A 115,343-nucleotide genomic window follows, 5' to 3' on the forward strand; every position below is an offset into this window, starting at 1 on the left:
TATTCATGATACTGTTCATGAAATGTGTAAAGATGAAGCTCGTCATGGTAGAGCATTCAAAGGATTACTTGATAGATATTTTAGCTAATATTTGTTATTAATTTATCAAAAGAATATTAATATTACTTTATATTATAATAAAAGGAGTTGTTTTTCGTGCAAAAAATTAATTGCGATGTACATAATTGTTCACATAACAAGGATGGTATTTGCTTTTCTAACAGAGTAGATATTGGAGGGGTATCTGCATCAAGTAGCTGTGGAACTTGTTGCGGATCATTTTTAAATAAATATTTATATAGTGATTTAACAGATAACACAAATTCTCAAGGCCAATGTGATTGTTTAATTTGTACTGCTGAAACTTGCAGATATAATGAAAATAAACTATGTTCATTATCATCTATTAATGTTTCTGGATCAAGATCTCAAATTTATTCAGAAACTGAATGTGCCAGCTTTGATTCAGCTGAATAATTTTCGTAATCTAAAATAGAATTTTAAAAGAACTTCTGAAAATAATTATTCTCAGAAGTTCTTTTAATTTAAATCTTTTTATCCATCATAATCATATTATGACATGTATTATAACCATTCTTTTTATAAAATCCTACTGTCTTATCGCTTAAGCATGTTAGCAAGAATATTTTATTTATACCTTTATCTTTTAATTTATCTTCAAAATATTTAAGAAGCTTTGCACCTGTTCCTTTGCCTTGAATGCCTGCTCTTATGCAGAATTCTTTTATTTCAAAGTTTACTCCATCATAATAATATTCATCATGACCAAGTATCATTCCTAATATATTACCATTTTCACGACATATAATACCATATGCACCGTCATAGCTTAACATTTTTAATAATCGCTTAGCGGCTGTTTCTTCTGTCCATTTATCATTCCATGGCTCAGCATTAAAACATTCTACATACATTTTTGATAATTCGTCTATATCTCTATTAGTCATTTCATAATACTCTATCATTAACATGTCTCCTTAGCTTCAAAATAATTCTATTAACTCAAATATAATTTTTCTAAAAAGTTTGTTCCTGCTTTAGTTTTAAAATATTTATTTTTTATAGATACAATACTATCATGCTTTATTTCATCTTCATATATATTTACTAAAAAATCAGCTTCTACTAGTATTTGATAATCTATATTATCAATTTTACTATAAGTATGATGATGACCAATCAAAAAGCACACTCTATCTATTATTTTTTCATCAAAATCTAACCCTTCAAGCATTTTTCTTGCAACTGGAGGTCCTTCTATTTCTTGATAATTTCCTGCTGAAGAATTATACTTTTCTTCACTTATTTTAATTCCTATGTCATGCATTATTGCTGCTATTTCTAAAATATATTGTGTTTCTTCATCTAATTTTTCTAATTCTCCAATAGATTTAGAAAAGGAATATACTTTTAAGAAATGATTTATTCTTCTCGGATCATTTGCATAATAAGCTATCATTTCATTAATTATAATGCTTGTATTATTATTCATATCCTTTGCTTTAGTAATAGATTATTATATATTTCTCTTACTAAATTACCTTCTTTCTATAATTTTTTATTATAATTATATATTGATAATTATGTAATTACAACAAAAAATATACTAATAACCATTTTCAAAATATGATTTATTAAAGTGAAAGAACTTATATTTTATACCAATCCTTGTTTTTCTAAAAAATCAACAGCTACATCTTTAGGGTCTTCTTTTAGTTCATCTACTCTATAATTTAATTCACTTACTATATCATCAGTCAATAAGTCACCTAACTCTTCAATTAAAGGCTTAATTTCAGGATATTTTTCTAAAGTTTCATAGTGTATAAGTGGAACTGCATAGTATGGTGGGAAGAAATTTTTATCATCTTCTAAAAGTGCTAAATCGTACTTTTTTAATAAACCATCAGTTGAGAATGCATCTACAACATCACTATCATTATTCATTAATGCTGCATACTTAGAACTTCCATCTATTCCTATCTCATCTTTGAAATTAAAGCCATATTTTTTCTTTAGTCCAACAACTCCATCTTCTCTGTTAAGGAATTCTAATGATGTAGTAGCCACAAACTGATCCCCTATTTTTGCTAGATCACTTATAGTATTTAAATTGTATTTTTCTGCTGTTTCTTTCTTTACAGCTAAAGCATAGGTGTTATTAAATTTCATTTGTTTTAATACCTCTATGTTATATTTATCTTTAAAATCTTTTTTTACTGTAGTATAAACTTTTTCTACATCAGATATAGGTGGATACTTAAGGATATCGCCATAGGCTGTACCACTATAATCAACATACATATCGATTGCTCCTGATTTTAATGCTGAAAATGCTATTTGAGTTCCTCCAAGTGAAAACTTACGATCTACAGAAATATCAGTTTTTCTCTCTATAAGTTCACTCAACATATTAGAAATAATTTCTTGCTCCGTGAAATCTTTACTTCCAATCGCTATTATCTTTTTATTGCTAATCTTCTGTGATCCAGTAACAACAAATACTAAAGCAATCAAACAACATGTAGTAGCTAAAACAACTTTTTGAATTCTTCTAGTCTTTGCTCTTTCTCTATTATTTTTAGTATTAGTTTTCTGTAAACTAATAGGTGTAACCAAACTTTCAACAATTCCCAATATTCCATCAACTAATAATGCTAATATACATGCTGGTATTGCACCTGCTAATATTTGATAATTATTGACTGTTCTTATTCCAGAAAAGACTAGATATCCTAATCCTCCACCTCCAATGAAAGCGGCCATAGTCATAAGTCCAACTGCTGTAACAGCTGATATTCTAATTCCTGACATAATAACAGGTAATGCAAGAGGGATTTGTACTTTTGTTAAAATTTGAAATTTAGTTAGTCCTATTCCTCTGGCTGCTTCTAACATTTGCTGATCTATATTATTAATTCCTGTAGTTGTATTCTTAATTATAGGTAAAAGTGAATATAAAATAACCATTACAATTGCTGGTGTTGTACCTATACCCAAAAATGGTATTGCAAATCCTAATAATGCCATGCTGGGAATTGCTTGTATCACACTAGCTATACCAATAACTGGTTTGTTTATTTTTTTTATATAACTTATAAGTATCCCTAATGGAATACCTATTAAAATAGCTATTCCTACTGATAATGCAGTAAGCTTTATGTGTTCAAATAACAAGGTAATTATTTGATCTTTTGCACCTAGTAAGTATTTAAATAATTCATTCATGCTAGCTCACCTCATCCGTATCTATAAATTGTCCACTAAGGGTGGTAACCAAACTGCTTTTAGTGATTATACCAATTAACTTTCCCTCATTGTCAACAACTGGTATTTGTGATATCTTATTTTCTTTTACAATTTCAAGAATATCAATTATTGTATCTTCTGGTTTCACAGTTACAAATTTATTGTTCATCATATTTTCTAATAATACACTTCTATCTGTCATCTTTTGAATTTGTTTTGCAGTAACAATTCCTAATAAATCATTACCTTTACTAATTACCATCAAGCTATCAACCTTATTTTTTTTCATTTTTTCTATGCATCTTAATAATGATGAACTTTTAAAGCAGGTAACTGGATTTTCAATCATAATGTCTTTAGCTCTAATAAATTCTGGAGAAGACCATATTCTATTTCTTCCTATGAATTCGCTTACAAAATCATTAGATGGGTTTTTTAGAATATTTTCAGGTGTATCATATTGTGCAATTTCGCCTTCATTCATTATACATATTCTATCTGATATTTTTATAGCTTCATCCATGTCATGAGTTACAAAGACAATGGTCTTCTTTAATGTATTTTGTAACTCCAATAATTCATCCTGCAATTGATTACGAGTTATAGGATCTAATGCACTAAATGGCTCGTCCATCAATATTACTTCTGGATTGGTAGCAAAAGCTCTTGCAACCCCAACTCTTTGTTGCTGTCCCCCACTTAATTCTGTTGGATAACGGTCTAAATACTCATCTTTCTCTAACCCTACCATCTCCATAAGTTCCACAGTTTTTTTACTTATTTTTTTCTTATCATTTTTTTCTATAGTTGATATAAGTTCAATATTTTCTCTTACCGTCATATGTGGAAATAATCCTGTTTGCTGAATTACATATCCAACGTTTCTTCTCAATTTAATGATATCTTTTGAAGCAATGTTTTCTCCATCAATTAGAATTTGTCCTGATGATGGATTTATTAAACGATTTATCATTTTCAAAGTAGTAGTTTTCCCACAGCCACTAGCACCTATTATTGATACTAATTCTCCTTTATTAATATTAAATGATATATCTTTCAATACTTTTTTATTTTTAAAATTCTTATTTACGTTTTTAAATTCTATCACAAAACCCTCTCCTTAATTATTTATTACAAAAAATATATCTTTATCTGAAATTTCATACTCATATTCAATTTGAATTCTCAGCATTTTATTTTTAATTGATTTGTGCAATCAAACAACAGATATAAAGATATTAATTCATATGTTCTCACTACTTTATTTAATTTTACCTTTCTTCAATATATATATTTCTTATATGGAAATCATCAACAAATGTAGAGTTTTTTGTAGCAACTTATTATTTTAATAAAGTTGTTACTTTCCAGATTATGATAAGTAACAACTTTATTATATCATTAGGTTGTTTTTATTGTCAATTTCTTTCTATTATTTTAACTTTATGGTAAATGTTTAAATTCAGAAATTGGCACAATTCTATAATATCTGTATCTCTTGAACATAAAAGCATCTAGTACTAAATAATTAGTACCAGATGCTTTTATGTAAATCAATATTATTTATTTTCGTTATCTTCTACAGGATATAAAAATTTCTTTACGCGCTCATAGCATCCCTCATCACCTATAAAATAGAAAACATCATTTTCACGTAAAACAGCATATGGCCCCGGTGACATTTGAAGACAATCATCTCTTTTTATACATATAATCGTCGCTGAAGTATTATGCCAAAAATTTATTTCAGAAATTGTCTTATTTATATGTGGCGTTTCATTAGATATCTTTATTTCAAATGGTATGAAAGGATTTATAGATTTAAATCTATCTGTTCTATCTATCAATTCAAATAAATGTTCTTTTAAATACTCATTTTCTTTCTTTTGACGTTCCAAGCTTGCTAGTATTTCATTTCTTAAATCATTAACAGTTTTTACATCATTGTATTGCCTAATAAAATTAATTGCATTTTCAGTAGATTTAATTATAACACCACTACCTTTAGTAGTATCTACAATATCCATATCTGACAATATACAAATAGCCCTTCTAGCAGTTTCCGATGAAACTCCATACTGGCTAGCAAGAACAGAACGTGCATATATCTTTTGTCCTAATTCATAGTGCCCATTTGCTATTTTAGACGCGATATCAGCAGCAATTTGTTGATAAACAGGACTTACTAATTTTACTTTTTTCTCCATCTTAACTTCTATCCTCTTATTAAAATTATTATTAATTGTTCCAGCAGTATTTTACCATATTTTTTTATTTTTAACTATTACTATTTAAAAAAAGATAGGAATATATTTATATTAAACACTTCCTATCTTACCGTATCATTAATGAATTATATTTTATTATATTATTATTGATTAAATTTCTCTTAATAAGTTAGCCATTTCAATTGCTGAAACTGCACATTCATATCCCTTATTACCTGCTTTTGTTCCTGCTCTTTCAATAGCTTGTTCAATATTATTAGTAGTAAGTACTCCAAATAACACTGGTTTTTCTGTATCTAAAGATACGCTTGCTATTCCTTTTGATACTTCAGCACAGACATAATCATAATGAGATGTAGATCCTTTTATTACAGCCCCTAAACATATCACAGCATCATATTTATCATTTTTAGCCATCTTTTTAGCTATAAGTGGTATTTCAAATGCACCTGGTACATAAGCTACATCGATATCTTCTTCCCTAGCTCCATGTCTTTTTAAAGCATCAAAAGCTCCTTCTAAAAGTTTGCCGCCTATAAATTCATTGAATCTTCCTACTACTATACCAAATTTTAATCCTTCTGCTATTAACTTTCCTTCAAATTTCATCTTTCTTCCTCCTAAAATTTCATCTATTTAAATTTAATTTTTATCGCAAACTGTAAACTTACTAGTCCCTTATTATATAATTTCGCCCTTATAAAACAACCAATCTATTTTTTTATTTAATATTCAGTATACATTTTTTCAATTAATTACTTCAAAATGTGCTAGTCTATTTCTTCTAGTAAGATAAGAACAATTTATAATTCCAATAAATGATTCATTCTTTCTTTTTTAGTTTTCAAATAAAATACATCATTTTTATTAGGTTTAATTTGTATTGGTACTCTTTCAATCACTTTAATATCATTTTTCACCAATCCTTCTATTTTTGCCAAATTATTTGTAATAAGCTTAACTTCACTGACTCCTAATATTTTTAGCATATCTGCACTTATCTTATAGTCTCTCATATCTTCTTCAAATCCTAAAGCTAAGTTTGCATCAACTGTATCTAAGCCTGTGTCTTGAAGAGCATATGCTTTAATTTTATTTAATAAACCTATTCCACGGCCTTCCTGTCTCATATATAGAAGTATTCCTGAACCTTCTTCTTCTATCATTTTCATAGCTGCTTCATACTGCTCACCACAATCACATTTTTTAGATCCAAATGCATCACCTGTTAAACATTCTGAATGAACTCGTGTAAGTATTGCTTCATTTTCACTTATGTCACCTTTAATTAAAGCTACATGGCATAATTCAGATTTTTTTTCCTTAAATCCAATCATTCTAAAATCTCCAAACTTAGTTGGAAGTTTTGCCTCAGCTTCTTTAGTAACTAAAATATCCTCCTTTCTTCTATAATTTATCAAATCTTTTATTGTTATCATCTTTAAATTATGTTTTTTTGCAAAAGCAAACAAATCATCACGTCTTGCCATAGTCCCATCATCTTTGATAATTTCACAAATAGCAGCACATCCTTTTAAGCCTGCAAGTTTTGCTAAATCAACTGAAGCTTCTGTATGTCCAATTCTGTCTAGAACACCACTCTTTTTTGCTATAAGTGGAAATATATGTCCTGGCCTTCTAAAATCACTATAATTATCAGATTCTGCAATTTTATTTATTGTTAAGGCTCTTTCATATGCAGATATCCCTGTTGTTGTATCCTTATAATCAACTGAAACAGTAAAAGCAGTTTCATGATTGTCAGTATTATTCTCTACCATAGGATTAAGCTTAAGTTTATCTGCAATTTCCTCTTCAATTGGTACACACAAAAGACCTTTAGCATACTTAATCATAAAATTTACTGCCTCTGGAGTTGCCTTCTCAGCAGCTATAACTAGATCCCCTTCATTTTCTCTATCTTCATCATCTACTACTATAATCATTTTCCCGTTCTTTATGTCTTCTATCGCTTCTTCTATAGAATTAAATTTCATTTTATATCACTCCTAAAAACCATTCTTAATTAAAAATTCTCTTGTAATGTTGCTCTGTTTTTCTTTATCTTCTTTCTCCATAAAATTAGTAAACTTCTCTATATATTTTCCTACTAAATCACACTCTAAATTAACTTTTGAATTAAGGTTTTTATATATTAAATTTGTATTTTTTAAAGTGTGAGGAATTATAGAAACTTTAAACAACTCATCATCAACATATGCAACCGTAAGGCTTATACCATCAATACATATAGATCCTTTCTCAATTATATACTTGAGTATGTTTTTACCTGTTTTTATTGAAAACCAAGTCCCATCAATGTTTTCTTCTATAGATACTATTTGTCCAATTCCATCTATATGTCCACTGACAATATGCCCTCCAAGTCTTCCATTAAAACACAGTGCTCTTTCTAAGTTAACTTTACTTTTATATTCACATTCTCCTAAGCTACTTCTTTGAAGAGTTTCTCCCATTATATCTGCTTTAAAATAGTTTTCTCCCTTTTCTGTGACAGTCAGGCATACACCATTAGTACAAATGCTGTCACCAATATTGGTTTCTTGTAACACTTTAATACATTCTACTTTTATGACTCCAAATTCATTTCCTGTGCATAATTCTTTTACAGTTCCAACTTCCTCAATTATCCCAGTAAACATTTAACTCCTCCTTTCCTAGTTAATCTTATAAATTATATTTAAAATTCTTACATACACATAGATTAAGCTTATCATAGTATTACTTCTTAATATATCCTTCAACTATCAAATCATCATTTATATTTTTATAACTTATTTCATTTAAATTTATGCAATCATATAATCTAGAAAATCCTTGCCCACCTATGCTGCTTTTGCTCTTATGGCCACCTAAAATTTTAGGTGCTATATAAAACCTAATTTTATCTACTATTCCTTCTTCTAATGCAGAAAAGTTAAGCTCACTTCCACCTTCAATTAGAATAGAATCAATATTTTTTTCACCTATCGCTTGTAATAATTCACTTAAATCCACCTTATTATTTTTAAGTGATGTAGTTATTATGCTTATTCCCATATCCTCTAAAATTCTTTTTTTATTTTCATCAGCTTTTTCTGTTGTTGCAATTATAGTAAGATATGGATTGATTTTTACCACCTTAGAATCTATGGGAATTCTAAGAGAACTATCAACTATTATTTTTATAGGATTTCTTCCACCTTTTATTCTGCATGTGAGCTCTGGATCATCTAAAAGAACTGTATTAATTCCAACCATTATTGCATATAATTTATTTCTAAGATTATGTGCATCCTTTCTACTTTCTTCGCACGTAATCCACTTTGATTCTCCTGTATATGTTGCTATTTTCCCGTCTAAAGACATACCAGCCTTAAGCAAAACAAATGGTATTTTACTTGTTATATATTTAATGAATATCTCATTTAACTTTTTACATTCTTTTTCTCTTACGCCTACTGTAACCTCTATATTATTTTCCCTTAGTTTTTCAATACTCTTGCCTGCAACTAATGGATTTGGATCAATCATTCCTATAACTACTCTTCTAATTTTTTTTTCTATAATCATATCTACACAAGGAGGTTGTCTTCCAAAATGAAAACATGGCTCTAAAGTAACATATATTGTACTTCCCTCCATATTTTTATTACAGCTTTTTACAGCATTTCTTTCAGCATGTTCTTTTCCATACTGCTCATGATATCCTGAGCCTATAATTTTATTATTCTTTACTATTACTGCTCCTACAAGTGGATTAGGATTAACTTTTCCCTCGCCCTTTAATGCTAGTTTTATTGCAAAATCCATATAGAAATCATCATTCACTATATTCACCCCTTAAATAAAATTCAGATTATTTTTTATGAACTAAAAAAAGCCCTAAGAATAAATTCTTAGGGCAAAATATAATATTTAACAATTATTCACAACATATTGTTTTATATTTAACAACATCACAATTACACTTAAATATGAAGACTAATATTAATTCTAATACTGATATTTATATAAAAAACCTTGAACATATATTGTTCAAGGCATAAAAATCAATATAAAATAACATATTTCTTCATAGTGAAATAATTATTATATACATATATCTTCTTTCATCCAGACTATACTGTTGGCCTCGGAGTTAAACCGAATCTGCTTTTTATTTAAAGCTCGCGGGCTATACCGCCAGTAGGGAATTACACCCTGCCCTGAAGATTGTCATATTAAATTATATTTATATTGTATTATAAAGTACTATTAAATTAAAGTACTGCAACTTTTTTTGTAATATCTTTTAACCAATTAACCATTTCTTCATCATTCCAAATTTGAAGACCAAACTTTGCATATCTCATAGCTTCTTCGTCTCCGCCTAATTTAGCCATATGTGGTTTAACAGCTGGAATTTCTTTTTCTTTTGTTAAATAATCAACAACTACTGGATTTCTCTTATATGCTTTTTTTAAAGAAATTTCAGCATCGCTTAATCTTCCTAATCTATATAACACTGCTGCTCTATTATAATTAGTCGCTGCAATAATGTCATTTTCATAATTATCTAAAAATACTTTTGCATCATCATATTTCTCATCTATTAAAAGCCAGTTTGATACTAATCCTCTAACTAACATTTTATCAGTTTTATCATATTTTACAATTTCTAAAGCTGTTTCTATAGCCTCATCTTTTCTTTCCATTTCCCATAACTTAGTTGCTAATAAATATTTAGCACCAAATAGTGGTTCTGCTGGTTTTACTAAGAATACTCTTGGATCTGTATCTTCCATCTTTTCAATCTTAAGAACATTTTCTGCTGCTTTTACCGCTCTCTTTAAGTATTTAACCTTTTGATCATCACTTAATCTTGCATCTCTTGATAAAATTACATATGCATCAGCACAGTCTTTATATATTGATAATGCTTGCATAGCTATTTTATATTTACTCGCATAACTTTTTTCTTTCCAAGCTAAATCAATAACCTTTTGAGATATTATGTATTTTTTTTCAACTTGCACTCTAAATGATTCTTCATCTTTTTTATCCGCAGTAGCTAAAACTTCCTTCTTAACTTCTGACAGATTATTATTTGAACTAACAATCCATTTTTTATCTTCATCAGATAAATTAAGTAAAGCTTTAATTTCTTTAGACTTGCTTGTTACTGTACTACTACTTACTTCAAACGCTTTATATAAATCCGTTGCTTTTATATAAGGCTCTTCTTTAGAATCGAATAAATCATTAAAACTTCCTATTGCATGTACAATGCCAGCTGCCCAAGAAACACTTTTTCCCTTTTTAACAGCTTCTTCATTACCATTAAATAGAGTTTCTGCCGCTACTAAACAGACATCTTTATATGCATCATTAAGGTGTTCATCTGAAAAAACTTTTATTTTATCGACTACTTCATCATACTTCTTAGCTATTACGTTAGATAATTCTTGCATTACTTTTGATAGCTCCTTTTTTAATTGTTTATCTTATTTGATTTTATCTTACAACACACATTATTTGCAAGTTAATTCATCAAATTTCATATTTAAATTATGTATTCGATTATTTAATATGCTCTATAAAATAATCACTTATATATTATAGCATATAAATTATAAATTTATCCACATAAATTATAGTAAATTTTGTTATTCTTAATATATACTCATAATACTCATAATTATTTTATAAATTAAATATATATTTCCATAGCATAATACATAAAATATACCGATATTACTATTTATTAGGTAGTGAAATATGTTATCAAACTATTTATACAATTTATCCACTATATTATGTAGTGACTTTTTTACACTAGAGTCTTTAAAAACAAACTTTTTATCCCCAAACACAATAAATGAAATTTACTATAAGAAATTATTTAATCACAAATGGAGAGAGAAATTACTTGCTCCAATAAAAAATACTAGTTTTTCATATAATTATAAAATCTTAAAAGAAGATCAACACCTTTTAAAACTGCAGTTTATACTAAAAAAGTCATTTTCTCAAAAATATTTTTCTAAAGATGTATCTTCAGTTACAATTGAAAATTATATTATAATAATAGAAAAATCTCATCTAAATTATAACTTTGTAATGTTAGTTAATTCTGAAGACGATGTTTTGCTTTATGACAGACTTCTAAAAAATGATCTTTCTTCTATTATTGAGACCTTAAATACAAATAGTCTACATCTATGGGAAAATAAAATTTCTAATTTAGATTCTTTATATAATTCATTTATACTTTTATCATCAAAAAGCAAAAAAGCAAGATCATCTGAAAATGAATTTAATATTAATAATGCTATAAAATATGCTGAAAAATATGCCTTAATTCCTAATCCTAATTATAAATCATTTAATGGAATAGGAGGAGACTGTACTAACTTTGTATCGCAAATTATTCATGAAGGTGGCCTTTCTAAAACACAAACTTGGAAACCCTATAGTAATTCCTGGGTTAGAGTTGAAGAATTATACTCATATTTAATTAATAATAAACTGGGTATTAATGTTTCAGATATTTCACCTTTCAAAAAAGGTAACATTATTCAGTTTTATACTCCACAATTGGGGAAATTTTTTCATACTGGATTTATTACTTATGAACTATCTAATGGTGATTGCTTATATTGCTGCCATAGTTACAATAAACTTAATTATCCTCTAAGTGAAATTTATCCTATTATATATCCTACTCTTAGAGCTATAAAAATTAATTGACGTTTATTACTCCTAACAGCTAAGGAATAAAGTTATCTCAAAACATAAATTAAATATATTGTGTAGAATAAGAGTTTAGTGGATAACAACCGAAATTCAATATATGATCGGCTCGATTGTAGAGAAATTTCAGCTAAAAATTCTAATGGCAGAGGCTATGCCCAAAAATGTTTGCTCCAAAAAAACAAGTTTTGGACAAACAATTTTAGAACAGCCTCTGCCAAAGAATTTAAAATCTGAAATTTCCAATACAATACTACGCCTATCATATATTGAATTTCTTTGTTTTTCTCTAAAATCATATATACTCAATTTATTTTAATTATGATTAATGCTTTTTATATTCCATGCCTTAAAGTATATCTTCTAATCACTGTAGGTAACTTATGAAGTTACCTATAAAATCACCTTAACCAGCATAGAATAAGCAAATTCGTAAGAATATATATTCTGATATTTATAAATTGATACCATTTATACATGATAAAATATTAACTTCTTAAATCTTTAACATGTATAAATAACTATTCCTTAATTTAAAAATGAAGCTTAGAATTTTTCATCAATGATTGTTCCAAAATTGTTTGTCAAATTTTATATTGGAGCAAACAGTTTTGGGCACAATCATTGATGTTTAAATTCTTGCTTCATTTTTGTAGCAAGCGAGCCGAACATGAGAGCTTCATTTCGGTTGTTATACTCTAAACTTAGTACGTCATTTATTTATACTATACATTTATTTCACTCTTAATTTTTAATGCTTCAGCATTATCATTTATAATTGGATCAACATATTCATCTATAAATTCAACAACTTGACTTGGAGCTCTTCCAACGAATTTAGTCGGATCTATTATTCCAAGTATCTCTTCTTTAGTTAATCCAAATGAAGAATCAGCTATTATTCTATCTATTAAGTCATTATCTAAACCTTCGCCCTTAACCCTTTGAGCAGCGGCCATTGAATGAACTCTAATTTTTTCATGTAATTCCTGCCTATCTTTACCTCTTTTAACAGCTTCCATCATTATGTTTTCAGTAGCCATAAATGGTAATTCTCTTTCTACATGAGAAGCTATTACTTTATCATATACTACCATATTTTCAGCTATATTTATGTATAAGTTTAATACTCCATCTAATGCTAAGAATCCTTCTGCAACTGATAATCTCTTATTAGCTGAGTCATCTAAGGTTCTTTCAAACCATTGAGTACCTGCTGTAATTGCTGGATTTAATGAATCAACTATAACAAATCTAGCTAAAGCACTCATTCTTTCACTTCTCATTGGATTTCTCTTATAAGCCATAGCTGATGATCCAATTTGGTTTTTTTCAAATGGTTCTTCCATTTCTTTCATGTTTTGAAGTAATCTTAAATCATTACTGAATTTATATGCGCTTTGTGCTACCTCTGATAAAGTATTTAAAACTATTGAATCAAGTTTTCTTGGGTATGTTTGACCAGTAACGCCATAGCTCTTCTTAAATCCCATCTTTTGTGCAACTATTTTATCAAGTTCTTTAACTTTTGATTCATCTCCATCAAATAACTCCATAAAGCTTGCTTGAGTTCCAGTAGTACCTTTAACTCCTCTTAGCTTTAATGTTGATAGTAAAAAGTCTATGTTTTCAATATCCATAACTAAATCTTGCATCCAAAGAGTTGCTCTTTTACCTACAGTAGTTAATTGAGCTGGCTGAAAATGTGTAAATCCTAAAGTTGGCATATCTTTATATTCAATAGCAAAGCTTTTTAAATGATTTAATACTGTTACTATTTTACTCTTTATTAATTCTAATGCATCTCTCATTATAATTACATCAGTATTATCTCCAACATAGCATGATGTAGCTCCTAAATGAATTATACCTTTAGCATTTGGACATTGAAGACCATATGCATATACATGGCTCATAACATCATGTCTTACTTCTTTTTCTCTTTTTATTGCATCTTCATAATTAATATTATTTATATTGTCTTTTAATTCCTTTATTTGCTCATCTGTAATATTTAATCCAAGCTCCTTCTCACCTTCTGCTAAAGCTACCCATAGCTTTCTCCAAGTTGTGAATTTCATATCATCAGAAAAAATAAAACTCATTTCTTTTGAAGCATATCTTGAATTTAAAGGTGTGCTATATAAATCTCTCATCAGAAACCTCCATGCGAATATATTTTATATTTTTTTATCTAACATTCGTATTATATCATATTTACATAAATCTTGAGTAGTTAATTTTCAATTTTTTTATTTAATATCTTTAAAACCATGTTAAATCTTATTAATTACAAATTTTATATAAAACAAAAAGGTCTCATATTTTTCAATATGAAACCTTTTTGTATATAAATTAGTCTTCTAATGTTTCAACTAATTTAACTATCTCTTCAACTGCTAAAGCTTCGTCATCTCCTGAAGCAACAACTTTTATTACAGCATCTTTAGTTACAGCTAAAGATAAAACACCAATTAAGCTCTTAACATTAGCTTTTTTTCCATTAAATTCTATGCTAATATCCGACTTGAATGATGAAGCCTTCTTTACTAATAATGTTGCTGGTCTAGCATGAAGACCTGATGAATTTTTTACACAAACTTCTTTTGCTATCATTAATATACACCTCTTTATAAAAAATTAATAAATATAGCATTTAACTATTATAGTATAAACGTTTTTATAAATAATTTCAACCTAAAATTACTACTTATACTAATTAATTTCCCTCCCACTATTTAGCGTGGTTGAACAATTAATTTAATGGCTGTCCTCTCTTCTCCATCTATTTGTATGTCTGTGAAAGCCGGAATGCAAACTATGTCTTTTCCACTTGGAGCTATAAAACCTCTTGCAATAGCTATTGCTTTTACCGCTTGATTTATTGCTCCTGCTCCTACAGCTTGAATTTCTGCAATATCTTTTTCTTTAATTATTGCAGCTAATGCTCCTGCTACTGAATTTGGATTTGATTTAGTTGATACCTTTAATACTTCCATTACTGTTATTCCTCCTAGAATTTATTATGCATATCGTTTACATTAACTATATTCTATATATGTCTCTAGAATCCTTTAATTTTCATAGAAAAATTTTAATAAAATTAACTTAAAAGAAAATTTATCCATTATAATATATATTCTAGCAAAAAAATTAAATGCACCTTGTTTTATAACAAAGTGCATTCCTAAATACTTATTTAGCAAAATCAACTGCCCTAGTTTCCCTAATAACATTGATTTTTATTTGACCTGGATATTCTAACTGTTCTTCAACACTCTTTACTAAATTACGTGCTAATTCAACAGTACCAGCATCATCAATTTTTTCTGGTTTAACCATAATTCTTATCTCTCTACCAGCTTGAATTGCATATGACTTTTCTACACCTTCATACGAATTTGCTATTTCTTCCAATTTTTCCAGTCTCTTAATATAAGCTTCTAATGTTTCTCTTCTCGCACCAGGCCTTGCTGCTGATATAGCATCTGCTGCTTGAACTAGCACTGATTCTAAACATATCATTTCTACATCCCCATGATGAGCTGATATAGCATTGACTACTAATGGTGATTCATGATACTTCTTTGCAAGGTCTCCTCCTATTAATGCATGAGGGCCTTCTATGTCTACAACTTTTCCTATATCATGTAATAAACCTGCTCTTTTAGCTAAAGCAACATCTAAACCTAGTTCTGATGCCATAAGTCCTGCCAAATTTGAAACTTCTATTGAATGTTTCAAAACATTTTGACCATAACTTGTTCTGTACTTTAATCTACCAACAAGTTTTATTATTTCTGGGTGTAGTCCATGTACACTAGTTTCCAGGGCTGCTTGTTCCCCTTCTTCCTTAATATTGTTTTCTACATCTTTCTTTGCTCTTTCAACCATCTCTTCGATTCTTGCTGGATGTATTCTACCATCCACAATTAACTTTTCTAAGGCTAATCTTGCCACTTCTCTTCTAATTGGATCAAAGCTAGAAAGAATTACTGCCTCTGGAGTATCATCTATTATTAAATCAACTCCTGTTAATGTTTCTAAGGTTCTTATATTTCTACCTTCTCTACCTATGATTCTACCTTTCATTTCATCATTAGGTAACGCAACAACCTGTACAGTGGTTTCTGACACATGATCTGCCGCGCATCTTTGAATAGCATTTGTAATTATTTCCCTTGCTCTTTTATCTGCTTCTTCTTTAGCTCTGCTTTCAATATCTTTTATCATTAAAGCAGTATCATGTGTAATTTCTTTTTTCACTTCATCTAAAAGGATTTCACGAGCTTCCTCGCTAGAAAGGGATGAAATCTTCTCAAGTTCAGCTCTTCTTTCATGAAATAGTTCCTTTGTTTTTGTTTCTATTTCTTCTACTTCAAGCATTCTTTGATTTAATGTTTCATCTTTTTTCTCAATAAGTTCACTTTTCTTGTCAAGTGCTTCTTCTCTTTGAATTACTCTTCTTTCAAGTCTCTGAATTTCATTTCTTCTTTCACGAGATTCTTTGTCAAAATCACTTCGTAATTTATGAAGCTCTTCCTTGGCTTCAAGAATTGATTCCTTTTTCATAGCTTCTGCATCTTTTTTTGCTTTTTCAAGCACTTCTTTTGATTCTTTTTCAAGTGCTTCTATCTTATTCTTTGATGCTTGTTGAATTGTTTTATAAACCACTATTCCCAATACTAATAAAATAACTATATCTATTAATATCAAATATACTGGATTCATATTAACACCTCCTAATTTATTAAATTCTCATTATTTATCATTAATAAGAAAGTATAGTAAGGTGTCATACTCTTCTCACTGCATTACGAATATGATAAACCAGTATTCCTTTTTATTCTATATTAAAAATAAAATTATGTCAAGTTTGCCCAAATATTGATTATATACTCCATGCTTTTATTTACGAGTCCTTATTAGAAAAATATAGCTGTATACATAATTATGTATACAGCTATATTTTACTTGTTTATTTAATTTTATATTATATTTAACTTATTAAGATTTCTACAATAATTAACTATTTCCTTATTCTTTATCTACTTTATTTGCTTCGCTACTATCTTCCTTAACTACTTCAGTATTATCTACTGCAACTTCAGTTACTTCTGGCATTGGCTCAGCTTCTTTAAGATTATATTTTTTTCTTATTTGATTTTCTATTTCTAATGCAACATCTGGGTTATCTTTTAAATAAGCTTTTGCATTTTCTCTACCTTGACCAAGTCTTATATCTCCATAAGAGAACCATGCTCCACTCTTTTGAATTATCTCTTCTTTAACACCTACATCAACTACATTACCTGTTCTTGAAATACCTTCATTATACATAATATCAAATTCTGCTTGTTTAAATGGTGGAGCCACTTTATTTTTAGTAATTTTCACTCTTGTTCTATTACCAATTATAGCATCGCCTTGCTTTATTGAATCTATTCTTCTTATATCAAGTCTTACTGAAGCATAGAATTTTAATGCTCTACCACCTGTAGTAGTCTCTGGAGATCCAAACATTACTCCAACCTTTTCTCTTAATTGGTTTATAAAAATAGCAACACAATTAGTTTTATTAATTGTACCTGCAAGTTTTCTTAAGGCCTGAGACATAAGTCTTGCTTGAAGACCTATATGAGAGTCTCCCATTTCACCTTCTATTTCTGCTTTGGGAACTAATGCAGCAACAGAGTCAACTACAATAACATCTATAGCTCCTGAACGAACTAACGCCTCTGCTATTTCAAGACCTTGTTCTCCTGTATCTGGTTGAGATACTATTAAGCTATCTACATCTACACCTAATCTTTGTGCATACATTGGATCTAATGCGTGTTCAGCATCTATGTATCCAACTGCTCCACCTTTCTTTTGAGCTTCTGCTGCTATATGAAGCGCTACAGTAGTTTTACCTGAGCTTTCTGGTCCGTATATTTCTATAATTCTTCCCTTTGGAACTCCACCAATTCCAAGTGCTATATCTAAATCTAAACTCCCAGTTGAAATTGCATCTATATTTAGTACATTGTGTTCTCCAAGTTTCATTATTGACCCTTTACCAAATTGCTTTTCAATTTGGCCCATAGCACTCTCAATTGCTTTTAATTTGTCTGCATCTATCTTTCCCATAATATATCCTTCCTTTCAATCGAACTTATGTTCTGTATATAATTATAATTTAATAAAATTTTATAGTCAATAAATTTCTTTTATTAATTTGCTAAAAGGGCTATTTCACTTATTAGAAATAGCCGCTTTAAATAAAATTATATCCATGTCTCTTAATTCTTAAACAATTATTTATCTGTAGTTAATGCTTCTTTATTTTTAACGAAATATTCATATCCTGATATTATAGTAATTACTACAGCTGCTAAAAGCATTATCTTTGGAACATTCGCAAAAAATACTGCCCAAAATGCATTATTTGATACTAACTTTGTTAAATATAATGAATCTCCTATATTTACTTGTAAAAGTAATAATATTATTGCTATTATTTGTATAACAGTTTTTATTTTTCCCCACCAGCTTGCTGCAATTACTTTTCCTTGCGCAGCAGCAATAGATCTTAGTCCAGATACTGCAAATTCACGTGCTATTATTATTATAGCCGCCCATGCTGGTATAACTTGTAATTCAACTAATGAAATCAAAGCAGAAGTAACTAATAATTTATCTGCAAGTGGATCCATAAATTTACCAAAATTAGTGATTTGATTTCTACTTCTTGCTATATATCCATCTAACTTATCTGTTAATGATGCTAATATAAATATAAAAGTAGCTATAAAAGTTCCATATGGTATTCCTTTTACTGCAAGAAATATCAAAAATACTGGAACTAGAAAAATTCTAATCAATGTCAGCTTATTTGCAAGATTCATTTACAACAACTCCTATTAAATCATAATCCATATTTTCTATTATTTTAACTTTAACAAATGATCCAATTTCTATATTTGCATTATCATTGTTTTTAAAGAATATATTTCCGTCTATATCAGGAGCCATTTCAAAGCTTCTTCCATGATAATATTCGCCATTATATCCCTCTACAAGAATATCATAGTATTTTCCTATTTTCAATTTATTTAATTCTTCTGAAACACATTTTTGTGTAAGCATTAATTTTTCTTCTCTTACCTTTTTAATTTCTTCTTCTATTTGTCCTTCCATTCTTGCTGCTGCTGTATCTTCTTCTTGAGAATATGTAAATACACCTACTTTATCAAGTTTAAATTCTTCAAGAAAATCTGTTATCTCTTCAAAGTCTTCTTGTGTTTCTTGTGGAAATCCTACTATAAAAGTAGTTCTTATTATTATTTCTGGAACTCTTGTTCTTAACATTTTTATTTTATCCATTATATGTTCTTTAGTTGTTTTTCTTGCCATAAGCTTTAATACATGGTTACTAATATGTTGTATAGGTATATCTATATATTTTACAACTTTATTATTATTACCTATTTCATCAATAAGTTCATCATACAATTCTTCTGGATAACAATAAAGAAGTCTAATCCATTTAATTTCTTCAATTTTACTTAACTCTCTTAATAATTCATGAAGGTTTTGTTTTCCATAAATATCTGTTCCATACATAGTTGTATCTTGTGCTATTAAAATTATCTCTTTAACGCCCTGAGATGCTAAATCTTTTGCTTCATTTATTATGTTTTCTAATTTTCTACTTCTAAATTTTCCTCTTATTTTAGGGATTATGCAATACGTACAAAAATTATTACAACCTTCTGCTATCCTTATATATGCAGTTGATTGCTTTGTTGTAAGTATTCTTTTTCCCTCATTAATGAAATCATCAGAATAATTTACATACTCTAATGATTTTTTATCTTCATTAATAAATGCAGTAATTAATTCATTCAGCTTGTTATAATCATTTACTCCAAGCATAATATCTATTTCAGGTATAAGCTTTCCAAGCTCTTCCCCATATCTTTGAGTAAGACATCCTGTAGCAATCAAAAGTTTACATCTATATGTTTTCTTATATTCTGCCATTTCAAGTATTGTATCAATTGATTCTTGTTTTGCACTTTCTATAAAACCACATGTATTAACTAATATAATATCTGCGTCTTTTGGATTATTAGTTATTATATAGTCATTACTCATGTTTCCAAGAATAATCTCTGAATCAACTCTATTTTTATCACATCCAAGACTAACCATACCAACTTTGTATTTATTTGAAGAATCTCTATTTTTTATAGGATCCTTAACAATTTCCAAATTACTTTTCAATATTTTTTCCTCCTGCGTTTTACTGATTTATAATTATAACAAATTATAATTATAAATTACAAGTAGCTCTCTTTTCCACAAATTATTATACTACAAAACGATATTCATATTTATAAAAAATAGTTATGTACATAAAAATTTAACTTTTTATGTGCTCTATTCTTCAAAATTATCTCCATCATCAAAAAGTTGTTCTCTCTTTACTAATACCTGTCTTGGCTTGCTTCCATCCTTCTCAGAAATAATTTTCCTTTCTTCTAATTGATCCATAATTCTAGAAGCCCTATTAAAGCCTACTCTAAGTTTCCTTTGAAGAAAAGAAGTTGATGCCTGCTCATATTCAACAACAATTCTTATTGCTTCATCAAGAAGTTCATCTACATCACTATCATTCTCTCCAGCTATTGAATTTTTAGAATCTGCTGTATTGTTAATATGTTCAATTATATCCTCTTTATAATTGATATCACCTTGATCATTCTTTATAAAAGAAATAACATTTTCAACTTCTTCTTCTGAAATGAAACATCCTTGAACTCTTAAAGGCTTATTTTCACCAACTGGATAATATAACATATCTCCTTTTCCAAGAAGTTTTTCTGCACCTGAACTGTCTAAAATTGTTCTAGAATCAATTTGTGATGAAACTGCAAACGATATTCTTGATGGAATATTAGCTTTAATTACACCAGTTATAACATCTACGGAAGGCCTTTGAGTTGCTATAACAAGATGCATACCTGCTGCTCTAGCCATTTGTGCAAGTCTTCCAATATAATCTTCAACATCATTTGGACATACCATCATTAAATCTGCAAGCTCATCCACAATTATAACTATATAAGGCAGCTTTTCTTCTATTGATCCCTTTTCATATAAATCATTATATGATTCCATATTTCTAACACCTTTTTCAGCAAATAACTTATACCTATTTGTCATCTCATTAACTGCCCAGTTTAAAGCTGCTGCTGCTTTTTTAGGATCAGTTACAACCGGAATTAAAAGATGTGGTATTCCATTATAAACACTAAGTTCAACAACTTTTGGATCTACCATAAGAAGTTTTACCTCTTCTGGCTTATACTTATATAATAAACTTATTATAAGAGAATTTATGCATACGCTTTTACCTGATCCAGTTGCACCAGCAATAAGTGTATGAGGCATTTTGCTTAAATCCCCAACAACACATTTTCCTGAAATATCTTTACCTAGGGCAAATGATAATTTTTTATTTGAATTAATGAATTCATCACTTTCAAGTACTTCCCTTAAAAATACCGGACTTTGTTTTCCATTAGGTACTTCTATACCTACAGCTGCTTTACCTGGTATTGGTGCCTCTATTCTTATTCCAGAAGCAGCAAGACCAAGTGCAATATCATCTGATAAATTAACAATTTTACTTACTTTAACTCCAGGGCTCGGCTGAAGTTCAAATCTTGTTACAGACGGACCCTTAGTAACTTGAATGACTTTTGCATCAACTCCAAAGTTTGATAGTATCTCTTCCAGTTTATTTGCATTTTCTATTAATTCTTTTTTATCAGAACTATTAAGCTTCATATTTACATTAGCCTTTAATAACTCTAAGCTTGGAATTTCATATTCTTTTTCTTCTCTTTGCTCTAAAATGTGTTCCTCTATTTCCTTATTTACAACTTCTTTAACGTCATTATCTAAATTTTTCTTTTTACTAGAGCTTTTCTTTTCTGAATCCATATTTTCATCTATAAATGCGTTAATATTATCATTAGATTTTTCTATTTTATTTCTGTTTAGCTCTTCTAAAACTGCAATATCATCCTCTTCTTCCTCAGAATTTTTCATGAAGTCTAATATTTTTATTTTTCTATTAACACCTTGTAAAAACTCCTCCTTTTCTCTATTTTCTATATGTTTTTCTGCAGCTTCTTCATTATTATCAACAATATTTATAAAAGTACTTTCTTTTTTCTTTCTTGAATTATCTGTTTGTTCTATTTTAGCACTTTTCTGTCTTCTGTTATTTCTTATTTGCTCACTTTTACTTGCCACTGTGAGTCCTAAATCATATAGTGTTATATCAAAAATCAGTATAACTGCAATTAATGAAAGTGCAAAAAATAATATATATGATCCTACAGTTCCTACAAATTTATATAGAGGATAGCATATTAAATATGAAAACATTCCCCCATGAATTACATGACTTTCATTTATGGCTATTGCTTTAATATTCGCCATAAAATCATTATGATCGTGTAATGACTGAATATTTATTGTTCCACAAGTTAACATTACTATAATAACAACTAAAGATATTCCTATAAAACTTTTATTTTTTAAAGATACATTGCCTCGCGTTTTTATGTATTGAAATCCAAAATATAATAAATATATAGGTAAAGTATATGAACCAATTCCTATTAATGCATATGATATATTTTGAGATAGTTTTGATAATACACCGGCTAAAGATGTGTATATAGCTACAGCTAAAATAAGTCCAGTTGCCATATATATAATTCCAACTATATCGGGATTTGCTTTATCATTATTTTTTTGTTTATTTTTTTTGGTATTACTTCTCCTATTATTTTTACCCAAATTTAATCACCCCTATGCTCTTATTTCTACATATGATAATTATTTCCCTCTAAATAAGATAACATTAAAAGCAAAAAAGGGCTATAGATTTTTTTCTATAACCATTTAAAACATTAATTTAATTATATATTTTTTAATAATTAATTTTTAAAAATAAACTCATATTATATTTACTTAGATTTTTTTTCTCCTATAAGATTTTTAAGTTTATATAACGCTTCACTTATTCCACCAACTTCATCAATAAGTCCACATTCAACTGCCTGCTTTCCTATAAGCATTGTGCCAACATCATTTAATAAATCATCTCTTTGATCCATAAACTTTTCTAGTACATCCATATTTATATTGGAAGTTCTTACTATAAATTCATTTATTCTTTCTTGTATTTTTTTAAAGTATTCAAATGTTTGTGGTACGCCTATAACAAAGCCATTCATTCTAACAGGATGAACTATCATAGTTGCAGATGGTGTTATAAAAGAATAATCTGATGATGTTGCAAGAGGAACTCCAATTGAATGTCCGCCTCCAATTACAATTGAAACAGTTGGCTTTGACATGCTTCTTATCATTTCTGCTATGGCAAGCCCCGCTTCAACATCCCCACCAACAGTATTTAAGACTATTAATAATCCTTTAACTGCATCATTTTGTTCTATATCTATAAGTTGAGGAATTATATGTTCATATCTTGTTGCTTTAGTCTGTGGTGGTAAAACTGAATGGCCTTCTATCTGACCAATTATTGACAAAACCTGTATACTTTTATTTGGATTATTATTTATTGTATTTCCTAATTCCTTTATTGAATTTATTTTTTCTTTCCCTTCTAAAGTCTCTTTTATTTTTTCATCATTATTACTATTTAAAATATCATTATTACTCATAAAAAAACCTCCTGTAATACTGTTATTTTATACAGGAGACCTTTTTTTATACGTAAACTAGTCATTCAAAAATTATATTGTGCTGCTAATAGAGAATGCTTTATGTAAAATATTTATAGCATTTATTGCATCTTTTGAATGAACTAAGCACCAAATTGTCATATGTGAATCTGCAGTTTGAAGAACTTCTATTTTATTATCGCTTAGAGATTTTATTATTTTAGCCATTACACCTGGAATTCCTTTCATTCCAGAACCTATAACTGCAACTTTGCTGCACTCATCAATAATATTAAATTTTAAATTTGCTTTTTTTAATATATTTTCTAAAAGTTTTCTATCCTCTTTACTTATAGTGAAAATTTGCTTATCTGGGAATATATTAATTAAATCTAAACTTATCTTATTGGCAGCTAATAATTCTAATATATCATTATATTTTGTATTTTCCTTATTCTCATCTTTAGTAATTGAAACTTGAATTCTATCACCTTGACTTGTTATTCCTGACATTACCCTCTTATGTTTTCTATCACCAAAATTATTTATCAATGTACCATTACAGTCGCTCATTGTATTTTTAATTAACAGTGGTATATTGCCTTCCATTGCTATTTCAACTGCTTTAGGATGAATTACTTTTGCACCTTGATCAGCTAACTGAAATACTTCATTGTAACTTATAACATCAATTAAATAAGCATCTTTTACTATTCTAGGATCAGCAGTCATTATACCATCAACATCTGTATATATTTCTATCATTTCAGCATTTAATGCAACGCCAAGCAATGATGCACTTGTATCACTGCCTCCTCTTCCAAGAGTAGTTAAATATCCACTTTCACTAATTCCCTGGAATCCTGTAACAACTGGTATCCTACCCTGAGATATTATATCTAATATTCTTTTAGGCTCAACCTTAACGCACTTTGCATCACTAAAGTTATTATCAGTTAATATTCCTGCTTGCCCACCAGTAAGTGGAACAGCTTCTATTCCTGCCTCATATAAATCATTACACATTACAACTGAACTTATTGTTTCTCCACAACACATAAGTAAATCTTGAGCCAGCTTATTTTTGTATTTAAAATTATCATTGATTAAGTTAAGTAATGTATCTGTAGCGTATGGTGCGCCCTTTCTGCCCATTGCTGACACTACTATAACAGGACTATACCCTTCATTGATAGCTATTCTAACTTTTTCAATTACTTTCTTCCTATTTTCTTCACTAGAAACTGAAGTTCCACCAAATTTTTGTACTATTATTCTCACGTCTATTCCTCCCAAATTATAGCTTTACCTTCTTTACTATATCATCATCTGCATCTAATATAATAGTCCTAGCCCCTATTTTTTTCACACAATCCCATGGTATTTCAAGAAAATCTTTACTATTAAAAAAATTAAACTTTCCACCATTTAAGTTTATTATTAAATATTTAAAATTGCCATCATCATCAATAATTAAATCATTATTTAGCAAATAATCATATTTCTCACCATCATTAACATTAATAAGCTCATATTTTTCTATTTCACTTAGATACTTAACCTTTTTTTCTTCACTCATAAAAATCCCTCCGCTTCTCATAGATTATATGATAAGTGGAGGAATATTATTCCTGTTAACTATATATTGATACTGCTTCCTTTAGTATTATCATAAGCTTTTTCATTTCTTAATATTATTGAGTTTAGCTTTTCATATTGTACATCCTGCCCAACATAAGCAACATTTAGTACTCCATTTTTAAAGCATGTATCTAAAATATATTTTATGCTACTTTCATCTATCTTATCTATTTTTTCTAGAACCTCTTCTTGAGTTCTTACTATATTTCTAAAAAGGTATGTCTTCGCATTTGCAAACATTCTAGAACTAGTACTTTCTAATCCTAAAATATAGGTAGCTTTAATCTTTTCTTTATTAATAGCAAGTTGTTCCTTAGATATTTCAATCTTACTAAACTCTTTTAATTCCTTATCTATTGCATCTAATGCTTTCTCAGCAAAGTTTTTATTTAATCCGGCATAGATATTAAGTGTACCTATACCTTGAAATGGCTGTAGATAAGAACCTATAGAATAGCATAATCCTAATTCTTCACGAACCTTTTGAAATAACATAGAAGATGCCCCATTTCCTAACAGGTTATTAAGCAATACTAATGAGTAGTTATTTTCATCTCCATAAGGTAAACCTTTAAGTCCTAAAGATATATGTAACTGTTCTATTTCTTTATTTGCATATCCTGAATTTATTTCTATTTCGACATCATTATATATAGGTAAATAGTTATCATCACTATGCCAATTTCCAAAATATTTTTCTAAAAGCTCTTCTAATTCCTTTGCATCAAAATTGCCACATATAGATACAACAGAATTATAAGGCGTATATTTTTCTTTTATAAAGTTTAATATTTTTTTTCTTGTAAATGACTTCACATGTGAAATAGTTCCTAGTATTGGTCTTCCCAATGGATCATCTCCAAAACATGCTTTTGAATGAGTATCATCTAGAACATCTTCTGGAGAATCTTGACTCATATTAATTTCTTCTATTACTACACCCTTTTCTTTTTCTATTTCTTCTTCATCAAATTTCGAATTTAGAAGCATATCAGAAATTACATCTAAAGATACATCTAAATGAGTATTTAGAGCTTTAACATAATAACACGTACCCTCTTTACTTGTAAATGCATTAATTTGACCCCCGACATTCTCAATATCTTCTACTATTTGCTTTGCATTTCTTTTATTTGTGCCTTTGAAAAACATATGTTCAATAAAATGCGATATTCCATTAAGCTCTTCAATTTCATTTCTAGAGCCATTTTGAACCATAACTCCAACGCTAATTGAATTTAGGTGATCTATTTTTTCTGTTATAACTCTTAATCCATTTTTTAAGGTATAAGTATTATACATATTTTATGCCTCCACTCTATAAAAAAAAGGCAATATAGATTGCCCTTCTCTATTTATCTTCTTTTTTTTCTTTATCTAATAAAGCATCTTTTCTTGAAAGATTAATTCGTCCTTGATTATCTATTTCTGTAACTTTAACTAAAATTTCATCTCCAACTGAAACAACATCTTCCACTTTTTCGACTCTTTCCTTAGCTAACTTAGAAATATGAACCAATCCTTCTTTATTAGGTAATATTTCTACAAAAGCCCCAAATGTAGTTATTTTCGTAACTTTTCCTAAGTATACCTCGCCTGCTGCTACTTCTTTAGTTAATCCTTCTATTATCTTCATAGCAGCATTAACTCCATCATGATCTGCAGAGCTTACAAATACAGTTCCATCTTCTTTAATGTCTATTTTCACACCAGTGTCAGCTATTATTTTATTAATAACCTTACCACCAGCACCAATTACATCTCTAATCTTCTCTGGATCAATCTTCATAGTTTCAGTTTTTGGCGCATATATAGAAACATCTTTTCTTGGTTCAGGGATACATTCTTCAATCTTTTTAAGTATTGTAAGTCTAGCTTTTCTTGCATCTCTTATAGCATTTTCTACAACATTAAAACTAAATCCTTGAAGTTTTGTATCAACTTGAATTGATGTTATTCCTTCAGTAGTACCTGCTACTTTAAAATCCATATCTCCAAAAAAATCTTCAATGCCTTGAATATCAGTTAAAACTTGTTCTTGACTACAATCCTCTGAAGTTATAAGTCCCATTGCTATACCAGCTGCTGGTCTTTTTATTGGTACACCTGCATCAAGTAATGCTAAAGTAGAACCACAAACTGAAGCTTGTGATGTTGAACCATTTGAGCTTAATACTTCTGATACTAATCTAATAGTATATGGAAATTCTTCTTCACTTGGTATTAATGGTTCAAGTGCTCTTTCTGCTAAAGCTCCATGGCCTATTTCTCTTCTTCCTGGACCTCTTAATGGCTTAACTTCTCCAACACTGTATCCTGGAAAATTATAATGATGTATATATCTCTTAGATTCAGCTTCATCAATACCATCTAAAATTTGTATTTCGCTTATTGATCCAAGTGTTGCAACAGTCATAACTTGAGTTAATCCTCTTGTAAATAAACCTGTTCCATGAGTTCTTGGAAGTATCCCAACTTCACATCCAAGTGGCCTTACTTCATCAAATGCTCTTCCATCTGGTCTGCGCTTTTCATTTAAAAGCATATTCCTTACTACTTTCTTTTGCATAGTGTAAAGAACTTCCTTTATGTCTGCTAATTTTTCAGCATATTTTTCGCCAAATTCTTCTTGTACTTTCTCGTTTATGGCATCAATAGCTGCATTTCTTTTATCTTTATCTGTGATATGCATTGCTTCATAAACCATATCTTGAGCAAACTCTTTTATATCTTTTTCTACTTCTTCATCCACCTTATAAAACTCAGGCTCATCTTTTTTCTTACCAAACTTAGCCATTGCTTCTTCTTGGAATGAAATTATTTTTTGGCATTCATCAAATCCATATTTGATTGCTGCAATCATTATATCCTCTGGAATTTCATCTCCACCAGCTTCTATCATCATAACTTTTTCTTTAGTAGCACAAACTGTTAGATGAAGTGTACTTTCTTTTCTACCTTCTGAATCTGGATTTGTAATAAATTCACCATTTATTAGTCCTACTTGAACTGCTGCTGCTGGGATTGTATATGGTATGCTTGAAAGACATAATGCAAGCGATGCTGCATTAATTGCTAAGATTTCTGGTAGTACATCTTTTTCAACTGATACAACTGTACATACTACTTGAACATCATTTCTGTAACCCTTTGGAAATAAAGGTCGTATAGTTCTATCAACTGCTCTACCATTTAATATTGATTTTTCTGATGGTTTACCTTCTCTTTTTATAAATCCACCTGGAATTTTACCTACGGCATATAATCTTTCTTCATATTCAACACTTAAAGGAAAGAAATCAATTCCTTCTCTTGGCTCTTCAGATGCATTTACATTTGTTAAAATTACTGTATCACCATAGCTTGTAAAAGTTGCCGCATTTGATAACATTCCCACTTTACCAAATTCAACTTTTAGCTCTTTTCCAGCAATTTCAGTTGTTAATACATTATTCATGTAATACATACCTCCTTTTTAGGTATTAAAATATTATTAAATTTTTAATTATTTTAAAATAATAGAGCGGAAACCTCCGCTCTTGAAATTATCTTCTTAAACCTAATTCTTTAACTAAAGCTCTGTATCTTTCGATATCTTGTTTACTTAAGTAGTTTAGAAGACCTCTTCTTTGACCAACCATCTTTAAAAGACCTCTTCTTGAATGGTGATCTTTCTTATGAACTTTGAAATGTTCTTGTAATGCATTTATTCTTTCAGTTAATAATGCTACTTGAACTTCTGGAGAACCAGTATCGTGTTCATCTCTTCCAAACTTTTTGATTATTTCTAATTTCTTTGCCTTATCCATTATAAGTACCTCCGCGTATTTATATATTATCGCCTAACTCCAAGTATAAAGACGGCACCTTTAAACTTAGGATTAGGTTCCTTTTGTATTATAACAAAAGTAAAGATTATTGTAAACTAAATTATCAAATACTATATATATAGTTTCTCATTTCTAGCGAATTCTTTATTTCTCTCTAATTCTTCTTTAAGCTCTTGCAAGCCATTGAATTTTTTTCCATCTCTAATTTTCTTAATGAAACTAACCTCTATATGCTCACCATATATATCTTCATCAAAATCTAATATATATGTTTCAATAGTTATTTTCTTTCCATTAACTGTCGGATTATTACCTATATTAGTAATTCCTTTATATATATTATTATTCACCTTAACATTAGTATAATATACACCTACTTTAGGTAAAATTAAATTTTTATTTATATCTAAGTTAGCTGTTGGGAACCCCATAGTTCTTCCAATCTTTCTTCCATGAACTACTTCACCAGTTAATGAATATGGTCTAGAAAGCATTTCTGCTGCTTCAGAAACATCTCCTTCTAAAATTAAATTTCTAATTCTAGTACTGCTTATAACATCACCATCATATAAACATTTATCAATAACGTACAATTCATAATTAAATATCTCTTTAAGTTCTTCAAGTAACTTTACATTCCCCAAATTTTTATAGCCAAATTTATAATTAAATCCCACTATAATTCCTTTAGCATTATACTTGTCTATTAATAACTGTATAAATTCTTTTGGTGTTAATTTCATAAACTCTGTGTCAAAATCTTTAAAGCATAATATATCTACTTTCTCATCTTCTAGAATTTCTATCTTTTTTTCATTTTCCATGATAAGTTTTGAGCAAAAACCTCTATCCATAAAACATCTAGGATGATTTTTAAAAGTAAATACCATGCTTTTCCCATTTTTCTTTTCTGCAACTTCTACAGCTTTATTAATAAGAGATAGATGCCCCTTATGAAGACCATCAAAGCTTCCAAGGGCCACATAATTATTCGATTCTAATATCTTTTCGGAATAGTTATCTATAACAATCATAATTATGCTCCTAATTTTAAAGTAATAATTTTACTATCTTAAAACCTTCATTATCTTGTTTTCCAAGACCTATAAATGTTTCTTTATCATCGTAAACTCTATATAAAACATCTTTTTCAACTTTTTCATTAGTTAATCTCTTATCAAATACTTTTACTCCATTTATAAGAAGTTTTGTAAATGAACTTTTAACAGTTAGTTTTGGATAAAACGAAAGTGCTTCTTCTATTGTAATTAAATTATTATTAATATTTTCTTCATTTAACTCATCAATGTTAACACTATTTTCTTCATAAAAAACAGATGTACTGCATCTGTTTAATTCACACATAGTTGCTCCAACATTTAATTTTTCCCCAATGTCATAACAAAGACTACGTATATATGTACCTTTGGTGCAAGTTACTTTCATAGAAACATATGGCAATTCTATCTTTATATTATTTATATCTAGTATATTTACTCGTCTTGCTTCTCTTTCTACCTCAATGCCTTGTCTTGCTAAATCATATAATCTTACACCATTTTTCTTAAGTGCAGAATACATTGGCGGAACCTGATCATATTCACCAACAAAGTATTCAATAGCAGATAGAACATCTTCATGAGTTATATTGGAAATGTCTTTTTTTTCTATTACTTCTCCTTCTAAATCATAAGTAGTAGTTTTTATACCTAATAAAAACTTTACTTCATATACTTTATTTGAATTCATAATATAGTCGATTATCTTTGTAGCTTTTCCAAGGCAAACCGGTAAAACCCCTGTTGCCTCTGGATCTAACGTTCCCGTATGCCCAACTTTTCTTTCCTTTGCTACAAATTTAACTTTTCTAACCACATCAAAAGAAGACATGCCTTTGTTTTTATATATATTTAATATTCCATTCATATGCTGACTTCCATTTCATAATTATAACTTCATTTGTTCTTTTAATACTTTTAGAAGATTTTCTTTAGCAACTTTTAAAGTAACAGCCCTCTGCATAACCCCTGCTGCTTTTACATGTCCGCCGCCCCCAAAATTTTCAGCAACTTTTCTAACATCAACATTATTTTTTGATCTTAAACTTGCTTTTACTCCTTCATCTACTTCTTTTAATAAAAGTGCTACTTCCACACCTTTTATAGAAAGACCTATTGAAATAATATCTGAAGTATCCGTATTTGGAAGATTCAATTCATCTATCATATTTTTTGTTATTTCAATAACAGATACCTTACCATCAAGTTGTAATTCTATATTTGATAAAGCACATCCCATTAATTTAACTTTATCAAACGGTTTATTATCAAAAAGATTACTGTGAATTTTAGAATTATCTACACCAAGTGCAATCAATTCACTTGATATTTCATGAGTTCTTTGTGTAACATTTGAGTGCCTATATGATCCTGTATCTGTAACTATACCTGTATAAATACATTTTCCTATATTTATTATCTCATTACATTGTGATGTAAAATCTATACCAATTTCCTTTAATAATAAATATACTATTTCGCTAGTTGCAGCTGCTTTTGTATCCACATAATTTATAAAGCCATACATCTCATTAGATACATGGTGATCTATATTAATTATCTTTCCATCATAATAAGTTAAATCAGCACTTATTCTTTCTACATTTCCGCAATCTAATATTATTACTAAATCCGTATCATTTGTAGGTTTAGTTATTTCTTTATCTATAGTCTCACTTAAAGGAAGAAAAGAGAGGTTATCTGAGATAACGTCTCTTGATATAATATAGGCATCCTTATTTAATTGTCTTAATCCATTTAATAATCCAAGTGCACTTCCCGTTGCATCCCCATCTGGTGATGCATGAAATGATAATCCAATTTTATTTGCTTTTAAAATTTCTTCTTTTACATCTTTAATACTATTCATCTTTTTTACTGATCCTTTGTATTAGTTCATCCATATGCATTCCGTAGTTTATTGAATCATCTATTTCAAATAATATTTCTGGAGTATGCCTTAAGTTTATTCTGCGCCCTACTTCTTTTCTTACAAATCCACTTGCACCTTTTAATGCGTCTAAATTATTTTTCTTTTCATCCTCGCTACTACAGAATATACTTACATATACTTTAGCATATCTTAGGTCCTTAGTAACTTTAACATCAGTCACTGAAATCATAGCTGTAATTCTGGGATCCTTAATTTCATTTTGAATTAAATTACTTATCTCACGTTTAAATTCTTCGTTAATTCTCCCACCTCTATAATTTGCCACTATACTTCACCTCTTTAAAGTTCTTTTCTTTTAATTGCCTCCATTTTGAAACATTCAACAATATCTCCTTCTTTTATATCATTGAACTTTTCAACTGTAAGCCCACATTCATATCCGCTATTTACTTCCTTAACGTCATCTTTAAATCTCTTAAGGGAAGATAGGCTAGATTCAAATATAACTATTCCTTCTCTAATTACACGTACTTCAGAATTTCTTTGAAGCTTTCCATTTAACACATAGCACCCTGCAATTGTTCCTACATTAGAAATTTTATATGTTTCTCTTATTTCTGCACTACCTAAAACTACTTCCTTATATTCAGGTTCAAGCATACCTATCATAGCTGATTTAACATCTTCAATTGCATCGTATATAATTCTATAAGTTTTTATATCTACGCCTTCTTTTTCTGCTTGAGTTATAGCATTATTATCTGGTCTTACATTAAATCCTATAACTATTGCATTAGATGCTGCTGCAAGTGTTATGTCTGTTTCACTTATAGCTCCAACACCACCATGTATAACTCTTACCTTTACATCATCTGTAGAAAGCTTTTCTAATGATGATTTAATAGCTTCAACTGAACCTTGAACATCAGCTTTAACTATAATTGCAAGCTCTTTAACTTTTCCTTCTTTAATTTGACTATATAAATCTTCTAAAGAAACTCTATGACTAGCTTGAAGCGTTTCTGCTTTTAATTTTTGCTTTCTAGAATCAGCCATATTTCTAGCTGTCTTTTCATCTTTTACTTGATTAAATCTATCTCCTGCTTCAGGAACTTCTGATAGTCCAAGTACTTCTACCGGAATAGATGGTCCTGCAGTCTTTATTTTCTTACCTGTATCATCAAACATAGCTCTTATTCTACCATATGTAGAACCTACTAAAATAGAGTCTCCAACATGTAAAGTTCCATTTTGAACTAATAATGTTGCAACTGCACCTCTACCTTTATCAAGTTTAGCTTCTATTACAGTACCTTTAGCTTTTCTGTTTTCATTAGCTTTTAATTCAAGCATTTCAGCACTTAAAAGTACCATTTCAAGTAATTTATCAATATTTAAATTTTGTTTTGCAGATACTTCTTCTGAAATAACATCTCCACCCCAAGATTCAACAAGCAATCCTTGTTCAGCAAGTTCTTGCTTTACTCTATCTGGATTAGCACCTGGTTTATCTATTTTATTTATAGCTACTATCATTGGTACACCTGCAGCTTTACAGTGGTCTATCGCTTCTTTAGTTTGTGGCATTATTCCATCATCTGCTGCAACAACTAATATAACTATATCAGTAACTTGCGCACCTCTAGCTCTCATAGCTGTAAAGGCTTCATGTCCTGGTGTATCTAAGAATGTTATAGCTTCGCCATTTAAAGTTATAGTATATGCACCTATATGTTGTGTTATACCACCTGCTTCTGAATCTGTAACCTTTGCTTTTCTTATACAATCAAGTAAAGATGTTTTACCATGGTCAACATGCCCCATTACAGTTACTATTGGTGGTCTCTTTTTAAGATTTTCTTCATCATCCTCTTCTATTTCAAGTACTTCAAGTTCTTGACTTTCTTCTTTTTTTTCTGCTAGTACTTCATACTCAGTACATACCTTTTCTGCTGTTTCAAAATCAATTTCTTGATTTATTGCAGCCATTACACCTTTAAATATAAGTGTTCTTATTACATCATTAGTTGGTTTATTTAATTTTTCAGCTAATTCTTTAACAGTAATGCTTTCACCAATTTCAATAATTCCAACATTATTTGCTTCTTCAGCAGCTTTCTTTTCTGCTTCAACTTCTCTTCTTGTTTTCTTTTTCTTTTTTTGGCCTTTATTAAGTTCTTCTGCTAGTTGATCTTCATATTCATCTACTATAGTTTTAGATTCACTGCCTTCCACAGACACTTCACCTTTTCCTGCATAAAGTTCCTTTATTAATGCAGCATCTTCATCTTCTATAGTGCTCATATGATTTTTAACTTCAACACCAAACTCTTCCATTAATAATGTTATTAATTCCTTTGAACCTATATTAAGTTCCTTTGCTAATTCATGTACTCTTATTTTTGACATGTAGTCACCCCCGTATTATTTTCTACTCATATATTTTTTCCTCCTCATATAACATGCTTAATTTCTCTGCTATATTTTTATCTAAGATTCCTAAAATCATAATTTCATCACGACCAATTGGATTTCCTAATTCAAACTTTGAGAATTCTACAATATATGGTATGTTTTTTTCTGTACAATGTTTTATAAATTTCTTTTTTGATGATTCTGATAAGTCTTTTGACATTATAAACAAATAAAAATTGTTTTTATTTCTTAAATCATCACATTTACTATATCCCTCTACCAAAGAACCACTTTTCTTTGCTATTCCTAAAAAATTAAAAAATTTATCCATTATTAACTTCTTCCTTTAATCTTTCATAAATTTGATCACTTATCGGGATATCTAAATTTCTACTTAACCTTTTAGCTTTAAATGCCTTTTCAAGACATTCAGTATCTTTACAAATGTATGCTCCTCTTCCGGACTTTTTACCTGTTAAATCTACACACACTTCACCTTCTGGAGTTTTTACAACTCTAATGAGTTCTTTCTTTGGTTTCATTTCCATGCAACCAGTGCACATTCTTAAAGGAATTTTTTTAACCTTCATGAAAAGCACCTCTCTATTCTTGTATTTCTACTTCTGTTTCAGTAAAATCAGTAGTATCTTCATCTTCAATTATCACTTCTGTATTTAATAACTTTTCTTCTTCTTCTTCAAGAGCTTCTTTTTGAGATTTACTCTTTATATCTATTTTCCAATTTGTAAGCTTAGCTGCAAGTCTTACATTTTGACCTTCTTTACCTATTGCAAGTGAAAGCTGATTATCATCAACAACTACTTTTGCCGACTTATTTTCTTCATTCACTTCTACACTAAGTACTTTGGCAGGGCTTAAAGAATTTGCTATAAATTCTGCAGGGTCCTTACTATATTTAATTATATCAATTTTTTCATTTTTAAGTTCATTAACTATATTTTGTACTCTCACACCCTTAGGTCCAACACAAGCTCCCATTGGATCTACTTCTTCATCATTTGAGTATACAGCAATTTTGCTTCTTGAACCTGCTTCTCTTGAAATGCTCTTAATTTCAACTACACCTTCAAAAATTTCAGGAACTTCAAGTTCAAATAATCTTTTAACTAATCCTGGATGTGTTCTTGAAACATGTATTTGAGGTCCTTTACTTCCATTCTTTACTTCCACAATATATAGTTTTAACTTTTCATTGAATTTATATTCCTCATTTGGAATTTGTTCGTTAGGACCTATAACTCCTTCTAATTTTCCTAAATTAACAAAAACCATTCCTTTATCTTTTCTTAGAATTGTTCCTGTTATAATATCAAATTCTTTTTCTTTGTACTCATCATAAATTATGCTTCTTTCAGCTTCTTTGATTCTTTGAGTTACAACTTGCTTAGCAAGCTGTGCAGCTACTCTTCCAAAATTTTTTGGTGTAACCTCTAAATCGACAATATCATCAACTTCAAGTGTTGGTCTTATTGTTTTTGCATCTTCAAGTGAAATTTCTGTAACATCATCATACACTTCATCTACAACTACTTTTTGTGAATATACTTTAATTTCACCAGTTTCTCTATCCATTATTACCTTTACATTTTGTGCATTAGTATGTAAGTTAGCATAGTTCTTTTTATATGCTGCAACTAATGCATCTTGTATTGTTGTAAAGAGTAAATCCTCTGAAATTCCTTTCTCTTTAACTAATTCCTTAAGAGCACCTACAAACTCTTCATTCATTTTAATACCCTCCTTAAATTTATATTTCGCCTTCTATGTTTGCTGTTTTTATTTTTTCTTTTGGAATTTGAACTTCTTCTCCATTATCTTCAACTACAACTTCATTAATATCTACACATTTAAGAATTCCTTTAATGTTCTTCATTCCATTAATTGAACCTGTTAGTTTTATAAGTACTTCACTTCCAATAACTTTTTTAAAATGTTCTTCTGTATAGAGCGTTCTATTAACTCCTGGAGATGATACTTCTAGATAATATGGATCCTTTATAGGATCTTCAACATCTAATATATCACTTACTTGTCTTGAAACAGCTTCACAATCATTAAGTGATATTCTGCCATCTTCTTTATCTATATATATTCTTAAATAGAACTCTCCATTTTCTTTTACATATTCTATATGATATAGAATATAATCTAAGTCTGAAACAATAGGTTTTACAAATGCTTCAATTTTTTCAATTAATGCATCTTTACTCATATTAGCGCCACCTTTCAATATTAAAACTGCATTTTGTTTTTAGTTTATGCAATTTTAAAATTTGTAATCAAAAACGCAACTATCATTAAAGAAGTTGCGTTTACAAACATAAGGAGCGGGCAATGTCCCACTCCTTTTTTTCTGCATATTAGCTTTAAACTATTTATATAATAACATATAAGCTTTTAAAATTCAAGCATAATGTTAGCTGTTTGCTAAAATAGTGACAATTGATTCGTCTCAGACATACCATCTAAACATCCATGTGATGTAAGACCCTCTATTACTGTTTTTGATACACCTGCTCTTATTCTTAAATCCTCTTTTGAAATAAATTCACCATTTTTTCTTGCTTCAACTATACTTTTTCCAGCATTATCTGCAACACCTGGTACTGCATTTAACGGTGGTCTAAGTGCGCCTTCTTCAATTATAAACTTTGTAGCCTCTGATTTATATAGATCAACTCTTAAAAATTTTATTCCTCTTTTATATGCTTCAAAGCATAGTTCAAGCACTGTAATAAGTCCTTTGTCTTTTACACTTGCATTATTTCCAAGTCCATACAATTCTTGAAGCTTTGCATATACAGCACCTTCTCCAAGACATATTAAATTGGCGTCAAAATCATCCGCACGTACAGTAAAGTATGTAGCATAATACGCTTCTGGATAATAAACTTTATAATAAGCTATCCTAATTGCCATCATGACATATGCAACAGCATGCCCTTTTGGGAACATGTATTTAATTTTTTTACATGAACCTATATACCACTCTGGAACATTACGTTCCCTCATTAACTTTTCATCATCTTCTGAAAGACCTTTTCCTTTTCTAACCTTCTCCATTATGGTAAATGCAGTTTTAGGTGGAAGGTCCTTATACATTAAATATACCATAATATCATCTCTTGTTGCTATACAATCTCTAAGTGTAGTAAAACCCTCTTTTATATAATATTGGGCATTATTAAGCCAAACGTCTGTGCCATGTGAAAGACCAGATATTCTGACTAAATCCGAAAAAGTTTTTGGCTGAGTATCTACAAGCATCTGCCTAACAAACTTTGTTCCAAACTCAGGAAGTCCATAACTTCCAACTTCACATTCAAGTTCTTCTCTGGTAACTCCAAGAGCTTCTGGTGAAGTAAATAAACTTAATACCTTTTTGTCATTTAATGGTATTATTTTAGGATCAAGCCCAGTTATATCTTGAAGCATTCTAAGTACAGTAGGATCATCATGCCCAAGGATATCAAGTTTTAAAAGCCTTCCTGAAATAGAATGATAATCAAAATGTGTTGTTATAACATCAGTATCATTATCATCTGCCGGATGTTGTACAGGACAGAAATTACAAATTTCATTATCTGCTGGTACAACCATTATTCCACCTGGATGTTGTCCTGTAGTTCTTTTAATTCCTGTACATCCAATGGTAAGTCTTTCAATTTCTGCTTGAGGAACACGAATATTTCTTTCATCAAGGTATTTTTTCACATATCCATAAGCAGTCTTTTCAGCAACAGTACCAATGGTTCCCGCTTTAAATGTATGGCCCTTACCAAAAAGTACTTCTGTATATCTATGAACAACACCTTGATATTCTCCTGAAAAGTTAAGGTCAATATCTGGTTCTTTATCACCTTCAAATCCAAGAAAGGTTTCAAATGGTATATCATGACCATCCTTTTTATATGGTGTATTACAATCTGGACAATTCTTATCATCCAAATCTGCACCAGAACTTACAGATCCATCTAAAAAGAACTCTGATTTCTTACAGTTAGGACAAACATAGTGTGGAGGAAGTCCGTTAACTTCAGTAATATCTGACATTGTTGCTACAAACGATGAACCAACAGACCCTCTTGATCCAACAAGGTATCCATCTTCAGTAGACTTTGCAACTAGCTTTTGTGCAATAAGATAAAGAACAGCGTAACCATTATTAATAATAGAGTTTAGCTCTCTATCTAATCTTTTTTGGACTACTTCCGGCAGATTCTCTCCATATATGCTGTGGACCTTATTCATTGTCATATTTCTTATTTCATCTTCTGCTCCTTCTATTTTAGGCGGAAAAGTTTCATCTGGAATAGGCTTTACAGGTTCTATTAACTCTGCAATCTTATTTGTATTTTCAATAACAACTTCATTTGCAATATCTTTTCCTAAATAATTAAATTCCTTAAGCATTTCTTCTGTTGTTCTAAAATAAAGTGGAGGTTGATTATCACAATCCTTAAATCCTTGACCTGCCATAATTATTCTTCTAAACACTTCATCCTGATGATCAATAAAATGCACGTCACATGTTGCTACTGTTAATTTATTTATTTCTCTGCCCAAATCATAAATTTTCTTATTTATAGCTTCAAGCTCTTCTATTCCATTAACCATACCTTTTTCTATTAAATATTGATTATTTCCAAGAGGCTGTATTTCTAGATAATCATAAAAGGACATTATTTCTTTTATTTCTTCATCACTTTTACCATCTAAAATCGATCTATAAACTTCTCCACCTTCACATGCTGAACCAACTATAAGGTTTTCTCTATTTTTAGCTATTTCACTTTTTTTAGTTCTTGGTCTTTTAAAGAAATTATTTAAATGTGCATCTGAAATCATTTCATATAAAGTCTTAAGACCAGCCTGATTTTTTGCAAACAATATTATATGATATGTTGTCTGTTTTTTTACATCAAAATTAGCTCCAAATAAATCATTTAATTCTTTTAATGTATTTATATTATGATGCTCTTTCAATCTTTCAAACATCTTTAATAATATCTCAGCCGTAGCCTTCGCATCATCTACAGCTCTATGGTGATTCTCAAGAGATATACCAAGATGTTTTGCTACAATATTTAATTTAACCTTTTTCAACTCTGGATATAAGAATCTTGCAAGAGGAACTGTATCAACTATTGATGAATCAAACTTCAAATTAAGATCTCTACAATTTTTCTTTATAAATCCTGTATCAAATGCTGCATTATGTGCAACAAGTACACACCCTTTGCAAAACTCCATGAACTTAGGAAGTAGATTTTCTATTGTATCAGCATCCTTTACCATATCATTATTTATACTTGTAAGCTTAGTTATTTCATACGGTATATTTCTTTTAGGATTTACAAAGTGACTAAAGTTATCTATTACTTCTCCATTTTGTATTTTTACTGCTCCAATTTCTATGATTTTATCATTTACTGGTGAAAAACCAGTAGTTTCTATATCAAAAACAACATAAGTATCGTCTAATGAATCGCCCTTTTCATTTATTACAATAGGAACGCCATCATCAACCAAATATGCTTCTACACCATAAAGTACCTTTATATTATTTTTCTTTGCAGCACTTTGTGCTTCTGGATATGCTTGAACTCCACCATGATCTGTAATAGCTATTGCCGGATGTCCCCATTTAGCAGCTCTTTCAATTAGTTTTGATGCAGATGCGACTCCATCCATAGTGCTCATTGTAGTATGAAGATGAAGTTCAACTCTTTTTTTAGGTGCTGCATCCATCTTCTCAATCTTTTTCATTCTATTTATGTCTCTTCCCATTATTACAACTTCTCTAGAATATGTATCATATACTGCTTCACCTCTAACTTTACAGTAAAAGCTTTTTTTGACTTCATTAAGTACAGCTTCTGTATCCTGAGGTTTTAAGAAACATTTTACTGCAATTGAACTTGTATAATCAGTAATAAAGAAAGTTAAAATAATTTTTCCTGTCTTAGTTTCAATAACTTCTGTCTTGAAAACTTCTCCAATAACTGCAACATAGCCACTTCTTTCATCTATTTCACTTATATTAGTTGCTTCTATTTTAATTGCTCCTCCTAAAACTGTATTTTCATCTTTCGGAGCTCTCTTATATGTCTGGAATTCTTTTTTCTTTTCTTGCTTATTTTCAGCATTTGCACCATTAGAATCATTTGATTTTTTCTCAGTTGTATTTTGAGATGATATATTTCTATTTTTCATTACTTCTTTTACTATTTGCTTATTCTCTTCAATCTTTCTATTTTCATATTCATCTTCTATAGATAAATTATGATCATACTTAAATTCAATACGTACTGTCCTATTAAATATATCTTTAATTCTACTTTCAATTTCTAAATCTACTTTTTTATTAACTGTATGATTTATAACAGTAGTATTCCCTGAATATACACATATAATATTATCTTTAATTTCTCTTTTAGCTGAATATAAAAGATGCCTGCTTAAAGGATATTTTCGTGCAGCTTCTTCTACTACTGATGTCCAATGCTCAGTACCTATTTCTTTAACTGTACAATTAGTTACATCTCTATAGCATAAGATTTCTATGTTTATGTCTATTCCTAATTTTTTTAGTATTAAAGATTTTAATTCTTCCTCTTCACTTGAATTCAATGGATCTATAGATCTTAAAACAATTTTCAAAGTATCACTTTTCTTAAAAAATTGAAATCTTAGAAGCTGAATATTTTTATCTTCAAACATTTCATTTTTACGTATTTCTTTAGATAAGCTTTTGATAAATTCACTCAAAAACCTTCCTCCCATCTTTGGTATAAATTATCACTATAAATTCTAAAACTCAAAAATTCTAATATTCATAAGAATATTAGAATTTTTTTAAATTTATTAATTATAATTTTTCTATTTCTTCCATTAATGCATCAATTAATTGGTCTTCTTTAACTTTCCTGACAATTTCGCCTTTTCTAAAAATAATGCCTTCTCCTCTTCCACCAGCTATTCCTATATCAGCTTCCCTAGCTTCTCCTGGTCCATTAACAACACATCCCATTACAGCTACTTTTATTTGCTTTTTACAGTTTTCCAATTTCTTTTCTACTTCTTCTGCAATTTTAATTAAATTTATTTGAGTTCTTCCACATGTAGGGCATGAAACAAATTCTACACCGCTTTTCTTAAGTCCTAAAGATTTTAATATTTCTGATGCCACTTTAATTTCTTCAACAGGATCACTTGTTAAAGATACCCTTATTGTATCTCCTATTCCTTCTGCAAGAAGTGTTCCAATACCTACACTTGATTTTATTGTACCTTTAAATACTGTCCCTGATTCAGTTACTCCTAAATGAAGTGGATAATCACATTTATCAGCTATAAGTCTGTAAGCTTCAATCATCATCTGTACATTTGAAGATTTTATAGATATAACAATATCAAAGAAATCTAAGTCTTCTAAAATTTTAACATTTCTTAAAGCACTTTCTACAAGTCCTTCGGCTGTTGGTTTTCCATATTTCTTTAAAATATCTTTTTCAACTGAACCTGAATTAACCCCAATCCTTATTGGTATGTTCTTAGCTTTACATGCTTCTGCAACCTTGGTAATTCTATCAATTCCGCCTATATTTCCAGGATTTATACGTAGTGCTGAAACTCCATTTTCAATGGCTTTTAATGCTAATTTGTAATCAAAATGTATATCAGCAACAACTGGCATAGGTGACTTTTCTGTTATTTCTTTCAAAGCTTCTGCATCATTCATATCAAGAACTGCACATCGTATAATTTCACATCCTGCTTTATGCAGTTCATTCATCTGCGCCAAAACTTCGTTAACATTACTAGTTCTAACATTTGTCATTGATTGTATAGTAATCGGAGCATCTCCTCCAACATATATGTCTCTCACTTTAACTTTTCTTGAATTTCTTCTGTTCATCGTTCTCCTCCTAAACTCAACATATTTTATATATACTAAACTTGATATTATTCTTATAAAATATTTTATGTCTCAATAATTATATCTCTTAATTTATGTAGTTGTAAACTTTAATCTTCTGCAAACAAAAGTAGCATACCTATTAAATAAATAAGTACACTACTTTTATGATTACAATTTAACTGGAAATAATATATCCTTTATTGTTACAAGTATCATAAGTCCAATTAAGCATGCGAATCCTGCATAATTCAATCCCGCAACAATCTTATCTGGAACCTTCTTTCTTGTAATAAGCTCAATTAATAGTATTACACACCATCCACCATCAAGTGCAGGAAATGGTAAAAGATTGAACACTGCAAGATTCACACTTATAAATCCTATGAAATACATTAGATTCCATATTCCAGCCTTTGCTGTAGCTGTTGTCATCTTTACTATAGTTACAGGTCCGCCTACATCTGTTTTTAAATTTGCCTCTCCTGTAAATATCATTTTTAATCCTTTAAAAGTCTGCGATACAAGAGAAACAGTTTGATTTAAACTTTGTTTAAAACTCGAAAGAATTGTTGGCTTTGCTTCTGATACAAAAGTTATTCCCAATTGTTTTCCTTTTCCTTCTAAATCTTTTAATGTTACTGATGCCTTTTCCTTTGCACCATTTCTATTTACAATTAAGTCTACTGTATCATCTTTAGATAGCATTATTCCCATCTTTACATCATCAGCTGTAAATACTTTTGAGCCATCAATTTTTACTATCTTATCACCAGACTGTAATCCAGCTTCAACTGCTCCTGAGTTTTCTGCAACAGTATTTACTACTGGTTTGGCAAACCCAAAATTAAAGCTTACAGCTGTAAAAATTATAATTGCAAGTATATAATTCATCACAACTCCTGCAATTATAATGCTTATTCTTCTTAATGGTGATTTTGCTGAAAAACTTCTTTCATCGTCTACTTCTCCATCTTCTCCCATCATTTTTACATATCCGCCGATTGGAAAAAGACTTAATGAATAGGTAGTTTCCTTACCTTTCTTTGAGACAATTCTAGGTCCCATTCCGATAGAAAACTCTTCCACTCTTACTCCATTTAGTTTTGCTAACGTAAAATGTCCTAATTCGTGAACTATTATTAATAATCCAAATGCTAATATAGCTAAAATTATATACATTACTTTCCTCCTTAAATGTCACTTCTCATTACATACTCTTTAACTTCTTTATCTAATTTAATTATATTTTCAATTGTCATTTCTTCATTAGATTTATCTTCAAATACTTCCATACATTTTTCTATAGTATCTGCTATGTCTAAAAATTTAATTTTCTTTTCTAAAAATAATTCAACACATGCTTCATTAGCACCATTTAAAATAGTTGGCATAAGTCCTCCTATCTTTCCTGCCTTATATGCTAGCTTTAATGATTTAAATGTATTCATATCTGGTTTTTCAAATGTTAACTGCGATATATTATAAAAATCAATAGTATCTGCTACAAGTTCTTTTCTTTCAGTATAATTTATAGCATACTGTATTGGAAGTCTCATATCTTGTGCTCCAAGCTGCGCTATTATGCTTCCATCAGTATATTCAACCATTGAATGTAATATACTTTGTGGATGAACAACAACTTGAATATTGTCATAGTCACAATCAAAAAGCCAGTGAGCTTCTATAACCTCAAGCCCCTTATTCATAAGAGTTGCAGAATCTATAGATATTTTTCTTCCCATATTCCATTTAGGATGTTTTAGTGCATCTTCAACTTTTATATCAAGTAATTCATTTATAGTTTTACCTCTAAACGGTCCACCAGATGCTGTTAAAATTATTTTCTTTAGCGTATTTAAATCATTCCCTCTAAGACTTTGAAATATTGCACTATGCTCTGAATCAACGGGTAAGATTTTCACATTGTACTCTTTAGCTTTTTTCATAACAATCTCACCTGCTACAACTAAAGTTTCCTTATTAGCAAGTGCTATGTCTTTTTTAGCTTCTATTGCTTTTATTGTTGGTTCCAATCCTATCATACCAACTACAGATGTCACTACTATGTCAATTTCTTTTAATGTTGCAATTTTATTTAATCCTTCAATACCATTATATACTTCTATATTTTTATTATTATCATCACAATACTTTTTTATTTCCTCTGCACTTTTTTTATCCATCATTGCTACATATAATATATTAAATTCTTCTATTATTTCTATTACTTTTTTTACAGAAGTATTTGCACTAATTGCTATTAGCCTTAATTCTTCTTTTGATTGTCTAATTACATCAAGTGTTTGAGTTCCTATTGATCCAGTGGCTCCTAATATAGAAATGTTTCTCATTCTTTTTCCTCCTAAGCTATACTTCACTATAAATTATTTCTTTAGCTAAAATACTATACATAGGACCTGCAAGTATTCCTAATATTCCAAACAGATTAACACCTATGTATAATGAAAGTAAAATTACAAGAGGATGAATCTCTAATTTAGAACTTAAAAATTTTGCCTCAAGTATCTCCCTAATTACCTGAACTAATAAATATAAACATATTAGACCAAAAGCTATAAGAAATTTCTTCATTATAATATTGTATATTATAATTGGAATAAATACAATTATAGTTCCAACGTAAGGCAGAATATCTAAAATCCCGCAAACAATACTAAGTATAAAAGGATTTGGCACATTTAATATAAAAAAACCCATCATTATTTCAATTGTAGATATTATAACAAGTAATCCTTCAATTTTTATCATATGCATAAAATTTGTTTTTTGAATTCTTGTTTTCTTTACTACTTCAATAGGTAATAATAATTCTAATAGTTCAATAAATTTATTTTTATCTACCAGTATAAAAAACGCACATATATTGCCAATTGCATATGCACATAAATTTCCAGCGAAACCTCCAATTAAGTTTTCTCCTGTTGAAACAGCTCTATTCCTTATATTATTATTATTTATTATTGAAAATAGACCATCGCTTAATCTGAATTTACTTACATCAAATTGTATTACATCACTCATATCTTTAATAAAATTTTCTATCAAGTCTAAGTTTGTAAAATATAACTTGTGGATTCCATTAAATATTCCTGTTCCTAAATATAATATCACCAATATCATAACTATATTTACAATTACAATACTTAAAGCTCCGGCAATATTCCTAGGAATATTTAATCTTGTCATTAATTTATATAATGGCGTAGTCAAAATAAGTATTATGATTATAGACAAAAATGGTTTAAAATAATATTTTATTATAAACATAATAATAAGAAGAATAAAAAATGAACTTATTAAATATAATAATTTTTTATATTTATTAAATATATACATCACCTCACTTATTACAAAATAGTCATTTTTATAAATATATGCATGCATTTATTTATACACTACTATTTATTTAATAAGTAAAAATTTTTATCTAAATTTTTTCAACTATTTAATAAAGATATTCCGATTTTTGATACAAAAAAATCGTAAACTTATTAAAATAAATTTACGATCAATATCATATAGTGTATTCTATTTACATCATATTCCAACAATGAAAGTTAAGTAATAAAATATAGCAGCTGATGAAAAGATTATACTATCAAATCTATCTAATATTCCGCCATGACCTGGTATAAGATTGCTATAATCCTTAATTCCAGCATATCTTTTAATCGACGATGCTACCAAATCACCCAATTGTCCTACAATCCCACATAAAGCTCCAATAAGAAAATAATGATATGTTGGAATAACATTAGTGTATCTGCTAATAATAATGCCATATATCCCAGAAAATACTGTTGCTCCAATCATTCCACCTATAGAACCTTCAACTGTTTTTTTAGGTGATACTTCTGGACATAATTTATGTTTTCCAAAAAATTTTCCACTATAAAATGCAGCAGTATCACATAACCATGATCCAATAAAAATAAGCCACACTAAAAATGCTCCACTTGGTTTAGTATTTACTAAGTAAACAAAACTAAATAAAACTCCTGCATATAGAAAACCAAGTATGGTTAAAGCCACATCGATAAATGTATATTTCAAATTCATAACTGGTATAATAAGTAAAATAAATGTTGCTAATACTAATATATACATCATAATTTCAAAATTATTATTGCAAAAATAATATATTAATAAAAGAATATACCCAGCTATGTTTATTGGTTTAAAATTCTTTGCATGAACAGCATTATAAAATTCATATAGCGCTGCCACTGATAAAACAAATGTAAAAGCTTTTAAATAAACTCCACCAAGAAAAACAAATATTATAAACGGAGCAATCATAGCTGCACCTAAATATCTATTATTAGATTTCAAATTCTAATCACTCCTTAATTATTTTACTTTTCCAAATCGTCTATCCCTGCCTTGATAATCAGCTATAGCTTTTCTCAAATCTGTTTCCTTAAAATCTGGCCAATTTATATTTGAATACCAAAATTCTGAATATGCACACTGCCATAATAAAAAATTACTAATCCTTTGTTCTCCAGATGGTCTTATAATCAAATCAGGATCTGGTATACCATTTGTATATAAATATTTTTCTATTGTATCCTCATTAATATCTTCTTCTTTTATCTTGTTATTCTTTATATCTCTTGCAATTAATTTTGTTGCTCTCACTATTTCATCTCTTCCACCATAATTTAAAGCAAGATTTAAATTTATTCTCTTATTATTTTTAGTAACTTCAATAGCATTATTTAGAGCATCTCCACATTCTTTAGGCAATCTTGACATATCACCTAGAATATTAAGTTTTACATTACTCTCGTTTATTTCTTTAAGCTCACTTTTTAAGTATGTATTTATTAGTTTCATAAGTGTACTTATTTCTTCTGTTGGTCTTCCCCAATTCTCAGTTGAAAATGTATATAATGTAAGATTTCTCACACCAAGTCTTGCTGCTTCTTTTAATATTATTCTTACTGTTTCAACTCCTGCTTTATGCCCCATACTTCTAGGTAAATTTCTTTCTTTAGCCCATCTTCCATTTCCGTCCATTATTATAGCTATATGATTAGGTATGTTATTCATATCCAGTTGTTCAACCGATACATCCTTTTTTTCTATTTTTCCTTTAAATATATTTATCATTCTTATCCCCCTATTACAACAGGAAATATTTTTGCTAATAATTAACAAAAGCCTGCTTTAAGAGCAGGCTTAGATATTTTTATATTGATAAAACCTCTTTTTCTTTTGCAGTAATTATACTATCTATTTTTTTAACTACACCATCTGTTATTTTTTGAACACTATCTTCTGCTTTCTTAATTTCATCTTCTGAGATATCGGCATCTTTTTTCATGTTCTTTAGTTTATCATTAGCAGTTTTTCTGATTGATCTAACTGCAACTTTCGCTTCTTCTCCGACTTTTTTAACATTCTTAACAAGAGCTTTTCTTGTTTCTTCAGTAAGTTCAGGTATTATTAATCTTATAACAGTACCATCACTTGAAGGATTTAATCCCAAATCTGATTTTAATATAGCTTTTTCAATTTCTTTTATTAGAGGCTTTTCCCATGGAGTTATCATAAGTACTCTTGGTTCCGGTGTAACTACGTTAGCTACTTGACTTAATGGACACATAGTTCCATAATAGTCGATTTGAATTTTATCAAGCATTGAAGGATTTGCTCTTCCTGCTTTCATTGTTGATAAATCTTTTTCTAATACAGATACTGTTTTATTCATTTTTTCTTCTGCATTTTTAATAACTTCTTTAATCATGATTAACCTCCTATTTACTAGTAACTAATGTTCCTATATTTTGTCCATACATGGCTCTTTTTATATTTCCCGGTTCATCTAAGCCAAATACAAGTATTGGAATATTATTATCCATACATAATGATGTTGCTGTTGAATCCATTACTTGTAATCCTTGATCTAATACATCAATATAAGATAGTGTATCATATTTCTTTGCATCTGCATACTTATGAGGATCTTTATTATATACACCATCAACTTTTTTAGCTAAAAGAATTACATCCGCTTCTATTTCAGCTGCTCTTAATGCAGCAGTTGTATCTGTAGAGAAGTATGGATTACCAGTTCCAGCTGCAAAAATAACTACTCTTCCTTTTTCTAAATGTCTCATAGCTCTTCTTCTTATAAATGGTTCTGCAATTTCTTTCATTTCAATTGCAGTTTGTACTCTAGTCATAACACCAACTTGTTCTAATGAATCTTGAAGTGCTAAAGCATTTATACAAGTTGCCATCATTCCCATATAGTCAGCAGTAGTTCTGTCCATTCCTTCACCACTTCTGCCTCTCCAAATGTTTCCGCCTCCAACTACAGTTCCAACTTCAACACCCATATCAACTAATTCCTTAATTTCAAGAGCTATTCTCTTAGCTACATTAAAATCTAACCCAAAACCACTTGCACCAGCTAATGCCTCTCCTGAAAGTTTTAAGATTACTCTTTTATATTTGCATTCTGACATTTAAAACTACCTCCTCAATCTTCCTAGGAATATTCTTTTAACTACTCTTCTATATATTTAAAATTTAATCCACTATCTACAAATCTAAGTTATTATATTAATTAAATTTGCCCTTAGTAATTAAATTTATTCTCTATAATAATAAAACTTTACATATATAATGTTCAAGTTATTTTTCTATATTAATAACATATTTCTTTAAAAAAAGAGAACACTAAGTGTTCTCTCCTTAAGGTAAATTATTTACCCATTTGTGCAGCAACTTCTGCAGCGAAGTCTACTTTTTCAACTTCGATTCCTTCTCCTCTTTCGTATCTTACGAATCTAGTTACAGACACTGGAGAACCGATTTCTTTAGATTTTTCAGCTAAGAACTTAGATATTGTCTTATCTCCATCCTTAACCCATAATTGTTCTAAAAGACAAACTTCTTTGTAGTATTTTTGAATTCTTCCATTAACCATTTTTTCAACGATATTTTCTGGCTTACCTTCATTTAAAGCTTGAACTCTGTAAATTTCTTTTTCTTTTTCAATTGATTCTGCATCTACATCTTCTTTGCTTAAGAATAATGGATTGGCAGCAGCAATTTGCATACAAATTTCTTTAGCGATTTCATCTAATGAATCACTTGCTGTATCACAAGCTAATTCAACTAAAACTCCGATTCTTCCGCCACCGTGGATATAGCTCTTAACAATACCATTTTCTATGTTGAACTTAGTAAATCTTCTTACTGTCATGTTTTCACCAAGTTTAGCAATTAATGCTTTTAAAGCATCTGCAACACTTGTTTCACCATCAAATTTTTCATTTACTAATTGTTCTACTGTTGTTACAGATGTAGCAACTACTATTTCAGCTAATTTATCAGCAAAAGCTGTGAACTCTTCATTTAAAGCAACAAAATCTGTTTCACAGTTGAATTCTACAATTGCACCAGTTTTCTTATCTTCTGAGATGTAAGTCTTAACAACACCTTCAGCTGCTGTTCTTCCTGTTTTTTTAGCAGCATCCGCAAGACCTTTTTCTCTTAAGAATTCTACTGCTTTATCTTTATCTCCTTCAGTTGCAACAAGAGCTTTTTTACAATCCATCATTTTTGCTCCTGTCATTTCTCTTAGTTCTTTAACTAATTGTGCACTAATGTTTGCCATAAGTTATATCCTCCTTATTATAAGTAATCCTTACCATTATGTAAGAAAAAGAGGAAATGAAGTGAACTTCACTTCCTCTATGCTTTTATATAAATCCCTTATATTATTCAGCTAATTGTTCACCTTGTCTTCCTTCGATTATAGCGTCAGCCATTTTAGCAGTTATTAATTTAACAGCTCTTATCGCATCATCATTACCTGGAATCACATAATCTACTTCTTCTGGATCACAGTTTGTATCTACGATAGCTACAACTGGAATTCCTAAAATTTTAGCTTCTGATATAGCGTTCTTTTCTTTTCTTGGATCTACAACGAACATAGCTCCTATGTTTTCAGGATCTAAATTTCTAATACCACCTAAGTTGTTTTCAAGTTTTTCTAATTCACCTTTTAACTTGATAACTTCTTTCTTTGGAAGAACTTCAAAAGTTCCATCTTCTTGCATTTTTTCAATTTCTTCCATTTTCTTAATTCTGCTCTTGATAGTTGTGAAGTTAGTTAACATTCCACCTAACCATCTGTTGTTAACGAAGTGCATGTTACTTCTTACAGCTTCTTCTTGGATAGCTTCTTGAGCTTGTTTCTTAGTTCCAACGAAAAGAATATCTTTTCCATCTACAGCTACTTCTTTAATGAAGTTATAAGCTTCTTCAGCTTTCTTTACAGTCTTTTGTAAATCTATGATATAGATTCCGTTTCTTTCTGTAAAGATGTATGGAGCCATTTTAGGGTTCCATCTTCTTGTTTGGTGACCAAAGTGTACACCTGCTTCTAATAATTGTTTCATTGATATTACTGACATTTTGTTACCTCCTTAGGTTTATCCCTCCACTATCTTTAGCTCATAAATAACCTTCTAAATAAAGGGCACCTATTTATGAATTGGATAGTGTGTGTATTTTGTTACCTTAGATAGTATATCACAAGCTAATTGACCTATCAACATTTTTTTTATTTTTTATAATTATTCTCTCTTTAAAAATGCCTATTGTTTTAAAATTTATTTGCTTCATTTTATTAGTATATCTTATTTGCTTAATAAATATTATAAAAAAATCAAGTAATCTGAGTAAAACTCAGATTATTTGATTTTTTTTAGTTCTTCCATTAATTTCTCATTTAATATTCTAATGTATGTTCCCTTCATACCAAGGGATCGAGACTCTATAACACCAGCACTTTCAAACTTTCTTAATGCATTTACTATAACACTTCTTGTTATTCCAACTTTATCTGCAATTTTAGATGCTACAAGAAGGCCTTCATTTCCATTAAGCTCATCAAAAATATGCTCTACAGCTTCTAATTCCGAATACGATAATGTTCCTATTGCTAACTGGACAACTGCTTTTTTTCTTGTTTCTTCAGCAATTTCATCTTGCATAGCTCTAAGCATTTCCATTCCTACTATTGTTGCACTATATTCAACTAAAACTAAATCATCGTCTGTAAATGGTTTACCAAATCTAGCAAGGATAAGGGTTCCTCTTCTTTCCCTATTTCCTATTATAGGCACTATAGTAGATAATTTATCAACTTGTTTACAACTACCTATTTCTTGGAAAACACATTTACCCTCATTTGGGATATTTGCAATTGTTTCATTGTTCTCCAAAAGAACTTTATTATAATCTTCCGTAAATTTTTTATCTTCTATAACTTTCTTTTTCATAGCTTCACATTCAAAGTTTGCACAAAAGGAATATCCTAAAACCTTACCTTTTCTACTGATTATATATGCATTACAGTCTAATACTTGACTTAAAAGTATACATATATCTTGAAATGCTACAGGTTCTGTTCCTGATTTTTGTAAAATTTTATTTAACATCCTAGTTTTATCTAAAAGTGATGACATATTTATTATCCCCCTTGGCATCCTATATTTCTTATCTATAAAAAAGCATCTTGAATTGTTAGAAAATTCTTAAAATTTTTAATTAAATAAAAAATACTCTTAGTTGTAGTTTATCATATAAAAATTCCCTTTTCAACAGATTTTTATACTAACTGACATCTTATTAAAGTTTTTAATAAATAAAAAAACATTTGCATTAAATAAAAAATTAATGCAAATGTAAAAATTAAATTATATTTAATAAATTTCTAATCATCTTTTTTTTCTTCTTTTATTTCTTTTTTATATCCACACTCTGTATTAGAGCATTGAATGTACTTTCCTTTTGATTTTGAATACTTTAAAACCATATATGAATCACATTCTGGACATTTTTCTTTTACAGGCTCATACCAACTTACAAAGTCACATTCTGGATAACCTGAACATCCAAAAAACTTCTTACCTTTTTTACTCTTTTTAGCAACTATTGTATTTCCACACTTAGGACAAGGTACATCTAATTTTTCAACTATAGGTTTAGCATTTTTGCATTCTGGATATCCAGGACATGCTAAAAATTCTCCAAATCTACCTTTCTTTATCACCATCATTCGCCCACATTTTTCGCATGGTACATCTGACACTTTGTCTTCAATTACAACTTTAGAAATTTCTTTTTCTGCCTTCTCAATTGATATTTTCAAAGGATCAAAAAACTCAGCAACTATTTCAGTCCAATCCTCTTTCCCTTCTTCAACATCATCTAATTTCTTTTCCATTTCTGCTGTAAAATCTACATCTACAATTTGCTCAAAGTAATCACTCATAATGTTATTTACTATTTCCCCAAGCTCTGTTGGTATTAAATTTTTCTTTTCTCTAACTATATAATTTCTACTAAGGAGTGTAGAAATAGTAGGTACATACGTACTTGGTCTTCCAATTTCTTTTTCTTCAAGAAGCTTTACAAAAGATGCTTCTGTATACCTCGGTGCTGGTTGAGTAAAGTGTTGACTTGCACCCATGCTTTGTTTCTTTAGTTCTTCATTTTCCTCTAGTGATGGTAATATTACTGATTTATCATCTTCTTCATTGCTATATTCATATATTTTCATAAATCCATCAAATTCAATTGTAGAACCACTTGCTTTAAATTTATAATCTCCATTTACAATATCTATAGAATTTGTATTTAATAAGCATGATGCCATTTGGCTAGCTATAAACCTCTTCCAAATTAATGAGTATAATTTATATTGTTCTGAAGTTAAATTTTCTTTTGCTATTTCTGGTGTTATCTCAACATATGTTGGTCTTATTGCTTCGTGAGCATCTTGAATATTTTTTTTACTTTTATAAACTCTTTTTTCAGTTGGTAAATATTCTTTTCCATAATTATTTTCAATAAATTCCCTTGCACTGTTTTGCGCATCTTCTGAAATTCTCACAGAATCTGTCCTCATATATGTTATAAGACCAACAGTACCATATCCTTTTACCTCTACACCTTCATATAAAACCTGTGCTATAGACATTGTTCTCTTTGTCATAAAGTTTAGCTTTTTATTTGCATCTTGTTGAAGTGTACTTGTTGTAAATGGAGCTAATGGATTTCTATTTTTCTTCCCCTTCTTTATACTCTTCACAAGAAAATTTCCATTTTCAAGTTCAGCAACAATTTTATTTGCACTTTCTTCATTATTAATTTCAATTTTTTCATTTTTATATGTTGAAAGTCTTACTGGAAACTTACTCTTTTCTTTTTTTAATACTGTATCTATTAGCCAATATTCCTTTGGAATAAATTCATTAATTTCCTTTTCTCTATCACAGATTAATTTAAGTGCTGCTGATTGCACCCTTCCAGCACTTAATCCCCATTTTACATTTCTCCATAAAATTGGACTTATCTCATAACCAACTAATCTATCCAATACTCTTCTAGCTTGTTGTGCATCAACTAAATCTAAATTAATTTTTCTCGCCTGCTTTATTGATGCTTTAACTGCTGTTTTAGTTACTTCATTAAAAACAATTCTACATTGTTCATCTTCAGAAATTTTTAAAATATTCGCTAAATGCCATGAAATAGCTTCACCTTCACGATCGGGGTCGGTTGCAAGATATACTTTATCAGCTTTTTTAGCTGCTTTTCTAAGTTTACTTATTAATTCACCTTTTCCTCTTATTGTTATATATTTAGGAATATAGTGATTTTCTATGTCTACCCCAAGTTTACTTTTAGGCAAGTCTCTTACATGCCCCATTGATGCTTCTACAATATAATTTTTTCCTAAATATTTGCCAATTGTTTTTGCTTTAGCTGGCGATTCTACAATTACTAGTTTTTGACCCATAGCATAACTCCATATACTTATTTATGGAGTATTCACCCCCTGTATACTTTTAATCTTTCAAATTTCTTACATTGTTCTTACATAATAATTTCCTGGCAAACAAATTATTTCACCTTTAATCTGCATTTCAAATAATAATGCATATAATTTTCCTCTATCTATTGATGAATTATTAAATATATTATCAATATGAATAGGTGAATCATCTATCAAATCTAATATTTCCTCTTTTTCAGGAACTATCTTTTGCGGCTCAATATCTATATGTGGTAAATTGAGTAAAACCTTCAAATCTTCCACATCTGTGCAAATACATCCACCATCACGCATAAGTTTATTCGATCCACTTGCTCCTTTATATAATATAGAGCCCGGAATAACAATAACCTGTTTATGCTGTTCAAGCGAGTATCTCGCCGTAATTAATGAGCCACTTTTATCTGAAGCTTCTGCAACTATTACGCTTTCACTTAGACCACTTATAATTCTATTTCTACTCGGAAAATTAGTTTTTAATGGTGGTGTGCCTAATAAAAATTCTGAAATTATTACACCTTTTTCACATATCTTAGAAAATAACTCTTTATTTTCTCTTGGATAGACTCTATCTATACCACATCCTAGTACACATATGTTTATCCCACCACATTCTAAAGCAGTTTTATGTGCTGTTGAATCTATGCCTCGTGCACCTCCGCTTATAAGCGTAATATTATTAGTAATAAGCTCCTTTGTCAAGAGTTTTGTTACAACAAATCCATAATTTGAACATTTTCTAGCACCAACAATTGCAACAATTTTATCATTAATTACTTCAATATTACCTTTATAAAACAAAAAAAATGGTGGTTCTAAAATTTGTTTTAATTTCTCTTTGTATGCGGGATTAGCATATGTTATATATCCTATATTTTTCTTATTTAATATTTCTTTTACTCTTAATACCTCAGTTATTAAATCTTCTTTTTGAAAATTTTTTAATTTTTTTGATATTGAACTTTCTTTTTTCAATATCTCTTCAAAATTATCATAAACGTTTTTACAGGTTTTATACTTATCAATTAGTTTTATTTTTTTAGAATTACTTATTTCAAGAAGAATTAACCATAGTTCATAATCCATATTTACACCTCATTTTCTTTTTATATAACCTCTCCATTTATATTTTTTCTGTAACTTATTGCTTCAATAATATGTTCTTCTAAAATATCTCTTTTATTATCAATATCTGCTATAGTTCTTGCTAAATCTATTGTTTTCACATATCCTCTTAATGATATGTTTGAATTGTCATAGTAATGTTTTAAAACTTCTGTACATTTTCTATGAATTTTAAAAACTTCAAATACATCCATTCCTTTAACTTGTGAATTAAATGTGTACTTTGTATTTTTAAATCTTTCATCTTGAATTTGCCTAGCCCTCACAACGTTTTCTTTCATTATTTTTGAATCATACGAATCTTTTCTCTTCTTTATTTCATCATAAGTCAATCTTGGTACATAATTTAAAATATCCATTCTGTCTAATAACGCATTAGAAAACTTTTTTGAATATTTACTCAAGTTATTATTTAAATAAAAATCTGCACCTTGATATTCTTGATATTCATTGTTATCAACTGGATTAAAAGCTCCAACCAATAAAAAATCTGATGGAAGAGTATATGTTGTATTAAATCTATTAATATTTATTTTCTTTTCTTCTAAAGGCTCTCTTAATGATTCTAATACTTCTTTTTTAAATTCTAATATTTCATCTAAAAACAGTACTCCATTATGTGCTAATGTTATTTCACCTGGCTTAATTTCACGTCCACCACCTACAAGTCCAGCTTTTGTTACTGTATGATGTGGCATTCTAAATGGTCTTCCAAGCTTCTTACCCGTATTTAAGTTGCCAACAGAACTATATATCTTAGCAACTTCAATTAATTCTTTTTTATTTAAAGGAGGCAATATAGACAGCAAAGCTTTTGCAAGCATTGTTTTTCCACATCCCGGCTCTCCATATAAAAGTATATTATGATTTCCAGCTGCTGCAATTTCTAATGCCCTTTTTGATGAATATTGCCCTATTATATTTCCATAATCTAAATTCTGTTCTTCTTCATCAAATACTTCATCTTGAAGTTTATACGGCAAAAGATCTTCATATGTTATAAAATCTATAGCTTCTTTTAGAGTTTTAAACGGAAAATAATTTCCATCATTAAAATAATATGTTTCTTCTAAATTATCATAAGAAAAGATAAATTTATTTTTATTTTCATTAATTCCTTGAAGTATTATTGGAATCATCCCTTTTATTCCTTTTAGTTCCCCAAATAAAGATAATTCACCAAAAACTATATATTCACTTAAATCTTTATTTTTAATTTGATTAGATTCCATAAGAATACCTAACGCTATTGGTAAATCTAAAAGTGAACCAATCTTTTTTACATCAGCAGGTGCCAAATTGATAGTTATTCTTCCAAGAGGAAAATTATATCCGCTATTAATTATAGCCGCTCTTACCCTCTCTCTAGCTTCTTTAACTGAAGCATCCGGAAGACCGACTATATTAAACATAGGTAATCCTTTGCATATATCTACCTCAACTTTAATTAAAATCCCTTCTAAACCATTATTAGTAGCACTTGTAATTTTTACTGCCATCCTTTTCACCTCTTAAAATTATGCATATAAATTATTATTAATTCCATTAACAAGATTATAGACAGATAATAGATTATTAATTCTATAAAATTGAATAAATTGATTTTTTTCTCTTTTTGTTGTTAATAATATAATTAAATTAAATATATTTTTTTAATTTAAGGGAGAAATTTATGAAAAAGTTTAATAAAGCAATAGGCAGCCTAGGTGAAAATTTAGCAATAGATTATTTGAAACAAAATAAATATAAAATACTAGATACTAATTTTAAAAACCGTTTTGGAGAGATAGATATCATCTCTAAGAAGGATGATTTAATTATAATAATAGAAGTAAAAGGAAGGTTTGGAGTAGCTTACGGCTTTCCAAGTGAATCTGTTAATCTTTCTAAACAAAAAAATATTATAAAGGTAACCAATTCATATCTATATATAAATAATCTTTATAAACACAATATAAGATTTGATATAATTGAAATATTTCTTAACCATATAACTAATTCTTATAAAATAAATCATATAGTAGATGCCTTTAGAATAAATTAGAATCATAATATAAATGTTTGCTTCCATAATCTTTCTTCATTATTTTCTATTTACATAACTTCTTTTTCTAGCAAGTTAATCTTATTACGTACCTGTTAGTTTTATTAACTGCTGTACTTTAACTAACTATTTTTACTTCAGTTCTCAATTATGGCACAATAAATCTTTTATATATATTTACTTTTATATTCAGAAAAATATATAAATACATAATCTTAAAAATAAAAACACTTAAGAATTTGCTTATTTGTTGGGAATTGTAGTCCTAAGCCAGTATAATTTTACATTATACTTAATGCTTAATAAGAACACTGACTAATAATTTATTTAAATAAATTAAAAGTAGAGAATACTATTTTTTATAGCGATTCTCTACTTTTAAAATATAATATTTATAATAACTTTGTTAAAAAACTTTTTCTATGTATATCACATATTCCATACTTTTTTAAAGCTTCCACGTGTTTTTGAGTTCCGTATCCAACATTATTGTCAAAGTCATATTGACTATATTCTTTTGAATATTTTTTCATGAGATTATCTCTATAATCTTTAGCTACAATTGAAGCAGCTGCAATACTCGCACTTTTAGTATCTCCTTTTATAACGCTTTTATTTAAAATATTTATTCCTTTTACCAAATATCCATCTGATAAAACCAAATCTGGTTTTACTTTTAACGAATTACAGCTTTCTAAAAATACTTTATTATTTGAATACGCTATTCCTTTTTCATCAATTTCTTTATTTGATGATATTGAAATACTATATGCAATAGCTTTTTCTTTTATTATTTCTGCCAGTTTATTTCTCATAGATTCTTTTATTTTCTTTGAATCATTTAAATATAATATTAAATCTTCATCTATAACTTTTAAGTCAAGTACTACTGCACATGCTACTATTGGACCTGCTAATGGTCCTCTTCCTACCTCATCTACACCTGCTATGTATTTATAATTTCCAAATGATTTATCAAATTCATACATTGATTTAACTCTATTTATTTCATTTAAATACAAGTCCAATTCCTTCTTTATTTTAGTTCCTAATGAAATAACATTTTTTCTTTTATCGCTAGACAAAACTTCAATTATCTCAAAAATTTCATTAGACTTATAGCTTTCCTCAATAGAAATTCCTTTTATAAGTTCTTTTATTTTATTAAAAGGCAGCTTTTCTAATTCTTTATTAATTATCTTCATTGTTTTCCTCCAAAGGGGATTCTAAAGATATCTTTCCAATCTTTCCACCTCTAAACTCATCAAGTAAAATGACTGCCAATCTATTGTAATCAATTTGTCCCCCCGAAATTAAAGTACCTCTCTTTTTACCTATAGCATCTAATGTGTCTATTGGATTTTCAAAAATTTCATTTAATTTATATCTTTCCTTTAATTCTTTTCCATATGTGTTTTGAAGACGTTCTACAAGTTTTAATGCTAATTCTTCAATATCCATTATTTCATCTTTTATTGCCCCTGTAAAAGCTAAATTTAATGCAGTATTATCATCTTCAAATTTAGGCCATAATACTCCCGGAGTATCTAATAGCTCTATTCCTATACTTGTTTTTATCCATTGCTTGCTCTTTGTAACCCCTGGCTTATCACCAGTTTTAGCTATATTATTTCTTGCCATTTTATTTATAAAAGTAGATTTTCCGACATTAGGAATACCAACAACCATAACTCTTGTTATGATCTTTACCATTCCCTTAGCTTTTAGTCTATCATGCTTTTCTTTTAATAAATCCAATAAAGCTGGCTTTATAGCATTCAACCCATCACCTTTCAAGCAATTTACTTCAAGTACTCTTACTTCCTCTTTAGTAAGATATTTAATCCACTCTTTAGTTGTTTTAGAATCAGTAAGATCACTTTTGTTTAAAAGTATAATTCTTGGCTTTCCTTGTAATAAATTATCTATATCGGGATTAGCTGATGATCTAGGTATTCTTGCATCCCTAATTTCTATAACAGCATCAACTAATTTCAAATTTTCTTTAATTTCCCTTTGAGTCTTTCTCATATGCCCTGGGAACCAATTTATCGCCATATATATTCCTCCTGTTTTATATAATATATAAAAATTCTTTATAAATCTAAATTTATTTATATTATGTCTAAATATACTTAATATAAACAATATTAAATATACTTATTTTTAAAAAATTAAATATAAAAAAAAGGACTAAAACAGTCCCTTTTTATTATTATCTAGTTAATAATTCTTTAACCTTAGCAGCTTTACCAACTCTATCTCTTAAGTAGTAAAGTTTAGCTCTTCTTACTTTACCTCTTCTTGCGATTTCAATCTTTTCGATAACTGGTGAGTTTATTGGGAATGTTCTTTCAACTCCAGTTCCGTAAGCAACTCTTCTTACAGTGAAAGTTTCTCTTAATCCACCATTTTGCTTTTTGATTACAGTTCCTTCGAACATTTGAACTCTTTCTTTGTTACCTTCTTGGATTCTAACATATACTTTGATAGTATCTCCAATATTAAAGTTTGGTAAATCGTTTCTTAATTGTTCAGCTTCTATAGCTCTTATAATTTCGTTCATTGTGCTTTCCCTCCTTTAAGATAATTTGACGTTCTTAACATATTAATAGTGCATGACAGAGGAACGCCCGTACTAGCACAAAGTTAATGATAACATATGTTTTTTTATTTTTCAACAAAAATTATAATATTTATAATTTTATTTCTTCTTTTCTTTTAAAAGCTTCATATCCTCTTTAGTTAATATAATATTCTTATACAAATCTGGTCTTCTTAACTTTGTAATATTAAGAGATTGCACTCTTCTCCATTTTCTAATATTCTCATGGTGTCCTGATAATAAAATTCCTGGCACTTCATCTCCTTCAAAGTTCTGAGGTCTAGTATACTGGGGATATTCTAAAAGGCCATCGTAAAAAGACTCCTCCATAAAGCTTTCTTCTTTTCCAAGAACACCTGGAATAAGTCTTAAAATACAATCTATAGTAGGTATAGCTGCCATTTCTCCTCCAGTCAGTACAAAATCACCAAGGGAAATTTCCATATCTATATGCTTATAGACTCTTTCATCAATACCTTCATAATGTCCACACAAAAATATAAGATTTTCTTCTTTAGATAATTCCTTAGCCATAGCTTGAGTCAACGTCTTGCCTCTTGGTCCTAAAAAAATAACCTTTCCTTTATTACTCTTCTTAGCATTCCTTATGCTGTCTACAATAGGCTGTGGTGCCATTACCATACCTGCTCCACCACCATAAGGATAATCATCAACTTTTTTATGTTTATCCAATGTAAAATCTCTTATATTTATAATATCCATATCTACAATTTTATTTTCTTTGGCTCTTCCAATTATACTATGATCAAATATAGTAAACATTTCTGGAAAAAGTGTTAATATACTAATCTTCATCTTGCCATTCACCTACAGGTCTTATAAGTACTTTCATATTTTCTATATCTACATCTAAAACTATATCTCTAAGTACTGGAATTAATAATTCTTTTGGTTCTTTAATCCAGTATACATCATTATTTTTAGTGCTTATTACATCAAAAATTTTTCCAAGCTCTTTTCCATTTACATCATATACTATACACTTTTTCAAATCTGAAACATAATAAGTATCTTCTGGGAGCTTTTCTTCCTTGTCTCTTGGTACTTCTATGTATTTTTGCTTATACATTTCAGCATCATTCATAGTATCTATACCCTCTATTTTTAAAATCACTCTATCCTTTTGAAACTTAACTCCTAAAATGTTCATTTCAACTCCACCTACAAGAACACTCTTATATTTTTTAAACTTATTTACATCTTCTGTTAAAGGATAGACTTTTACTTCACCTTTTATTCCATGAGTATTAATTATTTGTCCTATTTTAAATAATTCTGCCAAATCTAATTCCACCTTCTTTAATTAAATTTTATTCTATATATCTTATTTTCATAAATATCTATATTATATGTTTTATTCTCAATGTGAATTTTACATTTTCAATAAAATATTGTCAATCATATTTAAAATTTATCGTTTTGATTCTGGTCTCATTTACCTGTTATGATAATATTTATTATATTAATTACAATATATAATTTATTAAATAAAAAGGATGTTCAAAACAATACATTTTGAACACCCGCTTCATTCTTAGATGATTTCTACTAAAACTCGTTTATTATGTTTTACTGCTGCTGCTTTTACTACCGTTCTAATAGCTTTTGCTATTCTTCCTTGTTTTCCAATTACTTTTCCAACATCCTCTGGAGCTACTTTTAACTCTAATATGATAGAAGCTTCCCCATCAATCTCATTAACAGTAACAGCATCAGGATTATCAACAAGGGATTTAGCTATATATTCAACTAATTCCTTCATAAACGTTCTATAATTAGTATATACTAATTATAGTTTCACCTCCAAAAATTACTTAATAAGACCTGCATTAGTTAAAAGTCTCTTAACTGTTTCTGTTGGTTGAGCTCCATTAGATAACCATTGGCTAACTTTTTCTTCATTAACTTTAACTTCAACTGGTTCAGTTAAAGGGTTGTAGTATCCAATTTCTTCGATGAATTTACCATCTCTTGGAGATCTTGAATCAGCAACAACTATTCTATAGAAAGGAGCTTTTTTAGCACCCATTCTTCTTAATCTCATTTTTACTGCCATTTTAATTTCACCTCCTTTATAGGATTATGATATATTTCAAATTCTAGAAAGGTAACTTGCCAAATAGGCCGCCCTTCTTAACTTGCTTTTGCATTGATTTCATCTGCTTCATGTTCTTTTTCATCATTTCATAACTTTTCATTAATTTATTAACTTCTTGAATTGATGTCCCTGAACCTTTTGCAATTCTTGTTTTTCTTGACATTGACTTTGCTACAAGATTTGGATTTCTTCTTTCCTTAGCAGTCATTGAGTGAATTATAGCTTTAGTCATTGCCATTGTAGCTTCGCCTTTGCTTAAATCAACACCTTGTAATTCTTTTGCATTCATACCTGGTATCATTTCTAAAAGTTTGTTAAGTGGTCCAAGCTTAGCCATTTGATCCATAGCCATTAAGTAATCTTCAAAATTAAATTCTTGATTTAACATTCTCTTACCTAAATCAGCTGCTTCTTTTTCATCTATTGCTTCTTGAGCTTTTTCTATAAGTGATAATACATCTCCCATTCCAAGAATTCTAGATGACATTCTGTCTGGATAAAACACTTCAAAATCATTCATCTTTTCACCAACACCAATATATTTTATCGGTTTGTTAGTTATGCTTTTTATTGAAAGTGCGGCACCACCTCTTGTATCACCATCTAATTTAGTAAGAATAACTCCAGTTAAATCCAAGTCGCTATTAAAGCTTTCTGCAACATTAACAGCATCTTGACCAGTCATAGAATCTACTACTAATAATATTTCTGATGGATTAACATTTTCTTTTATATCTTTTAATTCTGTCATTAGTTCTTCATCAATATGAAGTCTACCTGCAGTATCTATTATAACTACATTATTTCCATTATCCTTTGCATGAGCAATACCAGCTTTAGCTATATCAACAGCACTTACTTTATCCCCCATTTGGAATACTGGAATTTCAATTTGCTTTCCTACCACTTCTAATTGTTTAATTGCAGCAGGTCTATATATGTCACAAGCTACAAGTAATGGTTTCTTGTTATTTTTTCTTAAGTTTAACGCAAGCTTACCACACATTGTAGTTTTACCTGCACCTTGAAGTCCAACTAACATTATAACTGTAAGTCCACTACTGCTATAGTTTATTTTACTTTCACTTCCACCCATAAGATTAGTAAGTTCTTCATTAACTATTTTTATAACTTGTTGTCCTGGTGTCAAACTTTCAAGCACATCACTGCCTACACATTTACTACTTACAGTTGAAACAAAAGTTTTAACTACCTTATAGTTAACATCCGCTTCTAATAAAGCAAGCTTTACTTCTCTCATGGCTTCTTTTATATCTTTTTCAGTTAATTTACCTTTACCCCTTAATTTCTTAAAGGTTGCCTGTAATTTTTCTCCTAAACCTTCAAAAGCCATGTATACTTACCTCCTTTTTATAAATTTTCTAGTTTTTCTTTATATCTCAAAATTTCACCATTATCAATTGAATGATTAATTTTTAAGTCTTCTAAAAAATCTATAATTTTTTTATTTTTTTCAATACTCTTTTGAAGTAAGTTAAGCTTACCCTCATAGGACAAAAGCTGCTTATAACATCTTTTGATTAGGTCATGAATTGCCTGTCGACTTGTTTTATTTAATTCAGCTATTTCTGCTAAAGATAAATCATCATTATAATATAAGTCCATTATGTCTGCTTGTTTTTCAGTTAATAATGGTCCATATAAATCCATTAATAATGATATTTCAAATCGCTCTTTTTCATCCATGTTTAATCACCTTACCCACAAAAGAGATTTTATCAAGATTTTATATAAGTGTCAAGTATTTTTACTTAACACTTATATATTTTTTTAAATGATTTTATTTTTGCCTAAATTAAAACTTCTGCAAACTCTTCTGCATTGAATTCTTGAAGATCTTCAATTCCTTCTCCAACCCCAATATACTTAACTGGAATCTTTAATGTTTGTTTTATTGATAAAACCACACCACCTTTTGCAGTTCCATCTAACTTAGTTAATATTATTCCATCAATAGGACATACCTCCATAAATTGTTTTGCTTGAATCACTGCATTTTGTCCTGTAGTTCCATCTAAAACTAATAAAGTTTCTTTTTTATAAGAAGATAATTCTCTATCTATAATTCTATTTATTTTCTCAAGTTCATTCATTAAATTCTTTTTATTATGAAGTCTTCCAGCAGTATCACATATAAGAAGATCTACATCTCTTGCTTTAGTTGCTTCTATGGCATCAAAAACAACTGCCGCTGGATCTGACCCTTCTTGTTGTTTTACTATATCAACATTTGCACGCTTACTCCATATTTCAAGCTGATCTATAGCAGCTGCTCTGAATGTATCTGCCGCTGCAAGTAAAACTTTTTTCCCTTCTTCTTTATTTTTAGCTGCTAATTTTCCAATTGAAGTTGTTTTTCCAACTCCATTTACGCCTATTATAAGCATAACCTTTTTATCAGCTTCTTCTTCTTCCTTTGTATCCTCAAGTAACATTTCTTTAATCACTTCTTTTAATGCTGGTGTTACTTCTGCTGGATCATTTATTTTTTCCTTTCTTATTTTACTTCTTAATCTTTCTATTAATTCTACTGTTGTATCCATACCAATATCACTGGTTATTAATATTTCTTCAAGTTCTTCATATAAATCTTCATCTATTGTTATCGCTAGTTTTAAAGCCTCATTTATTTTATCTGTCAATCCATCTCTTGTTTTAGATAATCCATCCTTTAGTTTATCAAACAACTTTCCAAACATCTTAATTCCTCCTAGTCAAAATCATTGCTTAAGTCTACTGACACTACTTTAGATACACCTTTTTCTTCCATAGTAACTCCATAAATTATATCACTTGCCTCCATTGTTCCTTTTCTATGTGTTATAACTATAAATTGAGTTTTTTCAGAAAACTTAGTTAAAAACTCTGCATATCTATAAACATTAGCATCATCTAATGCCGCCTCTATTTCATCTAAAATGCAGAATGGCGTTGGTTTCATCTTTAATATTGCAAATAATAATGCAATAGCTGATAAAACTTTTTCTCCCCCTGACATAAGATTTATGTTTTGAAGCTTCTTTCCTGGCGGTTCAACGTTTATATCTATATTTGCATCAAGCTCGTCACCTTCGCCTAAAATAAGTTCTGCACTTCCTCCTTTAAATAAATCTTTAAAGGTTTCATTAAAATTATAATTTAATATCTTAAAATTTTCCTTAAATACACTTTTCATTTCAAGTGTCATTTCTTCTATTACTGATATAAGTTCTTCTTTTGCTTTTTCTAAATCTTCTGCTTGAGATGACATAAATTCATATTTGTCTTTAATTTCTTCGTATTCTTGTATTGCACCTAAATTTACAACTCCAAGTTTTGTTATTTTAGCCTTTGTTACTTGAATCTCTTCTTTTAATATCTTTTCATCTGTTACAGGTTCACATATTTCTAATGCTTCTGCATAAGTTAATTCTAATTCTTCATTAAGCTTTTTATAAATATGCTCATTTTCTGATTCTTTTTTAGCTTTAATTATTTCTCTCTTATTTACTTCCATTTCTTTATTAGCAACTTCATCTAGTACTCCGCTAATAAGATTATCTTTCTCTTTAAACTCTTGCTTAAGTTTTTCTTTTAGTATTTCTTCATCTTTAAAATTAAGCTCAAGTTTTTGTATTTCGTTATTCTTCTCTTCAATGGATTTTTTCTTGTTTTTTATATCATTAGTTAAAGATAAAATGTTATTACTATTATTTACACTTTCTTCTTTTAAAATCACATTCTTTTCTTCAAAATCATTAACTTCTTTATTCATTCTTAGAAGTTCATTTTTCTTACTTTCTAACGCTTCATCTAAAGCAGCCTTATTTATTTTCATCTCAGTCAGTTTAGATGATATATTATCTAATTTTTGTTGTTTTTCTTTAAGATATTGTTCAAGTCCTGTTATCCTATTTTTATTGGATAAATCTTCACTTTCAACATTTTTTATTTGTTCTTCTTTTTCTTTAAGAGTTATATCTATTTTATTTCTTTCATTTATAATTTTTCTTAATTCTTCTTTATTTATTTCTAAACTTTTAGCAAGCTTATTTGTATCATTTTGCAAATTTTTCTTTTCTTCTTGTTTCTTTGTAGAATCAATATTTTTTGCATGAACTTCATCTCTTTTATTTAATATGTCTTCATCTAACTGCTTTATCTTTTGCTTTAAGTCATTGGCCTCTGAAACAAGAATATCACAACTCTCTTTTTTCTTAAATATTTCTTTTTCAAGTTCTTCTATCTCTCTTTTTCTTCCTAAAACATTAGTATTTTTTCCTTTTATACTACCACCAGTTAAAGCCCCTCCTGGATTTATTACTTCACCATCTAATGTAACTATTCTATAGCTATAATTACTAATTTTAGCTATGTTTAAAGCACAATCCATATTACTACAAATTATCGTTCTACCTAAAGTATAGTCCATTATATTTTGATACAATGGGGCATAAGTGATTATTTCACTTCCTATGCCTATAAAACCTTTTTCTTGTGTTATATTTGAACTTAAAGATAGCTTTTTACCTTTTATTATATTTAAAGGTAAAAATGTTGCTCTTCCAAGCTTATTACTTTTTAAATACCCTATAAGATTTTTTGCTACTTCTTCGTTTTTAGTTATTACATTTGAAATAGCTGAACCAAGTGCAATCTCTATAGCTGTTTCATATTGTTTTTCAACTTTAAAAATCTCTCCTAATACCTTTGTATCCTCTGCTTTGGAAATTTTATTATTATGAATAGATTCCATTAATGATTTAACTGATCTGTTATATCCTTCATAGTGCTTTTCTAAATTTTCAAGCATATTTTTATTTGCTTCAAGTCTAGTTAAATTTCTATTTAATTCCCTAAACTCGTTTTCTTTTCTTGTTAAATTTCCTGATAGTGCACTAATCTTTTTCTTATTGACTTCTATCTCTTCATTCAAATCTTTTATTTCAGTGTTTTTTAATTCAATCTCAACTTCTAGACTTTTATACGTCTGTGTATTTATGAGTATATTGTGCTCTAAAGAAATAATAGATGAATTAAGCTGCTCTTCTCTTTCATTTTTAATAGTTATTTCTTTATTTATAAGTGCAATCTCATTTTTTATCTCTGAATTTTTTCTTAAAAGATCTATTTCGCCTTTTTTTAAAGTTCTAAGTTCTTCTTCAACTTTTTCTATTTCTTTAAGAACATCATTGTTTGTTGACTCATATAAAGTTATTTCTTCATCTTTAGCTTTTTGTTCGTTTTTCTTTTCTTCTAATTCTTTTTCTAAAAATTCCTTATTTTCTTTTATATAAGATATTTTTATTTTAATATCATTAATCTCAGTATCATTTCTTTTAATTCTTTCTTCAAGTGATTTTATTCTTTCATTGTAAAGATCAATTTCCTTTGACTCTTCACCTATAATCTCCTTTAAGTTGTAATATTGCTCTTTTTCTTCTAGAGTCTTTTTGTCTATTTCCTCAATTTTTTCCTCTAATTTTTTAAGTTCTATCTTATCATTAGATATCTTTTGCCTTTGCTCTTCAATTTCTTTAATACGATTATTTAAATCTTCAGTAATACTTTTAAGCTCATCTTCCATTCCTTTTATTACGTGAACAATAAGTGATACTTCTTTTTTCTTTAAACCATTGGATAACTCATTGAATTCTAAAGCCTTTTCTCTTTCAATTCTTAATGGTTCAATTCTTTCTTCATATGTTGAAATAATATCATTTATTCTTACTAAATTTTCATCTGTATTAGCTAATTTTTTTTCTGCTTCTTCTTTTCTATTTTTAAACTTTACTATTCCAGCAGCTTCCTCTATTAACGATCTTCTATCCTCTGGTCTTCCGCTTAATATAGCTTCTATTTTTCCTTGTCCTATTAATGAATATCCTTCTTTTCCTATACCTGTATCCATAAATAAATTATTTATGTCTTTTAATCTACATTTTGAATTATTGATTAAATATTCAGATTCTCCAGATCTAAATATTCTTCTTGATACAGTAACCTCATTATATTCTGTTGAAAGCTTACCATCGCTATTATCTAATGTAAGCGATACCTGAGCTAATCCTACTGGCTTTCTAAATTGGGTTCCAGCAAATATTACATCCTCCATCTTTCCGCCTCTTAGAACCTTTATGCTCTGTTCACCAAGAACCCATCTTACCGAATCTGAAATATTACTTTTCCCGCTACCATTAGGACCAACAACAGCGGTCACTCCTTTTTTAAATTTCAACTCTGTTTTATCTGCAAATGACTTAAAGCCACGTATCTCAAGGGATTTTAAAAACAAATTTCCCACTCCTTACACTAAAATAAAAGTATAGTAGGAATAAATCCTATAACGAAAATTAATATAATAAAAATAGTTATAGCTACTATCATTTTTTCTCTTGTCTTTTTCTTCATAAATAAACCACCTCTCATTATTATTAAGTTTATAGTAAAGATTAGAAAATTTCAATAATTAGAAATTTTTCATCATATAGTAGTCCTTAGATTTTATTTATTATTAATTTATAATTATCGAAACATATGAAAAGCGAGAGTTTCCTCTCGCTAAAATATTATATCCATTTTCTTTTCATCTAACAATAGCTTAATATTTCCTCTTAAAATATTATCACTTTGTTTAACTTCTACTTTTTTATTAAGCGCCTTAAGCTTATTAAAATACAATTTTTTATTCGCATATAGCTTGCTTATATCTTTTGAATTTATTTCTATTGTAAATTCACTAATATTTTTAGTATTTTCTATTATTTTATCAATGATTAAACTTCCTTCAACAAGTTCCCTAAACGCTGGATGAAATGGCCCTGAAATCACATCCTTACCTTCTGCAATACTGTCTGTAGGTTGAAGTCCTATCCTTATTACATTTACGCCAGCATTTCTGTACATATCATACATAACTTTGCTTATTTCAACAGCTTCTTCAAGCGTATAAGGTATGTATGTATTACGCTTATACATTATCTCCATCGGTGTATCTTTTATTACCAATGATGGATATATCCTACATATGTCCGGATTCATCTGTAATGAACACTCAACAGTCTTAATATCAGTTTCAAAAGTATCTCCTGGAAGTCCAGGCATTATTTGATGACCTAATATAATATTATACTCCTTAATAAGCTTTGATGCCTTTACCACATCTTCTACAGTATGCCCTCTTCCGGCCTTCTTTAATACCTCAGAATCTAAAGACTGAACTCCAAGTTCTATTATATCTACACTATATTCTTTTAAATAATTTAAAATATAATCATTTATATAATCTGGTCTTGTTGAAAGCCTTATTTTTTTTATAAGGCCTTTATCTTTATATTCCTTGGCTATACTTAAAAATTCTTTTTGTTTTTCCTCTTTTATTCCAGTAAATGTTCCTCCAAAGAACGATACTTCAACTATAGCTTTTGAATTATCAATAGTTTCCAAATATTCATTTATAGTTTTTCTAACTATTTGACTCGTTACTTGTTCATCTAGTCCAGTTATTCTGTCCTGATTACAAAAAACACATTTATGAGGGCACCCTTCTTGAGGAACAAATATTGGAATTATATAATAATTTTTACTCATTTATTTCGCCTAATATCTTCAAAGCTGCTTTTGCTGCATTTTGTTCTGCTTCTTTTTTACTGTATCCTTCGCCTTCTCCCATAATTTTATTATCAATAACCACATTAATAAAAAATTTACGTCTATGAGGAGGTCCTTCATACTTTATTAAATCATAATGTATTACCACCTCTCCATCCTGTTGAAGAAGCTCTTGAAGCTTTGTTTTAAAATCTAAAACAATTTCATTGTTTATTGCTTTATGTATTATCTTTTCAAAATGTAATAATATAAAATCTCTTACAAAGCCTATACCTTTATCCAAATAAACTGCAGCAATTACTGCCTCTACACAGTCAGCTTGAATAGATATTCTTTCTCTCCCTCCTGTAAGTTCTTCACCTTTACTCATTCTAATATATTTTCCTAGCTGTAACCTTTTTGCTATTTCAAATAAAGAATTTTCACAAACTATGAGACTTCTTATTTTAGTTAATTCACCTTCAGTCTTATCCTTAAATTTATTAAATAGATATTCAGTAATACATAATTGCAAAACAGAATCACCTAAAAATTCAAGCCTCTCATTATACTCTGCATCCTTGAATTGATTTCCAAAGGAACTATGTGTAAGTGCTGTCTTTAATAACGTATGATTATTAAAATAAACTCCTAGATTATCTTCAATTTCATTAAGTGTATACTTATTCACTTTTAAAATCCACTCCTTGAAGTTTATTCTTCAATTTGCTTTTAGCGTTTAAACAAATTCAAGAATAAACTAGTTATAAATAAATATAAAATCCCGCAACATACGCGGGATTGTTTTATTCTTCGTGATGAGCTTTTACGTATTCTACAACGTCTCCAACTGTTTTGAAGTTTTCAACATCTTCATCTGGAATTTCCATTTCTAGTTCATCTTCAAGTGCCATTACAAGTTCAACAATGTCTAATGAATCAGCATTAAGGTCATCAATGAATGACGCTTCCATAGTAACGCTTTCTGCATCTATGCTTAACTTATCTGCAATTATCGCCTGTATTTTTTCAAACATTACTTTCACCTCCCACGTTCTACATTTAGATAATATTATATAATATCCTACTCGTCAATATAAGTTTGATATATTTTTATTAATTTTAATTATTAAACTCATTTTTCATATGATTCAATACATCATTTTTATAGAAAATATCGGTCTGTCTAATAGCATTTTTAAAGGCTCTTGCATCAGAACTTCCATGTGCTTTAATACATATGCCATCAACCCCTAGAAATGGTGCTCCACCATATTCTTTATAATCAAATCGTTTCATTATTTTCTTTAAAACTGGCTTTAACAATAAAACCCCTGCTTTAGAAATAATTGATGATTTCATAATTTCATCTTTCATTACTTTTAAAAGAGTTGATGCAGTTCCTTCATACATTTTTAAAGCTGTATTTCCTACAAATCCATCACTAACAAGTATATTAGTATCTCCAGTCGAAATATCTCTTGGTTCTACATTTCCAATAAAATTAAGTTCATTATGCTCTTTTAGAAGCTGATAAGTAGATTTTGTTAGTTCATTTCCCTTTTCTTCTTCTGCGCCTATATTTATAAGTCCTACAGTTGGATTTTTTACATTAAACACTTTTTCATAATATACTTTACCCATCTTAGCAAATTGGACTAAATAAGAAGGTTTACAATCAACATTAGCACCAACATCAACTATCATAAAACTTCCGTTTCTTCCTGGCATAATAGGGGCTAATGCTGGTCTTTCTACACCTTTCATTCTTCCTACTATGAATGTACATCCAGCTAAAAATGCTCCTGTACTGCCACCTGATATTACCGCATCACAAGTTCCATCTTTAACAAGGTTCATAGCTTTTACTAAACTTGAATCTTTCTTTTTTCTTACTGCCATAACAGGGTGTTCATTAGTTGATATAACTTCAGTAGCATCTATAACATTTATCTTATCTTTTTCATAATTATATTTTGATAATTCCTCATTTATTTCTTTTTCAGGGCCAGTAATATACATCTCAATATCTTTATATTCCTCTAAAGCCTGAATTATACCTTCTATAACAGCTGCTGGTGCATTATCTCCACCCATCCCATCTATTGCTATTTTCACTAAACTCACTCCTTTCTAGCTTAATAAGTTTCAAAATAACATTTTCTCTCTTTAATATATAATTATACTACTACTTAATATATTATCATAATTATATAAAAAGAAAAGAAAGTCATAAAGACTTTCTTTTAGTTTTCAGAAGCTACAACTTCCTTACCTTTGTAATAACCACATTTTTTACACACTCTGTGAGCAAGCTTCATTTCGTGGCATTGTGGACATTCTACTATACCAGGTAAACTAGCTTTAAAAGTTTGAGCTCTTCTTTTCTTAGTTCTAGCACTACATTGCTTTCTAGCTGGACAACCCATTCATTACACCTCCTTATTTTTGAAAAAACCCTTTAAGACTTCAAAACGTACATCTACGTCCTCTTTATCACATGTGCATGAACCATGATTTAAATTACATCCACATGTTTGACAAAGCCCCTTACAGTTGGTTTTACATACTCTTTTAATAGGTAAAGTTGAAATAATACTAGTTTCAACTACTTCATTGATGTCTAAAACATCATCAATTACAATAATAGCTTCATCTTCTGAATTGCTATCATTTGTAAACCTTTCTTCTATATCAATATCTATTGGATAGATAAAGGTATCTAAACATCTTGAACAATTCATTTCTAAATTGACTTTAATATTAATATTCAGCAATAAAATATTATCTTTAGAAGATATATCTCCCTGCACACTGCAAGAACTGACTGGTTTTATAATATCGCCTTCAAATTCAAATGGATTCATTTCAAAAGTATAGTCAATATTTTTATGTCTGCCTTTTCCTGAAACAATATCTGAAATTTGTATTTTCATAATAGCTTAATCCAAATATAATTTAAAATATATGGATCTTTCTGTCACTCCTTGCTTATATATTTATATCAAACACCACTAATTATATAAAGTCACACCTCAAAAGTCAAGTTATTTTACTACTTTGTTAAAGCTAATGTTTCTTTTGCTATCATTAACTCTTCGTTTGTAGGTATTACAAATACTTTTACCTTTGAATCTTCAGTAGAAATTTCCATACCTTCACCGATATCCTGATTATCATTCTTCTTTAAATCAATTTTTATTCCTAGGAATTCCATGTCTATTAAGGCTCTTTCTCTTATTTCAGGTGCATGTTCTCCTATACCTGCTGTAAACACAATTGCATCTAGTCCTGCCATAGCAGCTGCATAAGCTCCTATTTGCTTCTTTATTTGATATCCATAAATATCCATTGTAAGTAATGCTCTTTTGTTATTCTCTCTTGCAGCACTTCTTATATCTCTAAAATCAGTACCCACGCCTGATATTCCAAGCACTCCAGATTTCTTATTTAATATTTCATCCATTTCTTCTATTGAATATCCCTTTTCTTTCATTAAATAAGTTACAATTGCCGGATCAATGCTACCACTTCTTGAGCCCATTATAATTCCATCAAGAGGTGTAAATCCCATTGTAGTATCTACAGATGTCCCGCCATCAACTGCTGTAACACTAACACCATTACCTAAATGACAAGTAATAGTCTTAATGTCTTTAATATTTTTCCCCATAACTTCAGCAACTTTTCCTGCTACATATTTATGAGATGTTCCATGGAATCCATATCTTCTTATATGATCTTCTTCATAATATTCATATGGTATTGGATACATAAATGCTTTTTGAGGCATTGTTTGATGAAATGCAGTATCAAATACAGCTACCATTGGAGTATTTGGCATAAGTGCCATACAAGCTTTTATTCCAATTATATTAGCTGGATTATGAAGTGGTGCTAAACTTACTAAGTCTTCTAAGTTTTTCATAACTTCTTCGTTAATCACTACCGATGTTGAGTATTTTTCTCCACCATGAACAACTCTATGTCCTACTGCACTTATTTCATCCATTGAATTTATAACACCATTGGCCTTATCAACTAAAGTATTTAACACTAAGTCTATAGCTACTTTATGATCTTTGAGATCTGTTTCTACTATATATTTTTCTCTTCCTTCTACTTTTTGAGTTAATATACCATCAATTCCTATTCTTTCAACCAACCCTTGTGCCAATACATTCTCATTACTCATATCAATAAGTTGATATTTTAATGACGAACTGCCACAATTTATAACTAATACTTTCATTTCAAATTCCCCTTTTTCTTATTTTGCTACGCTTTGTGCCTGAACGGCTGTTAACGCTACTACATTAACTATATCGTCAGCTGTACATCCTCTTGACAAGTCATTTATAGGCTTTGCAAATCCCTGACATATTGGACCAATTGCTTTTGCATTTGCAAATCTTTGTACTAATTTATAACCTATATTTCCTGATTGTAAATCTGGGAAAATTAATACATTTGCTTTTCCTGCAACTTTACTATCTGGAGCTTTTTGATCTGCAACTGACTTAACTATAGCAGCATCTAATTGTAATTCCCCATCTATTAATAAATCTGGTCTTAATTCATTAGCTTTCTTAGTTGCATTTCTAACTTTATCTACAGCTTCATGATCTGCGCTCCCCATTGTAGAGAACGATAACATAGCAACTCTTGGTTCCATATCGCATAGTCTTTTAGCTGTTTCAGCTGTAGCTATTGCAATTGCTGCTAATTGATCTTCAGTTGGATTTGGATTAACTGCACAATCTGAAAATAAAAGTGATCCTTCTTCTCCATATTCTGATGCTGGAACTTGCATTATAAAGAAACTGGAAACTACTGATACCCCTGGTGCTGTCTTTATTATTTGAAGTCCTGGTCTAAGTAAATCTCCTGTTGTATGAATAGCACCTGAAACCATTCCATCTGCGTCATCACACTTCACCATCATTGTTGCAAAATATAACGGATCTCTAACGATTCTATTAGCTTTTTCCATTGTGATACCTTTATTTTTTCTAAGGTCATAAAATGCATTAATGTATTTTTCTAAATCATTAGATTCCTCTGGATCAATTATTTCTATATTAGAAACATCCACATCTATATCATGAGCCTTTTTCATTATTTCTTCTTTATTTCCTATTAAAATCGGATTTGCTAACCCTAATTCATATATTTTTTGTGCGGCTGTCACATTACGTTCTTCATTACCTTCTGGCAAAACTATATTTTTCTTATTTGCTTTTGCAGATTGCCATATTTTTTTCATAAGATCCATAATTCTTTCTCCTTTCATTAATTGTAAATCTATATTAATAATATACTCCTTTGTGTATGGTCTTTTCAACCATAAATATAGAATTCATTAGATTTGTAATAATCTAAATTATCTGATAATAAGCCTTCAAATTAGTAATACCGTCATTATATATTTTTTGATATAAAAATTAAATATCTATTATTTTTTATGTTAAACAAAATATTATCAATTTATTTAGTATTTACAAAATTTCACATTAATATAATAACTTTTTACTTGATTATCACCTAATATAATTATATAGTATACTATTGATACATTAAAAATTATAATACATATACAAAGGAGATGATTACCATAATAACAGGCATAATAACAGAATATAATCCATTTCATAATGGGCACAAATATCATTTAGAGCAAGCGAAAAAAGACACTAGCGCTAATAGTATAGTTTGTGTAATGAGTGGTAACTTTATGCAACGAGGAATTCCAGCATTAATCGACAAATGGAAAAGAGCAGAGATTGCTGTAAAAAATGGTGTAGATTTAGTATTAGAACTGCCGCTCGTTTACTCTGTCTCATCAGCTGAACATTTTGCTTTTGGAAGTGTATCTTTATTAAATAGATTAAATATTATTGATAACTTATATTTCGGCAGTGAAAGTGGAAATGTAAATATACTAAAAGATATATCAGAAATTCTTATTAAAGAACCTGATGAATACAGACTCTCTTTAAAAAATAACCTAGATAAAGGGCTTCCTTTTCATATAAGTAGATCAAATGCATTAATTGAATATTTTAAAAACGACAATATTAAAGATGTTTTATCTAATTCAAATAATATCTTAGGCATTGAATATATTAAGTCCTTGATGAAATTAAAAAGCAATATAACTCCTGCAACTCTTAAACGTGAAGGTGGTACTTATAATAGTACTCAGTTAAATTCTAACTTTTCCTCAGCTACATCAATAAGAAAGCATTTAAGAAATAGTAGCGTAGATATGATAAAAAATGAGGTTCCTATGGAAACATATAAAATTTTAAAAGATTTAATTTTTTCAGGTTATCCATTTATATTTGAAGAAGATATATTTAAATATATAAAATATAAATTACTTTTAGATGGAAATTCTCTTTCAAAAATTCCTGATGTTTCTGAAGGTTTAGATAATAGAATACTTAACAGTATATTAAAATGCAACTCTTTAAATGAATTAATATTAGAATCTAAAAGCAAACGATATACTTATACAAGATTAAATAGAATTTTAACTCAATATTTTTTAAATCTTGAAAAATATGATTTATTTAAACTGACAAAATCTCCAGCACCTTATGCCAGAGTTTTAGCTTTTAATTCTAATGGAAAGAGTATTCTAAAGAAAATAAAGGATAACAGTGATATTGAAATAATAACTAAAATGCCGAAAAAAAATTTAAATGAACATCTAGAAATAGATATTCTTGGCACAAAAGCATACTCCCTTTTAAATAATAAAATCAATCCTATGGATGATTATTTAAAAAGTCCTATCATAATATAATTTAATTTAACATAACCATAAGATATATACATTTTAAATTTTATTTTTAATTAATTATGTATCAAAGTAATTATTATGTTTTGATAAAATCTATTTTAATCTATAAAATTTTATCTTAATTCTGAGGTGATTTAATGTATACTGCAATCTTATGGTTATTTATTATTGTTTTAACTATTATATTAATTAAACTCTTAAACATAAAAATCAATGTTTTAATCTGCATAAGTATTTCTGTTTTAATAGTGCTATTTGCTGCAAATATAAACTTAAGTTTAAATGCTGCTATAGAAGGAAGTAAATTATGGTATAAAGCCATTTTACCCACCACATTTCCTTTTGTTGTAATATGCAATCTTCTGATTTATTATGATGGCATAAGTTTATATTCAAAAATACTTGGTCCATTAATTTGCAAACCACTTAATTTGTCTGAAAATTGTTCTTTTCCTATAGTAGCAAGTTTATTGTGTGGTTATCCACTTGGTGCTAAATATTGTGTTGATTTATACAATATGAATTATTTAGATAAAGAAGAATATATAAGGCTATTGAATATTGCATCCAATGTTGGTCCAATTTTCCTAATAGGTTCAGTAGCAACTGCTTTATTGAATAATGTATACTTTGGTTACATACTTCTAGCATCTAGTTATTTATCTATTATTTTTATAGGAATAATTACAAAAAAAAAGAGAACTTCATCTAATAAAAGTTCTCTTCGCTTAAATAAAAAATGTGATTTTAATTTTGGAACAGCTATTAAAAACTCAATTGAAAATGCTATAAATACTACTTTATCAATAGGTGGTTTTATAATAATATTTTCAGTAATAATAGCACTAGTAAAAAATAGTTCTTCTATACATTCTTTATGTTCATATATAGAAAACATATTAAGTCTCCCTTTTGATGCCATCTATGGATCATTCCTAGGAAGTATAGAAATTACTAATGGATGCAGTATATTATCAAAGATAGATTTACAATTACCATTAAAAATAAGCATAATAAGTTTTTTATGTTCTTTTTCTGGATTAGCAATAATAGCTCAAGTAAGTTCCTTTGTTAGTTCAACTAATATAAAATACTCAAGATATATATTTATAAAGTTTATTCAAGGTATATTCAGCTTTATTGCAACATTTATACTTATGAACCTTTTACCAACTACTGCTTATTCTTCCTCAATCATATTACATTCACACTTCAGTATTTTTTATATGTTTACACCACTTTTATTGCTGCTTGTACTCACAATTATATTAAAAGTAACAAATAATTTATTTTTTCATGCTTCTTAATTCTTTTACATTATCTCTTATAACATCACATGCACCAGTAAGACTTATGTCAATTTCTTTTGCTGCAATTTCAAAACTTGCTTGCATGTTTCTAATTAATTTTATTTTTTCTTCTTCTATAGCTGAATCTAACTGACTTAGCATTTCATCTGAGTAATCTCTTGAACCAAGTCTTATAGCTTTTGCGTCTCTTTGTGCAGAAGCTATAATTTCTTGTGCACGTACTTTTGCTTCTTTAACAATATCATGATTTTCAACATTTTGCCTCATCATAGCCATTGTTTCTTTTCTAAGTGCATCATACTCTTTTTTTGCTTCGGTAAGTATTCTTTCTCTTTCATTCATTACCCATTCTGCTTTTTTAAATTGGTCTGGAAGATAATTAATTATTTGATCTACTATTTCTATTATTTCTTTTTTATCTACCATAACCTTACTACTCATAGGAACCTTCGGTGAATTATCAACTATATCCTGCAAATATTCAAGTAGCTCTATTATATTTACATCTATTTTCTCCATAAAAACACCCCTTATACTTTGATTTTATCAATAACATTCTGAAGAATTTCCTTTGGAACAAGTCTTTCAATGCTACCATTAAATTCTGCAATCTGCTTAACATTTGATGAACTTATATGTAAATATTCCGGAGATGACATCATACATATAGTTTCTATATCATTATTCAATTCTTTATTTATAATTGCCATTTGCATTTCATACTCAAAATCACATGTTGTTCTTATTCCTTTTAAAATAACATTAATATTTCTTTCCTTCAAAAAATTAACCAATAATCCGTCAAAACTTACTACTTCCACATTCTCAATATCGCTAGTTACTTTTTTTATTAACTCTACTCTTTCATCAATATCAAACAAGTGCTTCTTTTCAACATTAATTAAAACCGCCACAATTATTTTATCAAAAACCTTTGATCCTCTTCTTATTATATCCAAATGTCCATTGGTTATTGGATCAAAGCTTCCTGGATAAACAGCTATTTTCATATTTTAATTCTCCTCATAATATTTATAGTAACATACTGTTGTATTTCCATATTTCTTACTTTTTAGTAATTTAATTTTTGAATATCCTTCATATATTTCTTCAATACTATCTATTTTAGTTACTATTATTCCCTCTTCCTTTAACATATTATTTTTAACAATAATTTTAATTGCTTCTGGAATCATTTCTCTACAATAAGGTGGATCTATAAATATTATGTCAAATTTTTTATTCTTGTTAGCTAAACTATTCATCCCGTCATAAGCATCTGTCTTAATAGGAAAGCAGAAATCTTCAAACTTAAGGTTCATAACATTTTGTTTTAACAGCGGATACGTAGCATCACTTTTATCAAATAAATAGACTTCTTTAGCACCTCTGCTTGCTGCTTCTAATCCTAAACTTCCAGTTCCAGCAAATACATCAAGCACTACTCCATCAGGAATATATAATTGAATAGAACTGAACATTGCTTCTTTAACTCTATCTAAAGTTGGTCTAGTTTCCATAGTAGCTGGAGGTATCAATTTATGTCCTCTTGCTTTTCCTGCGATTATTCTCATTTTTCCTCCTAGGTTACAATAACTTTCATTTAATATATTATTTTATATATTGCATAAGTTTAAGATAAATTACCATTTATCTTAAACTTTACATTATTAATATATTAACATATTCTTGTATATTATTTCAATTTAATTGAAACAAATATATCTACTATTATTATCTAAACTTTTCATAATTTCATTCAACAGTTCTATATTTTCTTTTGCATCGCTCTTTATAACTTCATTTGCCTCAATTCTCGCACACCTTAAAATATTTATGTCTTCATAAAGATCAGCTAAAACGAATCCTGCATCTCCGCTTTGTTTTTTTCCAAACATTTCACCTGATCCTCTTAATTTCAAATCTTGCTCGGCAATGAAAAATCCATCATTGCTTTCAGTCATTATCTGCATTCTCTTTTTAGTTACATTGCTTTTAGCCTTTGCAATTAATATACAAAATGATTCATATTGTCCTCTTCCAACTCTCCCCCTCAATTGATGCAATTGGGCTAATCCAAATCTCTCAGCATTTTCGATAATCATAACTGAGGCATTAGGCACATTAACACCAACTTCAATAACTGTTGTTGAAATTAAAACTTTTGTCTTATTTTCTTTAAAACGAGTAATTATTTCGTCTTTTTCACTTCCCTTCATTTTTCCATGGAGCATCTCAACTTCCACATTTTTGAATACACCATTTTTAACCTGTTCATATATAGTTTCAACTGAATTCAATTGTTCTTTTTCATCTTCTTCTATAAGAGGACATACAATATATACCTGTCTACCTTTTTTTACTTCTTCATAAGCTAGTTCATATGCAGACTCCCTGCTTATGTCTTGATAAAATCTAGTATCAATTGGTTTTCTACCTGGTGGTAATTCATCAATTATTGATACATCCAAATCAGAATACAAATATAAAGCCAAAGTTCTTGGAATAGGCGTAGCTGTCATGACTAAACAATCTGATTGTTTTCCTTTATTAATCAATCTGCTTCTTTGCTCCACTCCAAACCTGTGTTGTTCGTCTGTAATTATAAGCCCAAGATTTGAAAAATCAACATCTTCTTGAAATAATGCATGAGTTCCAATAAGTAGCATTGGGATATTCTCTTTTATTTTTTCTTTAATTCTCCGCTTTTCTTTAGCCGATGTTCCGCCTGTTAAAAGCTCTATATCTATATTGAATCCTTCAAACATTTTTTTAGCTTCCAAAAAGTGTTGATTTGCTAAAATTTCTGTAGGCGCCATAAATGCACATTGATAATTATTTTTAATAACGTTAAAAATCGCAATCAACGCAACTATTGTTTTTCCACTTCCAACATCTCCTTGAACCAATCTATTCATAGGTGCATGTGCCTTTTGATCTCTTAGTATGTCTCTTACAACTTTTGTTTGAGCATTTGTAAGTGGAAATGGTAATTTTTCTTTAAATTCTTTTAATTCATCAACCCATTCAAATGAAATACCTTTAAATTTATTTTTTAAGTTCTTCTTTAAAAGCAATAGCTTTAATGAATATGTAAATAGTTCTTGAAACTTCAATCTGTTTTTTGCTTGCTCCAATTTTTCTTTGCTTTGCGGAAAATGTATTTCTCGTATGGCATTACCTAAAGAAATAAGGGAGTATTTTTCGATTATTTCTTTAGATAAATTTTCTTTAATCTCTGTTTTAGATAATATTTCATGAATAAGTTTTTCAAAAAGTTTATTGCTTATATCACCCTTCAATGGATATTTGGGTATTATTTCACTAGACATAGCTTCCTCACATGCAATTACCGGTGCCACTACCTCTAATGTTTTTCCAGCACGCTTGAATTTTCCCATGAGGTTGTAAGTTCTTCCTTTTATAAAATTATTTTTCATATACTTTTGATTAAACCATTTTGCATAAACTTTATGATTCTCATATTCTAGCTCTATAGTTGTCAATATTTTTCCACTTTTTGTTCTTATATCTGGTCTAAATGATACTACCGTACATTCTAAAATAATTTTTTCTTCACCATCTATGATATCAAAATCAGTATTTCCACCTACAAATTCATAATCTCTTGGAAAATATAACAGAATATCTAATATATTAAAAATTCCACATCTATTTAATTTTTCAGTTGCCTTAGGTCCCACGCCTTTTAAAGAAGATATATCACTATATATATTCATATAAACTCCTCCAAAACAAAATAAAAGCCTATTCTCAAACTATATTTATCAATGAAATAATTTTTCATTATGTCATATTAGGCACATCAAAAAAATAACTAGCAACTTACTTTGTTATTTTATTTCATGTGCCTAAATTTCATAAATACAATATTGAGATAGCCTTTTTAATTATTCTACTGACATTAAGAAATAGTATAAAGGTTGGTTTCCTTTATAACCTTGTATATCTAAATCTTCATATTTTTCTTGTAATTTATCTATAAATGAATTAGCTTCTTCTTCACTAACTTCTTCTCCATAATAGACAGTTATAAGTTCACTATCATCATCTATCATCTTATCTATTACATTTTCTGCAACAGATATTTTATCTTCTCCAACTTCTTTTATTTTTCCTTCTACAAGACCAAGCATATTACCTTCTTTAATCTCTATTCCATCAATTTCTGTATCTCTAACTGCATATGTTACTGAACCTGTTTTAACAAGCTTAATTGTTTCATTTAGCTCATTAACATTATCTTCAACTTTTGCATCTGGATTAAATACTGTAACACAAGCTATTCCCTGTGGTATTGTTGTAGTTGGTATTACATGAATATCTCTATCACTTATTTCCGCTGCTTGATTTGCTGCCATAATTATATTTTTATTATTTGGCATAATGAAAATATGTTTTGCATTTATTTTATCTATTGCATCTAACATATCTTGAGTAGATGGATTCATTGTTTGACCACCTTCTATAACGTAATCAACACCTAGATCCTTAAATATATCAGATATTCCGTCACCCATAGCAACAGTAATAAAACCATATTCTTTCATTTCTTCATGTATTTCATTGCTTTGAACTTCAACCATTTCTTTTTCATTAGCTTCAATTAAAAGTTCTCTATGTTCTTCTCTCATATTATCAATTTTTATTTTTGATAATTCACCTATAAGAACGGCTTTAGATAAAACGGCTCCTGGATCATTAGTATGAATATGAACTTTTATCACATCATCATATCCTACAACAATCATTGAGTCACCCATATTTTCAATTTGACTTTGAAGTTCATTAGCTCTTTTTGCATCTCCAAGAACTATGAACTCAGTACAATATCCGAACTTAATTTCAACATCTTCTGTTGATTCTGCTCCAACTTTAGCTGATCCACCTGCAATTATATCCTTAATTTCTGCTTTAATATCATCCTTTAGAGCTTCGTACATTCCTTGTAATATTATATAAAGTCCCATTCCACCTGAATCAACTACTTTTGCCTTTTTCAGAGCCGGTAAAAGTTCTGGTGTTTTATCTAGCATTACCTTAGCAGCCTTTGTTATTTCATCCATAAAAGCTACTATATCTTTTGCCTCACTTGCAACAGCTGCTTCTGATGTTGCTCTTATAACAGAAAGTATTGTACCTTCTGTTGGCCTCATTACTGCCTTATATGCAGCTGCTGATCCTTCATAAAAACCTACTGCAAATTCTGCTACATCAACTTCTTCTTTTCCTTCTAATCCCTTAGATATTCCTCTAAGAATTTGTGAAAGTATAACGCCTGAATTTCCTCTAGCCCCCATTAGTGCACCCTTGGCTAATTTCTTAGAGATTTCTCCTATAGAATTACTGTTCATATTTTCAATTTCTTTTACAGCTGCTTTAAATGTCATAGACATATTTGTTCCAGTATCACCATCTGGTACTGGAAATACATTCAATGCATTTACAAAATCACTTTCCTCTAGTAATCTATTGCTTGCATTTACAACCATATTATAAAAATCATGGCCATTAATCTTTTTGTATTCCATTATTTCAGTTCCCTCCTAGACTCTAACCGCTTGCACATTTACTGTTATAGCTGAAACTTTAAGTCCAGTATAATTTTCTACATTATAACGAACCTTTTGAATAATGTTATTAGATATAACCGATATTTTTGTTCCGTATTCAACCATAATAAATAATTCTATCTGCAATCTATCGTCATCTGTTAATTCTATTTTTACGCCTTTGCTTAAATTTTCTATTCTCATTAATTCCCAAAGACCTTCTGTAGGACTTTTAGAAACCATTCCAACTACTCCATAACATTCCATTGTTGAAAGTCCAACAACTTTAGCTAAAACTTCCTCAGAATAATTTATATTTCCGTTTTCATTTGAAAATCCAATCATTCATATTCCTCCTAAAATATTTTATATCTTAACTTATATTCTATCTTAGAACACATTTTTATTCAAGTATTGTTTATATTCCTTATAGTTTTATATATAATTGCATTTTAATTTAGATAGTAACTAATTCATAATTATTTACTATAATAATATAGTGCTAACCATACTGTAACTACATATAATTCCTAGTTATAGTATTTACATATTTGCATTAAAAATTACTTGCCTAATATAAATTCCTATGATATAATTTATCCTGTCCTATTGAAGATGATTATCTTTGCAATATAAGGAGGTGTTTTCTAATGGCAAGAAGATGCGAAATCTGTGATAAGGGTGTTGTAGCAGGTGTACAATACAGCCATTCACATCGTCAATCAAAGAGAACTTGGGCTCCTAACATAAAGAAAGTAAAAGCTTTAGTTAACGGAACACCAAAAACTGTTCATGTATGTACAAGATGCCTTAGATCTGGAAAGGTTGAAAGAGCAATATAGTTCATAATAAAAAATGCAATTGTTGTCCCAATTGCATTTTTTATTTTTCTCATTTTTATATCTAGAGCATATGTACACTCTACAATACTACTTTTTCCTAAAGAATTTTATTATATTTGAAAGAAATTTAGGTAACTTAAAAGCGATTATTTTCATAAATATAAATCCTCCTAAATATTAAAATATAAAATGAATTATAAAATATCTCTCTATTTTAAATATATCAAAATTCATCTTATTATATTAATATTCAGAAGGACATTAAAATGTTCCTTATTTTTTTAATCAATTGAATGAATAATCAATAATTCCCCTTCATCGAAGCTAATCTCTATTGGAGTATCTAGAAATTCATTACATATAGCTCTTGGATCTAACAGATGCATATCATATCCATCATATATATTATATTTTGCGCCTTTAACCTTAAAGTTTTTAACAACATCAGTAAAAGCATGAAAACCTATATTTTCACCATATTCTCCATGCAAAGTCATTTTTTTCTGTGCAAGATATATCTTGTTCTTATCATCTAAAACTTCTATTTCAATACCTTTTTTCTTATATGTTAATATGAGACCTAAATTTCCAAGCATGTGATCAACTCTACTGCCAGTACCACCAAATAAGTATATTTTCTTAGCTCCCCTTTTCACACCTTCTATTATTGCAATTTCTGTATCCGTATAATCCTTCTCTGGAGGAAATTCAATAATTTCTTTTACTGTTTTTCTCATTTTTTCTAATATATCCTTATTACTCGAATCAAAATCACCAACAATTAAGTTTGGAGTTATATTGTATTTATAAAGGCATTCACATCCACTATCTGCCGCAATAATATAATTTACTTTATCAAGGTATTTTTCTAATAGCTCTTTCGAAGGCGGATTCCCCCCACTTATTATTGCTATATCCAAAATTTTACCCCCTTAATTTTTTTATATTTGCCTCTATATTTCCACCATTAAAAACAGCTGATCCAGCCACAATAACATTTGCGCCTGCATTAATAATTTCTTTTACATTATTCTTATCTATCCCACCATCAACTTCTATTAATAATGTTGGATTTATTTCATAGCTCATTTCTTTAACTTCTTTAATTTTATTCAATGTATATGGTATAAATTTCTGGCCTCCAAATCCCGGGTTTACAGACATTATTAATACCATATCAAGACTTCCAATTATATCTTTTAAAACACTTACTGGAGTCCCAGGATTTAATGACACTGCTGCTTTTTTCCCTTTTGATTTTATATAATTTATACTTCTATCTATATGTCTATCAGCTTCATAATGTATTGTTATTATGTCAGCTCCAGCCTCTATAAAATCATCTATGTACCTTGAAGGTTCTTCTATCATTAAATGAACATCAAAGACCTTTTTTGTTTTATCTCTTATTGATTTTATAACTGGTAATCCAAAAGAAATATTGGGAACAAAATTTCCATCCATAACATCTATATGAATAAAATCAGCTCCTGCTTTATCTATCTTTTCGATATCTTCTCCTAATTTAGAAAAATCAGCTGATAATATTGATGGCGCTATTTTTACCATTTATTTTTTTCCTCCTCTATTATCTCTTCTAATGTCTTTACATAAAAATTATACCTGTATTTATTTATTTTTCCTTCTTCAACAGCTTCTTTAACAGCACATTTAGGTTCTTTATTATGTAGACATCCTCTATATTTACAACCTTCATTATACTCTATAAATTCAGGAAAACAATATTTTAGTGAATCTTTATCCATCAGATCTCTTATCTCTAGTGTAGAAAATCCTGGCGTATCTACTATATAACCATCTTCTATATCTATAAGTTCACTATGCCTAGTTGTATGTTTCCCACGACCAAGTTTTTCGCTTACAGATCCAGTTTCCATATGTTCTTTTTCTGAAAGTTTATTAATAAGTGTAGATTTTCCTGCTCCTGATGGTCCACAAAGTACAGTAATATTACTTTTCATCTTTTCTTTAAGAATATCTATTCCAATACCTTTTTTTGCATTAATATATAAAACCTCATATCCTATATCATTTATTCTTTTCTTTATTTCTTCTCTTTCTTTTTCATCAACTAAATCTATTTTATTTAAACAAACTATTACATCTATATTATTATATTCACAAAGAACTAAAAACTTATTTAATAGATCAAAATTTATATCTGGATTTTTAATTGCAAAAACAATAAAAGCTAATGATACATTTGCAACAGTAGGTCTAAGTAATTCGCTGCTTCTTTCATGTATCTCTTCTATAACACCTTTTCCTTTTTCTATGGCGATAGTTACATTATCACCTACCATAGGCTTTATATCTTTATGTCTAAATTTTCCTCTAGCTTTACATTCTATTATACCATTTTCTGTTTTAATATAATAAAATCCACCTATACCTTTTATTATTTTTCCATTCATAAAATTCCTCCAAATTTCTTCTAAAAATATAATGTAAAAGAGAGGCATTGGCAAGTCTGCCTCCTCTCTAATTACATGCTTAAATTATTTTATTGACCTGATTGGTTTAATGATGGATCATCCCATGGGCCTTCCGGTGTATTACCTCCTGGCGTTGAGCTTGAATCACCATTATTTACATCATTTCCACCATTCCCAGTATTACCACTATTATTTTGATCATCTCCTGGGGAATTGGTATTACTATTATTATTGTTGTTATTATCTCCCGGTGTTGTTTCACCTGTATTTCCATTCGAATTATTATTATCTTCTACATTTCCATTTTGCTTATTGTATTTTCCAACTTTTATTGTTATAGTAGTACCTTCTTCAACTCTGCTTCCTGAAACAGACTGGCTTAGCACTATACCATCTTCTATAGCATTTTTAGTTGTTACTTGCTCAACAACATACTTTAGATTTGCTCCTGCTAAAGTAGATATAGCATCACTTTCAAGTCTTCCAACAACACTTGGAACTGTGACAAATTTAATTTCAGGTCCTAAACTTACAACTACTGTGATTACTTGATCTTCTGAAATAACTGTATCGGGTGCTGGATCTTGACTTATAATCTGCCCTTTAGCTACGCTACTACTATATTGTTCTGTTTTACTACTAATTTTTAAATTTAAAGATTTTAACTTTGTTTCAGCCGTATTTAAATCATCTTCTCTTAAATCTGGCATTTTAAGATCTTCCTGTCCACGGCTAACAACTACCCTTACTTCACTTTTTTCCTTTACCGTAGTTCCTGCCTTTGGATTTGTCCTAAGTATAGTTCCTTCTGGTTCATCACTTGATTCTGTTTCTGCTTCTACTAATACCAGATTTATAGCTTCAAGTTCACTTTTTGCTTCATCAACATTTTTACCTTCTAAATTAGGTACTTCAACTTCTTTACTACTCAAAGAGCTGCTGTCAGAAAACATATTAACTGCAAATGCTATAAGCCCGAATAGTAATATCACCCCGCCTATTGATAATGCAATTTTTAATATCCTCTTATTTCTTTTTCTTGACACTATTCTTTCCTCATCATCGTCGTAGTCGTCATAATCCTCATCGTCATCATCATAGTCATCATCATCATCATCATTATTATATTGATTTGAATTATTTATTTTTTGTTTCGAAATTTGTTCTGTTACAGCAGACATAACAATTGTATGTTGGCTAGAATCATCAACAACTTCATCAATTACAGCATTTGGATTATCCTTTATTTTTTGTAAATCATTAATAAATTCTTTTGCAGTTTGATATCTCTTGTTTGGATCCTTTTCTATGGCTTTTAATATTAAAGTATTTAAACTATCTGGTATCCTTGAATTAAGCGATTTAGGTGAAACTGGATCTTCTTGAATATGTTTTAATGCAATTGTAACTGCGCTATCTGCTTCAAATGGTAATTTCCCTGTTACCATTTCATACAACACTATTCCTAATGAATACAGATCAGTTCTGCAATCAATAAAAGATCCCTTTGCTTGTTCTGGTGAAAGATAATGTGCTGATCCCATTATTGTTGTTGTATTAGTAATTGTTGCAGAAGTTGTTGATTTTGCTATACCAAAATCAGTAACCTTCATAACTCCATCTTCTGTGACTAAAATATTTTGTGGCTTTACATCCCTATGAATTATATTATTTCTATGAGCGCAATCTAAAGCTTTAGCTATTTGAATTGCAACTGATATTGCAGTTTCATAATTCATTTTGCCAACTTGCTTTATTACATCCTTCAAAGTTTTTCCCTTAACATATTCCATTACTATATAATGTAAATCTTCTTGAGTACCTACATCTAAAATATTTACTATATTGTTGTCAGATAAAGTTGCTATAGCAGTTGCTTCATCTTTGAATTTTTTTACAATTTCTTCATTATTGCAAAATTCTTTTTTTAAAATTTTTACTGCAACAAATCTATTTAATTTATTACATCTAGCCTTAAATACTTCGGACATTCCACCTTCGCCTATTTTTTCTAATAGTTCATATCTGCCACCAAGTACAGTTCCATTCATATTACATCTCTCCTCCAAACAACAATACTGTTATATTATCTCTTCCACCATTTAGCTTTGCTTTCTCAACAAGCTTATTTGCCACAGAATTATATTCATTTTCTTGAAGAATAATTTCTAATATCTCATCTCTTGTTAATTCATTAGTAAGCCCATCTGAACATAATAAATACATATCATATATTCTATTTTTTATTGGGAAAATATCCACACTAACTCTATGCTCTGTCCCTAAGGCTCTCGTAATAATATTCTTTTTAGGATGATTTACTGCTTCACTTTCACTTATGCTTCCACTATCCACCAATTCCTGAACCAAAGAATGATCTTTCGTAATTTTCTTCATTTCTTTATTGGAAATATTTATTCCAAAACAGCAACTATCACCAACATTAGCTACTTGTTCATAATCTTTAGTTATTAAGCATGCTGTAACTGTCGTACCCATTCCATTAAGATTTTTATTTGTTTTGGAATATTCGTATATACATTCATTTGCTTTTCCTATAGCTTCTATTAATAAATCCTCATTTGATTCTGATTTAAAATTATTTTGTACATAATTTAAGATTTCTGTTGTGGCCATTTTACTAGCTACTTCTCCAGCATTATGCCCTCCCATTCCATCCGCAACAACATATAATTTAAAATATTCATTTTCTACGTATGCAGCCGAATCTTCATTAAGGCTTCTTTTTAATCCTATATCTGTAACCAGTCCTACCATTTTAATTCCCCCCTATCTTTTGGGTATCTATGTAACTTCTTCTAAGTTGTCCACAAGCTGCATTAATGTCACTTCCCATTTCTCTACGAGTAGTCACCTCAATTCCATAGCTTTTCAAAATTTCTGAAAAATCTTCAATTGTCTTTTTAGAAGATCTCTTAAATGAATTTTCTTTAATTTCGTTTACTGGAATTAAATTAACGTGACACAACATACCTTTTAAAAGTTTTCCTAAAGATTTTGCCTCTTCTCTACTATCATTAACATCTTTAACCAATGCATATTCAAATGTCACTCTACGTTTCGTCTTATCAATGTAATACTGACATGCTTTTAATATTTCATCAATTGTATACTTATTAGCTATTGGCATAATCTCTTTACGCTTTTCATCACTGAATGCATGAAGTGAGAGTGCTAAAGTCACACTAAGCTCTTTATCTGCCAACTCGTATATTTTTGGTACTATACCACACGTCGATAATGTTATATGCCTTTGCCCAATATTTAAACCATACTCAGCACTCACTAAATCTAAGAATTTAACAACATTATCATAATTATCTAAGGGTTCTCCACTTCCCATTAAGACTACATTAGATATTCTTTCACCAATATGATTTTGAACAACTAATATTTCCGATAATATCTCTCCACTTGTAAGATTACGAATTCGTCCTCCTAAAGTAGAAGCGCAGAACTTACACCCCATTCTACATCCTACCTGAGTAGATACGCAAATAGAGTTTCCATGCTTATATCTCATAAGTACACTTTCAATTAGGTTTCCATCTTTGAAACCTAATAAAAACTTTTCTGTACCATCTATTTCAGATTTATAAACTTCTACTATTTTCGGTAAATCTATTGTGAAATTCTCTTTTAATTTATCTTTTAAACTTTGAGGGATATTTTTCATATCCTCAAAGTTATAAACATTTTTATATATCCAAGAAAATACTTGCTTTGCTCTAAATGCACTTTCTTTATTTTCTGTCATCCATACTTTTAATTCATCTAAAGTATAGTCTAATAAATTGTTCATTTGTTCCACCTACTATTACTTTTTTTGTAGCTTAGCAACAAAGAAGCCATCCATATATTCATTCGGCATAATAGTTAAAGACCCATCTTTATTATAAACTAAATTATCTTGTTTACCTATAAATGCTCTTTTAGCTTCACTGTCTCTATGTTTTTCTAAAAAGTATTCTATATTTTCCTCATTTTCTTCTTTATTTAAAGTACATGTAGAATATATCATAATTCCACCTGGCTTTAAATATTGCCATGCATTTTCCATTATTTTTCTTTGAATTGAAACAATTTCTTTTAAGTCATTTCTTCTTTTATTCCACTTAATTTCTGGTTTTTTCCTTATTATACCAATACCAGAGCAAGGTACATCTATAAGAACTCTATCAAAGGCAGATACTAAATCAGAGTTTAATTTTGTTGCGTCATTCTCAGCAACTTTTACATTAGTAATACCTAATCTCTCACAATTTTCTTTTATTAAGTTTAATTTTGAAGTATGTAAATCAAAAGAATAGACTTCTCCTGTATTATTAAGAATTTCCGAAATATGTGTAGTTTTACCACCTGGTGCAGCACATAAATCTAAAACCTTCATTTTATCCTCTAGCTCAAGCAACGGTGCAATTACCATGGCACTTTCATCTTGAACTGTAATCTTTCCTTCATTAAATAATGGATTATTTTCTATAGATTTTCCGCCCTTTATGCATATAGCTTCAGGACATACTACACCTTCTTCTATTTCATATTCCATTTTTTCTAATTCTTCAAATACTTCATCGTAATCTGCTTTAAGTGCATTAACTCTTACACTTACCTTTGGAACATAGTTAAGTCCAGACATTATTTTCTTTCCTTGTTGCTCTCCATATTGCTTGAATAAAAGACGTATCATCCAAGGCTCAAATGAAAATTTATATGCATATTCATCAATTTTGTTTCCTTGAACTTCTATGTCATCTGGATTTTTAGAAAAGTTTCTAAGAATACCATTTACTAATTTTGAATCATTTTCTGATATTTCTTTAGCTTCTTCAACTGCCTCATTACATGCTGCATAAGCTGGAACTTTATCTAAAAAATTCATTTGATATATTGCTACCCTAAGAATATTCAGAATAGTTTTATCCATTAATTTTATATCTTTGACAAAATTAGATATAATAATATCTAACGTCTTTTTTCTTCTTAAAACACCATAAACAAGTTCTGTTAATAATGCCTTATCCTTATCACTTAAATCACATTCATTTAATTCATTTGAAAGAATTAAATTTGAATATGCTCCTTCATCTAAAACTCTATTAAGTATCTTTACTGCTAATTTTCTACAATTCATATTTTACCTCTTTTAATCATCTCTACTATTGCTAATTGCAATTAGTCTTACTAATTGTGATATTGCCATCAATGTAGCCGCCACATATGTCATTGCTGCTGCATTCAAAACTTTTTCTGCACCTTTTACTTCATCTCCATACAAAATGCCTCTAGACTTCAGTATATTCAATGCTCTTGTCGATGCATCAAATTCAACTGGTAATGTAATAAGTTGAAATATAACTACAGCTGAAAATAATATAATTCCAAGAGTTGTTAAGCCTTTAAATCCCATCACTATACCTAAAAAGAATAATATCCAGGATATACTCGAACTAAAATTCACTACTGGAACTATAGAATTTCTTATAGTTAATGGTTTGTATGATTCTTTATGCTGAATTGCATGCCCTACTTCATGTGCAGCAATTCCTGCTGAAGATATAGTTGAACCACTATATACTTCTGGTGATAATCTTAAAACTCTGCTTGATGGATCATAATGATCTCCAAGCTTAGAATTTATTTGTTCTATTCTTATATCAAATAATCCTGCTTCATCTAACATCATTCTTGCCACCTGTTGACCAGAATATCCATTTATTATCCTTACTTTTGTATATTTATTATAAGCTGAATTAACCTTTGATTGAGCCCAAAAAGAAATTATTAAAGCTGGAATAAGTAATATCATTGTTGGATCGAAATATGAATAAAACATTCCTATGCACCTCCATTATTCCAAAATTATATCTTTTTCAATCTCGTGTCCATTTATATATTGTTCTATGGTTAAAGGCTTACCATTTGGAAATTGTACCTTTTTAATAAGTAAACATCCTTCTTTGCAAGCTACTTTTATTCCATTTTTATCAACATTTAATATTGTGCCTGGTTCTTTATTACTGCTTTCATATAAAACTTCTGTTTCATAAATTTTCATTCTATCTCCATTATAGTTACTATACGCAATTGGCCATGGATTTAAACCTCTAACTAGATTATGAATTTCTTGTGCTGTTTTATTCCAAGATATGTGTGCTAATTTTTTATCAAGCATTTTAGCATAAAATGTTTCTTCTTTCTGTTTTTCTGGAATAATAGTCTTATTTACAATTCCGTCAATTGTTCTTAGTAAAAGATCTGCACCTCTAACACTCAAAATATCATGCAGTTCTCCACATGTCATATTTTCAGTAATAGTAACTTCATCTTTAAGTAACATATCTCCAGTATCTAGTCCTATATCCATTAACATAGTAGTATTTCCTGAAATTTTTTCTCCATTTATTATGGCCCAGTTTAACGGAGCAGCTCCTCTATACATTGGTAGAAGTGATGCATGTAGATTTATGCAGCCATACTTTGGTATATCTAAAACCTCTCTTGTTAGTATTTGGCCAAATGCTACTACTATAATAAAATCCGGACTAATTTCTTTTAATATTTCTATAAGTCCCCTATCATCTTTTAATTTTATTGGTTGATAAACAGTTATATCATGCTTTAATGCTTCTTCTTTTACTTGTGAGTAGGCCATTTTTTTTCCTCTGCCTTTTGGTTTATCTGGCTGAGTTAAAACGCACTCAACATTATGAGTTTCAATTAATTTTTTTAATGATGGAACTGAAAATTCCGGAGTACCCATAAATACAATTTTCATTATGCTAAACCTCCATATTTTATTTTTCTAATTTATCTACAAATAATGTTCCATCTAAATGATCATATTCATGCAATATAGCCCTTGCCAATAATTCTTCACCTTCAATCTCGAATTCTTCACCTTTTTCATTTAAAGCTCTTGCTTTAACATAATTAGCTCTAGTTACTTCTTCATATCTTCCTGGAACACTCAAGCATCCCTCTTCTCCTGTTTGAGAGCCACTAGTTTCTAATATTTCTGGATTAATAAAAACTAATGGTCCATCTCCAATATCAATTACAAACAATCTTTTTAATATACCAACTTGAGGTGCTGCAAGGCCAACACCATCTGCATCATACATTGTATCAATCATATCTTCAATTAATGTTAATAATCTATTATCTATCTTTTCTACTTTTCTGCATTCTTGTCTTAAAACTGTATCTCCAATTTTTCTTATATTTCTTAATGCCATTTTTCTTCCCCCTAAGTCATACTATTAGGATTAATATCAATACTAACCCTTATTTCATTATATACACTCTTGTTTAATTGATAAAGAGTATCTTTAACTTTTTCGTTAAAATCATCATTTAACTTTCCTTTTAGAATTATTTGCCACCTATAATTATCTTTTAATTTGGTTATTATACATGGTACTGGCCCATAAATTGTAATTTCTTCATCTAATATTAATTCTTTCAAACTTCCTTCCAAATTATACATAAATCTTTTCAATTTGTCTTCAAACTTTGACACACAATTAATTAATAATATTTTACCAAAAGGCGGATTACCCATCAACTGTCTAATTCTTATTTCTTCCTTAAATAAGTTAATATAATTTTCATTTTTTGCATATTCTAAACTATAATGATTTGGAGTATAGCTTTGAACTATTACTTTCCCTTCATCTTCACCTCTTCCGGCTCTTCCTGATACTTGAGTTATAATTTGATACGTTCTTTCAGCAGATCTATAATCCGGCATATTAAGTGACATATCCGCTGCAAGCACCCCAACTAAAGTAACATCTTTAAAATCTAGACCTTTGGATACCATCTGAGTCCCTATTAGTATATCCGCTTCTTTATTTTTAAATGAATTGTATATTGATTCATGGGCATTCTTATATCTTGTAGTATCAACATCCATCCTTAAAGCTCTTGCTTTTGGAAAATATTTTTTCACTTCTTGTTCTACTCTTTCAGTTCCAGCTCCAAAAAATTTAACATATCTACTATTACATTTTGGACACTCTTTTTTAACTTTTTCTGCTCTTCCGCAATAATGACATATTAAATATCCATTTTTATGATATGTCATCGAAACATCACATTCTGGACATTTAAATACATATCCACAACTTCTGCAGGAAATAAATGTAGAAAATCCTCTCCTGTTTAAAAATAATATTATCTGCTTTTTTTGTTCCAATGTTTTATATATTTCTTCAGAAAGTTTTCTACTAAATAATGAAAGATTTTTATTTTTTAATTCTTCTCGCATATCTATTATCTCCATATGCGGCATGTTTTTCCCATTAACTCTGTTATTCATTTCAACAAGTTTGTAATCACCATTTATTGCTCTATAATAACTTTCAATACTTGGAGTTGCAGAACCAAGTATCAACTTGCAATTTTTCATTTCACTTAAAAATTCTCCTACTTCTCGTGCGTGATACTTAGGATTATGTTCAGATTTGTATGTATTTTCATGTTCTTCATCAATTATTATTGCGCCAAGATTTTGAAGTGGTAAAAATAAAGCACTTCGTGCTCCAATGACAAGTCTCGCTTTTCCTTCTTTAACTCTATACCATTCGTCAAATCTCTCTCCTTGAGACAATTTACTATGAAACAATGCTACATCTCTGCCAAATCTGCCTTTGAATCTTTCAATCATCTGAGGTGTTAATGAAATTTCAGGAACAAGCACAATAACACTTTTTCCTTCCTTTAGCATTTCTTCTGCAATTCTCATGTAAATTTCTGTTTTACCAGAACCAGTTACCCCTTTTATTAGATATTTTAATTCACTTCCATACAGTATTGTTGATAAACACTTTCTTTGTTCTTCTGTTAATTTTTTCTTATTATCTTCATCATATTTCCTAATATTATATCTAAATACAACTTGCTCTTCACTTTTCAATATATTGTCATTAATTAGTTTGTTCAAACAATATAATGAATAACCCTTTTGTTTTGTCAGCTCACTTTTTGTATATACACCATTGTTTTCTTTTATATATTTATATAACTCTATGTAGCTATCTTTTTTTAATTTATCTTCATAATCTTCTTTTTCTATACATATAACATATTTTTTCTTTTTAGTAGATCCTGTCATAATTCCACTTGGAATTAACATTCTTACCGCATCAATATATTTACAAAGGTATTTTCTTCTTAAAAAATATACTAAATTTATATCATCTTGTGTTAAAATGGCCTCATCATCACAAACTTTAATTATTTCCTTTATTTTATATTGAACACTAATTTTATCATTGTCAATTAAAGAAAAAATAAATCCTTCAATTGGCTTGCTTCTTGCTCCAAATGGAACCTTAACTCTATGTCCTATTCCAATTTTCTTTGTGACATTATCAGGGATTTTGTATGTAAACATTCTATCTATTTCTAAAGCATCACTATTTATAATTATTTCTGCATACATATTGTTTTTATCCCCCTTTAGCGCTAATTTATTTACACAGATAAGCTTCTTCTATAATAGAAAGAAGCGCAACATTAGCGCTTCTTAAGTATTATGTCAAATAAATTTCTTGCAACTTTTTCTTTACTCATTTTTTCTAGATTTATTTCTTTATTATCCTTAGAGATAATTATAACTTTATTCTCTTCTACTCCAAAGCCAGTATCCTTTGCACTTATATCATTTGCCACTATATAATCTAAATTCTTTCTTTTCAATTTAGATAGTGCATTTTCTTTTAAATTTTCACTTTCTGCAGCAAATCCAACTAAAACTTGATTTTCTTTTATTTTCCCAAGCTCCATAAGAATATCATTATCTCTTGTAAAAACTATTTCTAAATCATTATCTTTTTTCTTAATTTTTTGCTCACTATAATTTTTAGGCTTATAATCTGCAACTGCTGCCGATTTAATAACAATATCACTTTCCTTAAATCTTTTTAAAACTTCATTTTTCATTTCTTCATTTGTAGATATTTTAATAAAATTAACACCTCGTGGACTTTGTAATGATGTTGGTCCAGAAATCAAAGTCACCTCTGCCCCTCTATCTCTTGCTTCCTTAGCTATTGCATATCCCATTTTTCCACTTGATCTATTTGTAAGATATCTTACCGGATCAATTGGAGCTATTGTTGGTCCTGCTGTAACTAAAACCTTCTTTTCTATTAGATCCTTATTAGTATTTAATACTTCTAATACTTTTTCTACTATAATAGTTGGATCTTCTAGTTTACCTTTTCCAGTTGTTCCACAAGCAAGTCTTCCTTCTGATGGTTCAATAAATTCATATCCATAAGATTTAAGCTTCTTGATATTATCCTGAACTATCTTATTTTCATACATATTTGTATTCATTGCTAGAGCAAAAATCACTTTTGCCTTTGTTGCCATAATTGTTGTTGATAGCATGTCATCAGCTATTCCATTTGCAACTTTACCAATTATGTTCGCTGTTGCCGGTGCAATAAGCATTACATCTGCTTTTTCTGCCCAACTTATATGAGCAATTTCCCATGCCTTTGGCTCCGAAAAAGTGTCAACAGCAACTACATTTTGGCTTAATGATTGAAAAGATAATGGTGTCACAAACTTTGTAGCATTTTCTGTCATAATAACATTAACTTCGATATCTTTCTTTTTGAGCTGACTTACAATCTCTAGTCCTTTGTAAGCAGCTATACCACCGCTTACCCCTAATAAAACATTTCTTTTCATTTTATTTATTAATATTATTTCCTACATTTTCATATTCAATTGCATCTTGATCTACTTCATTAATGGCAATTGTTAATGCTTTCTTTGTATCAATATCAATCTTTGGTTTTGAACCTCCAATTATTTGTCTCGCTCTTTTTGAAGTTAAAATTACTAATGAATATCTATCATTCACCTTTTCTAATAAATCTACTACTGATGGATTAATCATAGAGTTGTTCATGTATTAAGTCCTCCTTTGAATCTAATATACTATGTTTTAATCTGTCTACTCTACATTTTTCTGCATTAATTATCGCTTCTATTTTTTCTGTTGCAGTTTCAACTTCATCATTTACTACTGCATAATTATATCTAGAAACAAAATTTATTTCTTTATATGCCGATTTGAATCTTTTCATTAAAGATTCTGGAGTTTCACTTCCCCTTTTTATAATTCTTTGTTTTAATTCTTCCATTGAAGGTGGTAATATAAATATGAAAACACCATTCTTACTATTTTCTTTTACTTTCAATGCACCTTGTATATCTATCTCAAGGATAACATCTTTCCCACTATTTAAAATTTCTTCAACATTTGATTTTGGTGTCCCATAATAATTATCATATACTTTTGCATATTCTAAAAAATCACCATCTTCAATTTTATTTTTAAATTCATCTTTTGTCATAAAGTAGTAATTTACACCATCTATTTCTCCAGATCTAGGTAATCGAGTTGTTGCTGAGACAGATAAATTTAATTCAGGATGCTTTTGTAATAATCTTTTACATATAGTACCTTTCCCTGCTCCGGATGGTCCTGATATAACAATTAATAATCCTTTTGCTTTACTATTTTCCATTTTATTCCTCTTCCTCATCAACAATATCATCTTTAGCAGATAACCTATGCGCTACCGTTTCCGGCTGAACTGCTGATAATATAATGTGATCACTATCTGTTATTATAACAGATCTTGTTCTTCTTCCATATGTGGCATCTATAAGCATACCTCTATCTCTAGCTTCTTGAATGATTCTTTTTATAGGTGCTGATTCTGGGCTAACAATTGCAACCAATCTATTTGCAGAAACTATGTTACCAAATCCTATGTTTATCAACTTAATTCCCATTTCTATTCTCCTTATTATTCAATATTTTGAACTTGTTCACGTATCTTTTCGATTGTATTCTTTATTTCAATAACATAATTTGTCATATTAATATCAATAGATTTAGATGCTATTGTATTAGCTTCTCTGTTCATTTCTTGAATAATAAAATCCAGTTTTCTTCCAATAGCTTCATCTAATTCTAATGTATCTTTAAACTGGCTCAAATGACTTTTTAATCTAGTTATTTCTTCATCTATAGCAGATTTATCAGAAAGTATTGCAACTTCCAATGCTATTCTACTTTCATCAATTTCTACCTCTGTTAAAAGTTCCCCCAATCGCTCTTCTAGTTTTTTCTTATAATTTAATGGTATAGTATCAGCTAATTTTTCAATTTCTACTACCATATTATATATATGTTCTATTTTAATTAAAATATCCTCTTTTAATTTTTCACCTTCTCTAATTCTCATCTGTTCCATAAGTTCAAGTGCATTATTAATAAGTGGAGAAATTTCATTTAAAATATCATCTAAATTTTCTTCTTTTTCCACAACTGTTATAACATCTGGAAATCTAGCTATTTTAGTGGTTGTTATATCATCAATTGTATGTAACTCATTCTCAATCTCTTTTAAACAGTCAAAATATGCCTTAGCCAAATTAATATTTAAAACTGGTTCAGCTGTTGAATTTCCGTAATTCTTATAATTTATAAAAACATCAACTTTCCCTCTATTCAGTCTTTTACTAATCATATTTCTTATCTTTTCTTCTAGTGAAATCATTGCCTTAGGCATTCTTATATTTATATCTAAATATCTATGATTTACACTTTTCATTTCTATTGAAAAATTTAAAATACTATTTTCTTCACTTTGCGCCCTTCCAAAACTTGTCATACTTTTTATCAATTTAAACACCTCCTTATTATACTATTTATTAAAACAATAAATATATATTAATTAATTGGCTAAATTAAGTCAATAATTTGTTTACAGAATGTTAACATTTTATTTTAAAGCCAAGTGCTTACTCAAAACTTATTTAATTAAAAATTAGTAGTGAATAGTTAAAAAGAATTTGTGAAAAGTTTTATGATAAAAATCTCAATTCTTCCACTCTCAACACTTCACTCTTATTAGTTTTAAAATATTATTTTTTTATAATTTTCTGTGCTATAAAAAATAAGGATATTCCATACTAACTGAAATATCCTTATTTTATAATAATTTTTCTTATAAATCTTAAATTAAGAAGAATAGCTTAAATACGAATATAATTGCTAACACAATCATCACTACAGATATCTTCTTCTTTTCCCCTTTTGCAAAGAATATATTATATAATAAATTTATAACAACATATGCTATTACACCTATAGTTAATCCATCACCTATACTGTATGTAAGTGGCATTAATGCTATAGTTAAAAATGCTGGAAGACCTTCTGTAATTTCAGCAAAATCAATATTTTTAACTGCTCCTAGCATTAAATATCCAACATATATTAAAGCTGGTGCTGTAGCGCATGATGGTATTGCAATAAATATTGGAGAGAAAAACATAGCAATTAAAAATAATATTCCTGAAGTTATTGCTGTCCATCCTGTTCTTCCACCTGCTGCAACTCCTGTTGAACTTTCAACATAAGTAGTTACCGTTGACACTCCAAGACATGCTCCAACAGTTGTTCCTACTGCATCTACCATTAATGCCTTACCTACATTTGGTACTCTCCCCTTATCATCAAGCATTCCAGCTCTTGAAGCAACACCAACTAATGTTCCTACTGTATCAAAAAAATCTACAAATAAAAATGTACATACTATAGTAAAGAAATTAACAATACTAGTTGGATGTAGTGCATAATTTAAATCTAACTTTCCTGCTATAGGTGCTATACTTTCAAATTTAAATATTCCATTTGGTAGGTATATTCCCATTTCTGATGCTGCAGTTGGGTTAATTAAAGCATATCCCCAAGCTAATAAAGTACTCACTACTATTCCTACTAATATTGATCCTTTAGCACCTTTTTTATCTAACACAGCTATTATTATCGTACCAATTAATGCAACCAATACTGTTGGCAATCTAAAATCACCAAGCGCTAAATATGTAGCTGGATCTGATACTACAAGGCCACTTCCTGTTAATCCTATAAAAGCAATGAATAATCCAATACCTGCTGTAACTGCATATTTCATATTCATTGGAATTGCATTTACAACTGCTTCTCTTACTTTAAATAATGATAATAAAATAAAAATAATACCTTCTACAAATACTGCTGTTAATGCTATCTCCCATGATATTCCCTGTCCTATAACCACAGAATAAGCAAAATATGCATTAAGTCCCATTCCTGACGCCAATACAAATGGCAAATTAGCATATAATCCCATAAGTATACTAGCAAACGCTGCTGCTAAACATGTAGCTGTTACTATAGCACCTTTATCCATACCTGTTTCACCTAAAATATTAGGATTTACAGCTATAATATAAGCCATTGTTAAAAATGTTGTAAGCCCTGCTATGAATTCTTTTTTCATGTCAACATTTTTATTTGTAAATAATTCAAAAAAAGGCTTCTTTTGTTTTTCTTGTTGCATTATTCTACCTCCGAAAATTACTTAACAAATTAATATAACCAAAACAGTTACTTTATTTAATTTGTACAAAATATAGAATCTTTATACGTTGACCCATAGTAATATATTTACTCTATCAGATAGATACTATATATAACTGATACTAATATTTCTTCGACTACGAATCACGAATGACAAATTGAATTATATATAAATTATTCGCATATTTCAACATATTTTTTTCAAATAATATCAGAAGTATTCAATTTTATTAATATTATAGATAAAATATAATAAATAACCAACTATAAAAGTAACTAGAATAGAACAATATAAAATTATACAACATCGATTTGTATATAAGTTAATTACTATATTCATAAAAACCTGAGGTTAACAAAAATTAAAAAAGGAGATAACTAATTTGATAGTTGTCTCCTTTACTTATATGGAAAGTAGCTTTTAGGGATAAACTACTAATGAACCCTGTATTTCATATCTTTCTATAAAACACTTATGTTTTTAATGCATTTCATTCATCATCTTTCTTATTCACTTACTAAAAAAGAGTTGTGATAAAACCTCACAACTCTAAAAATTCCAAAATTATCTTCTATGATTTTGTTGTTTTCTAGCTCTTCTACAATCTGGGCATCTAACAGGCTCATTTTCAAAACCTTTTTCTTTGTAGAATTCTTGTTCTCCTACTGTGAATATAAATTCATTTCCACAATCTTTACATACTAATGTCTTATCTGTCATATTAAATTCCTCCTTATTTATTAAAGATCAATATTAATTAATATAATTCTCTAAAATATGGAGAAATTAATAACTAAAAAAATCTTTTATTTAATTCTTTTAAAGTATATCACTATTACTATCTAATTACAAGCTTTTTATTTGATATATTATAATTTCAGGTGAATCACTTAAAATCATTGATCCTATAATCCAATTTCAAAAATATCCTTTATTTCATTTATGCTCTCAGTATAATTTACAGCTACTAATAACTTAATTCTAGCTTTTTGGCCTGTTAATACATCTCCAAATATACATCCTAACTCTTTCAACTCTTTTCCACCACCTTCATAACCATAAGATTCAAAAACTCTTCCTTCTAAGCATCTTGATACTATTACAACTGGTATATTATTCTTTATGGCTCTTTTTATTCCATCCACCATGTTATAAGGTACATTTCCTCTTCCGAGGGCCTCTATTACTATTCCTTTGAAATCACTTTCAATTATAAAATCCAAAAATCTCGAATCACTTCCGGCAACACATTTTATAAGTGCAACATCTTTGTTGATTTTTTCCACCTGAATACTTTTAACTTTAGGATTATTTCTATAAAATATAACTCTATTATTATCAACAATACCTATTGGTCCAAAGTTTGGTGTGCTAAAAGCATTTAGCGCCATTGAATTCTTTTTAGTTACTTCCGATGCACTGTGAAGCTCACCATTAAAGCAAACAAGTACCCCTCGTTCTCTAGACTCTTCCGATATAGCTGTACATATTGATGAAGCTAGATTAAATGGTCCATCATATCCAAGCTCTGAACTACTTCTCATAGCTCCTGTTACAACCACCGGCTTATTGCTCTTTAAAACTAAATCTAAAAAATATGCAGTTTCTTCTAATGTATCTGTACCATGTGTAACAACAACTCCACATATGTCTTCTCTTTCAATTAATTTCTGAATCATTCTGGATAAATCAAGCATCAAATTAGGTGTCATATATGGAGATGGTAAACTTGAAAAATTATAAGTTTCTATTTCAGCATATTTTTCAATTCCAGTAACCATTGCCATTATCTCTTCTCCATTTAAACTCGGAACTGCTGCTTTTATTCTCTCATCAACCTTCATAGATATTGTTCCACCATTAAATACAATTGCTACTTTTTTCATTTTTATAAAACCACCTTTTCTTTTGTTTATAATTTGCCTCTCAAATAATGTTCATATTCAAAACTTTACTATTTAATTAAACATAAAAAAAACTCTCAGAAATAATCTAAGAGCTTAACCTTATCTTTTGGCAGGTCGGCGTATCCTGCATCTCTGGTTACTAAAAAATTAGCGCATGAGGAGCCTTTGCTCACCTCAAAAAACAAGTGTTAATTACATAATAATAGTTTTTCTTTTATTCCCGAGTTACTTGCTTTAACTATATTTCCTTTAAAAAGCTTGGAATTTAACTTTCCAATTGTTATTGGATATAAGGTTGCAACATATATATACTCATCTGCTGCATCAATTTCAAGACCTAACAATAATTCTATATTATCTATGCTCTTTATCAATTCAATAGATTTCACCAAATTCTTTTTATTACTTATTCCAAAATAATCTGGTTCTTTAATAATTTTCTCTACTATTTCTATTATATTGTCTTTAATCTTTTTTGTGAGTTGTTTACCATGCCTCTTCTTAATATGCTTTATTACTCCTGGAGATGCATAAACAACTTTAGGGAAATCAAGCTCTAAGAGCTCACCTATAGAGTTTTGTAATTTACCGACTTTCTTATAAGCTTTATACTCTTTTCTCATAATATCCCTCATTTATATCCTTTTATTTATTATATATTAATTTCATGTATTTTTCTACTCAAATACATAAAAGAGTTTTCGATTTCTTACCTCCAAAATTTGAGGGAGAATTTCTAGTATATTATTAAAATTCTCCCTAGCATACTTATTAGAATGAATGAGGATATTACTATGTAATTTTTTTAGAATGGATTTCTTAAAAATCAACTAATATATCTTATCCTCAATCACAAGTGTTTAATTATAATATTATACAGATTAATCCTCCATTTCCTTCGTTTATAATCTTCTGGAGTGTTTTTTGTATTTTAACCTGAACATCTTCTGGCATCTTATATAATTTATTTTGCAATCCTTCCTTCACTAACACTTCCAATGATTTTCCTAACATATTGCTTTGCCATAATGACGCTGGATCTGTTTCAAACTGTTCAAGTAACCCTTTAACAAGTTCTTCTGTTTCTTTTTCTGATCCCATTATAGGATTTATTTCTGTTTTTATATCGCATTTTATTAAATGCAAACTTGGAGCACTTGCTTTAAGCTTAACTCCGTATTTATTCCCTTGTTTAACAATTTCAGGTTCTTCAAACTTCATTTCTGATAATTGAGGTGCAACTAGTCCATATCCGTTTTCACGAACATCCTCTAAAGCATCTTTTACCTTATCATATTCACATTTTGCATAAGTTAAATCTTTTATAATTCCAAGTAAATTACTTTCTGAGTTTACCTCTATATTACATATTTCACTTAATACTCTATAGAATATTCCATCTTTAGGTTTCATAACTATTTGTGCTGTTCCACTTCCAAGATCTACTTCTTTTATTGTTGCTGCCCCTAAAAAATCTTCATTATCAAAACTTTCCAAGCAATATTTTATGTCTCTAACTTTGGATACATCCTTACTCATATCCATAATTATGTTAAAGAATTCTTTCTTTAACCAATGATCACATTCAATATTTTCAAGCCATTCTGGCATATCAATATTAATCTCTTTAATTGGAAATTCTCTAAGTACATATTCAAATAATTTTTCTATGTCTTCCTCACCTAAATTATATACATCCATTATTTGGACTGCAACATTATATTTCACTTCTAATTCTTTCTTTAATACCTTAGTTTCTGGCGCATTAGGCTTATTTGTGTTAAGCACTACAATAAATGGCTTATTTAATGATTGTAATTCTGAAATTACTCTTTCTTCTGCTTCTACATAATCTTCTCTTTCTATGCCAGTTATGCTTCCATCAGTTGTAATAACAAGTCCAATAGTTGAATGATCATTTATAACTTTTCTTGTTCCTATTTCAGCAGCATCTTCAAATGGAATTTCATACTCATACCAAGGAGTATGAACCATTTTGCTTTCTTCACCTTCCAAGTATCCAAGTGCACTTTTAACAATATACCCAACACAATCTACCAATCTCACCTTAAATTTAATTTCATCTCCAAGTGTTATTTCTATTGCTTCGTTTGGAACAAATTTAGGTTCTGTTGTATGAATACTCTTACCTGATCCACTTTGTGGTAATTCATCTTTAGCTCTTTCTTTCTTATAGCTGTTATCTATTTTCGGTATAACCATAAGATCCATAAACTTTTTAATAAATGTTGATTTTCCAGTTCTAACCGGACCTACTACCCCCACATATATATCACCTTGGGTCCTATCAGCTATATCTTTGTATATATTAAAATTGTCCATTTTTTTTACCTCCTAGTATTCTTTTTACCAATATATATATATTCCTTTAACTTTCAAAATATACACATCTATAGGAAAGTAAAAATTAATATCTTTTACATAAATGTTATCTAATAAAAATTAACCTACAGAAATATGCTTGAATATTTCTGTAGGTTAATTTAAAATTTTTTAATATGCGAATTGGCTGTTATATAGTTCATAATAAAACCCATGCTTCTTTAATAATTCTTCATGTTTTCCCTGTTCTACTATCTTGCCTTTATTCATAACCAGAATTTTATCAGCATTTATGATTGTTGAGAGTCTATGGGCAATCACAAAACTTGTTCTTCCTTCCATAAGCTTCAAAAATGCTTTTTGAATTCTAACTTCTGTTAGTGTATCAATAGAACTTGTTGCTTCATCTAAAATTAAAACTTTAGGTTCTGCAAGCATTACTCTTGCTATAGTTAACAACTGCCTTTGTCCAGCTGATAGATCTTCATCATTTATTATTGTATCATATCCATTTTTTAATCTTTTAATAAAAGAATGTGCATATGCTGATGTTGCCGCATTAATTATTTCCTCATCAGTAGCATCTGGCTTTCCATAAGCTATATTTTCTTTTACAGTGCTATTAAAAAGCCATGGCTCTTGAAGAACCATTCCAAAATTTTTTCTAAGACTATCCCTGGTGATATCATTTATATTATTGCCATCAATATATATTGCACCCTTATCTATATCATAAAAACGCATTAATAAATTCACTAATGTCGTTTTTCCACACCCGGTAGGACCTACAATAGCAATTGTTTCTCCACATTTTACTTCAATAGAAAACTCTTCAATTAATGAAATATTCTTATCATAAGAAAAATACATATTATCGATTGTTATATTCCCTTTACATTCAGTTAATTCTAACGCGTTAACCTTATCTGGTTCTTCTGTTTTTTCATCTATAATATTAAAAATACGTTCTAGTGATGCAAATGCAGTTTGTATCTGAGCTGTTATCCCTGATATTTCATTAAAAGGCTTTGCAAATTGAGCTGAATATATCAAAAAGCTTGAAATTATTCCAACGGATACTCCTTCTGTTATAGCTAAGATACCTCCTACTAAACCAACGGCTATATAGGAAATATTATTAATAAATCTTGTACTTGGATTTATCATTGCAGACGCAAACATTGCTTTAGTAGCCGTTTTGCACAAGTTATCTGAAATACAATCAAATTCTCTTATGGAAGCCTTCTCCCTATCAAAAGCTTTTACTATCTTTTGATTACCAACTATTTCTGCAACAAAAGAAGACAATTCACCAACTGATTGCTGTTGCTTAGAAAATGAGCTTTGGCTAAATCTACTTATAGTAGCAGCAATAAAAAAACATATTGGTGTAACTACCAATATCCCTAGTGTGATTTTAACATTTAAATATAACATACATATAAGTGCAGTAATAACTGTTACTATCCCTGAAAATACATTAGTAATTGAGACAGCTAAAGCATCACTAACATTGTCCAAATCATTTGTAAAACGGCTTATAATATCACCATGTGGATGATGATCATAATATGATAATGGCTGTTTATTCAAACTTTTAAATGTATCTCTTCTCATATCTCTTACTATTAAATATGAAACCTTATTGGCGTATCGTGATATAAACCATTGAAATATTGAAGAAAGCATATATATAAATCCAAGGCCAATCAATATTCTTTCTAGGTTCTTAAAGTTTACATTATTTATTCCCCCAATATTATCAACTGCTACTCCATTTAAATATGTTGCAACAACAATTCCTATATTACTCATAAAGGCACACAATACAGCTAATACAATTTGAAAATTATATGGTTTCATATATGTTAAAACTCGTTTAAAACTATTCATAACTCAGCTCTCCTTTATTTAACCTGAGATTTATATATTTCTCTATAGGTGTCACATCTATCTAATAATTCTTCATGTGTTCCAAGTCCAACACATCTTCCATCATCTAAAACTAATATCTTATCAGCTGAAATAATTGAACTTATTCTTTGAGAAATTATTATCTTAGTGGTATCTTTCAAATTCTCAACTAAAGATTTTCTAAGCTTCTTATCCGTTTCATAATCTAATGCGCTTAGACTATCATCTAAAATAATTACTGAAGGTTTTTTTACCAAAGCCCTAGCTATTGTTAATCTCTGTTTCTGTCCTCCAGAAAAGTTTTTTCCACCTTCATATATATGTGAATCTATACCCTTTTCCATTTTACTTACAAATTCATAAGCTTGTGCATTCTTTAAAGCTTCAACTATTTCGTCCCTAGTTGCATCCTCTTTTCCCCATTTAATATTATCAGCTATAGTTCCTGTAAATAAAACAGATTTTTGAGGTACTATACCAATTTGTTCATGTAAAAAACTTTGAGAAAGTTTTCTTACATCTTTTCCACCCAAAAGCACAGCGCCTTTTGTTACATCATAAAATCTTGGTATTAAATTAGCTACTGTGGATTTTCCACTACCTGTTGTTCCAATTATTCCGAAAACTTCTCCATTATAAATTGAAAAAGATAAATTAGACAATGCTTCTTCTTCATTATATTTAAATGATACATTTTCAAAAGTTATAATTTCTTTATTTTTTACTAATGTTTTCATGTTAGTTTCATCTACATTAAGTTCATCTTTTATACTTGCGGAATATTCTAAAATCTCACTTATTCTAGATGCTGATGCTGATGCTTTCGTAAATGTAACAAGTAAATTAGCAACAACTATTAAAGCCAATAAAACCTGTGTTATGTAATTAATTAATACTACAATATCTCCTTGAGTTAATGTACCTATATTTACATTAATTGCTCCAAAATGAAATAAAGCTATTATCCCCATATTCATTATAAATGAAGTTAGTGGATTCATTAATGCAGATAAATTTGTTACTCTTATGTATGCTTTTGACACATTCTCAGTTGTTTCTTCAATACGTAGTTTCTCATTTTCATGCCTTGCAAATGCTCTAATTACACGAACACCACTTAAATTTTCTCTAAGTACATGTCCCAGTTCATCCATTTTAGTTTGAGCAGCTTTATATAGCGGAACTGTTCTTTTCATTATTATTGCTATTACTAATATAAATACAGGAATTAAGATTGCAAAAATTAAAGACATTTTAGGGTCTATATATATTGACATTATTAATGCACCAACACATAGAAATGGAGCTCTACTTACAAGTCTAATTAACATAGCTACAGCTAATACAACTTGATTCACATCATTTGTAATTCTATTAATAAGTGTTGAATTTCCAAACCTATCTATATCTGAATATGAAAATAATGATATTTTTCTTAATAAGCCTTTTCTAATGTCATTTCCTACACTTTGACATGTATAAGAAGCATAATATTGACATAAAGAAGCTGATGCTAGTCCTACACTTATTATTATGAACATACAAACTACCATCTTTATTACATAAGATATATCATTATTCATAATTCCTATATCTATTATTTTCCCCATAAAAATTGGTAATAGAAGTTCAAGAATTGCTTCAAATAATTTAGCTCCAGAACCTATTACCGTTTCCTTCATATATGGTCTAAGAAACCTTCTAAGTTTAAACACCGTTTATTCCTCCTCACATATTTATTTACTATATACTTTATTATTATACATCAATGTATAATAATGCAATAGCATAAATTATTAACAATGTGAGTTATCATACAATTCAATACATACTAACCATTTGCTTTACATGTATCCAAAATCATTTTGTAATCTAAGTTATTAATTTCTGCATACATTATTTTTTTCTTATCCAAAGTAGAAATATATTTATTATTATGATAGTCATAATCCACTAATTCAAAGAAAAATTTTTGAAGCACCTTATATATATCATAATTAACTGCCCCTTCATCTAAATATAATGTACAATATTGAAGCATATAAATATATATGAGATAAATATGAAATGTAATTTCTTCCTTATAATCTTCATATGCATTATGTTCTTTAAACTTCTTAACCAAACATCGTAGTGCATTCATTTTATCTTCTATTTGAATATTCTCATCACCATTACTTGTAATTGATTCAAGATTATTTGAGTAGTAATACAAAACAAGATCTGTTGCATAAACTTTTTTCAAATACAACATTGCAACCGGAAGAAAATCTATATCTTCAAAAGTTACCTTTTCTCTAAATTTAATATTATTATCAACTATTATGCTTCTTCTTATAATTTTACTCCACAAAAATCCTGGATAAGCAACAAGATGTCTTCTTTTTTCTAAATTTAACTCTCCCCATGTTTTTTCAATTGTTGTTAATGCATTCTTTTTAGCACTCCCATTATAAAAGCCGCAATCTACCATATCATAATTTCCGCTACTAGCTAAGTTATATAACTGCTCATACATATCTTTTTCCACATAATCATCACTATCAACAAACCCTAAATATTCACCTTTTGCAGCCTCAATTCCTCTATTTCGTGCACCACCTGGGCGTTTATTTTCATTAAGATTTATCAAAGTTATTTTCTCTGAATATTTTTCCTCATATCCGTTTAAAATATCTATACTTTTATCTGTAGAACAATCATTAATTAATATTATTTCAATATCCTTTAAAGTTTGATTAACAAGAGATTCTAAACATCTACGTAAATACTTTTCGTTATTATATACCGGTACGATTATTGATACTTTAATCTTCATCACAATCACTATTCCTTCTCTATTAATTCATAAATATTTTATAATAAAAATATAAATTTTTAATAAACAAACATAAAGTACTAATTATTTTTTATAAACAATCAATTATTTTATCAAAAAAATCTTAAGATTAAACTAAAATAATCACTTCAGCATAATCTTAAGATTATAATCTTTTAATTAAAACAATTCACTTTTCTTGTCTCTACTCATCAACTCATTCACTATAACTTCTGGAGTTTTATTTTCAAATAATCCTCTGTATAGTCCATCAGTTATAGGCATTGAAATGCCTAACCTTTCTTTCAGTTCAAAGAAAGCCTTACATGCACTTACACCTTCAACAACCATTCCAACCTCTTTAATAGCATCATCTACATTCATTCCTTTTCCTATTAAAAGTCCAGCTCTTCTATTTCTAGAATGCATTGATGTACATGTAACTATTAAATCTCCCATTCCTGTAAGTCCATAAAATGTTTCTATCCTTCCACCAAGGACCATTCCAACTCTTGTTATTTCCTTCATTCCTCTAGTTATAAGTGCAGCTTTTGTATTATCTCCATACCCAAGACCATCAACTATCCCCGCTGCAAGTGCTATAATATTCTTCACAGCTCCACCAATTTCAACACCAATTAAATCATCATTAGTATATACCCTGAAATAATTAGTCATAAATAAATCTTGGATATCCATAGCACATCTCATATCTTTAGATGATGTTACAACTGTTGTTGGTATTTTCATTGCCACTTCTTCTGCATGACTTGGCCCTGATAATACTACTATAGGATTATTTAATTCTTCTTCCATTACAACTGAAAGTCTTTTATCAGTTCCTTCCTCAATTCCTTTAGCTATTGATATAACAGGAATATCACTTTGAATCTTTCCTTTTATCTGCTTACACATAAGTCTTATTACATGTGAAGGAACTGATAAAACTATATATTCTGCATCTTTAATTGCATCATCTATATTATTAAAAGCAGTTACTCCTTGTGGAATTTTTAAATCTTTAAGGTACTTTTCATTTGTTCTTTTATTATTAATTTCGTTCACTACATCTATGTCTCTATCATAAATGCTTACGCAATTATCTTTTTCTGCAAGTAACACAGCTAAGGCAGTTCCAAAACTTCCTCCACCTAAAAAAGTAACTTTACTCATTTTTATTATTCCTTTCTTTGCCTATATTCTATTTGAATACCTGTTCCTTTAAAATCAAAACTTTCTCTTAATTGATTTTCTAAATATCTTTCATATGAGAAATGTCTTGCTTCTGCATCATTTACAAAGAAAATAAATTTTGGTGGCTTTGTTGCAACTTGAGTTGCATAATAAATTTTCATTCTCTTAAGTCCAACTACCGGTGGTTCTTTCATAAGTATTGCTTTACTTATAACATCATTTAATATACCTGTTGCAACCCTCTTATTATAATTATCATAACAGTATTTTGCTTTTTCTAAAACCTTTTGTGTTCTTTGACCTGTTAATGCTGAAATAAATAAATATTCTGCATAGCTTAAGAATTTTAATTTACTTTGTAACTCTTTTTTAAATTTATCTAAAGTCTTATCATCTTTTTCAACAAGATCCCATTTATTTACGATTACCATAATAGCTTTTCTCATTTCATGAGCATAACCTATTATTCTTTCATCTTGCTCTGTTATTCCCTCAGTTGCATCTATCATAAGTATGCACACATCAGCTCTTTCAATTGCAGCATAGGTTCTAACAACACTATATCTTTCAATTTCTTCTTTTACTTTAGATTTTCTTCTAAGTCCTGCAGTATCTATTAGTATAAATTTACCTTCTTCAGTTTCCAGATAACTATCTATAGCATCTCTAGTTGTCCCTGGAATATCAGAAACAATTACCCTATCTTCTCCAAGAAGTCTATTAATCAATGAAGATTTTCCTACATTAGGTTTACCAATCATAGCTATTCTTATGTATTCATCTTCCTCTTCTTCGTAAATTGATTTATCAAAGTTTTCAACTATACGATCAAGCATATCTCCAAGTCCTAATCCTTGTGATGCTGAAATTGTTATAGGATCACCAATTCCCAAATTATAAAATTCATATGCATTATCTTCTTCTTTTAAAGAGTCAACTTTGTTAACTACTAAAACTACTGGCTTTTTGCTTTTTCTAAGCATATTTGCCACTTCATGATCTGCAGCCGTTAAGCCTTCTTTACCATCAACTATAAATACAATAACATCAGCAGTCTCTATTGCTATATTAGCCTGCCTTCTCATTTGTTGCACTATTATATCATTTCTTTCTGGCTCAATACCACCAGTGTCAATCATTGTAAAATTATAAGTAAGCCATTCTGCTTCTGCATAAACTCTATCTCTTGTAACACCAGGTGTATCCTCTACTATAGATATTCTCTTTCCTGCTAATCTATTAAATAAAGTTGACTTTCCAACATTCGGTCTACCAACCATAGCAACTATCGGTTTCGCCATTTTAAATTTCCTCCTCTTTATATTCGTTAAGTTTTTCTATTAAGTCTTCACCTGTAAAATCTACCACTATAACTTTAACATCCAATGCTTTTTCAATATCTTTTATTTTAATATCGTCTAACATTATCTGCTCCGTTGAATCAGCAAGTTCATATCCTTTTCTAAACATATTATCTGACATTATAAGATATTTACTTTTTATAACGCCCTTCATTTGGTCAATTATATCTGTTCCTGTTAATAATCCTGCCACTGTTATTGTTTTACCAAAATAATTATTATCTATCTTATATACATCTAATTGCACATTAGGATTCTTTTCCTTAATCTTTTTACTTGCTTGTAAAAGTTCTGGATATGCTAAAGCTCCTGTAACAATAGAAAAACTGCCTTTCATATTTGTGTCTAGATCACCCAATGTATAATCTATAGCATCTCTAAAGCATCTTACCATTCCAACACCATCTTCTATTTGATGATAATTCTCATAGAATTCTGCTTCTGGAATTGGCTTTTCTGCCACAAGATAAAACTCATCTGATAATCTAACAAATGGACTTCTAGCTTCTTCATAATAACGTTTTTGTAGTTTTTCAACTCTTTCAATTTCCGCTCTAGCCCCTTCTTTAGTATAGGTTCTTACATGCGTTAAATTTTCTCTATATTTTGTAACTCCAATTGGAACTACAGCTACACTATCCACTTGTGGATATAATTCATACAAATCCTCAATTGTTCTTAAAAGTTCATCTCCGTTGTTTATATCAGGAATGCTTACTATCTGGGCATTAAGCTGTATTCCTGCTTCTGCAAGCCTTTTTAATCGTTCCATAATGTTTCCTGCAAATCTATTATTAAGCATCTTAACTCTAAGTTCTGGGTTTGTTGTATGTACTGAAACATTTATAGGACTTATATGATAATTTATAATTCTATCAATATCTTCTTCCTTCATGTTTGTTAATGTAACAAAATTTCCTTGAAGAAAAGATAATCTCGAATCATCATCTTTGAAGTAAAGACTATTTCTCATACCTTTAGGTAACTGATCTATAAAACAAAAAATGCATTTATTGCTACATCTCTTTGCTTTATCTATAAGACCTCCACCAAATTCTATTCCTAGATCTTCTTCATAATCTTTTTCTATTTCTATTTCCCAGATTTCTCCGCTATCAGCCTTCTCTATTTCAAGCACTAATTCTTCATCTTCAGACAAAAATTTATAGTCTATAATATCTTTAACTTCTTTACCGTTAATAGAAATAAGCGAATCATTTTTTTCAATTCCAACTTCTTCAGCAATACTGCCTGGAGTTATGTTTGTTATAATACTTTTCATAATTTCTCTCCTTATTATAACATACTATCTATCCTTGTTATATTACATGATTACTTTGTTTAAGTCAATAAAAGTGTTTATGTAAACTTAATATTTTTATTATTGGTAATAGATATTTTTGTTATTCAATTAAGTTTCAATTGTTATAGAATTGCTTTACTTAAAATTTACAAAACATACCTATAATTTTAATATCAATGATCTAATATTATATTATTACCATTACTTATAATAATTTTAAAGGTTGTGATTTTATTTGGAAAATGTATCAGATATAACTTTATATAAAAACCTTCAGAAGTTATTAACTAAAGCAAATATATATTCATTTTTTCAACCCATTATTTCTTTAAAAGACGCTAGCATACTTGGGTATGAAGTATTAATCAGAGATATATCAAATTTAATGAGTCCTCAAGAACTAATTAACTCAGCTATTAAATACGATAAAATAATTCAACTTGAAAGTCTGTTTATAAAAAAGCTTTAGAAAATTCATCAAAAAATGAAATAAAAGAAAAATTATTCATAAATATAAGTCCATTATTTTTACACAAAAAAGAATTATTTAATGAATTAGTTATAAATTTTTCAAAAGAAAATTCAATAGGTCTAGGAGATATCATCTTAGAAGTTACAGAGCAAGAAAATATATATTCTGATGATATTTTTAAGCAGAATATTGAATACTATAAATGCAAACATTATAAAATAGCTATTGATGATTTAGGTTCTGAGCATTCATCATTAAACAGAATTTCTGTGATCAAGCCTGAATTTATAAAACTTGATATGCAGCTTATACGCAATATTCATAAAGATGAAATTAAACAAGCCATTGTAAAAAGTATGTGCCAGCTTGCCAATTCAATAGGATCTTATATAATTGCTGAAGGTATTGAAAGTGAACATGAACTTCAAAAATTAA

At 29.0% G+C, this 115,343-nt stretch carries 108 protein-coding genes and 1 riboswitch (2 of these 109 running past the window's edge); of the genes, 8 read left to right on the plus strand and 100 right to left on the minus strand.

What is annotated here, in order from left to right:
- Both CNEONATNEC86_RS14480 and CNEONATNEC86_RS14485 read left to right on the plus strand, forming a co-directional pair.
- Positions 1 to 88 carry the final stretch of an NADH peroxidase gene (locus CNEONATNEC86_RS14480; RefSeq protein WP_159116586.1) on the plus strand. Its footprint begins 455 nt before the window's first position, so the window shows 88 of its 543 coding nt (coding positions 456-543); the start codon falls outside the window, past its left edge; the stop codon is at positions 86 to 88.
- Positions 89 to 156: 68 nt separating this feature from the next.
- Entirely contained in the window at positions 157 to 477 is a 321-nt protein-coding gene (locus tag CNEONATNEC86_RS14485; RefSeq protein WP_058295893.1) for a DUF1540 domain-containing protein, read from the plus strand.
- A gap of 68 nt (positions 478 to 545) precedes the next feature.
- Here CNEONATNEC86_RS14485 and CNEONATNEC86_RS14490 read toward each other — a convergent pair whose 3' ends face one another.
- The 10 genes from CNEONATNEC86_RS14490 to CNEONATNEC86_RS14535 all read right to left on the minus strand — a co-directional run bounded on the left by CNEONATNEC86_RS14490 (position 546) and on the right by CNEONATNEC86_RS14535 (position 10,951).
- Positions 546 to 986 carry a GNAT family N-acetyltransferase gene (locus CNEONATNEC86_RS14490; RefSeq protein ID WP_058295894.1) on the minus strand — a complete coding sequence of 147 codons (441 nt, stop codon included), beginning with the start codon at positions 984 to 986 and terminating at the stop codon, positions 546 to 548.
- 32 nt (positions 987 to 1,018) lie between these two features.
- Complete coding sequence (locus CNEONATNEC86_RS14495) at positions 1,019 to 1,513, minus strand: HD domain-containing protein (RefSeq protein ID WP_125148719.1); 495 nt, start codon at positions 1,511 to 1,513, stop codon at positions 1,019 to 1,021.
- A gap of 164 nt (positions 1,514 to 1,677) precedes the next feature.
- Entirely contained in the window at positions 1,678 to 3,249 is a 1,572-nt protein-coding gene (locus CNEONATNEC86_RS14500; RefSeq protein WP_159116587.1) for an ABC transporter permease/substrate-binding protein, read from the minus strand.
- 1 nt (position 3,250) lies between these two features.
- Positions 3,251 to 4,378: an ABC transporter ATP-binding protein gene (locus tag CNEONATNEC86_RS14505; RefSeq protein ID WP_058295897.1), complete on the minus strand. Its 1,128-nt coding sequence runs from the start codon at positions 4,376 to 4,378 to the stop codon at positions 3,251 to 3,253.
- Between the two features lie 451 nt (positions 4,379 to 4,829).
- A complete protein-coding gene (locus tag CNEONATNEC86_RS14510) occupies positions 4,830 to 5,477 on the minus strand; it encodes a GntR family transcriptional regulator (RefSeq protein ID WP_058295898.1) in 648 nt (215 codons plus the stop codon).
- Positions 5,478 to 5,648: 171 nt separating this feature from the next.
- Entirely contained in the window at positions 5,649 to 6,107 is a 459-nt protein-coding gene (gene ribH, locus CNEONATNEC86_RS14515; RefSeq protein WP_125148722.1) for a 6,7-dimethyl-8-ribityllumazine synthase, read from the minus strand.
- A 194-nt stretch (positions 6,108 to 6,301) separates the two neighbouring features.
- Positions 6,302 to 7,495 carry a bifunctional 3,4-dihydroxy-2-butanone-4-phosphate synthase/GTP cyclohydrolase II gene (locus CNEONATNEC86_RS14520; RefSeq protein WP_125148723.1) on the minus strand — a complete coding sequence of 398 codons (1,194 nt, stop codon included), beginning with the start codon at positions 7,493 to 7,495 and terminating at the stop codon, positions 6,302 to 6,304.
- Positions 7,496 to 7,507: 12 nt separating this feature from the next.
- Positions 7,508 to 8,161: a riboflavin synthase gene (locus CNEONATNEC86_RS14525; protein ID WP_125148724.1), complete on the minus strand. Its 654-nt coding sequence runs from the start codon at positions 8,159 to 8,161 to the stop codon at positions 7,508 to 7,510.
- 79 nt (positions 8,162 to 8,240) lie between these two features.
- The gene (gene ribD, locus CNEONATNEC86_RS14530) at positions 8,241 to 9,311 is read right to left on the minus strand and encodes a bifunctional diaminohydroxyphosphoribosylaminopyrimidine deaminase/5-amino-6-(5-phosphoribosylamino)uracil reductase RibD (protein ID WP_125148942.1); all 1,071 of its coding nucleotides are present in this window, start codon (positions 9,309 to 9,311) and stop codon (positions 8,241 to 8,243) included.
- A 287-nt stretch (positions 9,312 to 9,598) separates the two neighbouring features.
- Positions 9,599 to 9,718, minus strand: a riboswitch (FMN riboswitch).
- 42 nt (positions 9,719 to 9,760) lie between these two features.
- Positions 9,761 to 10,951, minus strand: coding sequence for a DUF6398 domain-containing protein (locus CNEONATNEC86_RS14535; protein ID WP_058295902.1), 1,191 nt, complete (start codon positions 10,949 to 10,951; stop codon positions 9,761 to 9,763).
- Positions 10,952 to 11,258: 307 nt separating this feature from the next.
- On the opposite strand from CNEONATNEC86_RS14535, the gene CNEONATNEC86_RS14540 reads away from it, so the two are divergent.
- Positions 11,259 to 12,230 carry an amidase domain-containing protein gene (locus tag CNEONATNEC86_RS14540; protein ID WP_159116588.1) on the plus strand — a complete coding sequence of 324 codons (972 nt, stop codon included), beginning with the start codon at positions 11,259 to 11,261 and terminating at the stop codon, positions 12,228 to 12,230.
- A gap of 728 nt (positions 12,231 to 12,958) precedes the next feature.
- Here the strand turns inward: CNEONATNEC86_RS14540 and purB are convergent.
- The 38 genes from purB to CNEONATNEC86_RS14730 all read right to left on the minus strand — a co-directional run bounded on the left by purB (position 12,959) and on the right by CNEONATNEC86_RS14730 (position 57,283).
- Positions 12,959 to 14,389 (minus strand): adenylosuccinate lyase, encoded by a 1,431-nt coding sequence (gene purB, locus CNEONATNEC86_RS14545; protein WP_058295904.1) that lies wholly within the window; start codon positions 14,387 to 14,389, stop codon positions 12,959 to 12,961.
- A 199-nt stretch (positions 14,390 to 14,588) separates the two neighbouring features.
- Complete coding sequence (locus CNEONATNEC86_RS14550) at positions 14,589 to 14,849, minus strand: HPr family phosphocarrier protein (protein WP_058295905.1); 261 nt, start codon at positions 14,847 to 14,849, stop codon at positions 14,589 to 14,591.
- A gap of 122 nt (positions 14,850 to 14,971) precedes the next feature.
- On the minus strand, positions 14,972 to 15,232 hold the full coding sequence (locus CNEONATNEC86_RS14555) for a stage V sporulation protein S (RefSeq protein ID WP_058295906.1): 261 nt from the start codon (positions 15,230 to 15,232) through the stop codon (positions 14,972 to 14,974).
- A 196-nt stretch (positions 15,233 to 15,428) separates the two neighbouring features.
- Positions 15,429 to 16,964, minus strand: coding sequence for a ribonuclease Y (rny, locus tag CNEONATNEC86_RS14560; protein WP_058295907.1), 1,536 nt, complete (start codon positions 16,962 to 16,964; stop codon positions 15,429 to 15,431).
- A 306-nt stretch (positions 16,965 to 17,270) separates the two neighbouring features.
- Entirely contained in the window at positions 17,271 to 18,365 is a 1,095-nt protein-coding gene (gene recA / locus CNEONATNEC86_RS14565) for a recombinase RecA (protein WP_058295908.1), read from the minus strand.
- Positions 18,366 to 18,532: 167 nt separating this feature from the next.
- Positions 18,533 to 19,123, minus strand: coding sequence for a CDP-diacylglycerol--glycerol-3-phosphate 3-phosphatidyltransferase (gene pgsA, locus CNEONATNEC86_RS14570; protein ID WP_058295909.1), 591 nt, complete (start codon positions 19,121 to 19,123; stop codon positions 18,533 to 18,535).
- The gene (gene rimO / locus CNEONATNEC86_RS14575; protein ID WP_172437836.1) at positions 19,107 to 20,432 is read right to left on the minus strand and encodes a 30S ribosomal protein S12 methylthiotransferase RimO; all 1,326 of its coding nucleotides are present in this window, start codon (positions 20,430 to 20,432) and stop codon (positions 19,107 to 19,109) included. Before rimO ends, pgsA begins: the two co-directional genes overlap by 17 nt.
- Before the next feature lie 228 nt (positions 20,433 to 20,660).
- Positions 20,661 to 23,096 (minus strand): FtsK/SpoIIIE family DNA translocase, encoded by a 2,436-nt coding sequence (locus tag CNEONATNEC86_RS14580; protein WP_058295911.1) that lies wholly within the window; start codon positions 23,094 to 23,096, stop codon positions 20,661 to 20,663.
- Between the two features lie 170 nt (positions 23,097 to 23,266).
- Positions 23,267 to 23,986 (minus strand): ClpP family protease, encoded by a 720-nt coding sequence (locus CNEONATNEC86_RS14585; RefSeq protein ID WP_058295912.1) that lies wholly within the window; start codon positions 23,984 to 23,986, stop codon positions 23,267 to 23,269.
- Positions 23,987 to 24,058: 72 nt separating this feature from the next.
- Positions 24,059 to 25,267 (minus strand): aspartate kinase, encoded by a 1,209-nt coding sequence (gene dapG / locus CNEONATNEC86_RS14590; RefSeq protein WP_058295913.1) that lies wholly within the window; start codon positions 25,265 to 25,267, stop codon positions 24,059 to 24,061.
- Between the two features lie 16 nt (positions 25,268 to 25,283).
- Positions 25,284 to 25,565 (minus strand): YlmC/YmxH family sporulation protein, encoded by a 282-nt coding sequence (locus CNEONATNEC86_RS14595; RefSeq protein WP_058295914.1) that lies wholly within the window; start codon positions 25,563 to 25,565, stop codon positions 25,284 to 25,286.
- A 59-nt stretch (positions 25,566 to 25,624) separates the two neighbouring features.
- Positions 25,625 to 26,929: a M16 family metallopeptidase gene (locus CNEONATNEC86_RS14600; protein ID WP_058295915.1), complete on the minus strand. Its 1,305-nt coding sequence runs from the start codon at positions 26,927 to 26,929 to the stop codon at positions 25,625 to 25,627.
- 49 nt (positions 26,930 to 26,978) lie between these two features.
- Positions 26,979 to 29,084: a polyribonucleotide nucleotidyltransferase gene (locus CNEONATNEC86_RS14605; protein ID WP_125148729.1), complete on the minus strand. Its 2,106-nt coding sequence runs from the start codon at positions 29,082 to 29,084 to the stop codon at positions 26,979 to 26,981.
- A gap of 88 nt (positions 29,085 to 29,172) precedes the next feature.
- Positions 29,173 to 29,436, minus strand: a complete 264-nt coding sequence (gene rpsO, locus CNEONATNEC86_RS14610) for a 30S ribosomal protein S15 (protein WP_058295917.1) — start codon at positions 29,434 to 29,436, stop codon at positions 29,173 to 29,175.
- 131 nt (positions 29,437 to 29,567) lie between these two features.
- Entirely contained in the window at positions 29,568 to 30,491 is a 924-nt protein-coding gene (locus CNEONATNEC86_RS14615) for a bifunctional riboflavin kinase/FAD synthetase (protein WP_058295918.1), read from the minus strand.
- 16 nt (positions 30,492 to 30,507) lie between these two features.
- Positions 30,508 to 31,383 (minus strand): tRNA pseudouridine(55) synthase TruB, encoded by an 876-nt coding sequence (gene truB, locus CNEONATNEC86_RS14620; protein WP_058295919.1) that lies wholly within the window; start codon positions 31,381 to 31,383, stop codon positions 30,508 to 30,510.
- 21 nt (positions 31,384 to 31,404) lie between these two features.
- Positions 31,405 to 32,385, minus strand: a complete 981-nt coding sequence (locus tag CNEONATNEC86_RS14625) for a DHH family phosphoesterase (RefSeq protein WP_058295920.1) — start codon at positions 32,383 to 32,385, stop codon at positions 31,405 to 31,407.
- Complete coding sequence (rbfA, locus tag CNEONATNEC86_RS14630; RefSeq protein ID WP_058295921.1) at positions 32,378 to 32,734, minus strand: 30S ribosome-binding factor RbfA; 357 nt, start codon at positions 32,732 to 32,734, stop codon at positions 32,378 to 32,380. The genes CNEONATNEC86_RS14625 and rbfA overlap by 8 nt, the downstream gene beginning before the upstream one ends.
- A 14-nt stretch (positions 32,735 to 32,748) precedes the next feature.
- Positions 32,749 to 34,818 (minus strand): translation initiation factor IF-2, encoded by a 2,070-nt coding sequence (infB, locus tag CNEONATNEC86_RS14635; protein WP_058295922.1) that lies wholly within the window; start codon positions 34,816 to 34,818, stop codon positions 32,749 to 32,751.
- Between the two features lie 22 nt (positions 34,819 to 34,840).
- Entirely contained in the window at positions 34,841 to 35,155 is a 315-nt protein-coding gene (locus CNEONATNEC86_RS14640) for a 50S ribosomal protein L7ae-like protein (protein WP_058295923.1), read from the minus strand.
- A complete protein-coding gene (gene rnpM, locus CNEONATNEC86_RS14645; RefSeq protein ID WP_159136310.1) occupies positions 35,148 to 35,414 on the minus strand; it encodes an RNase P modulator RnpM in 267 nt (88 codons plus the stop codon). Before rnpM ends, CNEONATNEC86_RS14640 begins: the two co-directional genes overlap by 8 nt.
- A gap of 13 nt (positions 35,415 to 35,427) precedes the next feature.
- Positions 35,428 to 36,573 carry a transcription termination factor NusA gene (nusA, locus tag CNEONATNEC86_RS14650; RefSeq protein WP_159136311.1) on the minus strand — a complete coding sequence of 382 codons (1,146 nt, stop codon included), beginning with the start codon at positions 36,571 to 36,573 and terminating at the stop codon, positions 35,428 to 35,430.
- A gap of 19 nt (positions 36,574 to 36,592) precedes the next feature.
- Positions 36,593 to 37,057: a ribosome maturation factor RimP gene (rimP, locus tag CNEONATNEC86_RS14655; protein ID WP_159136312.1), complete on the minus strand. Its 465-nt coding sequence runs from the start codon at positions 37,055 to 37,057 to the stop codon at positions 36,593 to 36,595.
- Positions 37,058 to 37,272: 215 nt separating this feature from the next.
- Positions 37,273 to 41,631: a PolC-type DNA polymerase III gene (locus CNEONATNEC86_RS14660; protein WP_159136313.1), complete on the minus strand. Its 4,359-nt coding sequence runs from the start codon at positions 41,629 to 41,631 to the stop codon at positions 37,273 to 37,275.
- A gap of 85 nt (positions 41,632 to 41,716) precedes the next feature.
- A complete protein-coding gene (gene ispG / locus CNEONATNEC86_RS14665) occupies positions 41,717 to 42,766 on the minus strand; it encodes a flavodoxin-dependent (E)-4-hydroxy-3-methylbut-2-enyl-diphosphate synthase (RefSeq protein WP_058295928.1) in 1,050 nt (349 codons plus the stop codon).
- A 171-nt stretch (positions 42,767 to 42,937) separates the two neighbouring features.
- Entirely contained in the window at positions 42,938 to 43,948 is a 1,011-nt protein-coding gene (rseP, locus tag CNEONATNEC86_RS14670; protein WP_125148733.1) for an RIP metalloprotease RseP, read from the minus strand.
- 11 nt (positions 43,949 to 43,959) lie between these two features.
- Positions 43,960 to 45,120, minus strand: a complete 1,161-nt coding sequence (gene dxr / locus CNEONATNEC86_RS14675; RefSeq protein WP_159136314.1) for a 1-deoxy-D-xylulose-5-phosphate reductoisomerase — start codon at positions 45,118 to 45,120, stop codon at positions 43,960 to 43,962.
- A gap of 16 nt (positions 45,121 to 45,136) precedes the next feature.
- Positions 45,137 to 46,174 (minus strand): AI-2E family transporter, encoded by a 1,038-nt coding sequence (locus tag CNEONATNEC86_RS14680; RefSeq protein ID WP_185738720.1) that lies wholly within the window; start codon positions 46,172 to 46,174, stop codon positions 45,137 to 45,139.
- A gap of 153 nt (positions 46,175 to 46,327) precedes the next feature.
- Positions 46,328 to 47,122, minus strand: coding sequence for a phosphatidate cytidylyltransferase (locus tag CNEONATNEC86_RS14685; protein WP_058295931.1), 795 nt, complete (start codon positions 47,120 to 47,122; stop codon positions 46,328 to 46,330).
- 18 nt (positions 47,123 to 47,140) lie between these two features.
- Positions 47,141 to 47,905 carry an isoprenyl transferase gene (locus CNEONATNEC86_RS14690; RefSeq protein WP_058295932.1) on the minus strand — a complete coding sequence of 255 codons (765 nt, stop codon included), beginning with the start codon at positions 47,903 to 47,905 and terminating at the stop codon, positions 47,141 to 47,143.
- A 79-nt stretch (positions 47,906 to 47,984) separates the two neighbouring features.
- On the minus strand, positions 47,985 to 48,542 hold the full coding sequence (gene frr, locus CNEONATNEC86_RS14695) for a ribosome recycling factor (protein WP_058295933.1): 558 nt from the start codon (positions 48,540 to 48,542) through the stop codon (positions 47,985 to 47,987).
- Positions 48,543 to 48,552: 10 nt separating this feature from the next.
- Complete coding sequence (pyrH, locus tag CNEONATNEC86_RS14700) at positions 48,553 to 49,266, minus strand: UMP kinase (RefSeq protein ID WP_125148734.1); 714 nt, start codon at positions 49,264 to 49,266, stop codon at positions 48,553 to 48,555.
- A 239-nt stretch (positions 49,267 to 49,505) separates the two neighbouring features.
- Positions 49,506 to 50,423: a translation elongation factor Ts gene (gene tsf / locus CNEONATNEC86_RS14705; RefSeq protein ID WP_125148735.1), complete on the minus strand. Its 918-nt coding sequence runs from the start codon at positions 50,421 to 50,423 to the stop codon at positions 49,506 to 49,508.
- Between the two features lie 103 nt (positions 50,424 to 50,526).
- On the minus strand, positions 50,527 to 51,228 hold the full coding sequence (gene rpsB / locus CNEONATNEC86_RS14710; RefSeq protein WP_058295936.1) for a 30S ribosomal protein S2: 702 nt from the start codon (positions 51,226 to 51,228) through the stop codon (positions 50,527 to 50,529).
- Between the two features lie 279 nt (positions 51,229 to 51,507).
- Entirely contained in the window at positions 51,508 to 52,284 is a 777-nt protein-coding gene (gene codY / locus CNEONATNEC86_RS14715) for a GTP-sensing pleiotropic transcriptional regulator CodY (protein ID WP_058295937.1), read from the minus strand.
- Between the two features lie 248 nt (positions 52,285 to 52,532).
- Complete coding sequence (gene topA, locus CNEONATNEC86_RS14720; protein ID WP_058295938.1) at positions 52,533 to 54,623, minus strand: type I DNA topoisomerase; 2,091 nt, start codon at positions 54,621 to 54,623, stop codon at positions 52,533 to 52,535.
- A 66-nt stretch (positions 54,624 to 54,689) separates the two neighbouring features.
- Positions 54,690 to 55,745, minus strand: a complete 1,056-nt coding sequence (gene dprA / locus CNEONATNEC86_RS14725; protein WP_058295939.1) for a DNA-processing protein DprA — start codon at positions 55,743 to 55,745, stop codon at positions 54,690 to 54,692.
- A 20-nt stretch (positions 55,746 to 55,765) separates the two neighbouring features.
- Complete coding sequence (locus CNEONATNEC86_RS14730; protein ID WP_058295940.1) at positions 55,766 to 57,283, minus strand: YifB family Mg chelatase-like AAA ATPase; 1,518 nt, start codon at positions 57,281 to 57,283, stop codon at positions 55,766 to 55,768.
- Positions 57,284 to 57,456: 173 nt separating this feature from the next.
- On the opposite strand from CNEONATNEC86_RS14730, the gene CNEONATNEC86_RS14735 reads away from it, so the two are divergent.
- On the plus strand, positions 57,457 to 57,828 hold the full coding sequence (locus CNEONATNEC86_RS14735) for a YraN family protein (protein WP_058295941.1): 372 nt from the start codon (positions 57,457 to 57,459) through the stop codon (positions 57,826 to 57,828).
- Between the two features lie 392 nt (positions 57,829 to 58,220).
- Here CNEONATNEC86_RS14735 and CNEONATNEC86_RS14740 read toward each other — a convergent pair whose 3' ends face one another.
- The 19 genes from CNEONATNEC86_RS14740 to pta form a co-directional block, all read right to left on the minus strand.
- A complete protein-coding gene (locus tag CNEONATNEC86_RS14740) occupies positions 58,221 to 59,033 on the minus strand; it encodes a ribonuclease HII (RefSeq protein ID WP_159136315.1) in 813 nt (270 codons plus the stop codon).
- The gene (gene ylqF, locus CNEONATNEC86_RS14745; RefSeq protein ID WP_058295943.1) at positions 59,020 to 59,886 is read right to left on the minus strand and encodes a ribosome biogenesis GTPase YlqF; all 867 of its coding nucleotides are present in this window, start codon (positions 59,884 to 59,886) and stop codon (positions 59,020 to 59,022) included. Before ylqF ends, CNEONATNEC86_RS14740 begins: the two co-directional genes overlap by 14 nt.
- 157 nt (positions 59,887 to 60,043) lie before the next feature.
- Positions 60,044 to 60,394 (minus strand): 50S ribosomal protein L19, encoded by a 351-nt coding sequence (gene rplS, locus CNEONATNEC86_RS14750; protein WP_058295944.1) that lies wholly within the window; start codon positions 60,392 to 60,394, stop codon positions 60,044 to 60,046.
- 138 nt (positions 60,395 to 60,532) lie between these two features.
- Complete coding sequence (trmD, locus tag CNEONATNEC86_RS14755; protein WP_058295945.1) at positions 60,533 to 61,249, minus strand: tRNA (guanosine(37)-N1)-methyltransferase TrmD; 717 nt, start codon at positions 61,247 to 61,249, stop codon at positions 60,533 to 60,535.
- Positions 61,239 to 61,736 carry a ribosome maturation factor RimM gene (gene rimM / locus CNEONATNEC86_RS14760; protein ID WP_058295946.1) on the minus strand — a complete coding sequence of 166 codons (498 nt, stop codon included), beginning with the start codon at positions 61,734 to 61,736 and terminating at the stop codon, positions 61,239 to 61,241. Before rimM ends, trmD begins: the two co-directional genes overlap by 11 nt.
- Before the next feature lie 252 nt (positions 61,737 to 61,988).
- Positions 61,989 to 62,216 carry a KH domain-containing protein gene (locus CNEONATNEC86_RS14765; protein ID WP_058295947.1) on the minus strand — a complete coding sequence of 76 codons (228 nt, stop codon included), beginning with the start codon at positions 62,214 to 62,216 and terminating at the stop codon, positions 61,989 to 61,991.
- A gap of 48 nt (positions 62,217 to 62,264) precedes the next feature.
- Positions 62,265 to 62,510: a 30S ribosomal protein S16 gene (gene rpsP / locus CNEONATNEC86_RS14770; protein WP_058295948.1), complete on the minus strand. Its 246-nt coding sequence runs from the start codon at positions 62,508 to 62,510 to the stop codon at positions 62,265 to 62,267.
- Positions 62,511 to 62,553: 43 nt separating this feature from the next.
- Positions 62,554 to 63,906, minus strand: a complete 1,353-nt coding sequence (ffh, locus tag CNEONATNEC86_RS14775; protein WP_058295949.1) for a signal recognition particle protein — start codon at positions 63,904 to 63,906, stop codon at positions 62,554 to 62,556.
- A 17-nt stretch (positions 63,907 to 63,923) separates the two neighbouring features.
- Positions 63,924 to 64,259: a putative DNA-binding protein gene (locus tag CNEONATNEC86_RS14780; protein WP_058295950.1), complete on the minus strand. Its 336-nt coding sequence runs from the start codon at positions 64,257 to 64,259 to the stop codon at positions 63,924 to 63,926.
- 104 nt (positions 64,260 to 64,363) lie between these two features.
- A complete protein-coding gene (gene ftsY / locus CNEONATNEC86_RS14785) occupies positions 64,364 to 65,272 on the minus strand; it encodes a signal recognition particle-docking protein FtsY (protein WP_058295951.1) in 909 nt (302 codons plus the stop codon).
- 11 nt (positions 65,273 to 65,283) lie between these two features.
- Positions 65,284 to 68,847 (minus strand): chromosome segregation protein SMC, encoded by a 3,564-nt coding sequence (gene smc / locus CNEONATNEC86_RS14790; protein WP_159136316.1) that lies wholly within the window; start codon positions 68,845 to 68,847, stop codon positions 65,284 to 65,286.
- Between the two features lie 266 nt (positions 68,848 to 69,113).
- Positions 69,114 to 70,142 carry an elongator complex protein 3 gene (locus tag CNEONATNEC86_RS14795; protein ID WP_058295953.1) on the minus strand — a complete coding sequence of 343 codons (1,029 nt, stop codon included), beginning with the start codon at positions 70,140 to 70,142 and terminating at the stop codon, positions 69,114 to 69,116.
- Positions 70,135 to 70,833: a ribonuclease III gene (gene rnc, locus CNEONATNEC86_RS14800; RefSeq protein WP_058295954.1), complete on the minus strand. Its 699-nt coding sequence runs from the start codon at positions 70,831 to 70,833 to the stop codon at positions 70,135 to 70,137. The genes CNEONATNEC86_RS14795 and rnc overlap by 8 nt, the downstream gene beginning before the upstream one ends.
- A 115-nt stretch (positions 70,834 to 70,948) precedes the next feature.
- A complete protein-coding gene (gene acpP / locus CNEONATNEC86_RS14805) occupies positions 70,949 to 71,179 on the minus strand; it encodes an acyl carrier protein (RefSeq protein WP_058295955.1) in 231 nt (76 codons plus the stop codon).
- 85 nt (positions 71,180 to 71,264) lie between these two features.
- Positions 71,265 to 72,260 carry a phosphate acyltransferase PlsX gene (gene plsX / locus CNEONATNEC86_RS14810; RefSeq protein ID WP_058295956.1) on the minus strand — a complete coding sequence of 332 codons (996 nt, stop codon included), beginning with the start codon at positions 72,258 to 72,260 and terminating at the stop codon, positions 71,265 to 71,267.
- A gap of 128 nt (positions 72,261 to 72,388) precedes the next feature.
- A complete protein-coding gene (gene rpmF / locus CNEONATNEC86_RS14815; protein ID WP_058295957.1) occupies positions 72,389 to 72,571 on the minus strand; it encodes a 50S ribosomal protein L32 in 183 nt (60 codons plus the stop codon).
- A 3-nt stretch (positions 72,572 to 72,574) separates the two neighbouring features.
- Complete coding sequence (locus tag CNEONATNEC86_RS14820; RefSeq protein WP_058295958.1) at positions 72,575 to 73,078, minus strand: YceD family protein; 504 nt, start codon at positions 73,076 to 73,078, stop codon at positions 72,575 to 72,577.
- Positions 73,079 to 73,197: 119 nt separating this feature from the next.
- Complete coding sequence (locus CNEONATNEC86_RS14825) at positions 73,198 to 74,394, minus strand: acetate kinase (RefSeq protein WP_159136317.1); 1,197 nt, start codon at positions 74,392 to 74,394, stop codon at positions 73,198 to 73,200.
- An 18-nt stretch (positions 74,395 to 74,412) separates the two neighbouring features.
- A complete protein-coding gene (gene pta / locus CNEONATNEC86_RS14830; RefSeq protein ID WP_058295960.1) occupies positions 74,413 to 75,417 on the minus strand; it encodes a phosphate acetyltransferase in 1,005 nt (334 codons plus the stop codon).
- A gap of 330 nt (positions 75,418 to 75,747) precedes the next feature.
- On the opposite strand from pta, the gene CNEONATNEC86_RS14835 reads away from it, so the two are divergent.
- Together CNEONATNEC86_RS14835 and ylbJ are read left to right on the plus strand one after the other, a co-directional pair.
- On the plus strand, positions 75,748 to 76,953 hold the full coding sequence (locus CNEONATNEC86_RS14835) for a nucleotidyltransferase (RefSeq protein WP_159136318.1): 1,206 nt from the start codon (positions 75,748 to 75,750) through the stop codon (positions 76,951 to 76,953).
- Positions 76,954 to 77,087: 134 nt separating this feature from the next.
- Positions 77,088 to 78,257, plus strand: coding sequence for a sporulation integral membrane protein YlbJ (ylbJ, locus tag CNEONATNEC86_RS14840; protein ID WP_058295962.1), 1,170 nt, complete (start codon positions 77,088 to 77,090; stop codon positions 78,255 to 78,257).
- Here ylbJ and CNEONATNEC86_RS14845 read toward each other — a convergent pair.
- From CNEONATNEC86_RS14845 to CNEONATNEC86_RS14870, 6 genes are all read right to left on the minus strand, one after another.
- Positions 78,237 to 78,779, minus strand: a complete 543-nt coding sequence (locus CNEONATNEC86_RS14845; protein ID WP_058295963.1) for a hypothetical protein — start codon at positions 78,777 to 78,779, stop codon at positions 78,237 to 78,239. The genes ylbJ and CNEONATNEC86_RS14845 overlap by 21 nt on opposite strands.
- Positions 78,780 to 78,790: 11 nt before the next feature.
- Positions 78,791 to 79,270, minus strand: coding sequence for a pantetheine-phosphate adenylyltransferase (coaD, locus tag CNEONATNEC86_RS14850; RefSeq protein ID WP_058295964.1), 480 nt, complete (start codon positions 79,268 to 79,270; stop codon positions 78,791 to 78,793).
- Between the two features lie 3 nt (positions 79,271 to 79,273).
- Positions 79,274 to 79,834 (minus strand): 16S rRNA (guanine(966)-N(2))-methyltransferase RsmD, encoded by a 561-nt coding sequence (gene rsmD, locus CNEONATNEC86_RS14855; protein ID WP_058295965.1) that lies wholly within the window; start codon positions 79,832 to 79,834, stop codon positions 79,274 to 79,276.
- A gap of 132 nt (positions 79,835 to 79,966) precedes the next feature.
- A complete protein-coding gene (recG, locus tag CNEONATNEC86_RS14860; RefSeq protein WP_159136319.1) occupies positions 79,967 to 82,000 on the minus strand; it encodes an ATP-dependent DNA helicase RecG in 2,034 nt (677 codons plus the stop codon).
- A gap of 171 nt (positions 82,001 to 82,171) precedes the next feature.
- Positions 82,172 to 83,812: a DAK2 domain-containing protein gene (locus CNEONATNEC86_RS14865; RefSeq protein ID WP_125148745.1), complete on the minus strand. Its 1,641-nt coding sequence runs from the start codon at positions 83,810 to 83,812 to the stop codon at positions 82,172 to 82,174.
- A 15-nt stretch (positions 83,813 to 83,827) separates the two neighbouring features.
- Positions 83,828 to 84,178: an Asp23/Gls24 family envelope stress response protein gene (locus tag CNEONATNEC86_RS14870; RefSeq protein ID WP_125148746.1), complete on the minus strand. Its 351-nt coding sequence runs from the start codon at positions 84,176 to 84,178 to the stop codon at positions 83,828 to 83,830.
- 305 nt (positions 84,179 to 84,483) lie between these two features.
- On the opposite strand from CNEONATNEC86_RS14870, the gene rpmB reads away from it, so the two are divergent.
- Positions 84,484 to 84,675, plus strand: coding sequence for a 50S ribosomal protein L28 (gene rpmB, locus CNEONATNEC86_RS14875; RefSeq protein WP_058295969.1), 192 nt, complete (start codon positions 84,484 to 84,486; stop codon positions 84,673 to 84,675).
- Positions 84,676 to 84,956: 281 nt separating this feature from the next.
- On the opposite strand, the gene CNEONATNEC86_RS14880 is transcribed toward rpmB, so the two are convergent.
- From CNEONATNEC86_RS14880 to CNEONATNEC86_RS15010, 27 genes are all read right to left on the minus strand, one after another.
- Entirely contained in the window at positions 84,957 to 85,595 is a 639-nt protein-coding gene (locus tag CNEONATNEC86_RS14880; protein WP_058295970.1) for a thiamine diphosphokinase, read from the minus strand.
- A gap of 4 nt (positions 85,596 to 85,599) precedes the next feature.
- On the minus strand, positions 85,600 to 86,244 hold the full coding sequence (gene rpe, locus CNEONATNEC86_RS14885; protein WP_058295971.1) for a ribulose-phosphate 3-epimerase: 645 nt from the start codon (positions 86,242 to 86,244) through the stop codon (positions 85,600 to 85,602).
- Positions 86,238 to 87,110, minus strand: coding sequence for a ribosome small subunit-dependent GTPase A (gene rsgA, locus CNEONATNEC86_RS14890; protein WP_058295972.1), 873 nt, complete (start codon positions 87,108 to 87,110; stop codon positions 86,238 to 86,240). Before rsgA ends, rpe begins: the two co-directional genes overlap by 7 nt.
- Before the next feature lie 89 nt (positions 87,111 to 87,199).
- Positions 87,200 to 89,182, minus strand: coding sequence for a Stk1 family PASTA domain-containing Ser/Thr kinase (pknB, locus tag CNEONATNEC86_RS14895; RefSeq protein WP_125148747.1), 1,983 nt, complete (start codon positions 89,180 to 89,182; stop codon positions 87,200 to 87,202).
- A 1-nt stretch (position 89,183) separates the two neighbouring features.
- Positions 89,184 to 89,909, minus strand: a complete 726-nt coding sequence (locus CNEONATNEC86_RS14900; RefSeq protein WP_125148748.1) for a Stp1/IreP family PP2C-type Ser/Thr phosphatase — start codon at positions 89,907 to 89,909, stop codon at positions 89,184 to 89,186.
- Position 89,910: 1 nt separating this feature from the next.
- Complete coding sequence (gene rlmN / locus CNEONATNEC86_RS14905) at positions 89,911 to 90,954, minus strand: dual-specificity RNA methyltransferase RlmN (RefSeq protein ID WP_125148749.1); 1,044 nt, start codon at positions 90,952 to 90,954, stop codon at positions 89,911 to 89,913.
- A gap of 15 nt (positions 90,955 to 90,969) precedes the next feature.
- Positions 90,970 to 92,286, minus strand: a complete 1,317-nt coding sequence (gene rsmB, locus CNEONATNEC86_RS14910; RefSeq protein WP_125148750.1) for a 16S rRNA (cytosine(967)-C(5))-methyltransferase RsmB — start codon at positions 92,284 to 92,286, stop codon at positions 90,970 to 90,972.
- Between the two features lie 12 nt (positions 92,287 to 92,298).
- Positions 92,299 to 92,988 carry a zinc metallopeptidase gene (locus CNEONATNEC86_RS14915; RefSeq protein ID WP_125148751.1) on the minus strand — a complete coding sequence of 230 codons (690 nt, stop codon included), beginning with the start codon at positions 92,986 to 92,988 and terminating at the stop codon, positions 92,299 to 92,301.
- Between the two features lie 15 nt (positions 92,989 to 93,003).
- Positions 93,004 to 93,930 carry a methionyl-tRNA formyltransferase gene (gene fmt / locus CNEONATNEC86_RS14920; RefSeq protein ID WP_058295978.1) on the minus strand — a complete coding sequence of 309 codons (927 nt, stop codon included), beginning with the start codon at positions 93,928 to 93,930 and terminating at the stop codon, positions 93,004 to 93,006.
- A gap of 19 nt (positions 93,931 to 93,949) precedes the next feature.
- On the minus strand, positions 93,950 to 94,390 hold the full coding sequence (gene def / locus CNEONATNEC86_RS14925; RefSeq protein WP_058295979.1) for a peptide deformylase: 441 nt from the start codon (positions 94,388 to 94,390) through the stop codon (positions 93,950 to 93,952).
- 11 nt (positions 94,391 to 94,401) lie between these two features.
- Positions 94,402 to 96,600, minus strand: coding sequence for a primosomal protein N' (priA, locus tag CNEONATNEC86_RS14930; RefSeq protein ID WP_125148752.1), 2,199 nt, complete (start codon positions 96,598 to 96,600; stop codon positions 94,402 to 94,404).
- Between the two features lie 74 nt (positions 96,601 to 96,674).
- Positions 96,675 to 97,859, minus strand: coding sequence for a bifunctional phosphopantothenoylcysteine decarboxylase/phosphopantothenate--cysteine ligase CoaBC (gene coaBC, locus CNEONATNEC86_RS14935; RefSeq protein ID WP_125148753.1), 1,185 nt, complete (start codon positions 97,857 to 97,859; stop codon positions 96,675 to 96,677).
- Position 97,860: 1 nt separating this feature from the next.
- On the minus strand, positions 97,861 to 98,082 hold the full coding sequence (gene rpoZ / locus CNEONATNEC86_RS14940) for a DNA-directed RNA polymerase subunit omega (protein WP_125148754.1): 222 nt from the start codon (positions 98,080 to 98,082) through the stop codon (positions 97,861 to 97,863).
- Positions 98,063 to 98,704 (minus strand): guanylate kinase, encoded by a 642-nt coding sequence (gene gmk, locus CNEONATNEC86_RS14945; RefSeq protein ID WP_125148755.1) that lies wholly within the window; start codon positions 98,702 to 98,704, stop codon positions 98,063 to 98,065. The genes rpoZ and gmk overlap by 20 nt, the downstream gene beginning before the upstream one ends.
- Position 98,705: 1 nt before the next feature.
- Positions 98,706 to 98,975, minus strand: coding sequence for an extracellular matrix/biofilm regulator RemA (remA, locus tag CNEONATNEC86_RS14950; RefSeq protein WP_125148756.1), 270 nt, complete (start codon positions 98,973 to 98,975; stop codon positions 98,706 to 98,708).
- Positions 98,976 to 98,989: 14 nt separating this feature from the next.
- The gene (locus tag CNEONATNEC86_RS14955) at positions 98,990 to 99,871 is read right to left on the minus strand and encodes a YicC/YloC family endoribonuclease (RefSeq protein ID WP_058295985.1); all 882 of its coding nucleotides are present in this window, start codon (positions 99,869 to 99,871) and stop codon (positions 98,990 to 98,992) included.
- Positions 99,872 to 100,204: 333 nt separating this feature from the next.
- Positions 100,205 to 101,575 carry an NCS2 family permease gene (locus CNEONATNEC86_RS14960; RefSeq protein WP_058295986.1) on the minus strand — a complete coding sequence of 457 codons (1,371 nt, stop codon included), beginning with the start codon at positions 101,573 to 101,575 and terminating at the stop codon, positions 100,205 to 100,207.
- A gap of 585 nt (positions 101,576 to 102,160) precedes the next feature.
- Positions 102,161 to 102,316, minus strand: coding sequence for a zinc-ribbon domain-containing protein (locus CNEONATNEC86_RS14965; RefSeq protein ID WP_058295987.1), 156 nt, complete (start codon positions 102,314 to 102,316; stop codon positions 102,161 to 102,163).
- A gap of 185 nt (positions 102,317 to 102,501) precedes the next feature.
- The gene (locus CNEONATNEC86_RS14970) at positions 102,502 to 103,482 is read right to left on the minus strand and encodes an asparaginase (RefSeq protein ID WP_058295988.1); all 981 of its coding nucleotides are present in this window, start codon (positions 103,480 to 103,482) and stop codon (positions 102,502 to 102,504) included.
- Between the two features lie 209 nt (positions 103,483 to 103,691).
- Positions 103,692 to 104,126: a PBECR3 domain-containing polyvalent protein gene (locus CNEONATNEC86_RS14975; RefSeq protein WP_125148757.1), complete on the minus strand. Its 435-nt coding sequence runs from the start codon at positions 104,124 to 104,126 to the stop codon at positions 103,692 to 103,694.
- Between the two features lie 241 nt (positions 104,127 to 104,367).
- Positions 104,368 to 105,846, minus strand: a complete 1,479-nt coding sequence (gene spoIVA, locus CNEONATNEC86_RS14980) for a stage IV sporulation protein A (RefSeq protein ID WP_058295990.1) — start codon at positions 105,844 to 105,846, stop codon at positions 104,368 to 104,370.
- A 171-nt stretch (positions 105,847 to 106,017) separates the two neighbouring features.
- Positions 106,018 to 107,739, minus strand: coding sequence for an ABC transporter ATP-binding protein (locus CNEONATNEC86_RS14985; protein WP_058295991.1), 1,722 nt, complete (start codon positions 107,737 to 107,739; stop codon positions 106,018 to 106,020).
- Positions 107,740 to 107,753: 14 nt separating this feature from the next.
- On the minus strand, positions 107,754 to 109,442 hold the full coding sequence (locus tag CNEONATNEC86_RS14990; RefSeq protein WP_083498940.1) for an ABC transporter ATP-binding protein: 1,689 nt from the start codon (positions 109,440 to 109,442) through the stop codon (positions 107,754 to 107,756).
- A gap of 149 nt (positions 109,443 to 109,591) precedes the next feature.
- Positions 109,592 to 110,578 carry a glycosyltransferase family 2 protein gene (locus CNEONATNEC86_RS14995; RefSeq protein ID WP_159136591.1) on the minus strand — a complete coding sequence of 329 codons (987 nt, stop codon included), beginning with the start codon at positions 110,576 to 110,578 and terminating at the stop codon, positions 109,592 to 109,594.
- A gap of 180 nt (positions 110,579 to 110,758) precedes the next feature.
- A complete protein-coding gene (locus CNEONATNEC86_RS15000) occupies positions 110,759 to 111,751 on the minus strand; it encodes an NAD(P)H-dependent glycerol-3-phosphate dehydrogenase (protein WP_058295994.1) in 993 nt (330 codons plus the stop codon).
- Between the two features lie 5 nt (positions 111,752 to 111,756).
- On the minus strand, positions 111,757 to 113,073 hold the full coding sequence (gene der, locus CNEONATNEC86_RS15005) for a ribosome biogenesis GTPase Der (RefSeq protein ID WP_058295995.1): 1,317 nt from the start codon (positions 113,071 to 113,073) through the stop codon (positions 111,757 to 111,759).
- A gap of 1 nt (position 113,074) precedes the next feature.
- Positions 113,075 to 114,415: a DUF512 domain-containing protein gene (locus tag CNEONATNEC86_RS15010; protein ID WP_159136320.1), complete on the minus strand. Its 1,341-nt coding sequence runs from the start codon at positions 114,413 to 114,415 to the stop codon at positions 113,075 to 113,077.
- A gap of 510 nt (positions 114,416 to 114,925) precedes the next feature.
- Here CNEONATNEC86_RS15010 and CNEONATNEC86_RS15020 point away from each other — a divergent pair.
- Positions 114,926 to 115,343: the 5' portion of an EAL domain-containing protein gene (locus CNEONATNEC86_RS15020; RefSeq protein ID WP_159136592.1), read on the plus strand. Its footprint extends 413 nt past the window's final position; the window shows 418 of its 831 coding nt (coding positions 1-418); its start codon is at positions 114,926 to 114,928; the stop codon falls past the right edge of the window.

The sequence above is a fragment of the Clostridium neonatale genome (genome assembly GCF_900465025.1).
Classification (GTDB): Bacteria; Bacillota; Clostridia; order Clostridiales; family Clostridiaceae; genus Clostridium; species Clostridium neonatale.

Excerpts from the sequence above, each read along its gene's own strand:
- trmD (WP_058295945.1), bottom strand. The coding sequence starts at position 61,249 with ATGAAGATTAGTATATTAACACTTTTTCCAGAAATGTTTACTATATTT.
- CNEONATNEC86_RS14615 (WP_058295918.1), bottom strand. The coding sequence starts at position 30,491 with ATGATTGTTATAGATAACTATTCCGAAAAGATATTAGAATCGAATAAT.
- CNEONATNEC86_RS14690 (WP_058295932.1), bottom strand. The coding sequence starts at position 47,905 with ATGATAAATATATTTAAAGGAAAAATAGAAAAAAAGGATGTATCGGTT.
- ffh (WP_058295949.1), bottom strand. The coding sequence starts at position 63,906 with ATGGCTTTTGAAGGTTTAGGAGAAAAATTACAGGCAACCTTTAAGAAA.
- CNEONATNEC86_RS14845 (WP_058295963.1), bottom strand. The coding sequence starts at position 78,779 with ATGGAGAAAATAGATGTAAATATAATAGAGCTACTTGAATATTTGCAG.
- CNEONATNEC86_RS14765 (WP_058295947.1), bottom strand. The coding sequence starts at position 62,216 with ATGAAGGAATTAGTTGAATATATAGCTAAATCCCTTGTTGATAATCCT.
- CNEONATNEC86_RS14975 (WP_125148757.1), bottom strand. The coding sequence starts at position 104,126 with ATGAGAAAAGAGTATAAAGCTTATAAGAAAGTCGGTAAATTACAAAAC.
- nusA (WP_159136311.1), bottom strand. The coding sequence starts at position 36,573 with ATGAATGAAGAGTTTGTAGGTGCTCTTAAGGAATTAGTTAAAGAGAAA.
- fmt (WP_058295978.1), bottom strand. The coding sequence starts at position 93,930 with ATGAAAATTGTATTTATGGGTACTCCGGAATTTTCAGTTCCATCATTA.
- CNEONATNEC86_RS14990 (WP_083498940.1), bottom strand. The coding sequence starts at position 109,442 with ATGAAGGAAACGGTAATAGGTTCTGGAGCTAAATTATTTGAAGCAATT.
- priA (WP_125148752.1), bottom strand. The coding sequence starts at position 96,600 with ATGTATGCAGAAATAATTATAAATAGTGATGCTTTAGAAATAGATAGA.
- rsgA (WP_058295972.1), bottom strand. The coding sequence starts at position 87,110 with ATGAATGGAAAAATAATAAAAGGTATAGGTGGATTTTATTATATTAAA.
- acpP (WP_058295955.1), bottom strand. The coding sequence starts at position 71,179 with ATGTTTGAAAAAATACAGGCGATAATTGCAGATAAGTTAAGCATAGAT.
- rseP (WP_125148733.1), bottom strand. The coding sequence starts at position 43,948 with ATGTATATAATTTTAGCTATATTAGCATTTGGATTATTAATAATAGTT.
- CNEONATNEC86_RS14660 (WP_159136313.1), bottom strand. The coding sequence starts at position 41,631 with ATGGGAGGAAGGTTTTTGAGTGAATTTATCAAAAGCTTATCTAAAGAA.
- CNEONATNEC86_RS14625 (WP_058295920.1), bottom strand. The coding sequence starts at position 32,385 with ATGAATAGTATTAAAGATGTAAAAGAAGAAATTTTAAAAGCAAATAAA.
- ispG (WP_058295928.1), bottom strand. The coding sequence starts at position 42,766 with ATGAACAGAAGAAATTCAAGAAAAGTTAAAGTGAGAGACATATATGTT.
- coaBC (WP_125148753.1), bottom strand. The coding sequence starts at position 97,859 with ATGAAAAGAAATGTTTTATTAGGGGTAAGCGGTGGTATAGCTGCTTAC.
- CNEONATNEC86_RS14970 (WP_058295988.1), bottom strand. The coding sequence starts at position 103,482 with ATGAAAAAAGTAGCAATTGTATTTAATGGTGGAACAATATCTATGAAG.
- CNEONATNEC86_RS14870 (WP_125148746.1), bottom strand. The coding sequence starts at position 84,178 with ATGATTGGATTTTCAAATGAAAACGGAAATATAAATTATTCTGAGGAA.
- rimO (WP_172437836.1), bottom strand. The coding sequence starts at position 20,432 with ATGGTTAGTCTTGGATGTGATAAAAATAGAGTTGATTCAGAGATTATT.
- CNEONATNEC86_RS14985 (WP_058295991.1), bottom strand. The coding sequence starts at position 107,739 with ATGAATAGTTTTAAACGAGTTTTAACATATATGAAACCATATAATTTT.
- CNEONATNEC86_RS14495 (WP_125148719.1), bottom strand. The coding sequence starts at position 1,513 with ATGAATAATAATACAAGCATTATAATTAATGAAATGATAGCTTATTAT.
- CNEONATNEC86_RS14915 (WP_125148751.1), bottom strand. The coding sequence starts at position 92,988 with ATGTTTTATTCATATTTCGATCCAACAATGATATTACTTATTCCAGCT.
- CNEONATNEC86_RS14595 (WP_058295914.1), bottom strand. The coding sequence starts at position 25,565 with ATGAGTGAAGAAAAAAAGGTTAAGTATCTAAGTGAAATAGAAAAATAT.
- gmk (WP_125148755.1), bottom strand. The coding sequence starts at position 98,704 with ATGGAAAATAGTAAAGCAAAAGGATTATTAATTGTTATATCAGGACCA.
- dprA (WP_058295939.1), bottom strand. The coding sequence starts at position 55,745 with ATGGATTATGAACTATGGTTAATTCTTCTTGAAATAAGTAATTCTAAA.
- rimP (WP_159136312.1), bottom strand. The coding sequence starts at position 37,057 with ATGAGTAAAGATGCATTAATTGAAAAAATTGAAGCATTTGTAAAACCT.
- CNEONATNEC86_RS15010 (WP_159136320.1), bottom strand. The coding sequence starts at position 114,415 with ATGAAAAGTATTATAACAAACATAACTCCAGGCAGTATTGCTGAAGAA.
- rpmF (WP_058295957.1), bottom strand. The coding sequence starts at position 72,571 with ATGGGTTGTCCAGCTAGAAAGCAATGTAGTGCTAGAACTAAGAAAAGA.
- tsf (WP_125148735.1), bottom strand. The coding sequence starts at position 50,423 with ATGGCAAACATTAGTGCACAATTAGTTAAAGAACTAAGAGAAATGACA.
- rsmD (WP_058295965.1), bottom strand. The coding sequence starts at position 79,834 with ATGAGAATAATCGCAGGAAAAGCAAGAGGACATAAATTGATACCTCCA.
- ribD (WP_125148942.1), bottom strand. The coding sequence starts at position 9,311 with ATGGATTTTGCAATAAAACTAGCATTAAAGGGCGAGGGAAAAGTTAAT.
- CNEONATNEC86_RS14680 (WP_185738720.1), bottom strand. The coding sequence starts at position 46,174 with ATGCATGCATATATTTATAAAAATGACTATTTTGTAATAAGTGAGGTG.
- CNEONATNEC86_RS14995 (WP_159136591.1), bottom strand. The coding sequence starts at position 110,578 with ATGAAGATTAAAGTATCAATAATCGTACCGGTATATAATAACGAAAAG.
- CNEONATNEC86_RS14735 (WP_058295941.1), top strand. The coding sequence starts at position 57,457 with ATGAAAAAGTTTAATAAAGCAATAGGCAGCCTAGGTGAAAATTTAGCA.
- recG (WP_159136319.1), bottom strand. The coding sequence starts at position 82,000 with ATGAATATATATAGTGATATATCTTCTTTAAAAGGCGTGGGACCTAAG.
- CNEONATNEC86_RS14740 (WP_159136315.1), bottom strand. The coding sequence starts at position 59,033 with ATGAAGATAATTAATAAAGAATTAGAAAAGCTGCCTTTTAATAAAATA.
- pgsA (WP_058295909.1), bottom strand. The coding sequence starts at position 19,123 with ATGAATCTTGCAAATAAGCTGACATTGATTAGAATTTTTCTAGTTCCA.
- CNEONATNEC86_RS14525 (WP_125148724.1), bottom strand. The coding sequence starts at position 8,161 with ATGTTTACTGGGATAATTGAGGAAGTTGGAACTGTAAAAGAATTATGC.
- codY (WP_058295937.1), bottom strand. The coding sequence starts at position 52,284 with ATGTCATCACTTTTAGATAAAACTAGGATGTTAAATAAAATTTTACAA.
- CNEONATNEC86_RS14900 (WP_125148748.1), bottom strand. The coding sequence starts at position 89,909 with ATGGTAGGACTGGTTACAGATATAGGATTAAAAAGAAGCCTTAATGAA.
- ftsY (WP_058295951.1), bottom strand. The coding sequence starts at position 65,272 with ATGTTTGGAAAGTTGTTTGATAAACTAAAGGATGGATTATCTAAAACA.
- CNEONATNEC86_RS14585 (WP_058295912.1), bottom strand. The coding sequence starts at position 23,986 with ATGAGTAATAATGATATTTTAAATAGTAATAATGATGAAAAAATAAAA.
- CNEONATNEC86_RS14605 (WP_125148729.1), bottom strand. The coding sequence starts at position 29,084 with ATGAATAATGTATTAACAACTGAAATTGCTGGAAAAGAGCTAAAAGTT.
- ribH (WP_125148722.1), bottom strand. The coding sequence starts at position 6,107 with ATGAAATTTGAAGGAAAGTTAATAGCAGAAGGATTAAAATTTGGTATA.
- CNEONATNEC86_RS14835 (WP_159136318.1), top strand. The coding sequence starts at position 75,748 with ATGATTACCATAATAACAGGCATAATAACAGAATATAATCCATTTCAT.
- infB (WP_058295922.1), bottom strand. The coding sequence starts at position 34,818 with ATGTCAAAAATAAGAGTACATGAATTAGCAAAGGAACTTAATATAGGT.
- pknB (WP_125148747.1), bottom strand. The coding sequence starts at position 89,182 with ATGAATGGAACTGTACTTGGTGGCAGATATGAACTATTAGAAAAAATA.
- pta (WP_058295960.1), bottom strand. The coding sequence starts at position 75,417 with ATGGATCTTATGAAAAAAATATGGCAATCTGCAAAAGCAAATAAGAAA.
- dxr (WP_159136314.1), bottom strand. The coding sequence starts at position 45,120 with ATGAGAAACATTTCTATATTAGGAGCCACTGGATCAATAGGAACTCAA.
- topA (WP_058295938.1), bottom strand. The coding sequence starts at position 54,623 with ATGGGTCAAAAACTAGTAATTGTAGAATCGCCAGCTAAAGCAAAAACA.
- ylbJ (WP_058295962.1), top strand. The coding sequence starts at position 77,088 with ATGTATACTGCAATCTTATGGTTATTTATTATTGTTTTAACTATTATA.
- CNEONATNEC86_RS14490 (WP_058295894.1), bottom strand. The coding sequence starts at position 986 with ATGATAGAGTATTATGAAATGACTAATAGAGATATAGACGAATTATCA.
- CNEONATNEC86_RS15000 (WP_058295994.1), bottom strand. The coding sequence starts at position 111,751 with ATGAGTAAAGTTACTTTTTTAGGTGGAGGAAGTTTTGGAACTGCCTTA.
- rnpM (WP_159136310.1), bottom strand. The coding sequence starts at position 35,414 with ATGAAGGTTAAAAAAATTCCTTTAAGAATGTGCACTGGTTGCATGGAA.
- CNEONATNEC86_RS14730 (WP_058295940.1), bottom strand. The coding sequence starts at position 57,283 with ATGGCAGTAAAAATTACAAGTGCTACTAATAATGGTTTAGAAGGGATT.
- ylqF (WP_058295943.1), bottom strand. The coding sequence starts at position 59,886 with ATGGCGATAAATTGGTTCCCAGGGCATATGAGAAAGACTCAAAGGGAA.
- rlmN (WP_125148749.1), bottom strand. The coding sequence starts at position 90,954 with ATGAACAATTTATTAGACTATACTTTAGATGAATTAAAAGTATGGATG.
- remA (WP_125148756.1), bottom strand. The coding sequence starts at position 98,975 with ATGGGAATTAAGTTGATAAACATAGGATTTGGTAACATAGTTTCTGCA.
- CNEONATNEC86_RS14820 (WP_058295958.1), bottom strand. The coding sequence starts at position 73,078 with ATGAAAATACAAATTTCAGATATTGTTTCAGGAAAAGGCAGACATAAA.
- CNEONATNEC86_RS14540 (WP_159116588.1), top strand. The coding sequence starts at position 11,259 with ATGTTATCAAACTATTTATACAATTTATCCACTATATTATGTAGTGAC.
- CNEONATNEC86_RS14500 (WP_159116587.1), bottom strand. The coding sequence starts at position 3,249 with ATGAATGAATTATTTAAATACTTACTAGGTGCAAAAGATCAAATAATT.
- CNEONATNEC86_RS14520 (WP_125148723.1), bottom strand. The coding sequence starts at position 7,495 with ATGAAATTTAATTCTATAGAAGAAGCGATAGAAGACATAAAGAACGGG.
- rpoZ (WP_125148754.1), bottom strand. The coding sequence starts at position 98,082 with ATGAACAACTCTATGATTAATCCATCAGTAGTAGATTTATTAGAAAAG.
- rpsP (WP_058295948.1), bottom strand. The coding sequence starts at position 62,510 with ATGGCAGTAAAAATGAGATTAAGAAGAATGGGTGCTAAAAAAGCTCCT.
- der (WP_058295995.1), bottom strand. The coding sequence starts at position 113,073 with ATGGCGAAACCGATAGTTGCTATGGTTGGTAGACCGAATGTTGGAAAG.
- CNEONATNEC86_RS14795 (WP_058295953.1), bottom strand. The coding sequence starts at position 70,142 with ATGAGTAAAAATTATTATATAATTCCAATATTTGTTCCTCAAGAAGGG.
- CNEONATNEC86_RS14865 (WP_125148745.1), bottom strand. The coding sequence starts at position 83,812 with ATGGAATACAAAAAGATTAATGGCCATGATTTTTATAATATGGTTGTA.
- rpe (WP_058295971.1), bottom strand. The coding sequence starts at position 86,244 with ATGGTAAAAATAGCGCCATCAATATTATCAGCTGATTTTTCTAAATTA.
- rsmB (WP_125148750.1), bottom strand. The coding sequence starts at position 92,286 with ATGAATTGTAGAAAATTAGCAGTAAAGATACTTAATAGAGTTTTAGAT.
- CNEONATNEC86_RS14550 (WP_058295905.1), bottom strand. The coding sequence starts at position 14,849 with ATGATAGCAAAAGAAGTTTGTGTAAAAAATTCATCAGGTCTTCATGCT.
- coaD (WP_058295964.1), bottom strand. The coding sequence starts at position 79,270 with ATGAAAATAGCTGTTTATCCAGGAAGCTTTGATCCAATAACCAATGGA.
- CNEONATNEC86_RS14640 (WP_058295923.1), bottom strand. The coding sequence starts at position 35,155 with ATGGATAAATTTTTTAATTTTTTAGGAATAGCAAAGAAAAGTGGTTCT.
- CNEONATNEC86_RS14510 (WP_058295898.1), bottom strand. The coding sequence starts at position 5,477 with ATGGAGAAAAAAGTAAAATTAGTAAGTCCTGTTTATCAACAAATTGCT.
- frr (WP_058295933.1), bottom strand. The coding sequence starts at position 48,542 with ATGATTAAAGAAGTTATTAAAAATGCAGAAGAAAAAATGAATAAAACA.
- CNEONATNEC86_RS14825 (WP_159136317.1), bottom strand. The coding sequence starts at position 74,394 with ATGAAAGTATTAGTTATAAATTGTGGCAGTTCGTCATTAAAATATCAA.
- rpsB (WP_058295936.1), bottom strand. The coding sequence starts at position 51,228 with ATGTCAGTAATATCAATGAAACAATTATTAGAAGCAGGTGTACACTTT.
- recA (WP_058295908.1), bottom strand. The coding sequence starts at position 18,365 with ATGGGAAAGATAGATGCAGACAAATTAAAAGCAATTGAGAGTGCTATG.
- spoIVA (WP_058295990.1), bottom strand. The coding sequence starts at position 105,846 with ATGGACAATTTTAATATATACAAAGATATAGCTGATAGGACCCAAGGT.
- CNEONATNEC86_RS14960 (WP_058295986.1), bottom strand. The coding sequence starts at position 101,575 with ATGCAACAAGAAAAACAAAAGAAGCCTTTTTTTGAATTATTTACAAAT.
- CNEONATNEC86_RS14780 (WP_058295950.1), bottom strand. The coding sequence starts at position 64,259 with ATGGATGAAAAAGAGCGATTTGAAATATCATTATTAATGGATTTATAT.
- rpmB (WP_058295969.1), top strand. The coding sequence starts at position 84,484 with ATGGCAAGAAGATGCGAAATCTGTGATAAGGGTGTTGTAGCAGGTGTA.
- rpsO (WP_058295917.1), bottom strand. The coding sequence starts at position 29,436 with ATGGATAAGGCAAAGAAATTAGAAATAATCAAAAAGTTTGGAAGAGAT.
- def (WP_058295979.1), bottom strand. The coding sequence starts at position 94,390 with ATGGCATTAAGAAATATAAGAAAAATTGGAGATACAGTTTTAAGACAA.
- truB (WP_058295919.1), bottom strand. The coding sequence starts at position 31,383 with ATGAATGGAATATTAAATATATATAAAAACAAAGGCATGTCTTCTTTT.
- pyrH (WP_125148734.1), bottom strand. The coding sequence starts at position 49,266 with ATGTCAGAATGCAAATATAAAAGAGTAATCTTAAAACTTTCAGGAGAG.
- CNEONATNEC86_RS14965 (WP_058295987.1), bottom strand. The coding sequence starts at position 102,316 with ATGACAGATAAGACATTAGTATGTAAAGATTGTGGAAATGAATTTATA.
- purB (WP_058295904.1), bottom strand. The coding sequence starts at position 14,389 with ATGAGAGATTTATATAGCACACCTTTAAATTCAAGATATGCTTCAAAA.
- CNEONATNEC86_RS14535 (WP_058295902.1), bottom strand. The coding sequence starts at position 10,951 with ATGCAAGAATTATCTAACGTAATAGCTAAGAAGTATGATGAAGTAGTC.
- CNEONATNEC86_RS14555 (WP_058295906.1), bottom strand. The coding sequence starts at position 15,232 with ATGGAAGTATTAAAGGTATCAACTAAATCAAATCCAAATTCAGTAGCA.
- rplS (WP_058295944.1), bottom strand. The coding sequence starts at position 60,394 with ATGAACGAAATTATAAGAGCTATAGAAGCTGAACAATTAAGAAACGAT.
- CNEONATNEC86_RS14600 (WP_058295915.1), bottom strand. The coding sequence starts at position 26,929 with ATGTATAATACTTATACCTTAAAAAATGGATTAAGAGTTATAACAGAA.
- rny (WP_058295907.1), bottom strand. The coding sequence starts at position 16,964 with ATGAATCCAGTATATTTGATATTAATAGATATAGTTATTTTATTAGTA.